This is a genomic window from Paenibacillus sp. FSL H8-0332 (genome assembly GCF_037963835.1).
GTDB classification, from domain to species: Bacteria; Bacillota; Bacilli; order Paenibacillales; family Paenibacillaceae; genus Paenibacillus_AQ; species Paenibacillus_AQ rhizoplanae.
In genome coordinates, this window is the sequence record NZ_CP150145.1 from 5707458 (window position 1) to 5822800 (window position 115343).

The following is a 115343-nucleotide window of genomic DNA, read 5'->3' on the forward strand; positions in this document are numbered from 1 at the left end:
GGCTGTCTTCACGGCTGCTGCACTTACATGGCTGCTTGTAGCCAGAACGCTAACAGCTCCCCCTGTTATGAGAAGTGAGGAAGCCAGAGCCGCGCCGATCCATTTACTATTCTTCAATTAGATTCACCCTTTTCCTATAGGTAACTGCTAATGTTATTTTCGTCTACGAGTGTCAATTCTGTTGCGGAGGAATGTTATGGAAATATTAACTGTACAAATAATTACAAGCCCAAGCCAAAGAAGACCCGCCCGGGAATCTTCCGGACCGGCCTATTGTAAACCCTGTGTTAATTCATAATCCATGTCACGATAATCTCGTTCCCGCCGCGCTCTGAATCCGAGGGGCTGCCAATAATAGAATACGAATAGGAGCCGTTCACTTTACCGTTAATCAACAGGTTGCGGTTGTCCACAATCTCTGTCCCGCGTTCCAGCTCCTTCTCTCTTACATACTTCTGATATGTAGTTCCAAGAGCGGCCATACTCTCCTTCGTCTGATAGATCAGCATGGAGGATTTCTTCCCCTCTGACTGTTCACCTTGGGTAAAAGTAATGCCTGCCCCTTCGGGAATCGGCAGGTCCTCCGGCAGATATTGCCTTGCCTCTGTCTTCTCGTCTGCCAAGGTATGAAACCGTCCGCCACCAGCCGACTTGTCCGCATCGCCGCAGCCGCTAAGTCCAGCCGCAGCCAGCAGCACGCCTAGAGGAAGGAGCAGCTTATGTCCAGCCATAATTCCACCGCCTTTAGTGAATTGGGTTGCAGGATGCCGGTAAACATAGGATGTCCTCTTTATTACCCGGATGAAGGGTGGGAGTAACGGATAATCCTTACAATTTTATTTACTTTTGAGCATAGAATCATTAAAATCCTGTACATCCAAAAAAAATGTAAAAATATGTTTTGGAAAAACTTTATTTTAATATATTATGAAAATATTAACTAATAGCGATAATTCATCTCTAATTGACCAGTATTTCACAACAGCAAGAGGTGCTTATGAAGAAGCCAAAGCTACATGGACGACATTAACCTCAGCTGAAAAACAATTGGTAATTCTTAGTCCTATCATTGCTGTAATGGTAGAATCTGCGAGAAATCAGGCTTATGAAACTACGAAAAGAATATATTATAAAAGTGGTCAAGGAGATATTAGCGATGCATTTCGTCATGCAATTTGGAATGCTTACATGTGCAGACAAATAAGTAAAGCAGATGCTAAAGCGTTTGCGACAGCTCATGAACAGAAGGACAATGCATATTACAACACGGTTTTTGAAGACGGATATACCGGGAGACAACATACTAATATGGATCTGCATAATAATGAAAAAGGAAGAGACACATGGAGCGTATTAACAGATAGTATGTTCTTTGTCTCTGATGCAGATATGGAACAGAGAGTCCTAAATAAAATATCAAACGGGGAAATGGTTAAACTGCACAATTAATCAAGAGATTCTAGCCATAGTGCACTCTAGATGTCACTCGTCCCAGGTGTAGAACAATGGATTTAGATACAATAAATTAATTATTTTCTCTACATCTAGGAGAGATATAACCGGTAGATGATTTTTTACATAAAACATATACCTACTTAGTGTACAAATAGGGGGCAGGCTTTTATGAAAAAAATCTATATGATCGTTGTTATAATCGTCCTATTATCTATAATAACTTCGTGCAAATATAGCGGAAACCCTATACCCAACCCTGTTGCAACCGTGGAGAATACATCTATAACGGTTCCAGTCGAAATTATTTCTTATTATTGGGGTTCTAAGACGGAATACGGAGGCCCTTGGGAAAAATTAGTAGATAAAAAAGGGGTTTTATTACCAAAAAAATCAAAGATTATTATAAATTTTGATAGAGCACCTAAAGAAGTTTATCAATATGGTAACTGGCTGAGTATAGATGAGTTCTTGCCTTTAGATATTGAAACTAATGAAATATTGGTTCCAGATACTGAGGGTAGCTATATATATTCTTTTTCTGCAAAATGGCCTGAAGGTGACGTTCAATACGCACTAAAAGTACAAGTCGAATAATCAAATGTATAATAAAGATAAATAGTCCTATAAATTCAGGGGTTATTTTGATCAAGAAGAAGCAGTTCATGGCATTGTTATGTTCATGACTGCTTCTTCTATGTGCTCACAGCAGCCAAAGATTGTACTCGATAAACGGTTCGGAAATAGTAAGGATGGGTGCTTAATCCTCTCTTCTAGTAGCTGACGGGTTACGCGGCTGTACTTTCGGAGGTGTCTGATATTCCACAAAGTTTCCTTTAATATTACCCAGAATACGCAGGTAGGAAGTACTGACAGGATAATCATCGGTTGGTACACGGTGTTCTTGACACAGCAGTCTTTTTGATAGAGGCGTTATCTGCTAAGCCCAGGAGGCTGAGGTTACCGGCTATGCCGATGAAGCTTCCGGGCAGGCCGCCCTGAAGGCGGGCGACATCGATGCTCTCCTTACAATGAAGGGAGACGCTCCCGCTGTTGTCCTTGAAGGCAGCAATCCGGCGGCTAACCGCGCTGTGATCATGACGCTCCAAGAAGCTGCGCAGAGCCTCCGGCCGCAATCGCCAGGCGGCGGGCAGCTCCAGCCGCAGATCAGCTACCTCTACGGCGCGGAGGATATGAAGACGATTGACCGCTTTGGGCCGATTATGATCGGGGTGTTTGTCTTCTTTTTCGTCTTCCTGATTGCCGGTGTCTCCTTCCTGCGCGAACGGACCACGGGCACGCTGGAGCGTCTGCTCTCCACCCCGCTGAAGCGCTGGGAGATCGTCACCGGATATGTCTGCGGCTTCGGCATCTTCACCGTCTTCCAGGCCCTGCTGATCTCCTGGTTCTCCATCCAGGTGCTGGGGATTATGATGACGGGCAGCTTCGGCTACGTGCTGCTGATGACGCTGCTGCTGTCGATGTCGGCGCTGACGCTCGGCACCCTGCTCTCGGCATTCGCCGCCAATGAGCTGCAGATGATCCAGTTCATCCCCCTGGTTATTGTGCCGCAGATCTTCCTGAGCGGATTGTTTCCGCTGGATACCCTGCCGCTCTGGCTCCAGCGCATTGGACTCGCCACTCCCATGTATTACGGCTCACAGGCACTGATGGATATCATGGTACGCGGCAGAGGCTGGAGTGATATCGCCGGGGATGTGTTCATGCTGATCGGTTTCTCCCTGCTGTTCATGCTGCTGAATGTGCTGGCGCTGCGCAAGCACCGCAGAATGTAAAGGGTGAACGGGCTATGGTACACTAGGAGGAACTGCAAGAGTCTGGAGGTTCTATTGATGGAGAATAACCCTGCTGCCGATCAGGGGCAGCTGGAGCAAGACCAGTGGGTCCAGGAGCTGCTGGACCTCAGTGAGAAGGAGCAGGTCACGCCCAAGCAGCTGTCCATTCTGCGGGCGGCGATTGATGTTTTTGCAGAGAAGGGGTTCTCGGCAGCAGCCACCAGCGAGATTGCCCAGAAGGCCGGCGTGGCCGAAGGCACGATCTTCCGTTATTACCGGACCAAAAAAGAGCTGCTGCTCGCCATCGTGGTCCCTACCATGAGCCGGATGATTGCCCCGTTCGTGCTGCGCAACTTCAGCGGTGTGCTGGATGTGCCGTTCGAGAGCTACGAAGCCTTTCTCAAGGCCTTCATGCTGAACCGGCTGGAGTTCGTCCGCAGGAATCTGAAAATCGTCAAAATCCTCATTCAGGAGATCCCCTTCCAGCCTGCGCTGAAGGAGCAGCTGACCGAGAATATCTTCGAGCAGGTTCTGGAGCGTGTAACTACAATCACCGAGCACTTCAAGGCGCAAGGCGAGGTGATTGACGCGCCTACTCCTGCTATCATCCGCTTCACGGTCTCGGCCATTGTCGGCTACCTGCTGGTCCGGCTGCTGCTGATGCCGGAGCATGACTGGGACGATGAGGCAGAGATCGAACAGACCGTAAGCTTCATTCTCCACGGGATCGGCGGGAATGGATAATCTTTAAGTACGATATCCCCCGAGGGAGCGGCTTAGACAGAAGCAATAAAAGGAAGTGAGTATACGTGGGTTTTCAGGTGCCGGAACGGGTAATTAAGCTGCTGTGCGGCAATGCCGCTTTTGATCAGGGGATGGCTTATTATCATGCCCATAAGGTGGACCTTGTCTATACGGAGCATAACGAGGAAGACGAATATTCCAAATACCGCGCTGAGGTTCATGGGCTGGAGAGCCATGAGATTGCGCTGATTATCGACAGTGACGGGGATGTGCAGGGGGAATGCACCTGCCCGGCGTACTATCACGGCGGACCCTTCTGCAAGCATATTGCGGCGGCGCTGGTGACGGTCCTCTACCGTAGCCGGGCTGCCGAAGCTGAACCGGCTGAGGATATGCAGGGAGATGCGGAGGAGGCTTACCCTACAAGGGCTGGCAGTCCGCCGCTGGCGCAAGGCAGCCCCGGCCCCTCCGGGGCAGAGCACAGGGAGCGCAGCGGAGACCGCCAGCTGGTGAGCAGCATGCTCGGAATATTCACCGGAGGGCGGCAGCGGCCAAGCGGTGCAGGCACGTATATCGATCTGCGGACACCGCTCCAGGTCGAATTCATCTGCCGGCCCTTCACCATCGGCTACAGCAGCACGATGCTTGGAATTGAAATGAAGCTGGGTCCTAAGCGCCTCTATATCGCGCAGAAGATCAGACCTTTTCTGGAGCAGGTTCACCGGGGCGAGCCTTTTGAGTTCACAGCGCATTTCAGCTATGATCCCGCCCTGCACAGCTTCTCTAAGGAAGATAATGAGGTCCTGCTGAAGCTGATTGAGATCATGCAGAATGAGAAGGTCTACAACAGACTCAACAATCCGTATGCTACCGGCTCCAGCCTTCCGGGAAATGACCGGCTGCTGCCGGTGACCCCTTTTTTCTGGGAGAGTCTGTATCCCACACTAGAAGCAGCGCCTGCTGTACGCCTTCAACATGGAGAGCTTCTGCTTGAGCACTTGTCCCTCTCGGAGGAGCCGCTGCCGCTTAGCTTCCAGTTCGACCAGGCACAGGAGGAAGGCTACCGGCTGGATGTCCGGGGGCTTGAGCAGCTTACGATTCTGGAGAGCTACGGGCTGGTCTTGACTGAAGGCAGGCTGCTGAAGCTCCCGGCGCAGGAATGCGGGCGTCTCTCCGAGCTGAAGCGGATGCTCAGCGGCAGCCGGCGGGACAGCCTGGCGATTGCGCCCGAGCAGATGGAGCCTTTCATGGAAACGGTCATTCCCGGGCTGAAGAAGCTGGGCAGGGTGAGCATTGCCGACACTATAGCAGACCGCATCGTCCAGACCCAGCTCCACGCCAGGCTCTACCTGGACCGGGTGAGGGACCGGCTGCTGGCCGGGCTTGAATTCCAGTACGGCGGGATTGTGATCAATCCGCTCGAGGAGAAGGCGCATGAGCGGAGCAGCGAGGTCATTCTGATGCGGGACGGGGAAGCGGAGCGGCGGATTCTGGACCTGATGGCGCATGAGTCCTTCTCGCGGACGGAGAGCGGATATATCATGCGTGACGAGGACGGGGAATTCGACTTCCTGCACCATACCATCCCGCTCTTGGAACCGCTGCTTCAGGTCTATGCGACCACTGCAGTCAAGGATCGGGTGCTTACGGAGCATGCTGCGCCCAAGGTCAGCCTGAGCTGGAACGAGAAGACCGACTGGCTGGACTTCAAGTTCGCCATGGAGGGCATCACGGAGAAGGATATTACAGAGGTCCTGAAATCCCTCCAGGAAAAGCGTAAATATCACCGGCTCAAGGACGGAGCCCTGCTTCCGCTGGATACCGCAGAATTCCAGGAAATCGTCGCGCTGATGAACGAGCTGGGCGTCCGCAGTGTGGATATCCGAAGTACGGAGTTCTCCCTGCCGCTGGTGCGCGCTCTTCATCTCCATGCGGGCACTGTCCAGGGAGAGACCATCCAGACCGGCCGCTCCTTCCGGCGGTTGCTGGCCAACATGGCGAGTCCCGAGAATCTGGACTTCCCTGTACCCGAGAGTCTCGCTTCTGTGCTGCGGGATTATCAGCAGTACGGCTTCCAGTGGATGAGGACGCTGGCCCATTACCGCTTCGGCGGGATTCTGGCGGACGATATGGGCCTCGGCAAAACACTGCAGAGCATCACCTTCCTGCTCTCTATGCTGGAGGACATCCGGCAGAGCGGTGTGCCTGCACTTATTGTAGCGCCGGCCTCCCTGCTCTATAACTGGCTTAACGAGCTGAAGCGCTTCGCCCCGGAGATTCAGGCGGTCATTGCCGACGGCACCGCCGGTGAGCGCAGCCGGACCGTGCGGAACACGGCCGGGTATGATGTCATTATTACTTCTTACCCGCTGCTGCGCAGAGATGTGGACGAGTATGCCAAGCGGTCGTTCCACACGCTCATTCTGGATGAAGCACAGATGATCAAGAATCATGAGACTATGACTTCACAGGCGGTCAGACTGCTTCAGACCCGCTACCGCTTTGCGCTGACCGGTACACCGGTGGAGAATGCGCTGGAGGACCTGTGGTCGATCTTCAGCGTCGTCTTCCCCGGCTTGTTCCCCGGGAAGAAGGCCTTCCATGACCTGCCCCGGGAGACGGTCGCCAGACGCGCCCGCCCCTTCCTGCTGCGCCGCTTGAAGAGCGATGTGCTGAAGGAGCTGCCGGACAAAATCGAGTCCATCCAGGCCTCCGAGCTGCTGCCGGAGCAGAAGCGGCTCTATGTCGCCTACCTGGCCCGGCTGCGCAAAGAAGCGCTCAAGCATCTGGACAGCGACAGCTTCGGCAATGGCCGGATCAAGGTGCTGGCCGGACTGACCCGGCTGCGCCAGCTGTGCTGCCATCCGGCCCTGTTCGTAGACGGATATACCGGGGGCTCCGGCAAATTCGAGCAGCTGCTGGAGATCATCGACGAATGCCGCAGCTCCGGCAAGCGGATGCTGATCTTCTCGCAGTTCACGCAGATGCTCGGCATGATCGGGCGTGAGCTGGCGCTACTCGGGATTCCGCATTTCTATCTGGACGGACAGACCCCGGCCTCCCAGCGGGTTGAGCTGTGCAGCCGCTTCAATGAAGGCGAGCGCGACCTGTTCCTGATCTCGCTGAAGGCAGGCGGCACCGGCCTCAACCTGACCGGCGCTGACACGGTCATTCTCTATGACCTGTGGTGGAACCCTGCGGTTGAACAGCAGGCCGCCGACCGCGCCCACCGGATCGGGCAGAAAAAGATCGTCCAGGTCATCCGCCTGGTAGCCCAGGGTACGGTGGAGGATAAAATGTACGAGCTGCAGCAGAAAAAGAAAAACCTGATTGACGAGGTGATCCAGCCGGGGCAGGAGGCGTTGTCGAGCCTGAGCGAGCAGGATATCCGTGAGATCCTCTCCATCTGAGTTGAACAACCTGGTGTAGCCCCCCTCTGCTCTAGCAAATCTAAACAGGGACCTTCTGAGCGAGTAGCTCTGAAAGGTCCCTGTTTCATTTTACAACTGGCAAGTCCAGAATAATACCCTAACCCTCTACACGTCTGAGCTTAATTTCTCATGCGTCACTACACGGTGTGCATTCACCAGCTGGCCGGTTGATGTCTTGCCCCACACGGATATTCCGAGCTCATCTTCGTCTACTTCTCCAGTGATGAACACAAATTCATAGGCATTCAGATCGGCAAAAAAATCCCGGGTTACCACTTGATTCGAAGCAACCTCAATCACCTCACTGACATACAGCGTTCTGGTGGTGCCCAGCACATACCCTTGAATACTAATAGTAGCGCTGCCCGGGGCACTCCGCTTCACTATTCTTACCGTCACCGTCTGCGTAGGTCTGACTCCCGAAACGGCATTGTTCTCTATCGGTCCTGTTGATAAAATCGCCATCCTGTATCGTCCTCCCTTGAAGTTCTAGTGTCAAAGTACGATATATTCATATTCGGACTTTCCTATAACGGTGTGGACACAGGCCTGAGCCTAATCACCAATGACCGCAGGCACGCATATCCTTTGAATAAGGAAAGACTGCCCATGGGCCGCGCTTTCTGCAGACGAACGCCGAACGGAAGAAGGGACTCCCATGCCCCCTCCAGGAAAAGGAAAGAAGCCCGCCGCCAAAAAAACGCCGCCCAGCTCCAAAACCCAAACGCCAAAAGGGCTTGAATTTGCCGTAGCTGCCCTTCTGTTGACCGGCAAGCTGAAAGTAGACTCTATCCAGATGTACACGGACGCGTCGATGTTCGTCAGTCTGGTCGGCAAATATAAAACCTTAAGCGAGCTAAGCAGTGACAACGTCGATAAGCTGGTCAGCTTCCTCGATGACAACAGCAGCCTGACGCTGAACGAGATCATGACCGCTTTGAAAAAGAAAGCCGAAAACACCTGAACACATACGGAAGTGAAAGTGAGGGACGGGGCTGTGGACAGTTTTGACGGAGAAGGATTTGCCGGCGGACTCCTGCTGGTCATTGTAATTATGCTGCTGATTTACGGTTCAACGGACATCAAGAATCTGACAGGGGCGCCTGGTGATGTGTAATTCTTAACCGGAGGACTCCTGCTGCACGCTAATCTGCTCTTGCTTTCTTCCAGAAATTCGCTATACTGATACAAATCCATATTAAATCGATGACCGGGAGAGTAATGGTCTTATATCTAGTCCCCAGCGAGCCGGGAAAGTGGAAGCCGGTACAGATTAGAACCATGAAGCGCACCCGTGAGATGGACTTCTGAACCTTAGAGTAGGAAGTCCCGGCCGAGGACCGTTAACCTGTAAGGTGGTTGAACCGTCAGGCTCAGCAACGAGAGTGGTACCGCGAGCGCACAAGCCTCGTCTCTTAGGAGATGAAGGCTTTTTTTGTCGTTATTTTATTCAGGAGGTTGTTATTCATGCCAATGCTAAGTGAGCTTATCCAAGAAAGTCTGAAGCAGTCTGTTCACACAATCGCGTTAACCCTGGGCGTGCCCGCCATCGCAGAAGTAAATGTTGACCTGGAGCAGCCGGCGAGTGCTGACCACGGGGATTATTCCAGCAATATCGCCATGCAGCTCGCCCGCCCCTTGCGCAAAGCTCCACTGGCTATCGCCGGGCTGATCGTTGCCGAGCTCGAAGCTTCGGGCTCTGTTCACGGACTGGTGCTGAGAACCGAGGTGGCCGGGCCGGGGTTTATTAATATGTATCTGGATTGGGAGGCCTGGGCACGGGCGAAGGGGAATTTCGCGCTGCCTAAGGGTGCTGAGGGGTTGAAGGTGATTGTCGAGCATACTTCCGTCAACCCGAATAAAAGCCTGCACATCGGCCACCTGAGAAACTCCTGTATCGGGGATGCGCTGGTGAGAGTACTGCGGGCGACCGGCCATACCGTTGAGGTGCACAACTATGTGGATGATCTCGGCAATCAGCTGGCAGATACCGTAGCAGGTCTGCTGAATGTTCCGCTGGCGGGAGCCCATGTCCGGTTCGGGGACTATTGCTGGGACATCTATGCCGAGATTAACAAAACGTACGCGCAGCAGCCCGAGATGGTGCAGAAGCGGACCGAGATTCTTCATGCGCTGGAGGAGGGCCATGGCAATACCGCCTGGATTGGCAACCTCGTCGCCGGGCAGATCGTGAAAGAGCATGTAGAGGAGATGCGGGGGTTCGGCATTGACTACGATCTGCTGGTGTGGGAGAGCAGCATTCTGAAGGAGGGCTTCTGGTCCTCGGCATTCGAGCTGCTGTCGCAGACGGAGATTTTCGTGCAGGAGACGGAAGGCAAGCTGGCAGGCTGCTGGATTCTGAAGCAACCTGCTGACGACACCGCACCGGACACGCAGGAGGAGCATCAGAAGGATAAGGTGCTGGTGCGCTCGAACGGAATTCTGACCTATACCGCCAAGGACATTGCCTATCATCTGTGGAAGTTCGGACTGCTGGAGAAGGACTTCAGCTACAGCGAATTTCAGAGCGGACTGTGGACGACCGGCTTGAGCGGACAGGCTCTTCCTTTTGGACGGGCGGACCAGGTCGTGAACGTCATCGATTACCGGCAGGAATATCCGCAGCTGATGGTCAAGCAGGCGCTCAAGGCACTGGCATTCGGTGTGCAGGCAGACGCGCTGCATCATGTCAGCTATGGGGTGGTCTCGCTGAGTCCCGCTTCTGCGGCAGGGCTGGGCATTGATACCTCCAGCGGCAAAAGCTCCTACGCCATGTCCGGGCGCCAGGGAGTCGGCATTAAGGTAACCGAGCTCGTGCGGCTCATGGAAGACATGATTGAATCCACCCGTTCGGACAAAAACGGCCTGTCCAGCCGGCTCATCGCCACCGCTGCCATCCGTTACTACCTGCTGCGCTTCAATCTGGGCACCGAGATTGTGTTCGACTTCAAGCAGGCAATGGAAATCTCCGGCAACACCGGCGTCTACCTGATGTACGCCTACGCCCGGGCGCAGCGCGTGCTTAGTAAGGCCGCTGCGGCGGGTGGCGGGGGCGAGAGCGGCGGGAGTGAGAACGGTGTTGGCGAGTTCGGCGTTGGCGAGTCTGGCGTTGGCGAGTCTGGCGGTGGCGAGTCTGGCGGTGGCGAGTCTGGCGGTGGCGAGTCTGGCGGTGGCGAGTCCGGCGTTGGCGAGTCTGGCGGTGGCGAGTCTGGCGGTGGCGAGTCCGGCGTGGGCGGCGTGCCGCTGTTCCCGGCGCAGCTCGAAGCAGCTGAGCTTGCTCTGCTCAGACAGCTCAGCTTGTGGCAGGACACACTCTACACAGCAAGCCGGGAGCTTACGCCGAATACGATCTGTAACTATGCCTATTCCCTGGCCTCGTTGTTCAGCAACTTCTACTCGGCTTGTCCGATTCTAAAAGGCGGTGAAGCCAGCATCACCTTCCGCCTGTGGCTGACCCGGAGCTTCACCGATACGCTGGGCGAGGCGCTCGACGTACTCGGTCTGCCTAAGCCCGAGCGGATGTAGACACACTAAGTCTCTATCATCTTAAGAACCAACTACTCTAGCGGATGAATGAACAGGAACCTATGCGGGTCCGTGCAGCTTGCACGGCTCCCCCCTTCTCCATCCGCCCACTTCTGGAGGCATCCGGCGTAATGAGGTGCACTTCTGCACCTCATTTGCTCATTTTGCCCGCTTCCGGTGAATTCAAGTGCACTTTTACACTTGATTACTCATTTAACTCACTTCTGGGTGAATTCAAGTGCACTTTTACACCTGATTACTCATTTAGCTCACTTCTGGGTGAATTCAGGTGCACTTGTGCTCCTCATTCGGCCCATTTCCGGTGAATTCAGAGACAATTTGTCCATACTATATTGATGTACAAGCTTTTTATTTTGGTTGCTGTTTCTTCCATTTACTAAAGGACATTTTTTTGAGTTTTGGGATGTTATCGGTTCGGCCCCCTAATTATGGAGACATTCTGCTAAAAACTCGTGTTTTCGCAGGATCTTGTTTACAGCTTTATTTCTATCGGTTTTAGCTTGCCTGCTTTCCATGCGGCGTGGTATTGCTTGGGGCTCATGCGCTGCAAACTGCCATGAAAACGGCGCTCGTTGTAAAAATTAATATAAACTGCGACCGCTTCATAGGCTTCTTCAAACGTTTCAAAGTACCTTTTCGTGTACAAATCTCTCTCCAAAATACTGTGAAACGACTCAATGTAGGCGTTCATATTCGGCGTTTTTGGAGGAATCCGCTCATGCTCCAGAGGACGCTGCGTTTCCGCACACAGCTCGCCAAAGACGTCGCTTAGGAATTGCGGGCCGTTATCGGAACGGATCACCGGTGAGGGATCTCCAGGCTGTAAACGTCGGCCCAGCGCCTCCCTTAACGTGGCACAGACTTGCTTCGCTGTACAGCTCGCGCCCACGTGGTAGCCGACGATACAGCGGTCAAACACATCAATCATATCAAAGATAAAAAAGAAGCGGTCGTAGCCATGAATGTATCCATATTTAATGTCAATCTGCCAGAGTTGGTTGGGGCCGGTGACCACTCGATTTCGCGCTAAACGTCGAGGGTATTTTAGGTTCCTCACCGGCTTTTTCTGAAGCAATCCGAGCTTCTTGCACAGCCGGTACGCCTTCTTGTGGTTGAGGATTAAGCCCTGCTGGACCGATAGGGCATACGCCAGGTTCCGGTAGCCATAGCCGTTCTCCTCGCCCTCTACCAGCTCACTCAGCCACTCCTCGATCTGTAGGTCACTGACCCGCAGACCGCCGGTAGTGAGGGAATAGGCGGGGATCGGACGACCCGAAGTCACGACCGCATCCGGGGCACTCCAAAGCCCCAGGAAACGTTTTTTATGCGCATAATAGGTGGAAGGTTGAACCTCCACGATACGTAGAACCAGTGTAGCCGAATAACCCCGCTTTATCGCTTCGTCGGCCAGTTCGAGTTTGTCTTGTAAGCGGGGTTGGCTTTTTTTAAGAGTTCACGCAGCAGTTCGATTTCCAGATCCTTTTCACCCAATAACTTAATGGCCGTCTCCATCTTCGTCTCCAGATCTTGGACACGCTCCGCATCTTCAATCCGTTCTTGGACGGACGGAGTGGCCTCTTCTCCAAATCGTTCTTTGTAGAACTTCACCCAATTGGCAATGGTGCTGGGAGAGACGGAATACTTTCGGGCCAGGAAGGAAACCTTGGTTCCATTGATCGCTTCTTGGGCTACTTTGATCCGCTGTTCGTCATACAACTTGTTGCTTCTCATCGGCTCCACTCCCTCTTCTTAGTGTACCTCTTACATGTCAAGGTCTCCACTTTGATTAGGGGGCTTAAGAGTTATGTATCCGTATACCGCTTAAACAGTGGAGCGGACGGAACGATTGTGTAAAAGCGATAGCGGTCGCCTTTGTCTCCGGATTTTTCCGATTAGGGAAATAAAATAAAATCTGGAGACAACAGCGATTGTAACAACGGTCCGTTCGCGGAGCGTCCACCCAAGCGCCCACGTTGATCCTACTCGAAATAAAACGGGGTTCTCATCCTCCGGACAACAAAACAGCCCTCCCGAAGGAAGGCTGCTGTTTTGACGTCCCGGAAGGGATACAGCCCATTCGGGCTGATTGCGAAGTAATGCTAACGAAGCTTAGGCTCCAACGTCCCCGGCTGGCGCCTTGGGTTCTCATCCTCCGGACGTCAAAACAGCCCTCCCGAAGGAAGGCTGCTGTTTTGACGTCCCGGAAGGGATTCGAACCCCCGACCGTGCGCTTAGAAGGCGCATGCTCTATCCAACTGAGCTACCGGGACATATAGGATAACATTGTATTACTTGAAGCTTTTGAAGAGATATGTATTAACGCAACGTTATTTATTATACCTGATTCACCAGAATTAGCAAGACCAAACTCTTCCAGTTAAGAAGCTTCCCGTGTCCTCATACGGAAAGCCTCCTGTTCTATAGTCAAGCCTGGACATGACCTGCGGAAGATGTGGGCTCAAGGAACCTGCCGGAAATGTTCGCCCAGCTGCCGCTTCAGATCGCCGAAGATCAGCAGCTCGCGCTGGAACTTGGAGCGTTCGTCCTCCGGGGTCATCACCGTACTGCCGGTGAAGCCGCTGACCGTAACGTCCTGGAAGGCATCATGCAGATTATTGTCGAACCAGTCGGTGGCCGTATCCGCATCATTCGTCAGAATCCGGACAATTTCATAGCCCTCCTCGCGCTGATCCTCAACAATATACACCAGCAGCGCGGAATCGCCCACAGCTCCAGGTAATACGCCAACCTCTGCGCAAGGCGCGCCGTCGTAGTCAGTCATTCTGCGGATTTTGGCGTCTTTAATGTAATACACTTGTCATCATCCCTCCTGGCAAATTTCCCTCTCCCCTAGTGTTCGGATAAGGACATACATTTTATCCCTTCAATCGGCATATATCTGTATTACTTGGCAAAAAAGAAAGGACAGACAACAATCGCACAAAAGAGAGGATGAATCAGACATGTGCGGAATAACCGGATTTGTCCAGTGGCGCGGTGATCTTACAGGGCACTCGCAACTGCTTGTCAGAATGACCGAAACATTAGCCAACCGCGGACCGGATGCAGCCGGAACCTGGATTTCAGGGCCTATTGCCTTCGGACACCGCCGACTCAGCGTCATCGATCCTGAGAACGGTGCACAGCCGATGATTGCCCGCCATGAGGATAAGTTATACGCAATAGTATATAACGGCGAGCTATATAATGCCCCTGAGCTGAAAAAAGAGCTGAAGCAGCGCGGGCATCATTTTCTCACGGAATGCGATACAGAGGTTCTGCTGCATGCCTACATCGAATGGGGTCCGGATTGCACGGAGAAGCTCAATGGCATCTTCGCCTTTGCCGTCTGGGACAGCCTGCGCGATCAGGTATTCCTGGCCCGCGACCGTCTGGGTGTGAAGCCGCTGTTCTACAGCCAAGTCGATGACGTCTTCGTCTTCGGGTCCGAGCCCAAGGCGCTGCTGCAGCATCCCCTGGTCCAGCCGAAGGTCGGGCCGGAGGGTCTGGCCGAGATTTTCATTATCGGTCCAGCCCGGACTCCGGGACAAGGGGTATACAAAGATATATTCGAGCTTCGCCCCGGTCATGCCATGATTTACAGCCGCAGCGGAATCCGCACCTATGCTTATTGGAAGCTGGAGAGTGTTCAGCACACGGATAACGTAGATGAAACGGCAGCACGGGTGCGTGAATTACTTCAGGATACGCTTGAACGCCAGCTGGTCTCCGATGTTCCGGTCTGCTCTCTGCTCTCCGGCGGACTCGATTCCAGCGCCCTGACTGCGCTTGCCGTGGATTATTACAAACGGACCGGCCAGGGCCGGGTCGATACCTTCTCCGTCGATTATGTAGACAACGATAAGCATTTCAAAAGCCATGCCTTCCAGCCCGGAGCTGACGGTCCCTGGATTCAGCGGATGGTCGACGAGCTGGACACGAACCATCACTTTATCGCTTTTGACACACCGGAGCTGGTAGCCGCACTCGATAACGCCCTGTACTCCCGTGATTTGCCGGGAATGACCGACGTGGATTCCTCACTCTATTTGTTCTGCCAGGAGATCAAAAAGAAAGCCACCGTAGCCATCTCAGGCGAAGCCGCAGACGAAATCTTCGGCGGCTATCCCTGGTTCCACCGCGAGGAGATGTTATCTTCCGGTACCTTCCCCTGGTCAGTGGCTCCCACAATGCGCGCCAGTCTATTGTCGCCAGAAATCAGGGAGTGGATACGTCCGCTGGAATATTTGGGTGACCGTTATAGCGATGCGGTGGCTGAGGTACCTAAGCTTGACGGCGAAACCGGCAAACAGGCACAGATGCGGGTGATGTCCTATCTCAACATTACCCGCTTCATGCCGACCCTGCTGGACCGTAAGGACCGGATGAGCATGGGCGTGGGACTGGAGGTACGCGTTCCGTATTGTGACCACCGGCTGGTGCAATATGTTTTTAACATTCCATGGGAGATTAAGATGGTAGGCAACCGGGAGAAAGGCATCCTGCGCAAGGCGCTGGAGGGTGTACTGCCGGACGATGTGCTCTACCGCAAAAAAAGCCCGTACCCCAAAACGCATAATCCTGCCTATCTGAACAAGGTGCGCTCACAGGTACTAAGCATTCTGGACGATCCTTCTTCACCCATTCTGCCGCTCATTGATCCGGCCAAAATCAGGGAAATCGCCGCATCACCAGAGTCCTCCACCAATCTGCCCTGGTTCGGGCAGCTGATGTCCGGCCCGCAATTATTCGCTTATCTGGCCCAGGTCAACCTGTGGCTAAAGACATACAATGTGTCCATCGGCTGATGGCGCTTCAAACCAAAAACAGCGGCTCTCATTAAAGAGAGTCGCTATTTCTATTTTACATTTACATTTTATCGGGAAAGCCGGTCCGTCTCACTTTACAGCGCAAATCATGAACATCGGCGTTGACCGGTTCAAGACCTGCTGTTTCTCATCCATCACCTTATCGTTCAGATTCTCTTCTGTATAGACAGCAGAGAAGCCCACCTCTGTGAGTGCCTGCACATCCCACTTCGGCCGCCACTCTCTGGTCAGCGGCAAGGCAAGACTCAGACGGTCAGTTTCTTCTATATCCTTATGATGCGGAAGCTCACCATAGCCCCTATCTATATAGGCTTGCTGATCCTCCGCATGCTTCCGCGCCATCTCTTCATCCCATAGATGACGGTTCCAGTTGGCATCGAAGACCAGCAGCCGTCCCTCCGGCTTGAGCACTCTTTCCCACTCCTTGTAGGCTGACTGCGGATCGGCAAGACTCCAAGTGACATTGCGGCACACGATTAGATCAAAGCTTTCCGCAGCAAAATCCAGCTTATGCGAGTCCATCTTGCGGAAAGTAACATTGACCCCTTCCCGGCTGGAGTGCAGACGCGCCTCTTCCAGCATATTGTCTGTACAATCAATGGCCGTAACCAAATGTCCGGCGCTGGAGAGAATGACAGAGAAAAAACCGGGACCACAGCCAATATCCAGAACATGCAGGCTTTCCTTCTGCGGAGCATGACCAAGGATAAGCTTCAGCCAGGCCTCCCGCTGGAAACCGTTCAGTTCCTTTTGAATTCCTTCACTATAAAGCTCTGCTTCGCCTTCCCAATACTGTTCTACCTCTTGCTGCATACTCAATATCATTCACTCCTTCTTGGCAAGTATCATGAACCGGTTCACATTCTGATAACCGTATTTCAAATAATTCAGGGGCATTGCGCGGGCAGGAATAAAGTTCCTCTGAATATCTATGCTGCGGAATCCGGCCTGTATCAGCGCTTTTTCATCGGCTTCAGGTCTAAGTACATTAACAAACGGCAGCTCGCTCAAAAGGCTTTTATCCTGACTGCTCCGCTGGCGGATTCTTCGTTCTGTGAACAGAATAAGGGTCCAGGACAAGGCATACCAAAGTCTGCGAAATACGGTCTTGCTCTCTTTATACAAATAATTACCGTCAAAAATAATCAGGGTCCCGCCCGGCTTTAAAATCCGGTACCACTCTGCATACGCCTTCTGGGGATCAGGCAGCGTCCATACCACATCTCTGCAGACCACCGCCTCGAAGCTGTCCTCTACTTCATTATGCAAGTCAGCAGCGTCACCTACATAAGCCGGAACGGTATAGCCAAAGTCTTTGAAGTTCCGGGAAGCCCTTTCTATCATTCCCTGTGAGGCATCCACCGCTGTAGGCTGGTGACCCATCTGCGATAAGAGGATAGAGAAGAATCCCGGTCCGGTGCCCACATCCAGCACCTTTTGACGAGGTTTATTTCCCAGCCCTTTCGTCAGCAGCTGTTTCCAGAGGTCTATGGTTTTTGTACTGCGGAACTGAGTCTGGATGACCTTGTCATAGCTCTCCGAGCTGGAACTCCAGTATTTCGAAATCTCTTTCAGCATCATTCATTACCCACATCAAGCTGGTTCCAAAAGATAGGTGTGAACGTGGTGTACCCAGGCTTAAATCCGGTTACTCTATGATTTACAGCCAATATGTCATCTGGGAAATAAACAGCTGCAAACATTGCTTCCTTATACATTCTTAAGAATATGGAATCATAGGCACTCTGACGTTCTTGAAGATCCATGGCTCCGACTGCGGTATCAATCTGTGATTCCAGCTCCGCATCAGACCATACCACAGCAGCTGCTTCAGTGGTCCGGTGGAACAGCGACAACAGGAACGAATGAGGATTGTAGGCATCATCATAGGTCCTATACAGGATGAGATCATAAGCTTTGCTTGTCCATAAAGCATCATAATAGGCATTTGGCTCAAGCACCTGAAGATTGACGGCAATGCCAATCTCTTGGAGTTCGGATTGAATCAGCTCACTGATGGCTTTCCATTCCGGATATTCAGCCTGTTGAAGCACGAAATTGAACTCAAGCGGGTTTCCGTCCTTCTCGGCAATTCCATCTCCATCCGAATCCTTATAGCCGGAAGCTGCCAGCAGTTGCTTCGCTTCCTCCGGATTGAAGCCGTACCATGTATTGTTTGACTCTGTGACATAGGGAACGGTCAGCGGGAACAAGCCACTAGCCTCCATTCCAATACCGTTCATAAGATCATTCACAATACTTTTTTTGTTCATCGCCAAATTAATAGCTTTGCGGACATTCAGGTCTTGCAGAGCAGACGTATTGTAGTTGAAAATCATGAAATGTGAGCTCGTTCCCGGTGCCTTTTGCAGGCTTAGTGAGGAATCCGCTTCGATCACGGGTACACTTTCGACTGGAATTTTCCCCATTTGTCCCCCGGCAATATCCACATCGCCGCTTTGCAGCGCCAGTACTCTGGACTGCGGGTCAGGAATTACCTTCATGATAATTTTGTTCAGCTTCGGCATTTCTCCCCAATAATTAGGATTTCTGACAAGTACGGCCTCCTGATCTGCCTTATAGCTCTCTGCCATCCAAGGACCGGTTCCAATCGCTTTGACGAAGGTACCTGTAATATCACCTGCTGGTTCCACTGCGGTAGGGCTTATAATCCGTACCGGTCTGGCAAAGGACAGCTCGGTCAGGAAAGGATAATAGGCTTTGTTGAATGTCATAGTAATGGTATGCTTGTCTACGACAACAAGAGATTGCATGGCTGTAGCCACATTCAGCGAGTTGGACGGGTCCTTAATCTAGCGTTCGAAGGAGAACTTAACCGCATCCGCATTAAATTCCGTACCGTCTGAGAATTTCACACCCTGACGAAGATGGAAGGTATAGACCTTCCCGTCCTCTGAGATGTCCCATGACTCCGCAAGCGAAGGCAAGATTTCGCCCTTTTCGCCGTACTCTACTAATCCGTCGTATATCATCGCGTGCACATTCATCGAACCATCATAGGCCCCGGCATCCAGCCGGTCAAGACCGGTATCAGCCGATATGGCCACAGTGAGCGCCTTGTCCCCGGATTCAGAGGCTTGTGCTGCTCCATCAGAATTGCTGCAACCTGACATTCCCATAATTATTATAAGAAGCAGGAAGAATAGCGATGTTGTTAATAGGCTTTTTGACTTTGAGTAGGTTCTCATTCTCTGTACTCCTTTTCTCTATCGTTTCTCCTTAAGCGTGGGTCTTGCACCGGTATCGAGGAGAGCAATCTTCTTGTATACGGGTGGTCTGCCTGCTGCATGAGCCCCTCACCTGATTGCTTCTCCACAATTCCCCCTTGATACATAACGGCCACACTGTCGCAAAAGCGGTTTACTACGGACAAGTCATGCGTAATGAACACGTAGGATAATCCCAGCTCACGCTTCAATTCCTGCAACAGATCCATCATTTGCTTGCGCAAGGTGACATCAAGACTTGAGAACGGTTCATCACAGATCATTAGCTCCGGACGCAGCGCGAGGGCTCTGGCAATTCCGACCCTCTGCTGCTGGCCGCCGCTGAGTTCATGAGGATAACGGTGAATGTGCTTCCGCTCAAGTCCTACAAGCTCAAGTGTGTCAGCTACCAGAACTCTGCGCGCGCCGGTCTTCCTCTCCCCGTAGTTCCGAAGAGGCTCTCCAATAATTTGCTCTACTGTAAACAATGGATTAAAGGAGCCCAGGCTGTTCTGGAACACCATCTGCATCCTGCTACGGATCTTGCGCATCTCGCTGAAGCTCCAGTCTGTATAATCCATACCTCGGTACAGCACTCTTCCGGAGGAGGGTTTCTCCAGTCCCAGCAAAAGTCTGGCTAAGGTACTCTTCCCGCAGCCGCTTTCACCCACAAGTCCCAGGGTTTCTCCGCTCTCCAGAGTGAAGGACAGATTGTTCACTGCATGCACACTTCTGGCATCAGGTGTGAACCACCCCCTTTTCATTCCATACTTTTTATTCAGACCTACCGCCTCCAGCAGCTTCATAGATCACCACCTCCCAGCAAACGATGTAATATTATAGTTGTTATCTGCAATCTAATAAGTATTTCGTATAGGGATGCGATGGATGTGAAAAGATGTCAAAGACGTCTCCTGCTTCCACAATCCTTCCGGATTTCATCACATATACATAGTCTGCAAGCTCGGCGACAACGCCGAGATCGTGCGTAATTAACAGGATGCCCATGTCATTGACCCATCTGATCCGGTCCAGCTCCTTAAGAATCTGTGCTTGAATGGTTACATCCAGTGCCGTTGTAGGCTCATCAGCAATGAGCAAGCTTGCACCGGACACCAGTGCTATAGCGATCATGACCCGTTGACACATCCCCCCGCTAATTTGAAAAGGATATTTATTAAATAGCTGCGCAGGATCGCTAAGGCCTGCTTGCTGCATCTGCTCCATGGCCAGCTGCTTTGCTTCCTGTCCAGTGACTTGCCGGTGCAGGATAATCGTCTCCATGATCTGTCTTCCAACCGGAAGCACCGGATTCAGCGCGTTCATGGGGTCTTGAAAAATAACAGCCATTTCTGTTCCCCGGAGCTTCCTTAACTGGCGGGTGGAGCACTCCCGGAGATTGTTGCCGCGAAGCCAGATTTCTCCGCCATCAATGAAGCCTGGAGGGTCTACCAGTCCCAGAATAGACATAGCCGTAACACTTTTACCGCTGCCGCTCTCGCCGACCAAAGCGACAATCTGCCGGGACCTCACTTCGAGACTGACATCCTCTACAGCCTTGACTTGCTGACTTCCGGTATGGAAGCTGGTGTATAAGTGGCTGACCTTCAGCAGGGTGGATTCATTGTTCATTTACCGGATGCTCACCTCCCGGGAATCGTAATCATGCGCTGTGCGGCGCAAGCCTTCCCCCAGCAGATTAAAGCCCAGAACTGCCAGCAGGATTGCCATTCCAGGGAAGAGCATGAGCCGCGGCTCTGTCTGAATATAGGCGCGGCTGTCGTTCAGCATAATCCCCCATTCCGGTGTAGGCGGCTGGGCTCCCAGACCAAGGAAGGACAAACCCGCAATCGAGAGCATAATTGTCCCAACCTCCATAGAAGCCAGAACCAGGATGGGGCGCGCCGCAATCGGCAGGACATGTCTGAGCACAATTTGCAAATGTGAAGTGCCCGACGCTTTGGCGGCTGCAACATATCCGCTTTCCTTGATCTGAAGCACCAGGCTGCGGATCACTCTGGCATATCCCGTCCACCAGACTGCTGCAAATGCGATTAACAGATTGTTCATACTGGCGCCTAACATGGCTGTAATCGCGAGAGATAGAATTAAGCTGGGAAAAGCAAGTAAGATGTCAATGATCCGCATAATCCAATGATCAATCTTGCCGCCAGCGTAACCAGCCAGTAACCCAACGGGGATGCTAATGGCAAATACTACAGTCATAACGATAAACGAATAATACAACGTTGTCCTTGTCCCATAGATTATACGGGATAGCACACAGCGCCCCAGATGATCTGTACCGAGCGGGTATTGCCAGGAAGGCATACTCAGCTTATGCTCCATGTGAATCTGCAGCGGATCGGAAGGGGAGAGCCAGGGGGCAAAGAGTCCTGCGCAAATGAACACAAAGACAATCCCTGCCCCCAGCTTCGCTCCGTTATTCTTGAATAAGCTACTCCGAAACATAACACCTTACTCCTTTTCACAGCGTCAACGCAGCCTGATGCGCGGGTCCAGTATTAGCTGTAACGAATCTACTGCCAAATTAATCAGGACAACGACGACAGCCATCCATAATACATACCCCTGAATGACAATATAGTCTTTCGCAAAAATCGCCTCAATCACATACTTTCCGATCCCCGGCCAGGAAAATATAGTCTCAACGATAACAGAACCGCCTAGCAGCCCTGCTATGTTAACCCCAAATAGGGTAAGACTCGGAAGAAGTGCATTGCGAAGCGCATGTATGGTTATGATCCTCCATTCCTGCAGCCCCCTGGCCCTCGCCGCTTTGATGTAGAGCGTACCCAGAACGTCCAGAAGACTGGAACGGATCAACCGGATGTACACCCCTGCCATTCCAAACCCAAGTGTAAATGCAGGCAGAATGACACTGGATAGGCCATCCATTCCCATTACAGGAAATAGCCTCAGCTTCACTGAACCATAATAAATCAGGAGCAAACTTAGCCAGTAACCTGGCATGGAAACGCTGAACAGAGCACATACTCTCCCCAGCCGGTCAAACCATTTCCCCGGATACAGTGCAGATCCTACACCCACAGGCAGAGCTATAAGAATTGCGGCCAATATGGAGCAGCTGCTCAACAGCGCAGTAGCCGGGAAACGGTTCATTAGCTCTGTGAACACCGGACGATTACTGCTGTAGGATATACCCAAATCGAGATGAAGCACCCGGTACAACCAATGAAAATATTGCATATATACAGGTCCATCCAGACCAAGTGTATGTCTGGTCGCCTCAATGGCTTCATATGTAGGCTTAATACCGTCAGCACGAAGCATAATCTCTGCAGGATCACCGTGGGTTAAGTGCATAAGTGCAAAAGTAATACCAGAGATACCCAGCAGCACAGGAACCAGCTGGAATAAACGTTGCAACAAATATCGTATGATGGCATTCAACTCCATTATTAATCGTAATAATTACGATTATAACATAAAAATTTTAAATGAATAGTCCTAAAAAAATGCCACACTGCCGCCAAATGCAAAAAGCAGCCTCCCTTGGGGAGACCGCTCTTTGCATCTACAGCTTATAATGCTCTATCTGTCAGCTTAGAAATTAAAATTATCCGGGTCCGGGCCGAAGCGGTGGTTCTGGTTGAGATCCTCGATTGCCTTAACATCCTCATCGCTGAGTGTGAAGTCGAAGAATCCGGCGTTCTCAATGATCCGCTCCTGATGGACCGACTTTGGAATGGTAATGACGCCCTGCTGCAGATCCCAGCGCAGAACAATCTGCGCTACTGTCTTGCCATACCGCTCCGCCAGCTCCTTCAGCAGTGGAAGGTCCAGATTCCCCTGCATGAGCGGACTCCAGGCTTCCAGCTGGATATCATGCGCCCGTGCATATTTCAGCAATTCACGCTGGGTCAGTAGCGGATGGAATTCCACCTGATCCACCACCGGCACCACTCCGCTGTCCTCGATGATGTCCTCTAGATGATGCGTCTGGAAATTGCTTACCCCGATGGATTTGACCAGCCCTTCCTTTTGCAGATGGATCAGCGCTTTCCAGGTTTCTTTATATTTGCCGGCGACCGGCCAGTGGATCAAGTACAAATCCACCTGCTCCAGGCCCAGCTTCTTGCGGCTGACTTCAAAAGCCTTCAGGGTAGATTCATACCCTTGATCCGGGTTGCGGACCTTGGTGGTAATAAACAGCTCTTCCCGGGGAACTCCGCATTCACGGATTGCCTGCCCCACACCCTCTTCATTGTTATAGCCGGCAGCCGTATCAATACTGCGATACCCCGTCTCCACCGCAGACTTCACCGCACGGATAACCTCTTCGCCATCCTTGGTCTGCCATACGCCAAGACCCAGCCACGGCATGGTCACGCCATCGTTCAAGGTAGGCCCGCCTGTAAATGGTGCGTTCATTTCACTCATATCGATACCCTCCAAGCCTAATTTGAATTCAACAAGCTTCCTTAACCGTATTCCCGCTCTCATAATCATCCAACTGCGAAATCCGTTCACCGTTATAGCGAATAGGTTGCCAAATCGTGAAGATTGTATGCCTCCTATGTATCAAAAATGGAGCACAGCCCCTATTCGGCCGTACTCCATAACCTAACCCCGCTTATTTCTTGTCAATCAGCTTGAAATCGTCAAAGTGGAACTCCGGAGATACGATGCAGGAGACGAGCGCCGGTTCTTCACCTAGCGGGCGCGCGGCTTGCCATACGCCGGGAGGAATCACAACCTGCGGCTGCTGGCCCGCAGCGATATCCAGACCCAGGATAACCTCCGTTACGTTCTCCGGCTCTGCGCCGTTGCCTCCCAGACTGAGCACAATCGGGCTGCCGGAATGATACAGCCAGATTTCGGAGGACAGCACGGTATGAAAGTCTGAACTCTCGTCAGCATGAAGCAGGAAATAAATCGACGAAGCTGAAGCGCGCGGGCCCGAATAAGCCTCGCCCAGCGTCTCCTGGGGAATCTCAAAGGGAGCATTCCAAAGTCTCTTGTACCATCCGCCTTCAACGTGGGGCTGTAGCCCCAGTGTTTCTACGAGCGGAGAAATTTCTTTTTGCGTCACGGTATCTTCTCCTTCAAGTTTTGCACAGCGGCAAAACAGTCTTCATAAGCAAAGGCTTAAGAGGTACGGAGTACCTGCTAAGCCTCGGCCTGATTGTGCTATTAACTGTAACGGAAACTGCAAGAATTGTAAATTGTCTTACGCTTATTTGCCTTCTTTGCTAGCCTTGAATACTTCGGCGATGGCTCCCAGGCTGCCCAGCGTCTCCACCGCACTGGTCGGCAGGAATATTTTGTTCGCAGGTCCCTTGGAGATGTCTGTCAAAGCTTCAAAGGACTGATAAGCCAGTACTTTTTCATCCAGTCCTGCGCTGGCAATCATGGCAATCCGGGCCTTCTCGGCCATCGCCACTGCTTCGATCGCCTTGGCCTGGCCGAGGGCTTCCAGCTCCTGCGCCTGACCGAGACCTTCCGCCTGACGGATGCGGGCTTCCTTATCCCCTTCCGCCTTCAGGATCTTACTCTGCTTATCCCCTTCAGCACGAAGGATCATATCCTGCTTGGCAGCTTCCGCCTCCAGTACAATCGCACGCTTGCTACGTTCGGCCTTCATCTGTTTGTCCATGGCTTCCTGGATATCGAGCGGCGGCTTGATATCGATAACTTCGACCCGCTCAATGCGCACGCCCCACTTCTCTGTCGCTTCATCCAGCGCGAGACGGATGTCGGAGGAGATTTTTTCACGGCCGGACAAGGTTTCATCCAGCTCCAGCTTACCGATAATCTGACGCATGGTAGCTGTGGAGATATTCCGTACCCCATACACATAATCGGAGATTCCGTACGTCGCTTCTTCCGGACCTACTACCTGATAGAAGATAATCGTATCGATCTGCACCTGTACGTTATCCTTCGTGATTACGGTCTGCGGCGGTACATTCGCCTGTTGAATCCGCAGGTCATGATAGACCCGCACCTGATCAATGACCGGAATCAGAATGTTCAGACCTGGTGTGAGCAGACGGTGGAATTTTCCAAGACGCTCTACAACCCCAACTCTTTGCTGCGGGACAATCTTGATAGTCATTGCGATAAATACTACGACGACAACAATAATAATTCCGATAATCACCAATTCCATTAGTACATATCCCCCCATCGTTCTACTTCAATAATGGTAGTGCTTCTTCTTACTACAATTACCTGTTGACCCTTGCCTAGTGCCACTGTTGAGGTTGCACTCCATGTATCGCCGCCAATCTTAACCTGCCCGTAACGGCCAGGCTCAATCGGTTCAACGACCAGACCTTGCCTGCCGACAATGTCGGTACCCGTATCCTTGAAGCCCCGCGCATTGCGCAGCCGCTCAGACAATGGCTTGGTGAAGAACGTCAAGGCCAGGGCTAACAGCGAACCCGCTACGACCTGCAGCAGCCATGCATCCGGCAGCACAAGCGCAACCAGTCCGGCAGCCAAGGCTCCCAGGCTAAGCCATAACAAATAGAATGTAAACGTAAACATCTCTACAACAAACAAGACGCCAGCGGCAATTAACCACAATACCCACATACTCATTGGTGAACCCACCACCTTCCGCTATATACTACTATAACGAAATAATCGGCATCACGTTTCATAATATTTTTGGAGGCCGGGACAGCCGCCTGTCTGTTCATTATATTTCAGCCTGTGGAAGCTTATGAACCTTAAGCGGAATACAGGATGGCTAAATTGTATTTAAACATAAATATATCCAATCGAAGCGAAAAAAAATCATTAACCAAATTAAAAACGGTGCCAGCTTAAAAGCCGGCACCGTTCCTTGTTCTATACTTAGGCATAGTCATGCCCTATGGTTGGATTCCTGCGCTGTCCGCTCCGCCTTTAGTTCAGCTTCCAGAGCGCAGGAGTGACATTCGGCTCCCAGCCGGCCAGTGAGGTATGCGCCTGCAGACAGGTGTAAGATTGCCCGCTGTAAGTTACGATACTGCCGACACTATACGCGGTACCCGCTTTCCAGGCAGCAGCGCCTGGAGTAGCCGAAGGGATTGGCGTCACTACAGGAGTAGAGGTTGGCGCTACTGTCGGCGTAGCCGAAGGGCTTACTGTCGGGAGTGGCGTAGCTGTCGGCTGCGGAGTAGCGTTACCGCAGGTTCCGGTCACCCGCCACACCCCGAAGGCTCCGCTAAGATCCGGCCGGTCCCCTTGCGTCCACCACTGGGCTTGATACAGCAGTCCACCGTAGGAGACCTGCTGGCCTTGCGTGTAGACAGCGGCCGAGCTCCATGCAACCGCCGAGCATTGCCCCGGCGTAGCCGTTGGCGCCACTGTCGCTGTCGGTGTAGCCGATGGCTTCACCGTGGCCGTCGGTGCCACTGTCGCGGTCGGCGTAGCCGATGGCTTCACTGTTGCGGTCGGTGCGACTGTCGCGGTCGGCACCGGCGTAGCCGTTGGTGTCACCACTCCGCCTCCCAGCTCTGCGCCCAGCTTGGTCTGCAGCGTCTTGTTGCGGTCGCCGCTGGTCTCCCAGAACATCGCTCCGGCCAGACCCTTTGATTTCAGGTAGGTCGCTTTGTACCCGATGGATTCGGCATCATCATAGCTGATGAAGGTCTGGTTGGCCGGGTTGTAGAGATAAGGAACCTTGGAGGTGTTGTTCCAGTAACGGGTATAACCGTTCTTGTTAATGTAGTTCGCTTCCAAATCATTGAAATCGTAGTTGCCCTTCTCCCAGGTTCCGGTGGAGGATATCCCGGCAGATACCTGATATTGCCCGTTCCCCGCAGCAGGAGCACCTCCCCAGCCCCGGCCGTAGAACGGCATGCCGAGCACCAGCTTATTAGCCGGTACGCCTGCACTCAGATAGCTGGTCACCGCCTTGTCGATGTTATAATTCGCCGGCTCGGTCAACCCTGAAGATGCGGCTGCCGGGTCATAATACAACGGCGCATTGTGACCGGTGGTAGGGTTCCAACTGCCGTTGAAGTCGTAGGTCATAATGTTGATCCAGTCGACCACAGCGGCGATTCCGCTGAGATTGTTATTCTGGATGTAAGTGGGGCCTGCACCGGAGGCAATGGTCAGCAGATACGTTTTGCCGTCAGCAGCTCCGGCGGCATTCAGCTTCTCCCGGATCTTTTGGAGCAGCAGGATGTAGTTCTGCTTATCCTCAGGACGGTAGCTATTGCCCGCAAGTCCGCCGCTAACCGGGTATTCCCAGTCCAGATCGACACCATCCATCTTGTATTTGCGGATAAAATCCACGGAGGAATTGGCGAACACCTCACGGGTTGCCGCCGTGGCAGCCACATCCGAGAAGCGGTTGGACCAGGTCCAGCCCCCGACGGAGATCATCGTCTTCAGGCTCGGATTCTTGTCCTTCAGCTTCCAGAGCTGCTTCAGATTTCCCTTGATCGGGTCATCCCATTTGTCATCGCCGAAGCTTTTCTGGGCATCGATCCAGGGATCGCCCAGCACTACGGTGCCATTGGGCACGCTGATCGCCTGCCCCTGCTCGTTCTGGCAGGACCAGGTGACCGGATTCGGCCCGGTCGGGTCAGGATTGCCGTGTATTCCGTTCCAGCAGATGTCGGCAAAGGCATAGTTGATGACATTCATTTTGCCAGGATCGATATCCGTTACATTATAAGCCCGCCCGTAGGCGGCCCATGAAGCATAGTAGCCGACAATCTTGTAGTCTCCGGCTGCCTGAACAGTTCTGCTATTTGCACCAAAAGCCGAAAAAAGAGTAAGGAAAAGAACTGCCGCCAAGCCAAGCACAAAGGATTTTCTTTTGATAAAGGCCATTTCGTGATTACCTCCCCGGTTCAATGCGTAACCTGTAAGCCTGCTTCATGGACATACATGCGCCTCTGCCATCAAGGATATTAAGTGACCGTTCTTCCCTTGCCGCGAATGAGAATGAGAAAGCTCAGCGTTCACCTCCCGGACCCGATTGGCCTTGACCTTCACCCTGTGAAACTATTAAATTCCTGGCAGTCTGACTGGTAGAATAGTTATACAGCTCAAAAAAAGCGCAGTTCAGCAGCATACGGATCACTCGCTCCGCTGAGGCCTACGTTGTTGTCTGGTACAGGGCAGGGTGGGTAGTTTGCGGCGATTTTGCGGGAGGATGCAGGATCTGCGAAGGGGTGAAGTCAACTCTTATTCTCATACAAAGCCGGAGGATATGCTAGGGATAAATTTCCATAATCAGGGGGGATTATTATCTAAAAAAATAAGCAGCCCTAAGCATATTCTGCTTACGGGCTGCTTCTACAGTATCCAAATCTTCTATTGACCGCCGCTCTGCGCGGCAGCAAGCTTCTCGGTCAGACGCCGCAGCGCCGTCCCGCGGTGGCTGATCGCCTGCTTCTCCGCAAGCGTCAGCTCAGCCATCGTCTTCTCGTATTCCGGAAGATAGAACAGCGGGTCATAGCCGAAACCGCCGCCGCCCGCAGGCTCCGAGGTAATCCAGCCTTCGACCGTACCCTCAGCCGTCCATTCCCGTCCGTCCGCCGGATCATAGAGCGACAGGGCACAGACAAACCGTGCGGGACTCAGCAGCGGCTGTCCGGTATCCTCCCCCTGCTTCAGCCGCTCCAGCTCGCTCATCAGCTTCAGATTATTCGCCTCATCATCCGCTGCTTCACCAGCATAGCGGGCCGAATACACGCCGGGGCTTCCGTCCAGCGCCTCTACGCAGAGCCCGGAATCGTCTGCCAGCACCGGCAGTCCAAGGGCATTCCCTACTGCGCGTGATTTCTTGAAGGCATTCTCGGCAAAAGTGGCCCCGTCCTCGACTACATCCGGCAGATCCGGGTAGTCATACATGCTTTTGACCGTGAGTCCGAGGGGAGCAAAGGCATGCTGGAACTCCCGCACCTTGCCTTTGTTCTTCGTTGCGACAATCAGAATTCCGCTGCCGGATTTCATCCTACACCCCTTGGCCGGTCTGGCCGGCAGGGATTTTGAGCGCGATGGCGCCAAGGACTTCTTTTTGCACAGCGATCAGCTCGTAGATCCCCTTCTCTCCAAGACCCAGCAGCTGGTCAAGCTCCTGTCGGGTAAATGGCCGCTCTTCGCCTGTGCCCTGAACCTCAACGAAAGCACCGCCGCCCGTCATAACCACGTTCATATCCACCTTCGCCTTGGAATCCTCTTCATAATTCAGATCGAGCAGTGTCTTGTCGCCGACTACCCCCACACTGATGGCTGCCAGGTAGTCCGTAATCGGGAAGACCGTCAGCTTATTCTGGAGGGCAAGCTTGTTCATGGCGAAGGCCATCGCTACAAAAGCGCCCGTGATCGAAGCCGTCCGCGTTCCCCCGTCCGCTTGAATCACATCACAGTCCAGCGTAATACTGCGTTCGCCGAGCGCCTGCAAATTCACCACCGAACGCAAGGCCCGTCCGATCAGACGCTGGATCTCCATGGTCCGCCCGGTCAGCTTGCCGCGCGCGGCTTCACGCTGGTTGCGGGTCTGGGTCGCGCGGGGAAGCATCGAATATTCGGCGGTTACCCAGCCCTTGCCTTGTCCTTTCAGAAACGGCGGGACCTTCTCATCCACGGTTGCCGTACAGATGACCTTGGTATCTCCCATCTCAATGATGACGGAGCCTTCTGCATATTTGTTGGTCTGGGTCGTTATCGTTATTGGCCGGAGCTGATCTTCGTTGCGTCCGTTTGATCTCATCTTTTCTGCCTCCTACATCGTATAGCGCGAAGTTTGTGTATACATTCATCCGTATCTTATACGCAGAAACGGGTGCCGCCCCCTATGGAAGAGAACGGCACCGCTGCTCCTGACCCGTTATTCGGATGAACAATACTTTATTCTATCAAAGAGTAGGCACAAAAGCATCTTTTTAAACCGATGGATTCGGTCTAAAGCGGCAGCTCGTTCACATATTCCGGCGCTGAAACAGGCTGGCCGTAATCGACGTTATTGGTACCCGTAACCGTATCCTTGCCGTTCAGACGGATCTGCACCAGCGAATCATCTGTATTCTGGGCCACCGTCAGCACGACCGACTCCAGCATCTCCTCGGGAATGCTTGTGCTGCCTTCGAACATATCATCGGTCAGCGATACGGTGACTACTCCGTTCTGCCCTGCTTTTACAGAATCGACCACCGTTCCCTGCGTCATGACCATCTCCAGGCCGTTCTCGGACTGCGGTCCGGCAATCAGCTCGCTCAGAGCAGCCTTCACCGTATCCCCGCCAGCGGGTACAAACCGGGTAACCGGAACATAATACTGATGGCCGCCATCCGGTGAAGCAGCTGCGAAATAGACTGTGACTGCGCTGGAGTTCATCATCAATGCGTTATGCTTCGGCAGATTAATGCCCATCGTGCGGGCCAGCGGGCGATCCAGCGGTGTGCCTTGCAGCGGCATTTCAGTCAGCTTTTTGCCATCGACCCAGAGCTGCACTCCCTTAATGTCATCCTGCCCGGTCAGTGTCCAGGTCAGCGCTTCAAGGATTTTGCGTTCATCCGCAGGATCGTAGTCGTTAAACGCCGAGTTGAATTCAACAATGGCGACATGGTCCTGGCCGACCGACACCTGATTCACTATCGTCCCTGCGGGCAGTACGCCCTGGAAGCCCTTAGGTAGTGCAGACGCGTAATCCCCCTTGCTGACCAGTGCCGTGAGGGAATTCTTCAGCATGACTGTGTCCTCGCTTTTCGGAAAAGACAGAGCCACCGGAGCCAGCAGACCGTTCTGATCCTCCAGATACACAGTGGTCCGCTCACCGGCTACAGCAGGCGCACCGGTATCCTTCACCCCAACGGACAGATCCGTCTCATTCAGGGATGCGGGTCCGAATACACCGGTATCCAGCGTATCTTCCCCGCTCACTTGCAGCATTTGAGCTTCTACGGCGGCGGGAGGCGGGTCCACAGCGGCGGATTCTGAACCGAACAGACTGCAGCCGGAGAGCACAAGCGGAACGGCCAGCAGGCAAGCCGCAGACGCCCCGCGGAGGTGTTTCACAGGTTTCATCAATCTTCATTACCCCTTTCAACGCTAAGATCAGTTTGTACTGCTATGTATACGAGCCCTGTGTCCAAAAAATAACAACAGCTTATCCTAAATTACAGAGATTCTATTCGGACGTTTCTGGACATCGGTCTGCCGCTTGCGTACAATTTAGTACATACCCAAATCACACCCGACTCACGAATGGAGGACTTCCTATGACTGATGCCAAAATTCCTTACAGCCTCAACAGCAAAGCCGTTGCCGAAGCGACCCGGTACTGGCTGCACAAGCGCGGGGTAACCTTAGAGGAGATCGCCGAGCTTGTCATGCTGCTGCAAAAGAAATACTATCCGGGCCTGACCATGGAGGAATGTATTCATAACGTCGAGATGGTACTCAGCAAGCGTGAGGTGCAGAATGCAGTTCTGACCGGCATCCAGCTGGATGTACTGGCCGAAGAGGGCAAGCTGTTTGCCCCGCTGCAGGAAATGATTGAGAATGACGAAGGCTTATACGGGGTGGATGAGATTCTCGCCTTTTCCATCGTGAATGTATATGGCAGCATCGGCTTCACCAACTTCGGGTATGTGGACAAGCTTAAGCCGGGCGTGCTGGAAAGGCTGAATGACAAAACCACCGGCCAGATCCATACTTATCTGGATGATATCGTAGGTGCCGTAGCCGCAGCAGCCAGCAGCCGTATTGCCCACCGCAAGCAGGCGGAAATTGAGCAGAAGCTTGGCCTGGAACTTGAACCGGAGGATGTGGAAGAGGCTGCACGGCGCAGCACTATGGAGAACACTAAGCCAGAGTAAGGCGGGATTTAATATGGATCATTGGAAAGGTGCGAAGTGTGCATGACCTATTCGTTCGTAGTGGAGCCGCTGGCTGTCCAGGATTTCGAGAGTGAGGATGAGCGGATTGAGCGGTGTAAGGAATGGAATCTTCTGCCCGGTTCAGCCACCCGGGTCAAAACTTATATGTACAAGCGGCAGGGCCTGACCCTGCCTTGTGAAATTGTAGGGTTTGTGGATAATCAGACGGTGGTGGTTCAGTTCGAGAACAAGCAGCAGCACTGCATCCACCCGGCCTACCTCAAAGAAATGCAGACCGCCAGCTTCGGCCAGCGCGCGCAAGCGGCGGCGGATGCACGGGCCGAGGACCCGGCAGAAGCTGCCGGAGAGACCGCAGCGGATGAGCTGCTGGAGAACCAGCCGGTTGAGGGCGATGTGGAGGGTGCGGAGCGTTTAGAGGGCGGGAGCGGGAGTGTTGGTGCTGCGGAGCGTTCAGAGAGTGGGAGCGCTGTTGAAGGCGTGACTGCTGCGGAGACAGCGGCTCCTGCAGAGAAGCCGCGCAAGCCAGCTGCCTCCAAGAAGAAGCCCGCCCTGCAGCTGCCGGAAGACAAGCTCAAGGTTACAGCGGTTGTCAAAGAATTTACGACCGTTCCCAACCACTTTTCGGATAATGACGATGAAGTTATTATCTATGAAAACATAGCCATAGAAGGCCATGATCTGGCCATTGACGAAGTCTGGTCAAGCCACAGTGCCACGCTGAAGAAGCTGGAGCTTAAGGAGGGCGACCCCGTTTCTTTTGAAGCGAAGATTGTAGCCAAGAAGCTCTCCCAGCACCCGGTCAAATACAAAATCAACAACCCGTCCAAGATGAAGGTGATCCAGCCGGATTCTTAAGAATGGGATAATCGCAGGCCACTGGACGACACAGACAGATCATTGTCTAGGGCAGAGCGTCCAGCGGCTGCGGCCCCATTTGGTTGCGTTCGAGGAGGATACTAATATCCTCCATCAGCTTTTTGGCCGAAATCGGCAGCGAGTGTGTAATCCACCATTCCATTACTCCCACAGCAGCCGAAGCCATAAAATGCAGCAGCATCTCCTTGTTCATCCCCTGGTTCACACCATCCATATCGATCTGCTCCGCCAGTCCCTCCATCAGCATGGCATGCAGACGGGTTCTGAAGGCAGGAATGCCGCTGTTATTAATCAGTGTAATGAAAACGGTAGCATGCTGTTCCACATATTCAGCCGTACGCAGCAGGGGACCGGAAGAGGTAAAATCGAGATTCTCCTGAATACCCACACAACGGTCACGCAGCTCCGTCATTTCCTTCTCAACACACTTATCCAGCAAATCATATTTGTCCACAAAATGCAGATAAACAGTACCTCTGCTCACATTAGCCCGCTCTGCAATCTCATGGACCGTAATCTGCTCAAAGCTCTTCTCTTCCATCAGACTAAGAAACGCCTTAAAAATAGCATCCCGCGTCTTCCCGATCCGCCTGTCCACCGCCATCCCTCTTACAACTCCTTCCCCTCAGCTCTTAGTTGGGTTCATTATATTTAACAGTTGTCAAAAAATCAACACGTGTGCAGAATCAAGGGGCACTTGTGCTCTTCATTTAGACTGCTCAATTGAACTGCGGATTAGCGCCGCCTACTCCACAGCCGTGAAAAGCAGGCCGCCGCCGGGCCCGGCCTCCGTCTCGGCTGCCCGCCCCCGGCGCACCAGCTCGGCCAGGTGGGCCAGCGCCTCGCTCATGGCGAACCGCATCTGGTGCGCTGTCGCGACCCGGCTGCGGAACAACCCCTCGCAGACCGCGAACCCGCTCTGCGGTCCGCCTGCGAGCAGCGCGGCTGTTGTATCCAACCGCTCCTCATGATGCCGGAGCAGGCTGTCCGCCCGCGCCGTGAACCCCGGGAACGGTTCCCGGTGGCCCGGGAACGCCAGCGTAACCCGCAGGCTGCGCAGCTCCCGCAGCCCCTCCAGGAACGTCAGCAGCGGCTGCGGATCGCTGCCCGGCTGCAGGCCGACATTGGGCGAAATCTGCGGCAGCACAGCATCGCCGCAGAGAATCTGCCCGCTGTCGCCGTGGTAGAACGACACATGCCCCGGCGCATGCCCGCCTGTGATAATGGGCTGCCATTTACGGCTGCCCATTACAAACGGCTCCGCGGCATTGATGTAGGTGACCTCCGGCTGCGGGGTCACCTCGGGCAGGAAGCCCTCCAGATGCTCGCGGATGCCTGTGTTCCACTCCTCCGGCATGCCATGCCGCCGGAAAAAGACCGGCAGCGCCTCATTCAGAATCGCTTCATCGCCCCAGGCGAGACCGGCTTCGGTATGAGCCCGCTCGGTCATCCATACCCGGGCTCCGCTGCGGGACTGCATCCAGCCCGCAAGGCCATAATGGTCGGGATGATGATGGGTAACCACGATATCCCGCACCTGCCTCCAGGTAAGGCTCAGCGCCTCAAGTACCCCCTGCCAGGCAAGCTCGGCAGCCGGTGTATGCGGGCCTGGATCAATAACTGTAACCCTGCCGTCCTTGTCCGGCAGCAGATAGCTGTTAACCTGACGCAGCGGCAGCCCCATCGGTACGGATACCTGAAGTACTCCGCCGTCCCAAGCTTGAATGATCTCCTTATTCAACCTTCCTTCGCCTCCTCTAAGCCCTCTCTCTGATGCCATCTCTAAGGTCTACCTCCCATGAAAATCATGCGGGCCGAGGATTCAGCGTTATATTCCTCTTCATCGTAGCCGCCGTGAACAGTATCCAGCCGCAGCCCGGCAGCGTCAAGCATTTTGCGGAAATCCTCCAGCGTGTAGAGCTTCACCCGTTCCTGGCACTTGCGGGCCGGAGCGCTCCCAGCCTTCGAGGTCAGCAGGATATTCTTTTTCACATACCCTTCCTCGATCCGGCGGGTCTCATCAATCTGGACATCTCCGTCCTCCCGGACCGAATGGGGCACCAGATGGCGGATGACGTAAGCCGGATTCAGAAAATCAATGATGAACCGGCCACCCGGCTTCAGCATCCGGCAGATCTCCTTAAGCACCTTAATCTGCTCCTCATCCTCTTCAAAATACCCGAAGGAAGTGAACAAATTGACCACGGCATCGAAGCCTCCCGCAAGCGGAAGCTCACGCATATCCGAGTGCAGCCAGGTTATCTGCTCCGCCCCCGTCTGCGCACGCGCCTCACGCAGCAGTACCTCCGACAAATCCACGCCCGTTACTTCATAGCCAGCCTGCGACAGAGCCAGCGAATGGCGGCCCATGCCGCAGCAGAGGTCCAGCACCTTCGTCCCCCGGGGCAGGCCAAGCCACTGGATCATGCTCTCCACCTCATGACGCGCACCGCTGAAATCCCTGTGTCTGTATACAATCAGATAGTCCTCGCCAAAACATTTCTCATACCACTCACTCATCTCTTTCCTAGCTCCTTCCACACCCCGCTTCACCGCACGGGCTTATCCCTGTCTCTAATAACGCCTATTGTACCGCCTTTTACTGTAGAAGCCCAGCGAAGTCACAGACCTGCAACACATAATAGTTTATTTATAATTATAGGAACAGGATCACTGTGCGGATAAAAAAAGTATTCCTTCGCGGCGCATATGTATTCGGTTTTTCGCATAACAAACAGCAGTCCCGGTGACCCAGCCGGGACTGCTACACATCTATAGTTTCGGTTATGGGTTCGGTTCGCTTAAGCAGAACTCGTATCCATCCACTGCAGATACACGCGCGCTTCATAAGGACGGAGCTTCAGCTGGCGCAGATCCTCCTCTTTGACGGGCGGATAATTAGAGATCAGCAGCTCCAGCTTCTCGGCGGGCTGGAATTCCTCCGGCAGCTCAAATACAGGCTCATGCTCGTAGAAATTGAGGATCACCAGCAGCCGCTGATCCTCCAGCGTCCGGGTATAGGCATAGATTTCGGGATGCTCCTCCAGCAAGAGTCCGTATTCACCATAGACGATGACCTGATGTTTTTTGCGGAGCTGGATCAGCTTCTTATAATAATTGAAAATAGAGTCCGGGTCCTTGACGCTGCTGGCCGCATTAATCTCCCGGGAGTTCGAGTTAACCCTGATCCAGGGCGTCCCTGCGGTGAACCCGCCTTCCTCGCCATCATCCCATTGCATCGGAGTACGGGCATTGTCGCGGCTCTTGGTATGAATTGCAGCCATGATGTCGGCTTCGGGAACGCCGTTCTTTCGCTTGTCCTCATAATAGTTCAAGGTCTCGACATCCCGGTAATCATCGATCGACTCGAAGGCTACATTGGTCATGCCGATCTCCTCACCCTGATAAATATAAGGCGTGCCTTCCAGTATGTGAATGAAGGTGGCGAGCATTTTGGCCGACGGGACCCGGTAGAACAGGTCATTGCCGAACCGCGACACCGAGCGCGGCTGGTCATGGTTGCACAGATAGTTGGCGTTCCAGCCCCGGTTATGCAGCACAGTCTGCCAATCGCTGATGATCCTCTTGAGATCCGTCAGCTTCCAGGGCACCACATCCCACTTCCCGCTGCCCGGCGAGGCGGCATCCAGATTCATATGCTCGAACTGAAAGGTCATATTCAGCTCGCGGCGTCCGTCACCGACATAATCCAGCGCCTGCTCCGGCCCGAGCCCCGAGGTCTCCCCAACCGTCATAATGTCGTAGTAATAGAGCACCTTATCATGCAGGTTCTGCAGCAGGGTATGCACATGCTCCAGGTTCGAGAACATGTCATAGGCGCGGACCGTCGGAGTGCCGCCGGGGTTCAGCGCATCCGGGTAGCCCTCCGCCTTCACGATATGGGCAATCGCATCAAAACGGAAGCCGTCCACTCCCTTCTTCAGCCACCACTCCACCATCTCATGCAGCTTGCCGATTACAGCAGGATTCTCCCAGTTAAGATCCGGCTGGAACCGGGAATACAGATGCAGGTAATATTCATCAGTACGGGGATCCAGCTCCCAGACCGAACCGCTGAAGTAGGATTCCCAGTTGTTCGGCGGACCGCCGTTTTTACCTTGTCGCCATATATAATAGTCCCGCTTGGGATTGTCCTTCGAGCTTCTGGACTCCACGAACCACGGATGCTCATGCGAGGTATGATTCAGCACCAGGTCCATCATCAGCTTCATCCCGCGGGAATGCATCTCGCGTAGCAGCAGGTCAAAATCATCCATCGTGCCGAATTCCTTCATAATGTCGCAATAATCGCTGATATCATAGCCATTGTCATGGTTCGGGGATTTATAAATCGGGCAGACCCATATCACATCCACCCCGAGGTCCTGCAAGTAATCAAGCTTCGATAATATTCCGCGCAAATCTCCAATTCCATCACCGTTAGCGTCCATGAAGCTGATCGGATAGATCTGGTAGACAACACTCTCTTTCCACCATTTAGGGTTCACTTCAGATACCTCCGCTTCTCTCGATTCCTGTTGCATAAGACACATTAATATATTTTAACCAGAACAACCGCCTTCAACCAACCAGTGTATTCACAAGCCTGATCGACCTTTGCCGCAAAAAAGAAAAGCCGGATACCCTGATCGGGTACCCGTCTTCTGCCGGGACGTATCCGGCCCAATGAGTGGAATTATTCTGGTCAAAAGAGTCACTAAGCCAACTGCTTAATAACAATCGAAGCATTGACATTGGCTTGTGTTCCTCCAGCCAGCGTCTGCAGGGTGACTGCAGCAGCCGAGCTGTGATTCCGAAGCGTCAGCACATCGCCTGACGATAATGCGATGATCGCCTGGCCGGTATTCTGCTGGGTGCCTGCACCCGACCCATAGACCGTTCCCGGAACCTCTGCCCCGTTCACGAACAGGGCGAACTGGTTGGGCTCTACACCCGAGACCGAGAAATTAACCTCATAGATTCCGGCATTGGTCACCGAAATTGTAGTTGTACCAGGGGCATGTGTAATTCCGGGAGTAAGCAGCCCATTTGTATCAAAAGACACATCTGCCTCAATCGGCACTACCTGCGCACCGAGGTTATATACGTAACCGAACTCGGCAATTCCGCCAGCCGCCCCTGTGGCACCCGTCGCTCCCGTTGCCCCGGCTGGACCGGCAACCCCTGTTGCACCCGTTGCTCCCGCTGGCCCCGCCGGGCCGATGGCTCCTGCCGCTCCCGCTGGCCCCGCCGGACCGATAGCTCCTGCTGCTCCCGCAGGCCCCGCCGGACCGATAGCTCCTGCCGGGCCCGCCGGGCCGATGGCTCCCGCCGCTCCCGCAGGCCCCGCCGGGCCCGCCGGACCGATCCCGCCGAGCGCTCCGGCCGCGCCTAATGCTCCCGCCGCGCCCGCCGCTCCGAGCGCACCTTGGGTACCGGCTGCGCCCAGCCCCCCGACTGCTCCGGCTGCGCCCAACAGCCCTGCTGCTCCCGCTGCTCCACGGGCACCGGCTGCGCCAGCGGCGCCAAGTGCTCCGGCTGCGCCGATTGCCCCCAGTGCCCCTGCGGTTCCCTGTTCGCCCAGCGCTCCGGCTGCTCCCGCTGCGCCGAGCGCACCTGCGGCACCTGCGGCTCCCGCCGCTCCCAGTGCTTCAACAGCGCCTGCCGCGCTTAAGGCTCCGGCCGCACCCGCTGCTCCCAGCGCACCTAATGGAATATTGACGCGGACAATTTGCTGCTTGACGATAATTTTCTTGCAGCCGCATTGGTTGTCCTTCCGTTTTCTCACAGGACGCTTCACTTTTGGCAGCGGGCATTCTGCGATCTCATCTTTACAGATCCGCTTCTTTCTCTTATGTTTGGTAAGACCCATGCTCAACACCTCCTACAGACTTTATGTATCCTACTCCGTTAACCCAGAGGAGGCATGGACATTCATCCCGTAGGCAAATATTTATTTTGGGAAAACGGGTGATTTGTACCGGTTGGACAAGCTGAATTCATCTGCGCAGAGCCGAAATTGTTCACCCGCCCTATCACACCCCGTCCAGCCAAAACATATACTATTGCCGGACAACCCGCCTTCGATTGCCCCGGTGATCATATTTGATTGCAAGAGAACCCGTTCAAAATGCAAAAAAAGTATTCCATTGCATAAACTGCAATCGAATACTCGTCTAAGCCTTTCCGCTCCGGGCAACGCCCCTGGAGGTAATCTACAGCAGGCCCACCATCCTCAAGCCTTCATAGATGCCGTCCTCACGGACAGACTTCGTAATGAAGGAGGCGGCCGCCTTCGCTTCCTTCTCGCCATTGCCCATGGCAATGCCATATCCGACATACCCCAGCATCTCCACATCATTCAGGCCATCGCCAAAAGCATAGACCTCTTCCTTCTCCACCCCGATCACCTTCAGCATCTCCGCGATCCCGTTCGCTTTGGAGCCGTTGCCGGGCAGCACATCCATACACAGCGGGTGCCAGCGGATGAAATTCAGCTCCGGGTACCGCTCGGCGTAGACCACCTGACTCTCCTGCGGACAGAAGATCATGGCCTGGTAGATGTCATTCTTCAGGAAATATCCCGCATCATGCGTTGGAAATACCAGCTTCAGCGAACCGACGCTCGTATTGATGTACTCATGATCGGCCACATTCACTCTCATGCCCGCCGTATCCGTATACGCAACAGGGTGATCCAGCTTCTCCGCGAACAAGGTCAGCTCTTCCAGCACGCTGGTCGCAATCGGGTTCTTGTACACCGGCTTCCCTTCATAGACTACATACTGCCCGTTCAGCGAGACATACGAGTCAATTCCCAGCTCCTCGCGCAGCCCCTCGAACATATAATCCGCTCTTCCGGTAGCAATCGCTACATGGTGCCCGCGTCTCTTCAGCTCCGCTATCGCTTCTCTGGTGGAAGCCGGAATGTTCTTGTCTTCATCATAGATTGTACCGTCAATATCGAAAAAAATCGTTTTCTTCAAAGTGATGCCTTCCCTTCCCCATACGCTCTGCCTATTTACAGCCTGCTCAAATTGTAACAAAATCCTCCGTCAAAGTGGAGTCTATTCTCCCCGCCGCTCTGCCAAACTCGGATATCATCAGGCCTTATATTCCCAAAAAAGCTGCGCCGCACTCCACATGGAGGACAGCCCAGCTTAAGCATCCGCATATTTAAAAATATATATTATACCGCATTCTGCGCGCGCTGCTGCTCTTCCATCAGCCACTGCAGCAGCATGACTTCCGGCACAGTGCCCTTGCGGGCCTCCGCGTAGGCCCGGACCTTATCTAGCAGACGGCCGGCTGTCTCGGCGCTGACCGCAAGTCCCTGCTGCTCCAGCACATGGGCCACGCCGCCGCTGCCGGAATGCTTGCCCAGCACATAGCGGTGCGCGCGGCCGACCACCGCCGGATCGAAGAACTGATACGTCTCCTGCTTCTTCATCAGCCCGTCCACATGAATCCCGGATTCATGGGTGAAGGCGAGCTGCCCCACGACCGGCTTCGCATCGCTGACACTGCGGCCGGACGCGGCGATGACCTTGTCCGCGAGGCCCTGGAGCCCCTCCAGCCGGACCGCACATTCCCCGCCGTACAAATAGCGCCAGGCCATGGCTACTTCCTCCATGGCCGCATTGCCGGTCCTCTCGCCGATCCCGGCCACCGTCGTACTGGCCCACACCGCTCCGGCAGCTATGCCGCTGAGCGTGTTCGCGCAGGCCAGCCCGAAGTCATTGTGGCAGTGTACCTCCAGCTCCACATCCTCAGGCACTTCTCCCAGCAGCTGGCTTACCCGCTCTGCCACCTGCCCCGGATGATGGGCCGAGACGGTATCTGCATACCGGAACCTGCGGATGCCTTCCTTGTATAAGGTATTCACCACTTCAATCAGGAAGCTCATATCCGCCCTGGAGGAATCCTCCATGCCTGCCGATACGGTCATGCCCTGCCGCAGCCCGTATTCCACGGTACGCAGCAGCTTGTTCAGGCCTTCCCGGGGCGTCAGCCCCAGCTTCCCCTGCAGCTGAATCTCCGACACCGGAATGGAGATATGGCTCCAGTTCACACCGGTAGCCTTGGCCTTGTCAATATCCCCGGGGACCGAGCGGTTCCATGTCATTAGCTTCATGGGTAATCCCAGCTCAGCAACAGCGGCAATATCCTCCTGTTCCCGTTTGCCCATGGCAGGAATGCCTACCTCTGCCTGCTCTACTCCGCTCTCCGACAGCAACTTTGCGATTTCCAGCTTTTCCGCCCTCGTGAATGAAACTCCAGCCGCCTGTTCACCATCCCTGAGTGTCGTGTCACATAGCTTGAGACGTTTCACGGTTTACCTCCCTCTCCGCAGCAAGCGCAATTCGGATTACGGGTAATACGGACGCTATAACAGGCGAAGTCGAGTGAGCTGAAGCGATGCATTACGCCCGCATAAGTTGTCCCTACCCCTGTAATCCATTTTACGGCCTCCAGCGCTGCCAGACAACCGGCAATCCCGGAGGTGGCGCCCAGAACCGGGAAGCCGAGCGGCTCCCACTGCGGCGGCAACTCCGGATACAGACATTCAAGGCAAGGCGTAAGTCCGGGGATCACCGTAGTGAGCGATATTTCAAAGCCATACATGGCCGCCTCCACCATCGGTGTATTCGTATCTATACACAGCCGGTTCAGCGCATAACGCTCCGGGAAGTCGTAACGGGCATCGATGACAAGATCAGCCGCTTCCACCCAAGGCCATGCCGCAGGATATTCAATTCTTGAATTATAGCCTTCAATCTCCACATGCGGATTCAGCTGCTTCAGCCGGGCAATCGCCGTACTCATCCGCTCCTGGCCGAGATGCTCACTGTCCATCAGAATCTGCCGGTTCAAATCCGGGGCCACAATCACCCCCTCATGAGCCAGAATAAGCCGGCCCACGCCAGCCGCCGCCAAATAAAGGGCAGCCGTTCCGCCAAGCCCGCCGATCCCGGCCACCATAACCGTCGCTTCCTTCAGCGCCTTCTGCCCGTCCTCCCCGAGCAGCTTCAGCTGCCGGGTGTACCGTTCCAGCTCTAACCCTCCGGCAAGCTGCTCCATCACTGACTCCCCCTGTGACCAGTTATATTAGATATTCCTTTCTTACTCTAGCCCTCCAGGCTAAGCAGGCCGTGCGCTGAAGTCAGCTCCTTATATTTCTCCAGCCAAGCCATTCCTTCTTCAATACACTCCACCCCGTACGAAATCGTCTTCTCTGCCGAAGTGAACGGGAAGGGGAAGCCGGCCCGCAGGCTCTTAAGCACCACAATAACTCTGCCGCTGTAGAGCAGCCCCCGGCCGAAGCCCTCGCCGTTAATCTCCGCTGTACTCTGGATCATAAGGCCGGTTCTCTCCTCCATAACGCCTGCCATGGCCTGGAACAGCAGCGGCACCTGCTGGCGAACCTTGGGCGACACCGCGCAATTGAATTCCGACTGATCCTTATCCCCGGCAGACGCCAGGAACAGCTTCCCGATCTTCTCCAGCGGTGGAAGGCTGCTGCTATGTCCGAAGAAGTCTCCGGCATCCAGAAGATGACACAGACGCCGGATCAGGGCATCTGCGGTCTCCGGATTCAGCTCCTTGCGCGCTTTGGGACTGCGCTGTCTCACCGCCGCAGCTCCCGGAATCACCGTACCCTGCAGTGCCGCACTCTCATAAGTCATGGGTTCCATCCGCTTCTCCTCCTTCATTCTCTTCCGCTTCCTCTGCCCGCAGCACCTTGGCCAGCCACATCGGCGGCTTGCCCTGAAGCATCTCGACCAGCCGCTTCAGCTGCCCCTCGATAGGGCTGCCCAGCGGAACCTTCACCGGCATAATCTTCCGGCGTGTTACCCGCGCAGCGGCCGATGCACCGATCTGCATGATGAAGATCAGGGTGCAGTCACCTACGGAATCCAGGCGGCTTTCGATTTTGCCTGCTTCATCCTGGTGCGGTATGGCAGACAGTCTCCGCAGCTCCACCAGCTCGGCCCCGGCTTTCGTTACATTATATACAGCGAACATCGGACTCTGTCCGAAATGCGCATTCACACGGCTTCCATCATCTGTGGCGAACGCTACTTTCACGGTGCCCTGCCTCCCTTTGCATTAACAGATTCCCTGCTTTATTACTCCATTCCATCGCCCCCCGGTACCCGACTGAGACGGACATGTAAGCGCCGAGCTCATTCCAGACCGGGAACCCGGCCGGCATGAACGCGGTACCCGTCCGCTGCGCCCCGGCGATCCCGTGGGAATTGCTGATCCAGAGATCCGCTCCCTTGCCCAGCACCTCGGCATCATCCAGATCGCCCACCCATACCTCGCGCTCCATTCCGGCAATGAGCGGGGTCTCGAAGGAGGTGATCAGCGCCTTCTGCTCTACGCCCAGTTCCTCCAGCCACCCCGAGACCGAATACAGATGATCCGGTTCCAGTGCGGCAAGAACCGACATTCCGGCAAATTGAAAATGGGCGTCCAGCATGCTGTCGAGCAGATTCTCCCGCTGCCAGCAATACCGCAGCGGCACCGGCTCTCCGCTGATCTGATGCAGGAAATGCAGCAGTTCATCGGTTGCCTTAAGCCCCATCGCCCCCTCGAATACCTTATACGGGGTGCCTATGGCATTATGCAGCCGTCTGGCCGGACGCTCCATGCTGCCGCCCACGGCAATCGTCAGCCCGGACTGCAGGCTCTGAAGCATAGAGTCCAGCGGAACCCCGCCGCGCGTCAGTGGCGAGAAGCCGGTAAGCAGATGGCCGGACAAGGAGGTCGAGATATCCGGCAGCGCAATCACCTCGAAGCCGAAGGAGGAGATGATCTCCTTCAGCTCCATCACATCGGCCGGGGTTAAGAACGAGCCCGGCAGCAGGGTAATCTGCCGGGTATTCATGCTTCTCGTCCCCCGGTGTCCTACCTGCTGGATCATCTCGTCAATCATGGCCTCCACCGTAGAGCTGAAGCCCGATTCCAGCGATCCGCGAAAATCAGGCAGCACCACGGAGAAGGCGAGACCTCCGCGCATATTCCGCTCTCTTTTATACGTCTTAAGCATGTTCTGATAATCCACACCGGCTACATCGGTCAATTCCGTCCCAATAATGCCAATGATATCCGGGCGGTGCTTGCTCAGCACCAGATTCAGCGCCTCCTCCAGATTGCGGTTGGCATCGAAGATGACATCCATCTCCTGCAGCGCCGAGGTCTGCAGCGCAATCGGTTCCCGGAAATGACGGGTCAGGAGCGCCTTCGGAAAAGCGGAGCAGCCCTGGGAGCCGTGAATCAGCGGCATGGCCCGGTAGCAGCCCTGCAATGCCAGTACGGCACCCAGCGACTGCCCGATCTTCATCGGGTTGACAGATGCGGGCTTTTTTCTCCGGTTAACGGTCATAGGGCGGCGCCTCCTTATCCCAGGGAGCAGGGCTTGCCGCCAGCTTCCAGATCGGGTTCGTAAGTGAATAGGTCAGCTCTTTGGCCAGCCGCAGCAGCCCTTCATATCCAGCATACGCTTTGTGGCGCTCCTGATTGATATCAATGAAGGGAATCTGCTCTTTCATCGCCACATACATATTGCGGCCGCCGGCAATCATAATATCCGCCTTGCGTTCTCTTACCGTCTTGATCATCCGGCTGGCCCCGCCCTCGGGAATGTATTCCGTATCATCACCCACGCGGTCGGCAATCCGCCGCACATCATCCTCCGTGCTTTTGTTCGTGCCTACCCCGACGACCTGAACACCCAGCTCCTTCAGAGCCGAGATTACGGACCAGCTTTTGACGCCGCCTGTATAGAGTACAGCCCGCTTCCCCCTCAGCAGCTTGCGGTAAGGCCGCAGCTCCTGGCTTAACCGGGCTTCCTCCCGCTCGGTGAGCCGGTCCACGCGCCGCTCCATCTCCCGGTCATTCATCAGATAGGCCATCTGGCGCAGCGAATAGGTCGTCTCCTTCGCACCATAGAACGAGCCTTCGAAATACGGGATGCCGTATCTCGCCTCCATCTCCTTGGCAAGGCCGAGCAGCGCCCGGCTGCAGACCACCATATTTACTCTCGCCCGGTGCGCCCACGTAATCTCCTTATAGCGGGCATCTCCCGTAATCCGCGAGGTTACGGCGATCCCGGCGCTGTTCATCAGCTTCTCAATATCCCACATCTCACCGGCGATATTGTACTCCCCGATCAGGTTGACCCCGAGATCCGTCTCCGGCTCCGGCTCCCCTGTCCCAATGACATACTGCAGCAGCGCATCCCCCGCCAGCCGGTTCCCGAGATTCTTGCTGCCGACGAAGCCGGGGCTGTTCACCGGGATAACAGGAATCCCGATCCGATCCGCCGCCTCCTTGCAGACCGCATCCATATCTTCGCCGATCAGCGCGGTGACGCAGGTAGAATATACAAATATTGCCGGAGGCGCAAAGCGCCCGGCAATATAGTCAATGCTGTCCTTCAATTTTTTCTCGCCGCCAAAAATAATATCAGAATCCGTAAGATCCGTAGCGAAGCCATATTGGGACAGGGAGGGACCGCTGGATAACGCGCCTCTGCTCTCCCAGCTGTTACCGGCGCAGGCAATCGGTCCATGAACCAGATGCGCAGCATCCATAATTGGCAGCAGCGTAATCTGGGCTCCGTCGAAGGAGCAGCCTCCAGCAGCTTCACCCGGCTTGGGCCTTGGACAGGGCTTCGCCTTAGGCGCTATACTCCCGCAAGCCTGAGAATCAAATTCATCTTGCCGTAAAGGGTCCATCGGCTCTTCATCTCCTTCGCTTAAGAGGCTTGTGTTCCACACGAATCTTGCGCTCTTCCTGATGAGGCAGGTGCCCATGATGGCAAGAATCCTGGCCCTTCGCCGCCCCCCGAATTAATCGTAGCCGCAACAACCGCTGCCGCATATTCCGGGGGAGGAGAAGGCCAGGTTAGCCAGCCAATCCTCTTATACTGGTAATGGCTAAAGACATCCGGCTCTAGCGCACCAGCTCAAAATTAAAGCCGGAGTTATGATCATCCAGCTGCTGCAGGATCGTGTTCACGATCAGGCTGAGCAGGTTGAGTGTTCCCTGATACCCGATAATCGGATAACGGTGCATGTGATGGCGGTCGAAGATCGGGAAGCCGACCCGCACCAGCGGCACCTCCGCATCCTTGGCGGCAAATTTCAAATGGGAGCTGCCAATCGCCAGATCCACCTGATCATTCAGCAGCAGCGAGCGCATATGCCATAGGTCTTTACCCACATGCACAGTTGCTTCGGAACCGTAAGGACTTGCTGCCAGCAGCGCCTCAGCTTCATCCTTGAACTTCACTTCGTTGTAATCCACATCGCCGTTCGAGCAGACGATATGCACCGGCTCCATTCCGGTCTCCAGGCAGAACCCGATCAGGCCAATAAGCAGATCCGGGTCGCCTACCAGCGCTACCCGCTTGCCATGCAGGTAAGGGTGACTATCCATCAGTGCATCCACGACACGGCCGCGTTCTTCCGTGAGTATTGCTGGGATCGGGAGACCAGTCAGCTCACTGATCGTATCCAGCAGAGTATCTGTGCCCTTAATGCCCAGCGGCGTGGATAACGCTGCCAGCTGCTGGTTCCAGGTACCGCTGATATATTCCTGGGTCTTCTTCAGCGTATACTTTTGCAGGGACAGGGTTGCAAGCGCATTGGCAGCCTGCGGAACATCCGCAAGCTTCGTGCCGCCGTAGTAATATTCATACTCTCCGGTTGCCGGTGAATCGTAGTTCCCGCTGTGGTCTCCCAGTATGGTGTACTTGGTATCGAAGGCTCCCAGAATCTTGCGCAGCTCCGCGAAGTTGCCGGTGTACGGCTCGAAGCCCAGCATCACATTCAGCTTCTCCCCGCTCTCCGCGCCGCTACCCGGCTTGCCTCTGGTACCCGAACGGGTGTAGAGGTAGCTCAGGATACCTTTGATCATGGCGTCGTAGCCAGTGATATGCGAACCGACGAAGCTTGGCGTGTTGCAGTAGGCCACCGGATATTCCTCACTGATCACCCCTTTAATGCGGGCATTGCCGATAAAAGAGTTCAGGTCATCCCCAATGACCTCTGCCATACAGGTAGTACAGATCGCAACCATCTCCGGTTTGTACAGGGCGACACTGTTCTCCAGACCGTCAATCAGGTTGTTCATTCCGCCGAATACGGCTGCATCCTCGGTCATGGACGTAGACACGGACGGCGTAGGCTCCTTGAAGTGGCGGCTGAGATGGCTGCGGAAGTAGGCGTTGCAGCCCTGCGACCCGTGTACGAACGGCAGTGTCTTCTCGAAGCCGAGCGCGGCCATGACTGAACCCAGCGGCTGGCACGCTTTATGCGGATTGATCACCACATTCTGACGGCTGAAATTCTTCTCCATATATTCGGCAGACTTGGAGTAAGCGAGTGCTTCGGCGGTCTCCTGCTCGCTGCAGGGCGCTTCGAAGGGCTTCTTGTTCTCCCGCTGCTGCACATAACGCTCTTCTTTGAACAAGCTGGTATTATCTTTAATGTTCAGTTCATCCATGCTCATACGCCCGCCTCCTCCGGCTCCATTTTGCCTTGTCTGCTCACCAGATCCCATACCGGGCTGTTCACGGTCATATCCATATCCTTCGCAAACACCTTAAAGCCGTCGAAGCCGTGATACGGGCCGCTATAATCCCAGGAATGCATCTGGCGGAACGGCACACCCATCTTGTGATAGACATATTTCTCCTTCACACCTGAGCCCACCAGATCAATGTTCATCTTCTTCGTGAGCTCTTCCAGCTCGTAAGCGGTAGGATCATCCATGACGATGGTCCCCTCGGCAAGCATCGGGAGCATCTTCTCAAAGTCATCCTTGTGGGCGAATTCATAACCGGAGGCTACGATATCCATCCCCAGATCCTCATAAGCCCCGATGGTGTGGCGGGAACGCAGGCCCCCGATCATCAGCATGACGGTCTTATTTTCCAGACGGGGTCTATATTTGCGGATCACTGCATCCATAACCGGCTTGTATCTGGCGATCATCTGCTCGCAGTTCTCCTGAATCGTGTCATCGAAAAGCGCTGCAATCGCCCGCAGGCTCTCATACGTCTTCGTAGGCCCGAAGAAATTGTATTCCAGCCAAGGGATGCCGTAGGCCTTCTCCATATGGTCCACCATATAGTTCATGGAGCGGTGGCAGTGGATCAGGTTCAGCTTCGCTTTGTGGGCTACCTCCAGCTCGTTCAGAGAGCCGTCACCGGACCACTGGGCAATAACGCGCAGGCCCATCTCTTCCAGCAGGATACGAGAGGCCCAGGCGTCGCCGCCAATGTTATAATCGCCGATGATATTCACATCGTAGGGACCGGTCTCCGCCAGCTCGGCACGGCCCAGCACGAAGTCACGGATCGCATCGTTCGCAATATGATGGCCCAGCGACTGGCTGACCCCGCGGAAGCCTTCGCAGCGTACCGGAACAATCGGCAGCTCCAGCTCCTTGGACATCTTCTTCGACACTGCTTCGATATCATCGCCGATCAGGCCGACCGGACATTCCGACTGGACAGAGATCCCCTTAGCCAGCGGGAACATCTCGGTAATCTCACGCATAATGACAGCCAGCTTCTTATCGCCGCCGAACACGATATCCGTCTCCTGAAAATCACTGGTAATCTGCATCGCCGTAAAGTTATCGATGCCGAGCGTTCCGTTCGCAAAGTTACGGCGTGTGCCCCAGCTATATTGTCCGCAGCCCACCGGCCCGTGACTGATATGGACCATATCCTTGATCGGGCCCCAGACCACCCCTTTGGAGCCGGCATAAGCGCAGCCGCGCGGGGTCATCACACCCGGACGGGATTTGATATTGGATTTCACCGCACAGGTGCTGCAATCAATGGCCTTTTCATCCGCCACCTGAAAATGCTTCTCGCGGTCCTTCCGCGCCTTTTTGGGATAGGCTTCCAGAATCTCTTCAACCAGCTTCTGATTCTCTTCAATATTCAGCCCCATGGTTTGACCCTCCTTTTCTCTTCGCCTCAGAGCTTATTGCCCGGAAGCCGCCAGCTTCTTGATCGCAGCTTCTTCATCTTCAATAATGCCGAATTCCATCAGCAGCTCTTCCAGCTCTTCCATCGAGATCGGGGTAGGGATCGTCAGCATTTTGTTATTGAGGATTTTCTCGGCCAGGATTTCATATTCTTTCGCCTGCTGATGCTCAGGATTATATTGGGCTACGGTCATTCTGCGCAGCTCGGCATGCTGAACGATGTTGTCGCGGGGAACAAAGTGAATCATCTGTGTGTTCAGGCGGCGGGCCAGCTCCATAATCAGCTCATCCTCACGGTCTGTATTCCGGCTGTTACAGATCAGGCCGCCGAGTCTTACGCCGCCGCTGGTCGCATATTTCAGGATACCGCGGGCGATATTGTTGGCTGCGTACATCGCCATCATCTCGCCGGAGCAGACGATGTAGATCTCCTGGGCCTTGCCCTCACGGATCGGCATGGCGAATCCGCCGCACACAACGTCACCCAGTACGTCATAGGAGACGAAATCCAGATCCTGATAAGCGCCCTCCTGCTCCAGAAAGTTAATCGCAGTGATAATCCCGCGTCCCGCGCAGCCTACCCCCGGTTCCGGACCGCCGCACTCTACGTTGATAATGTCGCCGAAGCCTGTCTGCAGCACATCCTCAAGCTCAAGGTCCTCTACGGAGCCAAGCTCAGCCGCCAGTTCCAGCACAGAGTTCTGAGCTTTGGTATTCAGGATCAGACGGGTGGAATCCGCCTTCGGGTCGCAGCCTACGATCATGACTCTTTGTTTGAATTTGGTTGCCAGCTGAGCCAGGGTGTTTTGTGAAGTCGTCGATTTACCGATACCGCCTTTACCGTAGAAAGCGATTTGTCTCATTGTTCATCATCCCTTCGAAATGTTTAGTTTTTCAAAATAAGAGCTGTACTTCACGCTTTCGAGAATGGCTTCCTGAATGCCGCCTTTGCGGACAAGAGGCAGGACACCGTTTGTGTTCAGGCTGGCCCTTGGGGCCTCGCCGATGCCGGAGCAGAGAAGAATGCGGCAGTCACTTAGAATCGATATAATTTCTTGCAGCGTAGCTGCTTTGTCACCGTTACAATCGGCCTTGCCATGGCAATACGCTTGGATCTTGCGGACACCCAGGAGCTGCACATCAGTTCCGTCGGTGTCGTAGACCAGGAACTCAGTGGCATGACCGAAATGCTGATTCACCTTGTCACCGCCTCTGGTAGCAACCGCGACCCGCGTCTTCTGCCCTCCGGCCTGAATGCGTCTGGCCTGTTTGGCTAAGACTCGCTCGCGGATCTTGGTGTCCAGCTCACTCTGGAACATCGCCCGGGCTTCTTCATTAATGACCGGTTTGGCCTCCATCGCTTCGAGCGGAAAATCGGGATTGCGGTCCTGGCCCAGCAGCCCGATCGCATCGGCCCGGCATTGCCGGCAGTGACGCATAACCTTCATCCCCCCGCGGCCCAGCTGCTCCTGCAGGTTAAGCAATTCCTTCGGACGGGGCGCCTTGCGCCCATCCGCTTCATACTGGCTGCCTGGTGCGATAATAAGCGGTGTTACATTGTGCAGCGTAGCCCCGAGCTCTTTTACCCGCGCTGACACTGCGCTCAGATGATGATCGTTAACCCCCGGAATCATAATGGAATTCACTTTGACCAGAATCCCCAGCTTCGCCAGCAGTTCAAGTCCCAGCAATTGACGGCTGATCAGCAGCTCGGCTGCCTCTCTGCCTTCGTACCGGACCCCTTCATCGGACACCCAGGGATAAATCGCCTGGCCGACCTCAGGGTCGATGGTGTTGATGGTGATCGTGACATGGCGGATGCCCAGCTCCATAATCTCATCCACATGCCGGTACAGCGTGAGTCCGTTAGTACTGAGACAGAGGGAGACATCAGGCACATGCTTCCTTACCCGGGCGAAGGTATCGAACGTCTGCTCCGGGTTCGCCAGCGGATCTCCAGGTCCGGCTACACCCACTACCGAGAGCTGCATCAGTTGGGAGGCAACTCCCCGCACCTTGCGTTCCGCCTGCTCCGGAGTAAGCACCTCACTGACCACGCCCGGCCTGCTCTCATTCACACAGTCGAACTTGCGGTTACAGTAATTGCACTGGATGTTACAGGCGGGAGCAACCGGGATGTGCATCCGGGCATAAAACCGGTGAGCCTCCTCGCTGTAGCAAGGGTGGCGGCTAATCTCCTCCTCCGCTTCACTTGATAGACATGACGGCTGCATCATTTCCCACCTCCTAAAAGTTTTATGGTTCAACTAGCCTTTGTTTCGGTTAATGTTATTTTATATAACATTCACTTCACTTGGCCGCTTTAATTAGTCTCATCATATTTTCATTACCGGGGATCGTCAATTAGTCCAACGTTCATTTCGTCCTTCATTTCCTTTTGTTTGCAGTTTCGCCATATCATATGTCAACTTATATGACTCATACTTATCATGTTTCCGTTTTCAGGCCAGTCATTTCTATTGATATTTGTTCTCACAAAAACATTGACAATGTCTCTTAACTCGGATATGATACTTTTAGTCAGAAGCGAATACCTTATAATTTCATATAATCCCGTAAAGGGGAGTAGCTGTTAGATAAAATCGTCAATACGAGAATGTGAGGATGTTCTCCGGTTTTATCGGCAATAAATTATTGTTAGCGAGACCTTTACCAATCAGGTTACCTTTATTCCAAAGGCTAATCTGTTTGGTAAAGGTCTTTTTTATATAGTTTTGGTTACAATAGTTGTATCATGGGTATTTTTCAACAAAGCAGCTAAACCACTTGAGGAGGAAACAGCAATGGATTGGGGATTATTATTAGAATACGGATGGGTATTGCTCGTTCTCGTAGCACTGGAAGGGCTGCTTGCCGCAGATAACGCACTTGTACTGGCAATCATGGTCAAACATCTTCCTGATGAGGAACGTAAGAAGGCGTTGTTCTACGGATTGGCCGGGGCCTTTGTGTTCCGGTTCGGATCGCTGTTCGTCATCTCCTATCTGGTGGATATTTGGCAGGTACAAGCCATCGGAGCGCTCTATCTATTATTTATCGCGGGGAATCACATCTTCCGAAAAGTGTTATTCGCTAAGCCGGTCACGGAAGAAGCCGCCGAAAGCGGAAGTCCCGGAGCTGTTAATAAGAAGAAAGCCAGCTTCTGGTTCACTGTATTTAAGGTAGAAGTAGCCGATATCGCCTTTGCGGTGGACTCCATCCTCGCAGCCGTAGCCCTGGCCGTTGCTCTTCCGCCAAGCGGAATCGGCCACATCGGCGGCCTCGACGGCGGACAGTTCCTCGTGATCTTTGCGGGCGGATTCATCGGTCTTGTGATTATGCGGTTCGCTGCTTCCTTCTTCGTTAAGCTGCTTCATACCCGTCCGGGCCTTGAAGTTGCCGCCTTCTTCATTGTCGGCTGGGTTGGGATTAAGCTCGCTGTCATCACTCTGGCTCACCCTTCCCTGGGTGTATTGTCCGAAGACTTCGCGCACAGCACCTGGTGGAAATTAACCTTCTATGTGGTTCTGATCATCATTGCAGCTACAGGCTGGTTCTTAAGCAGTGTCAAGACCGAAGAGAATGTCGGCGAGAATCCTGTCAAGGAAGTCGATAAGCAGCTCGGTAAATAATCTCTATTAGAAAGAAAAGCTATATAAGATGCCCTTAAGATTAGAACTCAAAGCTTGGTCGTCGCTGCGGTGAACATTTGGACTTCCGGCCGCTGCCCAATTTGAATTTCCTGATTGAAACCGCTACTCGCGGTAGAAATCCAAATACAAAGGCGGTCGCTTTCGCTCCTACAGTTCCAAATTTCCCCTCCGTTTCTTTTTGCTTTTTGTTAATTCTTTAGTGCGTCTTATATAGTCCATAAAAAAGAAATCGCCCCTTTGGGATGGATGGTCGATCTTCCATCTTACCAAAAGGGCGATTTCTTTTTGAGTTTTTGAAACTTAGATGTATTGTATACCGCTTAAACAGCTACCTCCGCCACTTCATAAATCTGTAATCCAGCACATCCACCAGCAGGAACAGCACGAATCCCACCAGACTGAACAGCATAATTCCGGCATACATCTCAGGGTAGTCCAGCCGCAGCCAGGCATCCATGATAAAGAAGCCCATACCATGCTCCGTACCATAGATTTCGGTGAAAAAGAGTACGGAAATCGCTGTGCCCAGCGATATGCGAATGGTACTGAGGATCACCGACAAAGCGCCGGGAAGCGTCACATTCCAGAATTTCTGCATCGTGCTGGCACCTATACTCGTCAGTACATCATAAGTACTCTCGGGGATAGCCTTCACACCATCGCGTACCGAGATAATGACCTGGAATAGCAGGATCAGCATAATCATCAGCACCTTGGAGGTTTCTCCGAGTCCGAAGAAGAGCATGACCACCGGCAACAGCGCAATTTTGGGAATCGGATAGGTCAGATAGACGACGGGGTCCAGTATCCGGTTCCAGAAGGGGGAGCGGCCCATCAGCAGACCGGCCAGCAGACCCAGCAGCAGAGCCAGCAGCACACCTTCAGTGATCCGCATCAGACTGTAGCCGACATTCAGCGCCACATCATGGGCCCCCAGTTGAAACATCGCCTTATACACCGCACCCGGGCTGGGCAGAATCGCGTGATTCATGAGCAGATAAGCGACATACCAGACAACATTCATTCCGGCAAAAACGAGCAGCAGGCGCAGCAGGTGAACAAAATGCCGTCGTTTTACCATTTCTCCATCATTACCTTTCGGATTCTCTTGGACTGCATAAAGTACTCATCGCTCTCCCGCTTCTCGGAATGCTTCATTGCAAATACAGCAGCGTTCTCGAGAATCTCCGGCGGCTCCTGCTGTCCCGGCAGCATGATGATAATCTTCTGTCCCAGGAGAATCGCCTCCTCCACATCGTGGGTGACGAACAGCGTGGTCGCCGGATGCGCCTGCCAGTTATCGATAAAAATCTGCTGCAGCCCTTCCCGCGTAATGGCGTCCAGTGCCGAGAACGGCTCATCCAGCAGCAGAAGGGTCGGCAGAATGGCAAAGGCGCGGGCAATGGCTACCCGCTGCTGCTGACCGCCGCTCAGCGAGAGCGGAAACCGGCCGGCGAGCTGGGCAATCCCCATGGATTCAAGCCAATGCATAATTTGCCGGTCCTGCTCCCGCCGATTGTGGCCTGCCCCGCCCGGACGGGCGATCCGCATCGCAATCCGGATGTTGTCACGGACCGTCTTCCAGGGCAGCAGGCCATAATTCTGCGGCACCAGCCCGATCAGCGTGTCCTTATCATGAACAGATCTGCCATTGAAGAGCAGTTCCCCCTCGTAACCGGGCAGCAATCCGGCAATCGCCCGCAGCAGCGTGGATTTGCCGCTGCCCGAAGGGCCGATCACCGTATAAATCCCGTGCTCCGGCAGGGTCAGGTTCATTTCACCCAGAGCCAGCTGCCCGTTCTGATAAGCTACATGGAGCTGATGAATGCAGAGACCGCTATTTTTTAAACTGGACATCGGAGATCACATCTTCAGCCGATAGTGTTTTGGTCAGCAGTCCTTTTTCACGGGCCCAGGCAAAAGCAGCCTCCACTTCCTTCACATCCACCTGGTTCGCAGGCAGATACTCCGGCACCTTAATCTCATTCTTCAGCGTGTCGGGAAAACCCACTTCCTTAATAATCAGGTCGATATATTCCGATTGGTCATGCGTCTTCATATAATCAACAGCCTCATCATAAGCGGCGTACATATCACGGATTCCCTGACCCTTGGCATCAATGGCACTCTGCGGAAAAGCCAGCACAAACGGATTGATACCCGCACTGTGAGTAGAGCTGAGAACGCGCAGACCTGCAGTGCGGCCCATGGTTACAAAAGGCTCCGGCAAAACAGCCGCATCCGCCTTATTATTCTTAAGCAGCTCCAGACGCGTTGGAATCTGCGGCACTTCCGTTACAGTAATATCGGCTTCCGTCAGGCCTGCCTGCTTCAGCATCATAGCGACGGTATACTGGGTCGAGGTATTCTTGGACAGGATGACGTTCTTCCCTTTCAGATCCTTTACCTCTTTCACTTCATCATTTCCGGTCAGCAGGTCGAATTCACCTGTGGTCGTGCTGGTGATTTTGACATCGAGTCCTGCTTCATTATAGATCGAGATCGCCACCAGATCCGCACTGAGGCCATCTACCTTACCCGCCTGAAAAGCCACATCACGATCCTTCGCGCTCTTGAAGGTCTGGATATCCAGGTTCACATGATGCTTCTGATCGAATCCCTGCTCATGGGCAATAATAAAAGGAATCGCGTCGATGGATGGCAGTAGTCCCAGCGATATCGTAACAGCCTCAGCAGGTGCAGCTGCAACAGCTCCTGTATTCGAATTTTTGGCATTTCCTGCCTGATTTGCGCTACCGCATCCGGCAGCTACCACGCTGACAGCAGCGGTCAGCACGACTAGCTTCATAAGGTGTTTCCAGTTTCTTGTCTTCATGAATCTTGATTCCCCCATCTCTTATCGGTTACGCTTCATGCGAATTTATTCACATACATAGTACACCCATTGTCCTATTTTGTATATTTATAAATTTAAGTATCAGTCTTCTAATGTCCAATATGTTCATGGAATTCTTTTTACAGCAGCACCCAATAATGACGCAAATATGCTATAATAACCTGTACCTATTCCGCAGGTATCCCCCCTTCAAGCAGCAGTCCTATTCCAACCCTATCTAAGGAGCTGTGCCCAATGAGCGATGTAATTCTCCAACAAATTCTTGCCGAGCTGCAAGGAGTAAAATCAGAAATTTCAGGGATGAATTCCGAAATTTCAGGAATCAAGTCCGAAATTTCAGAAATAAAGTCCGATGTTAAAAATCTTCAGTCAGAATTCGCTGCATTCAAGTCTGAAATTTCAGCCGAACTGGTGATCATCAAGGCTGACATTGAAAGTATTAAGGAAGATACGAAGCTAATTCCGCTTATTCAACAAGCGGTGTCCGAAGTCAACGCTGAAGTCGTTGCTGGCCGGGATACGCTGGAGCGGATCGACCGGAGCCTACGAGGACATGACGCAACGCTGGATATACTGGCCCGGCGTTCTATAGATCAGGAAGCTGAATTGAAACGTTTAGCTGCTTCTGCATAAAATCCTGCCCCGAAGCGACCGCCCTCCCGGCTGCCGCTTTTTTTGTTGCCCGCACACAGTCCATCCCACAAGGACATTGTTCTCTTATGCAAATACAAACCCAGTTATATCAACATTATTCCTTATTTATTTGTCTTTTATAGGCGGACATTTCATTGCTTTATGGATTATGTATGCTATAATGAAAACGTAACCAAAAGAGATGTCCCAGAGGTTTATTACCGTATTTCATCGCCAAGGAGGATGAATGCAATGCTGGCAGGAATTAAGGAACTGAAGAATTGGGTAACCGGGATGTGGCAGCCGGGGATGGCTTCCGGGGAAGAGGATTACCGGAGAATGGAATACAGCGCACACCGCCATCTGCACACACCGCCAACCCCAAGCCCGCTTACTTACGAACAGGAATCGCGCATCAAGACCGTCAAATTTCACTAATTCCAATTAGATCTATATATAGAACACCCTTCACCTATCAGGTTAAGGCCGCTAAGGAACGGGAGCATCCCGGTTCAGGCGGCCTTTTATTTGTTGCACTAAATTCATTATCTTGCTAACCATCGCAGGATCGTCTGTGCCGCTTCCAGATAGCGCTGTCCTACGAGCAGGCCGGTATGGGTGGTGTTCCAAAGACCTGCATAGGCTGCGCGGAAATACGCTGCATTGGCTCTGCCACGGCGCTCATCCTCATCACTGTTAACGGCATGGATCACCAGACAAGGGCAAGTAATGTACCCGCTGTCTACGGATACCCCCGCTGCCCCGAAATGATAAGAAAAAGTTCGAAAAGCCTTGGCGGACTCCATCGTCAGGTATTTGCGCTGAAACGCTATGTCTTCTGCCGTTTCATCCAGGCTGCTCTCCTCTTCGCGGACCGGAGCGGGCACTACATTAACTGGTATCGTTCTGACGATATCCGTATAAGGGACCTCCTCATGTACCTCTCTACATAGACTTGAATCAATCAGCACAAGTCCGGGCAGTCCGGCTGTCTCCGCCACCTTCTGGCTAAGAATCCCGCCCATGCTGAACCCGATCAGGACAGGAGTAACTCCGCATTCAGCCTGGATCACCTGCACCACTTCATGGATATCCTCCAGATAATCTTCAAAGGTAATCTGCGTCATATCCAGCACACGGCTCCGGTAATGACTTCTCAGATTCATCACATAACAGGTCCAGCCTTCGCGAATGATATGGGGAATGTGCTTGCTCCACATCCAGCTTCCGGTATACGCACCATGTACAAACAGCAGGGGTGCCTTATTCTCCTGTTCCTGGCCTTCCCGGGCCTCTTCTCCTTTATAAATCTCCAGGTAGAGATCATGCTCACCGACATATTTCTCTCTATGCGGCGGTAACTCATCAGTGTAGTCTCTCATTGTAATGTCCTTTCCATAATTAGTTTGATATCAAACTAAAATGCAAATTTTTTTAGAAATTATGATTGATTTTCATTAAAATCGCCAGCAAAATTGTCTGCTCCTCTTCCGTGATATCGCGGTAGAACTGCTTCAGCATGGCAGAAGAGACCGATTCAAATACAGGCTCCAGCTCCTTCCCCTTCCCGGTTAGAGTGACGTATACGTACCGGGTGTCCTCCTGATCCCTCTCCTTCTTAACCAGTCCCAGCCGGACCAGCTTATCCACAAGTGCTGTAACCGTAGATTTGTCCTTATGAATATGTGCCGAGATCTCGGCCATAGTGAGTCTGTGCTTAGACAGCAGCGCATAAAGAATATCCCCGTGTGAGGTGGCAATGCCGTCTACTCCCTGCTTCGCCATCTCTTGTACGATGAACCGGTTGACCTTCTCGCGGATCTTGGATATAAGTGAAATAGCATCTCTAGTTTCCATAAATGAATTATAGTTTGATATCAAACTAATGTCAATAGATCAGTATTTGAGTGTGCTCCTATTCGGGGTCCTTATCAAGCAGCATGACTTCCTCGCCCCGTTGCTGCCGGATCGCAATATTGGTTCTGCCCCAGGAGCACATCAGGTCAATAATCTCATTGGCTGTGATCCCGTACTCGGTGATGTAATATTCCACTTTGGGCGGCATTTGGCTATAGACCACTCTGCCGATGATCCCGTCACGTTCCAGCTCACGAAGCTGCTGAATCAGAACCTTTTGCGAGATGCCCGGAATACTGCGCTGCAGTTCACTGGTCCTCTTCGTTCCCGACATCAGTATACATATGATCAGCGACTTCCACTTCCCGCCGATAATCTCAAGCGTCGCCTCGATCCCTAAATGATATTGCTTCATCCCCGGCACCTCCCCTGTCATAATATGAACACTGCTTCTCTTAGCATGCCACAATATCCGCTAAAGTCTAGTGCACACCTTGAGGTAACCTTGTTACTTTATTGTGTGTATTTACATTTTCGGGGGCTTACAAAATAATAGAAACAGCTGCACAACACAAATTATACACCGGAAAGGTGATCCATAATGACAACCCTGATAATCCTGGCACACCCCGATATAGAGGCTTCAAGAGTGAACCGGAGATGGAGACAAAAGCTGCTGCTGCATCCGGAGGACGTAACGGTCCACGAGCTCTACAAGGAATACCCGGACTGGAGCATCAATGTTCCGCGGGAGCAGCGTTTATTGGAGGCGCACGAGCTGATTATTTTCCAATTCCCCTTATACTGGTACAGCTACCCACCGCTGCTGAAAAAATGGCTGGACGATGTGTTCACTCACGGCTGGGCTTACGGTTCGAGCGGGAACAAGCTGCAGGGTAAGAAGCTGGGCATTGCTATGACCATTGGCGATAAAAAGGAAAACTACCAGCCTGCCGGGTCTGTTTCTTTTACAGTAGATGAGATCATCGCCCCGTTCCAGGCCAGTGCCATCCATGTCGGCGCAGCCGCCCTACCTTACTTCGCCGTGTTCGGCGCTTCCTTCCAGGCGAGTGACGATGAAATTAATCAGAGTGCCGTGGAGTATCTGGAGTATATCCTTCGGAACCGGTAATATGCCGCTATTCCCGCTTCTTCCCGACCGCGCCAAGGTAGATCACAAATTCTTCATCGCCATCCAGTTCGAGCACCTCATCAATCAGCTGCTGATCATATATTCCGATGGCACAAGCTCCGGCCCCGATGGATTCACTGGCCAGGTACAGATTCTGGCAGACATGCCCGGCATCGATGAGAATTTTTTTGTGCGCGGAGATATCATATTTCCATTCCGACCGGTACGGCGTAGTGCTCCAGGCGAACAGAACAGCAGCCTTCTTGGCGAAATTGGGAACAAAGGGCTGATCCAGCGTGATCGCATCAATCTTCTGTTCCAGCTGGTCTAATTCAAACATAAATAACAGCTTGTGCTCCACAGGAAGGTACCGGTAGATGCCCTGTGGTATACCTTTGACCCGCATAATCATCAGATAGGTCTCAAACGTATGGGTCGCCCCGCTGCACGGTACCGTCCGCAGAGTCAGTCCGTTCTTGCTCATCCCCGTAATACCCTGCGTGGCCCACAGTAAATAGGATAGCTCCTCCAGACTTAGCGTGTCGGCCGAATAGAATCTTGTACTCCTTCTTTGGCCGATGCAATCCACAATATTGTTCTGACTCACAACGTCCCGGCTGACCTCAGGCAAATCAATGATCTGTGCTCCCTCATCATAGGGCTTCACAATCGGCGGCTGCGCGATGCCCTTAATCTTGTCTGTTCGGATATGCTTGAATTCATGAAAATTCGATTTCAGCAATTGTCTCTGTTGTTCGTATCTTGTCATTATAGATCCTCCCGGCGTCCCTTGATCCTATAAATTTATCATGTGATTTGAATTAGTTTGTGATTATAATCACTATCTTTACAAATACAAAGCTATTTTTGCAGCGATGACTGTCCTGCTTGAAAAACAGACCAAATGATGCCTTCTTACCCGACGGCAGTCACTTGGTCTATTCCTGTTTATTTTCAAAAAAATAATCCATATACTATTGAAGCATGGAAGCGATATTTTTAATGCGAACGCAACTCCATCTTTTGCATATCTACGATAAAACCATAAGTCCGCAAGATATCCAATCCAAGCAATCCTTTGTGAGACTTCGGAAGTATTCCCACATCAATCTCCACATCTTTAATTATAAATGCATCAATTTCAATTTGATCCATCACTTTAGTGTAAAAAGGTACCGTTCCCCCAACACCATACGCTTCATAAACAGGGTCTCCGTTTTCATAAGTTACACCTATCTCTTCAAGTACATCAGGACTGAACACAGTATGCGAGGAACCCGTATCAATAATGATATCCTTAATTTGCAGCGTTCTCCCTAGATAGCATACGGAAATATCTATTGTCAGGAGTTGTCCATCATAAGCTATCTTCATGATCGCCGCCTCACTCTCATCAATGGGTCTCTGCGCAGATGAATAACGCACTCCTCATTGGCAGTGTGATAGACAAGATTTCCAGGTTCGGCGCTGAAAAATTCCTGGTTGGCGTTCTTCTCAGATACTGCACGAACAGGAGCTACTTCCGTTATAATTTTCTTATCATCTTCCTCACGATAGTCAAGAATGGAAAGCAAAACAAATTGGTCAGGAAACAATTCTCTTACTTGCTGCCATTTCATTCTTTCACACCTCCCGGGTAGCCATCGATAAAAGTGGTTCTAATGAATTCATTTTATCATAGTTTGAAATCGAATTGAGAGTTGGCACGCCAACAACAAAAAACCTCCCCTCATCCCGAAGGATAAGAGAAGGCTTAAACGCATCACCTCTGAAGCATGGCAGCTAGATTTTCAGCTCCCCAAGCTTGATCAGCTCGACAACCGCTTGTGAACGGCCTTTTACGTTTAATTTTTGCATTACGTTTGAGATGTGGTTGCGGACGGTTTTTTCGCTGATGAATAACAGTCCGGCAATATCCCGTGTAGTTTTGTCCTGCACAAGAAGCTCGAATACTTCGCGTTCACGATGCGTCAACAAAAATTTGCTATGATGTTCGTTGCCCTTCAATGGTGTCACCCCTCCTTGCCCTGGGTTTGTTTGGTATAACAAGGTAAAGGGATACAGTCAAACCATACTATGTGGAGGGGCAGTTAATGGTGCTGTCACAGCATTAAATTGGGCGGGGGCAGGCGCGGAGTCTGGACAATCCAGGCATATCGCAGCCAGGACGCAGCAAAACAGGCCGCAGCTCCTTATGCGTTAAGGGCGGCAGCCGGCGGGCACATGCAATAGAATTCGAGTTACAGCAACAAGCTGTACCGGTCCGTCACGCCCTTTCGGTCACGCCGGTTTCTCCGGTAGAGATTGTTGTTGCACCCCCAGTGTAATGTATGAAATGGATTCCATAGCAAGCTTTTTATCGGCCGAAAAGCTGTTCATTTCTATGTTAGAATAAGGTCATACCAGTCTCACACAGGAGGCGCAGACGAACGTGGCTAATATTAAAGAAATCGCCCGGATGGCCGGAGTATCTGTAACGACCGTCTCACGGGTGCTGAATAATCATCCGTATGTCAGCAAGGACAAAAGAGACGCTGTACTGCAAACGATTGAGCAGCTCGACTATACCCGCAATATGAACGCCGTTCATCTGATTACCGGACGTACCGGTGCGGTGGCGGTGATTCTGCCTTATATTCATGCTTTTTATTTCTCGATTATTATGAATGGACTTGCCCATGAAGCGCTGCTCTCGCAATACCGGCTGATTCTGTGCCAGAGCAATTATCTGGAGGAAGAAGAAATCAAAGTGCTGGAGATGCTGCGCCATAAAGAGATTGACGGTGTCGTGATTGTATCTACTGCGCTGAAGCCGGAGATCATCGAGGAGTATACGGCTTACGGTCCGATTATCACCTGCCAGGACAGCGGAGAGCGGCGCTATTCCTCTGTCTATATTGAGCATTATGCGGCTTTCAAGCAGGGGCTGGAGTATTTGACCGGCAAAGGTTACCGCTCCATCGGTTATTGCGAGGGACGGCGTAACGGCAGCAGCGCAGTGATCCGGCAGACCGCTTACCGCGAATTCATTGCTGAGCATCAGCTGGCTTTTGAAGAAGAATGGATGATCTATGACTGTACAACGGAGGAAGACGGCGCAGCCGCTGCACTGTCTCTGCTGAAAATGTCTCAGCGGCCGGAAGCCATGATTATTACGGGAGACCATGTAGCCGCCGGGCTGATCATTGAAGCGCGCAGAGCCGGTCTAAGCATCCCTGATGACCTGGCGGTTATGGGCTTCGACAACCAGCCGATCGGCCGGCTGCTTCAGATCACCACCATGGACAACCACTTGTATGAGATGGGGGCCGCCGCTTTCCGCATTATCCATGAGCAGATTCACTCGGAGCGCCCCGAGCCGGTCTACCGCAAGCTGGACTACCGGATTATCGAGCGGTCCACGGTGTAGAATAGGGCTGGCTTCCGGGCAGTTATAGAGACAGCAGCTTCAAAAATATGCGTACAGCGTCCTCTGGCCGGGGGACGTTTTTTTGTGCATTTTATGTGAGTTATATGCGCGGTTTCTATGAATATGATAATTATCACATTTTTATTGACAGGCAAGGGTTGGAGAATTATGATAAGTCCATTATTGATAATGATTATCATTCACAAAAGGAGTGTCCACAATCTATGAAGATTAGTCATGCTGTACCTGCGGGTCTGTTAGCAGCTTCCCTCCTGCTTGCCGGATGCGCAAGCAAGGATAACAGTAATAACGATGGCAACAAGGGCAACAGTGGTAACAACTCCGGGAATAATGCCGCAGCCCAGGCAGGTAGCGGGGCCGCCAGCACACCGTCAGCCACTGCTGCCGTAAGCGGAGCCGGGGCGGACTTCACTACTGCCATCGACGAATACCGGAAATACGTCATTGAACAATGCGATGCGTTCGTCAAGCAGACCGAGGGCTTCACGGATGCCGTTAAGGCAGGCAAGCTGGAAGAAGCCAAGGCGCTGTATGCTCCGGCACGCATGTATTATGAGCGGATCGAGCCGATTGCTGAAGCGCTTGGGGATCTGGACCCGAACATTGATGCCCGTGAGAATGATGTAGATGCAGCGGAGTGGCGCGGTTTTCATAAGATTGAACAGGCACTCTGGCAGAATCACACAACGGAGGGCATGACGGATGTCGCGGACCGCCTGCTGAAAGATGCGCAGCTGCTGCGCGCCAAGGTGGAGACGGCGGGAATCGATGCCAATCTGCTCGTTACCGGGGCTGTTGAGCTGCTGAATGAGGTCTCCTCCTCCAAAGTAACGGGGGAAGAGGAGCGTTACTCCCATACGGATTTGTATGATTTTGTGGCGAATGTGGAGGGGGCACAGAAGATCTATGAGCTGCTGAAGCCGGAGCTGGCCAAAAAAGACCCGGCCCTTGAGCAAACCATCGGCGAGCGGTTCACCGCCTTAATGAATGAGCTGGCGCCGTTCAAATCGGGGAAGGGCTACGTCTCTTACGAAATGCTCAAACCGGAGGAGGTCCGCAAGTTAAGCCAGAACCTCGACGCCTTGGCTGAGCCGCTATCCAATATGGGAACGATTCTGGGAGTGTGACGATATGAACAAGAAAGACAAGAATTCCCGGAATAAGGCTGACGCGGATCACGGAATTCCTGCGCCGGAGACCCAGCTGTTCAACACCAAATTCAGCCGCCGCGATATGCTGCGGCTTACCGGTGCCTCGGGTCTCGGGCTGCTGCTGGGCGGAGGCGGTGTGGGCGGCATTATGGCGGCACGCCAGGCAGCGGAACGGGCGGTCCCGGCCGCTGCAGCCTTAGGGCAGAATGAAGAACAGGCGGAGACGATCCCCTTCTACGCCAAGCACCAGGCGGGCATTCTTACTCCTGCACAGAATTTCCTGTGCTTCGCTTCCTTTGATCTGACGACTACCAGCATCAGTGATGTACAGAAGCTTATGCAAGCCTGGACTACTGCCGCTGCCGCGCTTACTTCCGGCACAATGATCGGAACTGCGAACGACAAGCCCAATCTTCCGCCTACTGACACCGGCGAGGCGGATGGGCTCACCCCTTCCAAGTGTACGCTTACCTTCGGGGCAGGTCCGGCCCTGTTCGACAGCCGCTTCGGCCTCTCCGGCAAACGGCCCGCCTCCTTCACCGACCTTCCGGCATTCACAGGTGACAGTCTGGAGCCGCAGTGGTGCGGCGGCGATCTCTGTGTGCAGGCCTGCGCGGATGATATGCAGGTGGCGTTCCATGCCATCCGCAATCTGGCCCGCATCGCCCGGGGTACGGCGGTGCTGCGCTGGACCCAGGAAGGCTTCCAGCGCAGCAGCAGCGCCGATCCGTCAGGCGGCACCCCGCGTAATCTGCTCGGCTTCAAGGACGGCACGGGGAATCCGGACGTCACCGATGAGACGCAGATGCGAAATATCGTCTGGAACGGCAGTGCCGATGGCCCGGCCTGGATGAACGGGGGCACGTATCTTGCGCTGCGCCGCGTACGATTCCGTATTGAGGTCTGGGACCGCTCCTCGCTGAGCGATCAGGAGGCCACCTTCGGACGGCACCGGCAGAGCGGCGCACCGATTGGAGCCGGGGATGAATTCGCCGAGCTGAATCTGGAAGCGGCGGATGCTACCGGCAAGCCGCTCATCCCGCCGGACTCCCATTCCGCTCTCGCCCATGGAGATGGCTTGGTCCAAATGCTGCGCCGCTCCTACTCCTATTCCAGCGGCATAGATCTCAAGACGGGACAGCTTGATGCCGGTCTGGTGTTCATCAGCTTCCAAAAGGATTTAGTGAAGCAGTTCGTCAGCATCCAGCAGCGCCTCTCCAAAAATGACCGGCTGAATGAATATATGGTTCACACCGGCAGCGCCGTTTTCGCCTGCTTCCCGGGTGTACGCGAAGGCGGCTATATCGGGGAGCTGCTGCTGGGATGACTGAATGCCTGAGAGGAATGATCCCGATGAAGATCACGGTTACACAGAGTCCATGGCGGCAGTTCAGGGCAGCGCTGCTGCTCCTCTGCCTGCTTGTGCTGCTGCCCGGCGCGCCGGCTTCTGCGTCAGGCGCGCCGCTGGATGAGCTGCTGCCGCCTGTAGGCAGCGCGCTGGTCGAGGCCGGCCAGAGCCGCTGGGAGGCGGCGGCGGCCGATGTAGAATCGTTCGCGGCGCTGTGGCGCAGCGCGAACGAGGGCACGCCGGACCCGGCACTCGCCGGTCCGGCTGCGGAGGTGGACGCCGCGCTGGCAGCCGCGGCAGAAGCCCTGGCGGACGGCGGCGGCGCACCCGCCAAGTCCGCACTGTCCACGCTCGCCCGCAGCGTGGACGCGTTCGTCACCGCCGCCGCAGGCGAAGGCGGCGGTGACACGGGCGCCGCCGGACGCGCAGCGGCGGCGAAGCTGCTGCCCGCGGCGGAGCGCACGCGGGATGCGGCACGCAGCGCCGACTGGGCCGCGGCGGCGGAAGCCTACCGCGCCGTGGTCAACGGCTGGACGCCGGCGGAACGCGGCATCCGGGCGGACAATCCCGCCGTCTACGGCTTGCTGGAGACGAAGATGAGCCTGCTGCGCATTGCGCTGCAGGCAGAGCCGGTCCGCGGGGAGGCCGCGCAGGCCGAAGCGGAAGCGCTGGTAACGCTGCTGTCCGGCTACAGTGAAGGCAAGGCCGTCGATACCGGAGGCGCGCCAGCGGAGCCGGCTTCCATTGAAGGGCTGATCAGCTATCTGAAGCAAGCTTCCGCCGCCGCCCAGGCCGGTGACAGCGCTGCCGCCGCTGATATCATGGAGCAGTTCATCGCTGCCTGGCCTTCGGCTGAAGGCCAGGTCCAGCTGGCCTCGCCCAAGGTCTATGCCAGCATTGAGAATGAGAGCACCGCCGTTACCGGCTATTTGCTCTCCAGTCCTCCGAAACTGAGCCAAGCGCTGACACTCCTGGACACGATGCTCTCGGAGCTGACACCGCTGGCCGGGGAACAGACTTATACCGCATGGGATGCGGCACTCATTCTGCTGCGCGAGGGGCTGGAGGCGATTCTTGTACTCGCCGCCTTGCTTGCCTATCTGCGCCGGGAAGCAGTACCGGCGGCCCGCCGCTGGGTCTGGTCTGGCGCGGCGGCAGGGTTGGCTGCAAGCATCGGCCTCGCCGTATTGCTGACCTACTCCCTCTCCCAAGCCGCCTCCGGTGGCGCACGCGAGCTGATCGAAGGCATCACCGGCCTCGCCGCCGTGGTCATGATGCTCACTGTCGGCCGCTGGCTGCACGGCAAATCCAGCACGGCGGCCTGGAATAAATATGTGGACCGCCAGATGCAGGGCGCCCTGGCCAAAGGCAATCTGTGGTACCTGTTCTTCATCGCTGCGCTGGCCATTTTGCGCGAAGGGGCCGAGACTACGATTTTCTACGCAGGGATGGCACCGGCCATCGATACCTCTCAGCTGCTGCTCGGGATTGGCAGCGCCCTAGTGGTTCTGATTATCCTCGGCTATGCCATAATTGCACTGAGTGCCAGATTGCCGGTTGCCGCCTTCTTCCGTGCTGCTACTGTGCTGATCTACTATCTGGTATTCCGCTTCCTCGGTGAGAGCCTCCACGCCTTGCAGATCGCAGGCAAGCTGCCTGCCCATAACGGGCACAGTCTGCCTTCCATCGGCTGGCTTGGCATGTATCCGACCTGGGAGACCACCATCCCGCAGCTGCTCATTCTCGTCTTCATCCTTTGGGAGCTGCTGCGCGGCAGACGTACTGCCAACAGGACGAAGGCCGCAAAAGGGATCACTAAGTAAACATACTAATTATGTATAAGCTGCAATCTGTGTTTGCCTTTAAACACGCAGATTGCAGCTTTTTGTATCTACCACAAATACACCACCTCAGTCCCCTTAATTCAGCCCCAGCCCAACCCCAAACCAAACTGCCTATTGCAACCTTCCGCGATTTGTTTTATTCTGATTATGAAAATAATTTTCTTATTAAACTCTGTTATTATGTAAATTAATTTCAGAATCAGTTTAAAATCAGTTCTTCAGGCAAAAACTAAACATGTCCATTTCTGCATGTCCATTTCTGAATCTATAGAAAAGAAGGTGAGTGCTTGTCTCCCATTCTGCATGCTCTGGAGCATGACAAGTCCAAGCTGTCGCAAATGGAACGCAAGCTGGCTGAGCGCATTTTGGCCTCGCCCGGGGAAATTGTCCATATGGGCATCACGGAGCTGGCGGAGGAATGCGGCATCAGCACGGCGACGATCACGCGGTTCTGCAAAGCGCTGCACTTCAAGGGTTATCCCGATTTCAAGCTCAAGCTGGCGGCTGAGCTGGCGCATAGCGACGGCTCGCCGGAGACCGGCAGCTCCTCTTATCAGGACATCGTGGCCGGCAATCCGCTGCAATTCATTGTAGAGGCCATGCAGGCCAATCATCTGGCCTCAATCCGGGACACTACCTCGCTGCTGGATCTGGGCCGTCTGCAGCAGGTCATTGATCTGCTGTGCCGGGCGCGGCGGGTCGATCTGTACGGGATGGCAACCTCATCCATCGTAGCCCAGGATTTCTATCAGAAGCTGATCCGCATCGGCGTGAACTGCACCGCTTTTGCCGATTCCCATATGCAGATTACTTCCGCTTCCTCCCTCTTTTCCGGCGATGTAGCCTTCGCAGTCTCTTATTCGGGGGAGACCCCGGAGACGGTAGATGCCTTAACCTGTGCGGCCGCAAGCGGTGCAGCTACGGTGTCGTTAACCTCATACGGAAGCAGCACACTCGCTACGCTGGCTGATATTCCGCTGTTCTCCTCGTCTCTTGAGCAGGGCATGCGGCGCGGCGATATGGCGTCGCGGATCGCACAGTTGCATATCATCGATATTCTGTTCACCGGCATGGTAAGTACCCGGTTCGGGGATTTCATCCCAAGGCTTGAGCAATCTTATCGGAACGTCCAACATTACCGTCATAAACGGGGAGGTCAAATCTAATGAATATTTTAAAATTTCAGCATGAAGAAGATTTCGCAGCCACAGGAGCCAACCTGATCGCCAGCCTGCTGCAAAGCAATCCCAGAGCCGTTCTGGGGCTGGCTACCGGAAGCTCCCCTGTCGGGGTATACGAGAAGTTGGTGGAGATGCACCGCAAGGGCAACGTCAGCTTCGCCAAGGCCTCATCGTACAACCTGGACGAATATGTCGGACTGCCTGTGGATCACCCGCAGAGCTACCGGAGCTTCATGAATGAGCATCTGTTCAATCACATCGATATCGACCCGGCCCGCACCCATGTGCCGAACGGAAATGCTCCGGACCTTGCGGCTGAATGCCTTGCGTATGACAAGCTGCTGGAAGATAATGGTCCTGTAGATCTGCAGATCCTTGGCATCGGCAGCAACGGTCATATCGGCTTCAACGAGCCGGATGCCAGCCTGAGCAGCGGAACGCATGTGGTCGATCTGCTGGAAGAGACCCTGGAAGCCAATGCCCGCTTCTTCGAGCGTGTGGAGGATGTGCCGCGCCAGGCGGTAACGATGGGCATCGGCGGAATTCTTAAGGCGAAGCAGATTGTACTGCTTGTCCGCGGGGAAGAGAAGGCGGAAGCGGTTAAGAATGCGCTCGAGGGTCCAATCACGACCCAGTGCCCCGCCTCGCTGCTGCAGAGCCATCCAAATGTAGTGGTCCTGCTAGATGAAGGAGCGGCAAAATGGCTGAAATAAACCACACTGCCGGGGAACTGTTCTACGGCAAAGTGCTTACTCCTGCCGGAGTGATTGAGAAGGGCGTACTTGCCGTATCGGAAGGCTTGATCCAATACGCCGGGGAAGCGGCTTGGCTGCCCATAGCTTATGCCGGCTGGCGGACGGCCACCCAGGAGCCGGAAGGTCTGCTGATTCCCGGATTCGTTGATGTGCACGTACATGGCGGGGCCGGCCACGACTTCATGTACAGTGATGAAGCCGCTCTTGATACGATCACACGGTTCCATGCCTCACACGGGACGACCTCTATGCTGGCTACAACCATGACGGCTGCCAAGGCAGACATCGATCAGGTGTTAGCTGAGGTGGATGCTTATCGTTCCCGTGAAGGCGGCATGCCTTATGCAAGGCTGGCAGGTGTACATCTGGAGGGACCGTTCATCAGCGTAAGATGGCCTGGCGCGCAGAATCCCGAGCATATCGTTCCGGCTAATATAGAATGGCTGGAGGAATGGGAGGAAAAGTATCCGGGAATGATCCGTCAGGTCACCCTGGCTCCGGAGCGTGAAGCTGCCCTGGAAGCTATCCAGTGGCTGCGCAAGCATGGCATTACCGCCGCGCTCGGCCACACAGATGCTACATTCGAGCAGGTGATTACTGCTGCCGATGCCGGACTGAACCAGGCGGTGCACATGTTCAATGCCATGACGCCGCTGCATCACCGCAAGCCGGGAACGGCCGGTGCTGTCCTGTTCGATCCCCGGATCAGAGCCGAGGTCATTGCCGATGGCATCCATGTTCATCCGGCAGCCATCAATATTATCACCCGGCTCAAGAACAACAACAATCTGCTGCTGATCACAGATGCCATGTCAGCGACTGGTCTTCGTGACGGAGAATATGCCATCGGTGATCTGCCTGTCATTGTCAAGGACGGCATAGCTACGCTGAAGGAGCATCCCGAAGCACTGGCCGGCAGTACACTGACGATGATAAGGGGCTTCCGCTACCTGGTTCAGGAGGTTGGTCTCAGCCTGCTGGAAGCTTCACAGGCTGCCAGCCTTAATCCGGCGCTATCGCTCGGCATGCAGCGGTCTATCGGAACGCTTGAGGCAGGGAAACGTGGCGATATTCTGCAGCTGGATCAAGACCTGAACCTGCGCGGCGTATGGATCGGCGGACGCAAGCTGGAGGCCTAATTCGGGGAAGACATAGCTTCGTATCCGCATAAATACAACAATGCAGCCCTCTCACCCGGCTTTCCGGGTGCGGTGGCTGCATTGTTTGTGTCTGTGCCCTTCCTCTGAATAAGCCTCATATCCCTCTGGAATACTATCTTCATTCAAGGCACTGTGCAGTAGCGGCGCCGCTTACTGTCCGCTGCGCGCAGGGAAAATCCGTTCCGCCATGATGCGGAATTCATTCGCGAAGCCTTTGAGCGGATGTCCGGCACGGAATTCCCGGGCATAATAATCGGCCCGTTCCACGAAATCCGGGTTCGCCGAGACATACACATTGCTGACGTATGTGTTGCCTTTTTTAATCTCTGCGGCGATTTTATGCTTGATCTCCCCGGGAAGCGTGTCTTTATCATCCCCCATACTGCTTCTGGACATAATCCCGTTATTGCCGTTTCCCGGATAATCTTCGGGAGCCGCCATGCCTGTACCGCCAACGGTTCCGGTACCAGTCATACTTCCCGGTATGCCGGCCATGGAGCCGCCTGTCCCCGTCATTCCGGGAACACCCGCAGCAGTCCCTCTTCCGGTAGCCTCCCTGCGGGTGATATTCCGGGTGTGAACACCGCCCGAAGTATTCTCCAGCATTACAGCGACATAAGCACTTCGGCCGACCATAATAACGTTAGCCGAACGGACTTCCGGCATGGCCGCTACACGGTCAGCCAATTCCTTGCTTACCTCCATGCTGCCGAAGTCATCGTCACGCATTCCGTCCCGTGCGGAGTTTACGTGGATTCGCCCGTCTGTCCCGCGTACACTTTTCGTCTGCATATTGCCGTTATCTGCCGAATGGCCGGCACTGCAGCCGGTCATACTTATGGCGCCGAGCAGCAAGGCTGCAGACACGGACAAGCCGAATTTCGTTTGCAATATTCCTTCATCCCCCATCACAGAATAATGTAGTGCAGCGTTACAAGCCTTAGCATGGCTCCTCTGCTGCCGGGCTATCCAGAAAGGATTTGGCAATGCCGTCCCCACAGTCACATGTAAGAGAAATCCGGCGTATCTTATATAACAGCAGACTGTGTTTCTCCGCGAGAGTCCAGATCAGGAGGGGTAAGCTTGAAAATTCTATTTACATTTTATGTACCGAGCGGCGGGGTGGAGACCCTGAACAGACTGCGGTGTGAGAGCCTTCAAAAGAACGGCATCGAATGCCATGTGCTCTATCTCATGCCGGGGTCCGGCAGCCACAATAGTGTAAGCTTCCCGGTATTTATCACTTCGCAGGATGAAGATATCCGGGCTATACTGAATGCCAATCATTATGACGCCATCATCGTAACCTCCGATTACCTGCTGCTGGAACGGCTGCGCAGGCTAGGGTATGGCGGCATCCTGATCTACGAGTCCCAGGGTCTGGGAACACGAAGCGAAGCCCGAAATATAATTATTGAATCCGTGCCTTATCTGCAAGCCTTCTGCAATGCTGTGCTGATTCCCCCCACCGATCATTTACTGGAGCTGTTTATCGAGATCTGCCCCTGGCTCCAGCGTTATGTTATTCCGAACCTTGTGGATGTACAAGGATTCCGCTATATCCCCGCCGAGGCGCCCGTTGATCCTGTCATCGCCTGGGTAGGCCGGCTGGAACCCAACAAGAATTGGAGCGAATACCTGAAGATTGCCCATCATGTCCGTAAAGCGAAACCTAACCTGCATCTCTGGATGTTCCATGATCCGGGCTTGGCCTCCGATGACCAGAAGGCGGCATTCAATGAAGAGCTGCATGCTCTTGGCCTGAATGACCGGCTGATTGTGTTCACGAATATGCCTAACCAGATGATGCCTGTCTATTATTCATCGATTGCCGCTTCGGGGGGCTTCCTGCTGTCCAGCTCTGTCACAGAAGGCTTCGGATATGCCGTAGCTGAGGCTGTCTGCTGCTCCTGTCCTGTACTCAGTACGGATTCTGACGGGGTCCGGTCTTTCATCACTCATAATATTACGGGCAAATTCTATCCGCTTGGCAATGTGGAGGCTGCCGTGAACGAAGGACTCGAACTCATGGATAACATTCCACTGCGTGAAGCCATCTGCTATCAGGGCCGTCAGCATATGGTTACGCATTTCGGTTTCGATCAGTACGCACACTCCTTCCGCGAGATGATGAACTCCTTCTCCATCTTCTAGTGATTGCAAGCTCCATATCTCCCTATCTTCTCGCAAAAAAACCTTCAACCCCAGCGCCAGCCAGGGTTGAAGGTTTCTCTGTGTTCGGCGTTCTGCCCAAAGGCTTCACGTGCCCTGTCTGGACACCATTTCAAATAGCTCAGCCTGGAAAACCTGCACGCTTCTCTCCCAGGTGAACCGCTGGGAATCCTGCTCTCCCCTCGCGGCCAGACGCCGGCGAAGCTCCCGGTCGTCAATGAGCGTCAATATATCCGCAGCAAGACGGTTCTCATGACGGTAGGACATCAGGCAGTTCTGCCCGTGTGCGCAGTATTCGAGGTTCCCTCCTGAATATACGGTGACCAGCGCCGCACCGCAGCGCATCGCTTCCAGCCCCGGCAACGAACCGGCGTCATTGGTACTTGCGCTGACAAAAATATCTGTCTCATTATAATGATAAGCCAGCTCATTGTCATTGCCGGGTGTCCTAAGCTGATAGCGGCCGGTGTTGAGCAAGGCCTGCAGACTCAACGAGGCTGCAAATTCAGCAGGAGGGGTCATAATATAGATCTCCACCTCAGGATGAAGCCGCTTGACCATATCAAGCTGCTGAATCAGATATTCCTGCTCCCGGTGGCCGGAGAATCCGCCTTCTGGGCGCCGCATAATGGCTGAGACGATCAGCGGCCGGTCCGGAGTGTCGCGAAAATGCATATTATGGAAATTCGAATCAACACCGACCGGGACAATTCTGCCCTTAATGCCATGATTGATCCGTATGACCTCCTGCTGCCAGCGCGACAGTACAAGCAGGTTGCGGGTAATGCCGTAGGAAGCAAACGACTGATTATTATCCGGCAGGAAATTCGGCTCATAGCATAAAGCCAACCGGATATGCAGCCCCTTACCCTGCTGGCTGGCCCGCTCGGCAACCGGAACGGTTGTATAATAATTGGAGACAATGACATCCCCATAAGGAAAATCATCTTCCGTAAGTACCGTAGCGGGTGCAGTAATAATCGGACATTTCATCTCATATTCAACAAAGCCATGGCTGGGCAAAAGAACAACGACCTCATGGCCAATTTCAGCCAGACGGTTAGCCAGCTCGGTGATCATCCGCTGCGCGCCGCCTCTGGATAAGGTCAGAACCGGAAAGGTCAGTCTCAATTCCTTCTCTCCTTTCTCAGCAGCTCCGTCAAATTACCCCTGTGCATGAACTGCACCTTGGCAATTTCCCGGTTCTGCGCTTCGCTGTGCAGGACCGAGCCCATCTCATTATGAACGCGGTAATCCAGCAGCGGCTCTTCTATATAAGACCATTCATAATGCGGCAGAATCCGCAGCCACATATCGTAATCCTGTGTATACAGGAGGCTCTCATTAAACCTGCCGACCCTGGAGAGGATCTCCATATCAAACAGCACCGTGCTGCCGTTCACCGGACAGCCGGACATCATGGTCTGTATGAGGGCCGGCCTGCTCCAGGCCGGCATTCGGACTATATCGGAGAACCGCTGCCCGTACTCATTAATATAGTAGTAAGCCGTATGATTGAAGGAGGTTCCCGAGCTGCGGATGGCTTCTATCTGCCGTCTGATTTTATCGGGATGGAACAGATCGTCCGCGCTCAGCCAGGCAAAGTAAGCTCCGTTTGCCACCTCGATTCCCCTATTGAGCGCCGAGCCGGTTCCGCCGTTGGTTTTGCGGACATACACGATTCGGCTCTTATAGGGTTCAAGCTTCTCCGTATAGAGCGTTGAACCGTCATCCACGACGATCAGCTCGATATCCATGTAGCTCTGGGCCAGCACGCTTTCGACCGCCAGATGCACGTAGGGACAATTATAGAATGGAATTACCACCGAGACCTTGGTCTTCTGATACATGCCCCGGCCTCCTCCCTGAGTTCATTTATACTGTCTTGCAGGCGAGCAGGGCGTCCAGCGGCGCATGATTCTCACCGAAGGCTTCCCGGAATGATGGATTCTCCGCATGGTGAAAACCCTTCAGTACGGTTACAGCGTAGCCCAGCTTCAGAAAGTCCTCAGGCTCCCAGCCGCTCCAGTGTTTCTGGTAATACTCCCCATGCAGATTGAAATGGTCCTTCCCCTCCTGCGGGAAGAAACCCCGGGGTGTAAATACGATGACACGGTTCGCAGCGATAAGCTCCGCCTTGCGCAGCAGCTCCATGCCTTCACTCATCGAGAAATGCTCCAGAGAATCGATCAGAGTGACCGCAGAGAAGGTGCCCGGCAGGAACAGCTTATCGATATGGCTGGCATCGGCATGAACCGGAATGATATGAGGGGCCTTGTATTTGCGGTGCAGCAGATAAGGCCTGTGGATATCCAGCCCCAGCACCACACCGGCTTCATACCGCTCCAGCAGCGTACCCGTACCGCTGCCGATATCCAGAATACTCTCGGAGAATTTCAGCTGCTCCAGCAAGACCGGCAGGAAGTCTTTCACTTCGATTTCCCGGTACATATGCTCTCCCTCCTAAGCGTTAGTTGCTTGGTCTTGGGTATGCTGCTATGCCGGCTTCCGCTCCGGCAGCTAGCCGCCCATAGATGCGATCAGGGCGCTTAACGGAGCATGATAGCGGGCACTGGTTGCTGCGGCTTCGGCCATGATGACATCGTAGTGTCTGAGCGTGCCCATTCCCTCATGCCGGCGATAGGCCGTCAAGGACTGGTTCAGCATCACCGGTGCATAACCGTTCAGAATGGCCCGGTACCATAGATCATAATCGTGGGTATACGGCAGTGCTTCATCAAACATCCCGATGGCTCCGAAGATCTCCCGCTTGAACATCACCGTACAGCCGTTGATGGGATTGCCGTACAGGAAGCAGCGCAGATATTCAAGCTGGTTCGGGAATACGGCCGCAGCATTCAGCTCCGTAGCCTGCGAGTTTCCGTTAATGTAGTTGAAGTTGGTATACGAGATCAGCAAATGGTTCTGTTCCATGAACAGAACCTGATTATTGATCTTGTCACGATAGAACATATCATCCGAGCTAAGCCAGACTACATAATCTCCCGTGGCATGGGCAATGCCGTGGTTAAGAGCCGAAGCGGTGCCTCCGTTGGCCTTCCCCAGATAGTGAATGTAGGGCAGATAGGGGGTAATCCGTTCTGCATGCATAGTTGAACCGTCATCCACTACGATAATCTCATAAGGCTGCCAGGATTGACTCATAGCGCTGTGCAGCGCCTGCTCAATATAAGGACAATTGTAAAAAGGAATCACTATGGATACTCTGGGCTTCATAACAACCTTCCTTCCTTACCGGCCCTTGTATAGCCGATAATATCCGCCAGTGAACGGTCCAGCGCAATCTCCGGCTTCCAGCCGGAAATAACAGCATAGTCCCCGGATTCTTCAGGCGGTACCTTAGTATCAGCAGATTCAAATGGAGGCTTCGCCGGAACGGCAGATGACGGGGAAGGATTGCCCTGGCTGTGCTCCTCCTGCGGGCCCCAGTCCATCGCAACCGGAGCTGCGGCATGAGCCAGCAGCCTCCTGGCAACCTCTCCCAGTTCCCGCTCTGTCCCGGAATCAATGCGGTAGATCCTTCCTGTCTCGCCCGAGTCCAGAATGAAGCCATAGGCCCTGACCGCATCACGCACATCCAGAAAGTCACGCAGCGCATAGCGCGAGGAGAGCCGGAAAGCAGCAGGTGCAGCCGATCCGGTTACAGCGGTTGCTTCACTGTGCACAATATGCTGTGCCAGCAGGGAACAGAAGCCGGTGGATGGCCCCGGACCAATCAGGTTCGAGGGCTCCGCCATCAGCACCGGCTGTGCAAACAGCGTTCCCCAGGCCAGCGATACCAGCTCCTCCAGCGTCTTGCTGAGACTGTAGGGGTGGGGAGGATCTGCCGCACCCGGTCTATACTTAAGCCGGGAGCCGGCCACCAGAATACGGCTGGCCGGCTGGACACGCAGCGCCTCAAGCAAATATAGAGTAGCCATTACATTGGTTTCCATGTAGAGCAGCGGGTCCCGCCAGGACTCAGGGACCGAATTCTTGCCTGCCAGGTGCAACACCTGGTCCGGCTTCACTGCTCCAATCATTGCCGTCACAGCCCTGCGGTCCCCCAGGTCACAGACATACTGCTGAACGCCGTCCGGGAACAACTCCGCTTCTGGCTTGCGGCGGACTACAGCAGTCACCTCCGCCCCTCCGGCGGCAAAATAGGCTACGGCATGCCTGCCGGTAAAACCGGAAGCTCCGGTAATCAGGAGACGCCGCCGCCCGCTCATGTCGGCAGCTCTGAGCTGCGCATAAAGTCGGCAAGCTCGCTAAGCATCCGGGGATAGGAAGGCAGCTCAATCGTGACATCGCTTCTCGTGCTGATCAGCGTCCGGTCCTGAACGGGCGTCTGCTGCGGGATGATCTCAACATCCTCTTTATGAAATGCCTTCTGCATCATCTGCAGCAGCTGATATTTACTTACGGGCTGCGGGTGGGCCAGATGAATCAGCCCCGAGAGATCCGAGTCCAGCAGGGAATCGATGGCTTTGGCCAGTTCCAGGGTGGTGACTCCATTCCACATCACGCATTCATATCCGGTTACCCGGCCCTTCTGGGCCAGGAACCATTCCATGAGACCGATTCCGCCGGAGCGGATCTCGGGCCCGATAATGGAGGTGCGGATCGTCAGATGTCCGGGATCGCGCACTTCTCCAAGACTCTTGGTGAGGGCGTAGACCGAGGTTCCATCCGCGGCATCCTCCTCCGTATATCCGCCGCGTGTTCCTTCGAACACGCAGTCGGAGCTGATATGGATGAGCCGGGCATGGATCTGGTCCGCTGCCCGCCGCAGGCGGTGAGGCAGGAATCCGTTGACATGATACGCGCCGATCCGGTCCCGTTCGGCAAATTGATTGAGTACCCCCATCGCATTAATAATGCAATGGGGGGAGACGATTTCAACCAGCTTCTCTACACCGGCGATATCGTCGGCGTCTACATACAACCCTCCAAGATCCTTCTTATCCCGGGTTGTATGGAAGATGTGGTGCTTGCCCTGGCGGCGAAAATACTCCGCCAGCATATGACCTGCCATACCATTTCCGCCGAGAATCAGGAGCTTCACTGGAGGAACCCTCCCCGGATCAGGATATCCTTGATTTCAGCCTGCTCCATCAGATGATTCTCCGAGCTGAAGCTGCTGAAGGACACATGAGGGAAATGACGGTAATGCTCCTTCAGCTCCGGCATATCGAGCGTAGGCAGAATAACCAGGTACTGCTCATCGTAGACCACCGTAGTCAGACTCTCGAAATCGCTCATCAGGATCTCATGGATTTTCTCTCCCGGGCGGATACCGGTCTCGATCATACTGACATCCGTCCGGCCGGAAGCTTCGATCAGTACATCGGCCAAATCCACGATCCGGCAGGTCGGCATAGTCATGACGAAGATCTCGCCGCCGATACTGACATCGGAAGCCTTGAACAGCAGGGTAATGGCATCGCGCAGGGTGAAAAAGAACCGGGTCATGTTCATATCCGTAATCTTTACCTGTCCCTTGTCCTTGATCTGCTTCATGAACAGATGGACCACGCTGCCGTTTGTACCCAGTACATTGCCTCCGCGCACGGTAACAAACTTGGTGCCTGAGCCGATCAGATTAGCATATACGAACAGCTTCTCGCCGATGGCCTTGGTCATGCCGTAGAAGTTCGACGGATTGGCAGCTTTATCGGTGGAGATATAGATCGCTTTTTCCACATTGTTGGCAATTGCCGCTTCAATGACATTCTGCGTGCCGACTACATTGGTCTTCAGCGCCTCATACGGCTGGTCTTCGCAGACTGGCACATGCTTGAGCGCTGCCAGATGGAACACATAATCCACACCGCGGCAGGCTGCTACCAGGGCGTCCTTGTCACGGATATCACCGATGATGAAGCTGAGATGCTTATCTTCAAATTCACGGCTCATGGCTACCTGTGCAGACTCACTGCGGGAGAATACGATGATTTCTTTGGGATGCTGCGGCAGCAATTGCCGGATCAGCTCATGCCCCCAGGAACCGGTACCGCCTGTAACCAGAATCCGTTTATTATTGAACATGCAGGTTCCCTCCAAGCAGAAATTTAACTACCTTGACCGAGACACCTTGGGCAAGATACCCTTCCGGCGCCTCCCAATCGGGCTTAAGCGACGTCATCAGCACGGTGCAGCGCAGAATGCTGTTCTGTTCAACCCCGGACACTACATTACTTCCGCAATCGACGGTCTCCGGGCGTTCTGTGGTCCGGCGGATCGTTACCGTAGGCACACCCATCAGGCAGCATTCCTCCTGCACGGTGCCGCTGTCGGTAATGGCGCACTGGGCATAACGTTCCAGATGAACAAAGTCAAAAAATCCAAAGGGTTCATGAAACTCCACCAGCGGGTTCATAGTTAGCGGGAACTGGTCCGTAAGCTTGGAGCGTGTACGGGGGTGGATGCTGCAGATTAGGCGGAGCCCCAAATGCTCAGCCACCAGGTTCAGCCCGGACATAATCTGGAACAGCGACTCCGGATCATCGACATTCTCGGCCCGGTGGGCTGTCACCAGCAGATACCTGCCCGCTTCCAGCTTCAGCCGGGACAGGATGTCACTGGCCGCGATCTGCTCTTCGTAATGCGTAATCACCTCATGGATGGGGTTGCCGGTTAACACGATACGCTGACTGGGGAACCCTTCGCTGAGCAGATGTCTTTTACTCTGCTGGGTATACGGCATATTTATGGTGGAGACGGCATCTATGACACGGCGGTTTTTCTCCTCCGGCACTTTCAGATCGTAACAGCGGTTGCCTGCTTCCATATGCACCACAGGAATGCCCATCCGCTCGGCCAGAATGGCACACAGCGCACTATTCGTGTCGCCCAGCAGCAGTACGCGGTCGGGCTTCTCCTGAAGCAGAATGCTCTCCAGACTGCCGAACATGGCGGCCAGCTGGCCCCCGAGCCCGGCCTGCTTATCCTGCAGCACGTAGTCCGGTGAGCGGAGTCCCAGCTCAGCGAAGAATACCCCGCTGAGGCTGGCCGTGAAATTCTGTCCCGTATGCACCAGCACATGCCGCTCCGCATGCCGGTCCAGCAGCGGAATGATGACGCTTAGGCGGATGATCTCGGGCCGTGTGCCCAAAATCGTCATGATCTTCATGGGTTCACTCCCCTTTGATTATGGCCTGCCCTTAGGAACCGGGCAGGCTGCTCAGGATGCCTTACGCCGCCGCTTGCTCCGGCGGCTTCCGGCCTGGCCCACGCGGCGCTTCTTGCCGCCGCTGGCCCGACGGCGCGCGGAGCCTGCCGCGCGCTTCTTACGGCGCGGGCGCGTTCCCGCCGCGCCGCTCCGGGACTTGGCGCGGCGCAGCCTGCCGCGCCGCAGCTTCGCGGCCCGCAGCCGTGCGGCGCGGCGCCCGGTCTTGCCCCGCGTCGGCTGTGCCGCGGGGGCGCTCTTCCCGCCCGCCGGCGCAGCTGCGGGCGGGGCTTCCGGGCCGCCGATGAGCTGCGGCGGCTGGAGGCAGTAGCGGAGATGCCACCTCTCCGCTAAGCCTTGCAGCCGGGCGCGGTAAGCCGCCGGGCCGTAGACGGCCTCGATGCGCTCCCGCGCCTGCCGGCCAATGCCGGCCGCCATCGCCTGGTCGGCCAGCAGCGCGTTCACCCGCCCGGCCAGCGCGTCGATGTCTCCCGCAGGCACGAGCAGTTCCCCGCAGCCTGCGGCGTCCAGAATCTCCCGCAGGCCGCCGGAATCATAAGCGACAACCGGCTTGCTGAAGGCATAGCCCTCCAGGGCCGTCATGCCGAAGCCTTCCCGGATCAGGCTGGGGACAACGAGCAGATCCATCGCGCAGTAAGCGGCCGGCAGACATTCTTCGTATCCGACAAACCGGAAGAGCGAGGTCAGACCCTCCAGCTTCACCTTGCGGACACAGCGCTCATAGTAGCTTTTATCCCCGGGAGTCCCCACTACGAGGTAGCGGGCAGCCGGATGCTGCTCATGCACCAGGACGGCCATCTTGACGAAATGCTCCAGCCCCTTCTCCTTATTTATGAAGGAAGAGACATAGCCGATCAGCGGGTCCCCCGGGGCAATCTTCAGCTCACTCCGCCGTTCGCCGCGCAGCTTGCTCCAGGCCTCGAACATCAAATCCGCGTCACTCCATGAAGGGGGAAGCTGGGTTACCTTGCTATCGCGGATATCCTCGGGGAAGCATGCTGCCGCTGTCTGTGAAATCGCCAGAATCTCATCGCTGTTGTTGTGGATCAGCTCTACGCTGATCGGGGTGAACTCGTTGTCTGTAATGGTCTCCGAGATCTTCCAGATCACCGGTATGCCCAGTGACTTCGCCGCAATTGGCGGCAGGGCATGCACACAAGTGCTGGTGATCACGAAGGACGGACGGAGCTCCGCAAGCCAGTGAGTCAGCTCTTGATATTCCCGGCCCTCCTGCATTTTGCGGATATCTGCCGGAAGACCGGCATAGGGGGTGTACACTCCATAGACCAGCGGAATAGACATCAGCCGGACTTGAAGGCCGTAGCTCCGGGCCAGCTGTGTCAGCTTCCCGTCCTGCGGGGCTACGAGGATACAATTGAAGTAAGGAGACAGCTCCCGGCTGAAGAATAACAGCAGCTTCTCCGCACCCGTAATACTGCGCGTGTTAGAGACATGGGAAAAGAGGACGATTGTCGCTTTGTCGGCCATGGTGTCTCGGCGCTCCCCTGCGAAGGGCTGTGGAGCAGCCATTCACCTCCTAAAAGTTTTACGAAGCTTAGCATCCGGGCATAATCCACTATCACCTGAGATCCACCTGATTAGGACGGGTATATTAGCTGACAGGCTAACATCTCTGCCCGGTACTCCAGTATATTGAGAGGGCAGAGATGCCGGCACGACACCTGTCCCCTGTGATACGCACATTTTGCTGACAGCCTGTTCTACGATTGCCCTGCTGGCTTACCCGTAAATAATAGTAAGCAGCTGGCTCAGACGTCTGGTATACGTGTGATCCCTCAGCGTCCGTTCGAAAGCGCGGAGGGACATCTCCCGGCGCTCTTCCTCATGCGTCAGATAGTACTGGATTTTGCCCATCAGCTCGTGGGGGCTGGAGAAGGTGTCGATCTCTTCGCCCACCTTGTAGAAGGAGCCGAGATCGTCACGGGCATCGCTGAGCTGCAGCGTGCCACTGGCAGCAATCTCGAACGTACGCGGATTTGGCGATACAGCCGGAATATACAATGTATTATTGTTGACGGCATCGTCGATATGCGAGCGGTGAAGGTTGATTACAATCTTCGAGCCGCTGTAAGCTACAGCCGTCTCCTGAGGGGACATCCACTTGCCGATCTCAATCCGGTCGCCATAGAGCGGCGCTTCCGGCAACCGGTCCCACCAGATTCCGTTAATGACTGTGTTATAGCTCATCAGCTCCGGCATAATATCGCGGAAGAAATTAATCCGGTTCCAGTAAGCCGACCCGATGAAGCTGACATCCCGGGTGACCGGCGAACGTCCGGTAGTCGGACGGTAATGCTCACGATGCGCGGCAAAGGGCAGATAGTGGACCTCCGTGCAGCCAAGGCCGCGGTAGATCTCTACGCAATTACGCTCCAGTGTGAATACATAGTCATAATGGGCCACAATCTTCATTGTGAAATCCGTGTAATACGGATCATCGGTCAGCCAGATCGCGGTCTTGATGCCCTGGCCGCGCAGAATAGCCACCTGCTCCAGCGGTAAATCCAGACCATCCAGCACCAGCACGAGGTCGGGACGCTGGGCAGCAGCCAGCTCCACCAGATTCTGCCGCACATCAGTAATCGTGACCTGAGCCGTTAACCGCTGCAGTGCGAAGAGCACGGCATCATCCAGCGGTGAATACGGATATCCCTTGCCTGAAGCCACGTACATCACATGGATATTCCTTACCGGCTGCGGCTCCTCCGGGCGTCCGTCCAGCACAGCGAGACGTCCCCGCAGATATCCTTCGTCATAGCCTCCCTTGAAGCCGGTCAGACGTCCCCGCAGCTTCTCTTCCTCCGCAGGGGTTCTCGGCAACGGCGGGGCAGGCATAATAAATTCGTTGTTCATGAGTATTCGCTCCTTTTGATCCATAATGAAATTCACCCTCTTGAAGTAAGAACACCCAGTAAATGAGGCAGACGCGAAGTAAAGGTATGCCGGCGCAGCGTGGTCTGCAGTCCCCGCAGCGCATACTGCCGGCGCTCCTTGTCGTGATTCAGGTAATAATCAATTTTGCGCTTCAGCTCATCGGCAGAAGCGAAGGTCTCCAGATCCCGGCCCGGCTTGTAGTGGATATCCAGATCCTGCCGGATATCGGTCAGCTGCATCGTCCCGCAGGCGCTGATCTCATAGGTCCGGGGATTAATAGAGAGGGACGGAAGCTGGAATGTATTCCGGTTGTCCATCCCTCCCTCCCAGGGCCGGTGGATATTAATGACCAGCTTCGCGCCGCTGTAATAATTGGCTGTCTCCTCCGGCGGGATGAAGCCCTCTCTGATGTACGGAGACAGCTCCTCGAAGTGGGCCAGCCGCTCCCAGAATCCGCCGGCGATCAGCACCTTCTTCCCCCGCAGGAAGGGGACCAGTTCATCGAACAGCTCCGTACGGTTGCGGAAGGCATTGCCGATGAACACGACATCATAGTGATATTGCGGTCCGGTGTGGCGCGGGTAGAACATCTGGGGGTTGACGCACAGCGGAAGGTAGTGCACAGACGCCGTCCCCAGCGAACGGTAGAATTCCACACAGCCCAGTTCATGCGTGAACACATAATCGTAATGCCGGCAGATGACGGATGTGTCCTCGGTGAAATAAGGATCATCCACAAACCAGATCGCCGCCGGGATTCCCAGCTGTCTTATTGCCGTAATTTGTTCCAGATGATTCTCCGGAAATACATGCAGCCCGTTCATCACCAGCACCGCCTCAGGCAATTCGCGCGATGCCACCTCCAGCATAGTTTCCGGAGGACAGATGATCAGCTCGCTTACCAGCAGCCGCAGCGCTTCAGCGACTCCCGTATCGATGGCCTGAAATCCCTGGGGAACATACATCAGTTTTAATGGCTGGCGTTCCCCCACTTCAGGGGTATTCAGGCGCTTCACGGCTTCGCACAGGCCGAGATGGTACCCTTGCAGATAGCCATCCCGGTAATCCCGTGGAAGCCCGCCTCTCTTTTTTGTTTTCACGGCCTTCACCCTGCCCCGTTATATTCTCAAGACAGTAGTACTATATGCGGAGTCAGCATCCGCCTCATGGACATCTGTCTGTATCACGCCGAAATTGGCATATGCCCCCCGGTCTTTTCGCCCGCTTGGCCCGAACCCGTGCAGAATTCATCCACTCTTGTCCATGCAGAGGCAGGCTCTGCACAACGAAGCTTATTCAAGTCCTTTGCGGGTACGACGGGAATCATCTACAATTAGAGGAATAACCTTTTGCGGGAGAAAAACCTATTAAGGAGGAATTAACAAATGAGTTCAATCTATGGCCCTATGCTGTATCTGCGCCATGTCGAGCTGTTGCGCGATGCGGTCCCTTCCTTCGGAAGCTATCCGTTTAATCTGCCGGTGGTAAGAACCTTGGAACGGCTTGCTTTTCAGAAACAGGTCACTTTTCTTGTAGGGGAGAACGGTAGCGGGAAGTCTACCTTGCTGGAGGGCATTGCTGCTGCCTGGGGGTTCAATTCGGAAGGGGGGACGCTGAATTTCTCATTCAATACCCGGGCCTCGCATTCCAGTCTCTATGAATATTTGCGGATTGCCAAAGGGGTCAAGCGGCCGAGGGACGGATTTTTTCTGCGTGCGGAGAGTTACTACAATGTGGCTACTTACATCGATGAGCTGGATGAGGACCCCGAGGCGGGAAGACCCATTAAATCCTCCTATGGAGGAAGCTCGCTGCATGAGCAGTCGCATGGGGAATCCTTCTTCTCCACATTCGTTCACCGCTTCGGCGGACAGGGCATCTATATTCTGGATGAGCCCGAGGCCGCCCTGTCTCCTGTACGGCAAATGTCACTACTGGCGCGGATGCATGAGCTGGCAGCGCAGAATTCCCAGTTCATCATCGCCACCCACTCCCCGATTCTGATGTCCTATCCGGGTGCGGATATTCTTCTGCTGCAGGGAGAGAGTATCACGCCTGTTGCGCTGGAAGACACGGATCATTACACAGTCACCCGCGCCTTCATGACCAACCGGGAGAAGATGCTCCGCGAGCTGCTGGGCGATGAGTTCGATCCACTATAAAAAAAGACACTCCGCGGCGTTAACCGGCAAAGTGTCTCTTGTATTGGCATAGCTGCTCAGTAATTCTCTAATAAAGCTGGTCATCCTTTTCTGTATGACAATCACTGTATTCATTCAGAAGCGCATCCAGCTTCACCGATTGGCGGAGTACCCGGACATCCTGCATCCCGTACTCCAAGGCCAGTTTGTTCAGTTCCTGTCTTGCCTGTTCAATCTTGTCCTTGTATTCGTCATTCCCCATAGCGGCCCCCTTGTAGGATGAGGCTGTATCAAGCCATTTCCACTCTTTTACTAAAGTTCCAAACACATTGTATTCTATAATCCGCTAGGGGTCAATTAAGGGTTTGACATGGCAAGTTATTTCAGCAGCCTCGTCAGCTTATGCAGCGTCCAGCCCAGCATCGCCACCGCCATCATATCGAAGCAGACATTGAACAGGAACAGGTGCTTGCCGATATCCGCCCGCCCGTCACCGAGGATCGGAACCAGGAACGAGAACAGCCCGATCAGTCCCAGCAGCATCATCAATTCTCCGGCGATCCGCCCCGCTACCTCCTTCGTACGGAAGTATTGATAGAGCACTCCGGCATAATACACTAGGTAGAAAACAGCCAGGAATCCGAGAGAATGGGGCAGATGCTTGTTCTTGAGCTCACTCCAGCCGCTGTACATTCCTGCTACCGCGCCCGGAGGCTTGCCCTCGCTTTTCTCATAGCTTCCGAGATAATAGGGACGGATGGACATGCTGTTAGCAGCCGCATACTTCATATTCTCTATTAAACGGCCGGGATGCTTCATATAAAAGAATAGCACATCCTTATGCGATACACGGTCATAGAAATCCGGGGTAAGCGTTGGATCATCCTGCTTGATCGCTGTGTCCCCCTGGAAATAATTCGTCCCCGCCAGTACCTCCAAGTGCTCCGGCAGCCCCAGGTCGCGCAGATCCCCGCGCACATCCGGCGATTCATTCAGAATGCCGAAGAACACCGTCTGATACAGGTTGATATGCTTAAGCTCCTTCGGCGCTGTCACGTACATAATCACTGATACCAGCGCTGTAGCCACCCCAAGCCCGAGTGCCAGCTTCCGCCAGTTGCCTGTTCCATGCAGCATCCGCAAGCGCAGGAAGATCAGCGCGAAGGCGAGGCCGACGGGGGCATTCTGGATTTTGGAGCAGATCAGGAACAGCACGGCAACGAAGAACAGCGTAAGAGCCTTGGATGACGGCCGCTCCTGCCCGGTAAGCCTTAGGCCCAGCGCGAACGTAAGCAGCATGAAGACCATCGACACGGGTTCGCCGAACAGGGAATTGAAATAAGCCAGATAGCCGATATCGTAGAACACAAACAGCATTCCCGCCCCCAGCAGCAGTCCCGTGGCATAGGAGCTCTTCGCGCCCAGCTTGACGATCATCCACGTGGCAGCCAGCAGCAGCACTGCATATACAATTGCCAGAAGACGGATATCGAAGTAACTGCCGTGAAATAAGCCCGCAAGCAGCCTTGGCACCAGCACCAGCAGAATTTGCGAGGACGGGTAGAAGCCCGTAAACAGATCATCATAAGCAAACTTAGAATGACTGTAGCTGAAGAAGCGGTCGGCATAGTTCTCCCCGGCATCAAAATAATTCAGTCCGATCGTATTCATCATCCGCAGGAAATCGCCGTTATCGGCAACGCCTGTGAAGGGCCTCACAAACAGCAGATAGAGGATGAGCACAGCACCCGCCAGAGTAATGAGATACTCGGGTTTCCATAGTCTTTTCATAACATTCTCCTAACGCTGCGGAAGCAGCTTCACATATTCGTCAGATAAGCCCATCAGCTTCAGGATGTAGTCGTAATCGCTCTGATAGGCACTGAAATCCTTGACTGGCTCATGCGTATCCAGCGAGACCGCCTCACCGTCCGCGAAGCTCTTACCGGGCACGAACAACACTTCATCATTGAAAAAAGAGCCTGTCGGCAAATAATAGCGCATGCCCACCACATTACGGTCCACATTCAGCAGATCATGCCCGAACGCCGTGAACCCTTCGTCCTTCAGCGATACCCCGAGCAGATTGGCTACCGTCGGCAGCACATCCAGCTGTCCGCCGGTCCGCTCCACGACCTGTCCCTGCTTCATGCCGGGCACGTGGATCACCAGCGGAATGTTGAACCGGCTGATCCGGTCGTCATACTTGATGCCCAGCGCGTCCTCCACCTGCTCCGCAGGGACGTCCTTCGGCTGCAGGCCGAAATGGTCACCGTACAGCACCAGCACGGTATCCTCCCACATCCCCTGCTGCTTCAATCTGTCAATCAGCGTGCCTATCGCATAATCCGTATAGTTCACCGCCGTCAGATAATCGCCCAGCATCGTGCCCTGGAGCTTGTCCGGCACCTGAATGCGGCGGAAGCTGTCCGGCACCTTGAACGGATGATGGCTGGAGGCCGTCACCAGCTGGGCATAGAAAGGCGTGCCCTTCTGATGCAGCACCGCCAGCTTCTCCACGGCAGTAGCATAGAGCTGCTCATCGGAGGCCCCGAACGAATTGAAATGGTCATTCTTGAAGGAGCCTTTGTCATAGTAGCCGTTGAAGCCAAGCGCCGGATAGAGCTCATTCCGGTTCCAGAAGCCCACCTTGTTCACATGGAACGTGTACGCCTCATACCCCTTATCCCGCAAAAGCCGCGGCAGTCCCGGCAGCTCCCGGTCCCCGAAGCCTGTGGACATGGCAAGCGAAGCGATCGGATAAATTGAGGTGTTGCTCATAAATTCCGCATCCGAGGTATTGCCCGGACCTACCTGCTGATACACATGCGGGAAATAAAAGCCCTCTGCGGCCAGGCCATTCAGCACCGGGGTCAGCTCCTGACCCCCCAGTGACTGATGCAGCGGGAAATTCTGAAACGCCTCCATCTGGATGATGATGACGTTTTTCCCTTTTCGCGCTCCGAAATGCTCCGGCAGTCCGCCTGTCACTGCCTTGTATGGATAGGTAGCCTCCAGTGCCTGCACCTTGGCTATCGTCTCCTGAATATCACCGGTCCCGATGAGGCCGCTGTCCTCCTGGGCCTTGATCGCTGCCACAACCTCATAATTCAGGAATCCGGCCGTCTCCGCCTGGACCAGCTCATTGGTAATTCCCCGGGCCGAATGAATCGAATACGCTGACAGCGATCCGCCTCCAATGATTGCTATCAGCAGCACCACGAGATAAATGCTCCGGGTTCTGCCTACAGGCTGACTGCTCCGACTGTTCCTCTGCCACCGTTCAGGGCCCTTCTTCCATCTGCGGATGAGCGAATAGATCATCACTATCACTAGATCGGCAAAAAACAGATAATCAACCCACTCAATCGTAGATTCCACACTCTCTTTCACCTGAAACACCTGGTTCAGCTCATAGAGCGCCAGATAGGTAGGCACCGAGCCGAAGTGATTGAAGTACACACTGGCCGCAAAGAACAGCAGCGACAATAGGCCGCCCAAGCTCCAGAAGACCCCTTTTCTCATCCGCCGAGGTGTGATTACAGCCAGCACACCCAGCAGCAGGAGTACCGGCGCCAGATCCGCAGCGATCCACTCCCAGGCAATCCGGTCAAAGAACAGACCCCTCAGCAGCAGCAGCTTCAGCCACAGCAGTCCCGCCACGATATAGAAATGAGCCTGCACAGACGCAGGTTTGCCCTCTCTCATTGCAATCCCCTCTTACTCTCTTCATTAATAGTGGTGTAAAATTAATTCCTTGTTTCTGTAAAAAGCTCACGTTGCTCTAGTATAGCAATACTTGCAAAGGGAATCAAAAGAGGGCCACCCTATTAACAACTGAGCGGGAGAAAAGGTTCATTAAGGTCATTATCAATATCCGGACAAAAAAAGCAGAGGCGCGAAGTCCCCTGCAAGGTTACAATTTAAATCTAAGACGCTTCTGGTCAAGGCCGCAATCATACCTCCAGTCACTATAGTCAGTTTGTCTGGGACAGCTGGAGGTGAAGCCCCTTCCGCTCAGGTTAGCCGCGTGCTGCCCAGCAATCTTTTAATGGAAAGGTTCGCTTCATTAAGCACTACTTCCTTGTCGATGGTCTTCAGCCGCCCTGTGTGCATGAGGATCTCACCATCCACAATCGTTGTCTCCACATCGGCACGGGTGGCCGAGTAGACGATCCGCGAGATCGGGTCCACATCATAAGAGGGAAAGGTATGAAAATTATAGAGATTAAGGATGGCCAGATCCGCCTTCTTGCCGACCTCGATGCTGCCGATCTGATCCTCCATCCCCACCGCCTTCGCGCCTCCGATGGTCGCCATCCGAAAGACACTCCGGGCATCCATCGTAGTCGGGCCATGCGCGGGCTTCTGGATGACTGCCGCCAGACGCATCTCGTTGAACATATCCAGGTTATTGTTGCATGGCGCGCCATCTGCACCCAAGCTGAGGTGAATATGGTCATGAAGCATGCCCGGCGTATCGGCGATGCCGGAGGCCAGCTTGAGGTTCGAGCCCGGGCAGTGGCTGACATGAACCCCGCGGTCCCGCAGAATCCGCTTCTCCTGCTCATCCAGCCAGACACAGTGGGCCAGAATCAGACGTTCGTTAGCCAGCCCCAGGTGATCCAGATAGACGATATTGCGCATACCGGTCATCGCCTGCACAAGCTCAATCTCTCCCAAATTCTCGGAAGCATGGGTATGCACCTTCACCCCGTAACGGGCCGAGAGGCTCTGCACCTCCCGCAGCAGCGGCTCCGTACAGGAAATGACAAACCGCGGGGAAAAAGCATACTGAATCCGGCCGTTCGCGTATCCGTTCCATTTCTCCAGCAGATCCACACTCTCCTGCAGCGAAGCCGCCGTCTCCTCCTGCAGGGCCGCCGGTGCATCGGGGTTCTTCCGGTCCATCATGACCTTCCCTGACAAGGCGCGGATACCGCTCTTCGCAATCGCCTGGAAAGCATAATCCGTATGATGTACCGTCTCCATATCCACGATGGTCGTTGTACCGCTGGTGATTAATTCCCCAATGCCGAGCATGGCAGAATAGTACAGCGATTCCTCGTCATGCGCCGCCTCCAGCGGCCAGATCCGCTTGCGCAGCCAGTCCATCAGCTCCAGATCATCCCCTTTGCCGCGAAACAGCGTCTGGCACAGATGAATATGCGTCTGGATGAAGCCGGGGATGACCGTCCGGTTCTTGGCGTCTATGACTAGCTCATCCTCATCCCCATTCACTTCAAGGCCGGTGCCAATCTCCACAATCAGATCGCCCTTGATGCGGATATCACCGTATATAATGTCCTCCTGCTTGTTCATCGTAATAATCTCCGCATGCTTGATCAGGATATTCGCCATTGTCTTCCCCCCCTAGTCTTGTTAATGTCCGGCTGCCTGTAACACAAAAAGGCCACAAAAATATGCCTCAGCATATTTTCGTAGCCAGAAATTTACGGTTCCCGGTAGAGACCCTTAAACCAATTATTAAGGATATACGAAAAGGACTATTCAATTGCTTATGAATAATCCCATCATAATTGAAAGACAACTTTCCTGTCAACAAAAGTTATTAAAGTTAACACGATCATGCAATTAAGTCAGATTAGAGCATGAATAAACATTTTCACACTAAAAATCAGCCATTAATGTAATGTTAACTCACTCAATCGGAGATTATCTCTCCATATTATCTGGCAGAACCTTCTCAAACACCGGAAAAGCAGCGGTACGGCCCGGAAAACGAATCTCGCCTCTCTGCGAATACCCGAGCGAAGGATACAGCTTGAGCACCCTGTCATTCTTCGCATATGTATCGAGCCGGATGCTTCTGTATCCGCTGCTGCGGGCGAATTCCTCGGCAAAGGCGATCAGCCGCCGGGCAATCCCTTTGCCCTGAATCTCGGGATGTACCGCAAGCCGGTGCATGATCAGATGCGGCCCCTGCTGCTGTTCCCATTCAATGCCTGCATATTGCTCCGCCTGGTTCTCATCCAGCACAAGAATTCCGGCAATCGCCTCATGCTCCAGGCAGACAAATAACGTTCCCTTGCCGATATCTTCACTAATGACTTCACGGTTAGGGTACCCTTCATCCCATTGATCGCTTCCGCCTGCCTGCATAACTTGTACACATTTGGCAATCAGATTCATGATCTCCTGGATCTCCCCGCTGTGCGCTCTCCGTATCTCATTTCCAATCATATACATTCCCCGCTTTCCTGCCTGAATAGTGAACCCGGTAAAGATTCTGTTAAGAAGTCTACCATATCCGGCCGGAAATTCCGATAGCCCGCCTTATCCCAAAGTTCCCCATATGCTATAGGGGCGGCGCATTATGCGCCAGCCCCTATAATAGCCGCAGTCCTGCTCCGCTGCTGTGCCTGCGGCTCTGTCAGCCGAGCTCCAGCTTATGCCCGTCCTCGAAGCCCTTGGCGAAACCTGCGTCGAACCCCACGTTGTATGCTTCGGTGTAGCCCTGCTGATAGGCGTCTCCCGGCGGCAGTTCCGGCGGGACGCCCAGATCCGGGGGGAGCGGAATCACCTGCGGCTGGGGAGGGGGCTCTATAGCCGGTATGACCTGCACCGGCGGCTTTACAATACGGGATCTGCGGAGCAGCCGTCTGCGGAGTCTTCTTTTTCTGCGCAGCTGCAGGGATTTCTTCCCCGGCTTGCCGAGCAGACCCTTGCGCGATTTGCGTCCGGGACCTTTGCGTATCCGTGTCTTCCGTGACAGCAGCGGTCTGCGTCTCTTGCCTTTGCCCGTGGAACCAAGCTTGCCCTGTCTCTTTCTCTTCATCTTCTACGCCTCCTGTACTTCATCTACTCCTGGACGTCCCCTCTGAGCAGACCTTGCTCAGCCAGGGGGCTGCAGGCACTCCTTCTTTGGGCTCATGCAGCGAAATACCGGATATCATCCGGCACATCGAACTCTGGTACCCGCTAAGAATCCTGATATTGTCGCTCAGCTTGCGGGCTGTCTGCTCCGATTGCCCCGTCACTTCAGCAATACTCTCGAGGATGGCTGCGAGCGCTGCCTGGCTGCGGGCGATCGAGCGGATCATCTCCAGCTTGACGGCATGTTCGGAGAGCAGCCCGCCGCTCATTTGCTGTCGTCCCCGAAGCTGAAGCCCTCGCCACCATCCCCGCCAAAATCGCCGCCCTCGTCTTCCCCGCTGCCCAGCACCGCCTTCAGGTTGCTGTACAGTCCGTTCTCCAGCTTCGTCAGCCCCTCTACCATTTCCACGATTACCTCGTGAATAGAGATGGATTCCTTCAGCTGGTCTTCGTGGGAGTCGAACGCTCTGGCGTGGATGTGATGATGGGTCCACTGCTTCACTTTTTCCGCTTCCACCGCTTTGGCCTCAAGAATCATCGCAATGTTCCACTGGATGGCAGCGGTCGACTCCAGCATTTGCAGATATGCCTTTTCTCTGCTCATCCTCCGCCTCCTTGCTCAGGTTACACGTTACCCTTACTCTTCTTCCTGACCGTTTAATTCCTTGATGACCCTGCCCACTCCCTCAGCCATCGCCTCTTCAAGATCGGCAAGTGCATTGAGGTAAGCAATGATGTTTTTGTTGACTTGACCTGAGCTTTCCACCAGTCCACTGAATCCGCCGAAATCAGGGTCCGCATCCGGCAGATCGTGAACTATTTGCGACATACGGACGGCTACGTGGCGTTCGGCGTCGAGAATCCGTGCCATTTGTTCGTGCGTATGGGCCATGTGCTGCAGGACTTTTGTAATTTTACTCTGCACCTTCATGTCTCCTTTGCTCAAACGCCCTGCTACAGCATATGCGGCATCCGCCTTGACGGTGCCGGAGAAGCGCCGCAAGTTTGTGCCGGGACAAGTCGCAAGATGACCCTTAATTTCAACGTTCAAATCCCCGTTTCCGCTCCTGCCTGAAGACAGGGAGAAGGCTGCCGGCTGGAGCATATTGACAAGAAACGTAACAGCAGACTATGCTTGGCTGAAAATACATCCTAATGGTGTATGTCCGCATCTATGTACCCGGATTAGAACTGGAGGCAATCTATGAAACTTACAGGTGAACACCTGGAACTATCTCCTCTGAGCGCCCCCGAGCTTGCGTTAGCCTTAGAGAATTACGCCGGGCTGGAGCAGACGCTAGACTTGAACGTTACAATAACCGCAACCCTGCTGGACGATGAAGAGATGCGCTATGCGATGCGGGTCAGGCACGCCAAGGTGCTGCAGGATGAACAGAACTACTGCTGGCTGACCATGTGGGCCATCATCCACCGGGAGCAGCGGCAGCTCATCGGCTTCCTGATTCTTAAAGGCCGCCCGAACGAACAAGGTGAAGTCATCGTTGGTTATGTCATAGACGAGAGATACCGGGGCCAAGGCTATGCCACAGAAGCGCTGCGGCAGATCAGCGCCTGGATCTTCAGCCATCCCGGCGCACGCTGGGTCATCGCAGATACCGAGAAGGACAATTTCGCCTCCCACCGTGTCCTGCAGCACCTGGGTGCAGAGCTGTACCGGGAGACCGAGGATTTGTTCTGGTGGCGAATCGTCCGGCCAGCCAGTGGTTGATGGTGATGAGTTGGTGGCTGTTCCCTCTCCCTAAACTAATCACCCTCACCTACCAAGCTGAAACGGTACCGTCCTTTTAAAGGACGGTACCGTTTCAGCGAGAAATAGAAGGAAAATTTATCGTGTGCAACATCTAAATTCTTATATTTCCAAAAAAAAGCCGCCCCTCAGGGCAGCGTATCTCTCAGCTTATCTCCGGCTTCGCGCAGAGACTGGAAGGTTCCCGCGTCGCTCCACCAGCCTTGCAGCACATCATAGCTCAGCTTGCGCTCGACAGCATAAAGGTTGTTCACATCGGTAATCTCCAGCTCGCCCCTTCTGGAAGGCGAAATCCGGCGGATGATATCGAATACTGCTTCATCGTACATATAGATGCCTGTAACACAAAATTTCGTCTTTGGCTGCTCCGGCTTCTCTTCAATGTAAGCAATCAGGGAGGCATCGGCGCTGTCAAACACCGGAACCCCGTATCTGCGCGCATCCTCAACAGGCTTCAGAAGCACCTTCGCGGTCCCCGCCGGCTGCTGCAGATAACTTTTCACGTAAGGCTCCAGACTATCCATGAACAGATTATCCCCCAGGAGCACAACAAACCGTTCCCCCGGCAGGATGAATCCTTCCGCCAGCTCCAGCGCTTCCGCGATGCCGCCTGCCGCCTCCTGGATTTTGTAAGTCAGGGAGACGCCAAATTCCGCGCCGCTGCCCAAAAAGTCAGTGTACTGTCCTGCGGACTGTTTGCTGATGACCAGGAGAATATCGGTGATCCCCCCTTGGCGCAACCGCTCAATCCCGTAGCACACCATAGGGTACTTGCCGACCGGAAGCAAATGTTTGTTCATCAGCCGGGTGAGCGGGTATAGCCTTGTTCCTGTTCCGCCTGCCAGTATGACTCCTTTCACTTACGTTCCTCCTCTTTCTCTACGTCTTTAGCCTTCGGCCAGCGGCCTCAGATGAACTGCGACGGATCCACTTGCCATTTCTCCATAAAAATCCTGCGGTTGCGCTCCACCAGCTCCTGCAATGAGGCGGAATAGACCTCCTTGAAGCTGGCGCTGCCTTCATGATGAACCAGGCAATCTCCGGCAATCAGCAGCCGGTATCCCTGCAGCCGGGCGCGGTAGCAGTAATCGTCATCCTCATAATGACCTGGCGAGAAACGTTCATCGAGCAGGCCGATCGCGTCCATAAGCTGTCTTTTGAATAAAAAGCACAGACCTACAAGCCTTCGGGTCTCCAGCCACTTCGCCGCATCGGGAATATTGGCCCGGAGCGCCTCGGCATGGAAGCCTGCAATATCGGTATAGCCAGTCTGCACCTGCTGACGTCCGCTGGCGTAATTCGTCACCGGACCGACAATTCCTATATCGGGGGCACTGTACAAGGCGCTCTTCAGATTATCCAGCCAGCCTGGCGACACAATGACATCATTGTTCAGCAGCAGCAGCTCCTCCCCCGCAGCCAGCTGTAGCCCGATATTGCAGGCCAGCGGAAAACCGCGGTTCTCCGGGAGAGAAATGAACGTCAGCTTGCTGGCGCGGCAGTAGGCTTCGGTACCATCATCCGAGGCATTGTCCACTACAATAATCTCAAAGGCAGACCGGGTATGCGCCCTGATCGATTCGACGCAGGAGCGCAGCAGCCCGAGCCTGTTATACGTAGGAATAATAATGCTCGTCAGTGTCATAGCGCATTCCTCCAGGCGGCAATCTGCCGGCGGTGCTCCAGCAGGTTCTCGGCCGACAGCTGCCCGTTGCTCCGCTGCTCCGCAATTACACAGACCAGGGCTTCCGCGTGATCACCGGCAATCAGCTGCTCCATGGCATTGCCCATCCCCGTGTTCCCCTGGCGCAGCCGGTTCTGCTTGATCACATTCACCCCTCCGGCCTTCTCCACCCGCAGGCGGCCCATAATGGAGAGCGCCAGCGCTCGAGGCGGCACCATCAGCTCGCGGTAGCCAATCTGCTCCAGCGCCCGGCGGGATAAGGCATGCGGAACAGCCGTCATAGAGCTTGCTCCAAGATCAGGGCGGCCCAGAACCTGATTCAGGTACAGCTTGCAGCGGGTAACCGCATCACTTAGCCCGAAGGGAGGCAGAAGCGGATCAAGGTCATTGAGCGCCACATCCACCCCCCGGTCCACCGCAGCCACAAAAGAGGACAGCTGCCCGGCGGAGATCACCATATCTCCATCCAGAAACAGCAGAATGTCTCCCCGGCTGAGCTTCGCGCCAAGCGAACGTCCCACATCATGTCCGGCAGATTCCGGAATGTATACTATGCTCGCCTGAGCGCATAGCCGGGTCCGCTGAAAGCTGCGGTCACTGCAGCCGTTCAGCACCACAATAATCTCCTGCGGCTTCAGGCGCTCCACCTGCTCCAGCAGCTTCGGCAACGTACGCTCCTCATTCCTGGCCGAGATAATGACCGACAGCGAGCCCTGCGATGCCGGCAGGGACAGGGCCGGCCGCCCGGAAGCGGACTTCCGCTTGGACCGGGAGAGGCCCAGGCCCGCTGATGCAGACTTGCTGCGGCGCTTCGCGGACCGCTGCTTGGCCGCGCCTCTGCGCATTGCGGTGCCGCGTCCGGCGGCGCGGCCTTTAGAGCCACTGCTTCCGGGCGCAGTACGCCCCGCTGAAGACCTGCCGCTGACGGATACTTCCCGCGCTTCCATCATCTCACCATCTCCCTTCGCCGGGTGCCATCCCCGAAGCCTGCCCGGCCGCCCTTGCGTTCCAGCACCAGGGCTACGGCATCCAGGTGGTCTCTAAGGATAGCCTCCTGCAGAAGATCACTGCCGCTGCGCTTCCGGCGGACCGCATTCATCCTGCCCACAGGCACGTTATGCACCGCCGTCACAACCAGACCCTCCAGCACCGCCTGTGCATGTGCGAGCGGCGGCCTGGACAGTAGACCGCTGCCCAGGACATCCAGCGCCCTGCGGCTAATCGCATGAGGGACGGCGGTCAAGGAGCAGCCCTTGAGCTCAGACCTTCCGAGCAGAAGATTCAGCACATGCTTGGATAACACCACCGGATGCGGAAATCTGCTGCGGACCGGGCCGGAATAATCATTCAGGGCCAGATCCGCTCCGCCGTTGACCGCCGTCACGAAGGGGCGCAGCTGCGAGGCGGGGATCACCAGATCCCCGTCCGTGAACAGCAGAACCGCTCCCTTCGCCGCCGCAGCACCTACGCTTCGCCCGACATCATGTCCGAGCGGCTGTTCATACACTATTACGTTCGCTCCGCAGGAGCGCGCAATATCTGCGGTCTGATCCGCAGAACCGTTAACAATCACAATAACCTCACAGCGGGGATGAACGCCTCTGGCTCCGGCGATCACCGCGGCAATCGTCGCCGCCTCATTCATGGCCGGAATAATAACCGACACCTCAGGCTGCGGATGATTCACCGCAGGCGGCGGTATAGCAGGCCGTACCGTCCGTGCCACCGGCCGCCGTGCTGTCCGGGTTGCCCGCCGCCCCGTGCGGCGGGCAGATGCTCCTTTTCTTTTCATGCTCATCCACCTTCCTTCACAGGGCTGCTCCCGGGCTGAGGGTTACACCATAGTCTATGTATCCCGCCACCCCCGGTAACGGCAAGTGTCTCCCTGAGTGCAGATAATTGGACAAATGCCGCTATGCGCCTCCACCCGGCAATAAGCCGGCAAGGGAGCGTTTACAGGAGAAGGAAAACTTCCGATCATATCAGCTACAACACTTCTCCAGGCCTCCCTGCTTGTACAATTAGCAGAATTGTATAGCGTGAAGCCTATAAATGCTGGCGTAATCATGCACAAAAGGCGCAACCCACGGCTGCGCCCCATGTACTATCCTATCCTGTCCGAATTAGTCAAAAGCGCGATGCTCCACAGCAGGTTTGACCAGCGGAGTGCCAAGCGCAATCCACGATAGCACGCCATAGAAATGCTGGGTCTCGCGCAGCCGTACCACCTCAATCGTTGCTTCTCCGCCCGTTCTGTTCTTCAGCGAGGCATGGAAGTACGGCTGATTAGCCATGGCAACCAGCACATAGCCGGTATGACCGAAGCTCTCGTCAAAAGAAACGGTCACCTCTACACTCTCCGCTTCACCATTGAACATAAACGCCGTCATCCCGAACTGCTGCAAGACATCGCGGTTTCCGACACTCTGTACCGGATGGAAGGACAGATGCTCCGCATTGACTGATCCGGGAGCCAGATGATCTCCGTTCACTGCATGCTGAGCAATATGATGGCTCTGGATGCTGTCTTCTTCCAGATGCCGGGACTGAACGGCAAAGGAAGCGATTTTGGAAGCCTTCACTGCCTCATCCTGCAGCTCAGTGCAGCCTACCGCACCTTCTGCCAGATGCCCGGTGCCGACGCTGTTATACGCAAGCTTCTCTCCGTTCAAACTATGATCCGGGAGCAGCTCGGAGGTCAGCGCATCCCCGGCCAGATGCTCCAGGCAGATGCTGCCGCTGCGGATATGGCGCCCGTCAACGATTCCGGGAGACAGATGGCCTCCGTAGATGCTGCCTGGAGCCAGATGATTAGGCCCCACCGCCCCTGGCGCCAGCTTGCTGCCGTCTATGCTGCCCTCACCCAGCAGCTCCGAGGTCAGCGTATTCTCGGCCAGATGCTCACGCTGGATGCTGCCCGCACGGAGATGGCTGCTATCCACAGAATCGGGAGCCAGATGATCTCCGTTCACTGCATGCTGAGCAATATGATGGCTCTGGATGCTGTCTTCTTCCAGATGCCGGGACTGAACGGCAAAGGAAGCGATTTTGGAAGCCTTCACCGCCTCGTCCTGCAGCTCAGTGCTTCCTACTGCACCTTCAGCCAAATGTTCAGTGCCGACGCTGTGAAGTGCAAGCTTCTCTCCGTTCACACTATGATCCGGGAGCAGCTCGGAGGTCAGCGCATCCCCGGCCAGATGCTCCAGGCCGATGCTGCCGCTGCGGATATGGCGCCCGTCAACGATTCCGGGAGACAGATGGCCTCCGTAGATGCTGCCTGGAGCCAGATGATTAGGCCCCACCGCCCCTGGCGCCAGCTTGCTGCCGTCTATGCTGCCTTCTCCCAGCAGCTCGGAGGTCAGCGTGCCCTCGGCCAGATGCTCACGCTGGATGCTGCCCGCACGGAGATGGCTGCTATCCACAGAATCAGGCGCCAGATGATCCCCGCTTATCGCATTCTGAACAATGTGATAGCTCTGCACGCTGTCTTCTTCCAGATGCCGGGACTGGATGGCAAAGGAAGCGATTTTGGAACCATCCACCGCTTCATCCTGAAGCTCGGAGCTTCCCACTGCCCCTTCCGCCAGATGCCTGGTTCCAATGCTGTGAGGTGCAATCTTTTCCCCTGTAATACTGCCATCCTGCAAAAGCTCGGAGGTCCGGGCATCCTGAGCCAGATGCTCCAGGCTGATGCTGCCGGGACGGATATGACAGCTATCCACGGCTTCAGGCGCCAGATGACCTCCATAGATGCTGCCGGAAGCCAGATGGATAGAGCCCACAGAACCCGCTGCCAGCTTGCTTCCTCTAATACTGCCATCCGGCAGCAGCTCGGCACTTCTAGTTTCCTCTGCCAGATGCGCCAGCCGGATAATCCCTGTGCCCAAATGACGCTCCTGAATTACTCCACCTGCAAGATGCTCTGCGTCCACGCTCTGTGGTTGAAGATGCTGCGAACCCACTGCGCCTTCTGCCAGCTTGCTTCCGCCTATACTGCCATCCGGCAACAGCTCCGCACTTCTCACTTCCTCCGCCAGATGCGCCAGCCGGATAATCCCCGACCCCAAATGACGCTCCTGAATTACTCCGCCCGCAAGATGTTCTGCTTCCACGCTCTGCGGCTGGAGATGCTGCGAATCCACTGCGCCTTCTGCCAGCTTACTTCCACCTATACTGCCATCCGGCAGCAGCTCGGCACTTCTCGTTTCCTCTGCCAGATGCGCCAGCCGGATAATTCCTGAGCCCAAATGACGATCCTGGATCACACCGCCTGCAAGATGCTCTGCGTCCACGCTCTGCGGCTGGAGATGCTGCGAATCCACTGCGCCTTCTGCCAGCTTGCTTCCATCTATGCTGCCATCCGGCAATATCTCTGCGCTTCTCGTTTCCTCTGCCAGATGCGCCAGCCGGATAATTCCTGAGCCCAAATGACGATCCTGGATCACACCGCCTGCAAGATGCTCTGCGTCCACGCTCTGCGGCTGGAGATGCTGCGAATCCACTGCGCCTTCTGCCAGCTTGCTTCCACCTATACTGCCATCCGGCAGCAGGTCCGCGCCCCGCGTATCGGGAGCCAGATGACTGAGCTGAATGCTGCCGGCGCGGATATGCCGGCTGCTGACTGCATCCGCAGCCAGATGGCCGCCATACACACTGCCCGCAGCCAAATGGAAGGCCCCTACCACTCCTGCCCCCAGCTTGCTGCCTGCGATGCTGCCATCCGGGAGAAGATCCGCGCAACGCGTCTCCTTGGCCAGATGGGCCAGCGTAATTTCCCCGGCACCGATATGCCGGGCTTCCACCGCTGCCTGCGCCAAATGAACGGCCTGAACACTCGCTTCAGCCAAGTGAACCGATTCTACAGCACCCGCTGCCAGCTTCTCTGCGCCAATGCTTCCGTCGGGCAGGAGCTCCGCACTGCGGACTTCCTCCGCCAGATGCGCCAGGCTAATGCCGCCATCCGCGAGATGCCGCCCTTCCACTGAGGCCTCAGCCAGCTGGCTTCCGCCTACACTGCCGGGAGTGAGATGGAGGGAATCCACCGATCCTTCGGCCAGCTTCGTACCGCTGATGCTACCATCCTGAATCTGGATCGATGAGACAGAGCTGGCAATAAGATGTCCGTTGCCGATCGACATCGGCCGGATATGTGCACCGCCCACGCTGCCCGCTGCCAAATGTCTGCCTTGCACAGACGTATCCTTCAGCGTATCCGGGCCGACTGCGCCGGCCGACAGATGCTCACTCTGCACAGCTGAGGCTGCCAGCTTCTCCGCGCTTACACTTCCGTCCGCCAGCTTGACGGAAGTAACGGCCAGATCGCCGAGCTTATCCGTTGAGACACTCTCCGGCGATAACTTCAGAGATGTGACAGCATAGTCGGCCAAATGATGCGGCTGCACGATCGCCGCAGCGAGATGGGCCTCCTTGACAGCACCGGAGGACAGCTTATCTGCCGTTACCGAACCGGATTGCAGCGCGGATGAAGTCACACTGCTGTCTCCCAGATGCCGGCGTTCGATAGCGCCGGATGCCAGATGACCAGCGTCGACAGCCTCCTCCTGCAGCACCCGTCCGCTGACACTGCCGTCCGCCAGATGCTTCTCCTCCACGGCGCAGACCGCAATATGCTCTCCGCTGACCGCTTCTTTTGCAAGGATCGTACCTCCGACCGCACCCATAGCCAGCTTGGCGGTAATGATGCTGCCATCCACCAGCTTGGCTGCGGTAATACTCTGGGGGCTAATATGTTCTCCTGTAACGGATTCATACCCCAGTTGTTCTTCCGTAACTGCCCCTTTGGCCAGATGGCCGGTCAGGACGGAATGCTCCTGGAGCTGGGCAGAGCCTACAGATTCTGCGGCCAGATGAGAATTATCCACGGCCTCGCGCTGCAAATGTGCCGAAGTGACAGCCTGCGTAGCAATCTGTGCACTACGGACTGCGGATTTCGCAATATGGCGCGTCATCACGGCTTCGTCAGCCAGCTTATGGGCCAGAATGCTCTGATCCGCAATTTTGGAAGAGGTAACCGCCTGCTCAATCAGTTGTGTAGTCCCTACCGCACCGTCCGCCAGCTTCACAAAAGAAATGCTGCGGTCTGCCAGATGACGGCTGCCAATTTCACCTTCGGCGATATGGTCCGCATGGATGCTCTCCGGGTTAATGTGCTGGCTGCGGACAGCCTTCGCCGCGATCTGCCGGGACCCGGCAGCCCCATCTGCGAGATGCCCGCTCTCAATAATACCGGGCTGAAGCTGCTCCTTGCCGATCAGGCGCGCCGCCAGCTGTTCCCGTCCAATGGCACCGGGTGCCAGATGCTTGGCGGTAATGACGCCTTCCCCCACATGCCGGCTCTCGATCACCGCATCACCCAGCTTGATACCGCTGATCTCGCCATCGGCGATTTTGTCGGCGGACACTGCTTCGTCAGCCAGCTTAGAGCGGTCAATACTGCCGTTGCTGAGATGGCGGCTGTCAATGCTGCTGCTGAGAATCTTCTCACCGTTGACTGCCCCATCGTCCAGCAGCTCCGCTGTGATAATGAACTCACTGAGATGCCGGCTGCTGATGACGCCATCGGCAATATGTCCTCCGCTGATCATCCGGTCTGCCAGCTTCTCCGGACCGATGCTGCCATCCTTCAGCTTCTCGCCGCCGATGGAGTGATCCAGCAGTTTGCCCCCGCTGACACTGCTCTCCGCCAGATGCTCACCGGTAACGGACTCCGGCGCTATCTTCGAGGAGGTAACCGCCCGGTCCGCAAGGTTTATATTCTGCACTGCATAGTCCTGCAGCCAGGGTGTGCCGATGATGCCATGCTTTAGCCTGGACCCGTCAATGGTCCGTGGAGCAATCTTGGCACCGGTGACGGCGCCATCGGACAAATCATCGGTGTATACGGGCTGCAGGCGTTCTTTTTCCGGTGGGGCCGTTACCTGAGCTGCAAGCAGAGCTGCACGGTCCTCCTGCCCGCGCACCTCTTCCGTCACGGTTCCCTGAGTTCCCTCCAGAGCAGTTACAGTCTGCCGGGGCGGCGCGATCACTTCCAGCATCTCCACCCCGCTCACCTGCAGGGCAAGGTCTTCTCCTTCAGCCGCTTCCACCCATTCCAATTCCTGGTTTTTTTGTGTTTTGGGACTGCTGTCTAACATGCTAAGTTCAGTCGTATCGGGATTATCCACGTAATAGAGCGGTCTTTTAGAACTGCGCTGCTGTTTTCGTTTGGGACTCTTCACAAGCAGTCTCCTCCTTCCATCTATTGTATCTTCTAGGCATCATATGCAGCAGCATGGGCGGATGACACCCTTCACCCTGCCGATAATCCATTCTTCTCCTTTCAAAAAAGGGCATCTGCCGCCGCGCATCCGTCCAACCCTTACGGGCACGTACATACATACAATGACAGGAGACATAAAAACAGCCGGGAAGTACTTCAAGATAACAGGAGGAACGAACATGGGGCAAAAGCTCGTTGGGATACTGCTAAATGCCGCTATGCACGGGGGCGTTCCCCGGTTAAAAACCGGACAGGAATCTCTGGCCAACTACGAAGAGGCCGCCGCCGCATACGGATTAACCCCTTGCTTTGTGAAGCTGTCCGACATCGACGTGGCGTCCGGCTTCAGCAGTGTCTATATGAAGAAAGGTCCGCAAGGCTACCGCAGACAGATCGTCCCTACGCCGGAGGTCATCCACAACCGGGCAATCTATGATCCCCGCAGCACCGGCGTCGAGCGCCTGCTCCGGCAGGGGATTCAGGTCTATAACAGCTGCAACCGCTACGGAAAAGATCAGATTCACGGCCTGCTGGAGCAGAATCGGGAACTGCAAGCTGTTCTGCCAGTCACAGCAAACGGACTTGCCGGCCTGAGAGAGATGATGAGCCGCTACCCGGATCTGATCCTCAAGCCTTGCCGGGGCAGCGTGGGTATCGGCGTGATGCGGCTCACCCGCAGCGGCGAAGGGCGCTGGCTCTGGAGCTACTCTATCTCCGGCTCAAGACGCAAGGTTAGCAGAGTCATTAACCCTGACGCCATTCCCCGGGCCCTTCGCGCACGGCTCTCTTCCGTGCCCTATCTGGTCCAGGAACGGATTCCGCTGGCCGAGATTAACGGACGCCCCTTTGACCTGCGTGTCACGGTACAGCGGGGCTGGGGCGGAGCGTGGCAGGTCACAGGCCTGTTCGCCAAGCTGGCAGCGCCCGGCGGCTTTGTATCGAACATTGCCAGAGGGGGCGAAGCCCTGAAGTCCTCTTTTGCCCTGGAGCAGGCATTCCCTGGAGAAGAGGCAGCCAGAATCCGTATGTCCGTCCTCTCACTCAGTCTCGCCATCGCCCGTGAGCTGGAGAAGAGCCTGCCGGGGCTGGCCGATATCGGTCTTGACATCGGTGTCACGAAGCACGGACATCTGTATTTCATTGAATGCAACGGACGCGACCAGCGTTACGGCTTCCAGAAGGCCGGACTGCGCGGGGTATGGAAAGACAGCTACCGTCAGCCTATGGGCTATGCCAGATATCTGTACGAAGAAGCACTAAGAACGAACTCTTATTGATTTGTCTCCTATTCTATGTCAATATAATGCAGAGCGGGTGGAGTCCCTTGGCACAGGATAACACTGCTGCATGATGGAAGGGAGATGGGCATGGTTAAACAATTGCTGCGGCTGATGACCGAGCTATCCTCGCACAGATGGCTTTCCAGGTTGATGGGGGCTTTATCCCACAGCAGACTCAGCCGCCTTATGATTCCGGTATTTATTCGTTCCTATCAGATTCCTGCCGCCGAGGCGGAGAAGGCTGCCGGAGAATACCGTACACTGAATGAATTCTTCAGCCGCCGCCTGAAGCCGGGAATGCGCCCGGTGGCCAGCGGTGAGCATGCCGTAGCCAGTCCCGTGGACGCTATGATTACGGCAATGGGCGAAATCAACTGCGGCACGATAATGAATGTGAAGGGGCAGGATTATACGCTGGAGGATTTGCTTAATCACTCGCCACACCTCGAACTGTACAAGAAAGGCTATTATTTCGTCCTCTACTTAAGCCCTACCGATTATCACCGGATTCACTCCCCGTTAACCGGACAGCTCCGGGAGAGCGATTATATCCGCGGACGGGCTTACCCCGTGAATGATTTCGGCATGCGCCATATGAAGAGTGTCCTGAGCCGTAACGAACGGCTGATTACTTATATAGCCGGCAGCTATGGCGAGACCGCCGTGGTCAAGGTAGGCGCAATGAATGTGAGCAGTATCCGCTACACCGATGAGGCGGCCAAAGAATGGCAGCGCGGCGACGACCTGGCTTATTTCGAATTCGGTTCCACGGTAGTCCTGTTGATGGAGAGCGGCACCTTCACCCCGCGCGCCGGGCTTACCCCGGACACGAAGGTGAAGATGGGCGAGCTGCTGGGAGAGATGCGGCGGCCGGTGTAACACAATCTATCAAGTGGCAACGAATAGAAGGATAAGTTATCGTGTGAAACATATAATTTCTTTATTTTCAAAAAGGACTTCAGGCAGAAACAGCCTGAAGTCCTTTTAATATGCAGATATTTCATGGTTATTTAGCATTCCTTTTTAGGTTTATAGCTTACATTATGATAGTTTTCATCCAATGATTTGAGATGACAGATCATTTATTGCTATGTATGCTTCATTTGGATAAAGTCAGCTTCATGCCATACGTAGCCAAGGAGAATGGTTGGAATATATACTTTAAATTTCAACTCTATAGGATGCTCTGCACTCACAAACTTGTCCAGCATTAAATCGCTGGAATCTTCATTGGATCTTAAACTATATACTCTCATTTTTCTCCCCCCTATCGTTGCATTGCATAGTTTGTATTCATTAGTACGCAATTTCCCCCTTGTTATAGTGAAGGGTAGTTATGCAGCTTACTTGTAGGCATAGTTGATCCCAATTCCATGATACCAAAAAAGGAGTATCCCAACCCGTCCACCAGCTGGAATACTCCCTTTATCAACATCTATGCTAAGCTGGACGCAGCGCCGCTCCGGTTACTCCGTAACCTTACTCTGATTCGCCACCTCACGCGCTTTCTGCTGCACCTCTTCCGGTTCGCCGAGATAGAAGCGGCTGATCGGCTTCACGTCGTCGTCGAGCTTGTAGACCAGCGGAACGCCGGTCGGGATATTGAGATCCAGCAGCGCGGTCTCGTCGATATCCTCCATATACTTGATCAGGGCCCGCAGCGTGTTGCCGTGCGCCGAGATCAGAACCCGCTCCTTCTTGCGGATCAGCGGCACAATCCGGTTGGTCCAGAAATCGCCGACCCGGTGTACGGTATCCTCCAGGCTCTCTCCGCGCGGGATGTCACCCGGACGCACTTCCTTGTAGCGGATATCATGTCTGGCATAACGCGGATCATCCGGCTCCAGCATCGGAGGGCGGACCGAGAGGCTGCGCCGCCAGATATGGAGCTGCTCCTCACCGTATTTAAGGGCCGTTTCACTTTTGCTCAGACCCTGCAGTGCACCGTAATGGCGCTCATTGAGCTTCCAGGATTTCTGCACCGGAATCCACAGCAGGTCCATCTCATCCAGCACATAGTTCAGCGTCTTGATCGAACGCTTCAGCACCGAAGCGAACGCCAGATCGAAGGTATACCCGGCATCCCTCAGCAGCTTGCCCGCCTTCTTCGCCTCTTCAACGCCCTTCTCCGTCAGATCAGGATCACTCCAGCCCGTAAACAGATTCTGCCGGTTGTATTCACTCTCTCCATGCCGTATCAGGACTATTTCGTACATAAGTATGCTCCTTCTCCCGTGTATATTTTGCTGTGCTGTGCTTTCCTTTATTTTGTCACAGCGCAGTGCTCACTTCAACTTCAGGCCTGTCTTGCGGACTGGGGAGCCGCTATTTCAGCTATTCTGCCAGATAACGCAGAGCAAGCGGACTCAGATGCTCTTAAGTTAGCCCATACGCCTCCATTTCGGCCCCGATCAGCCTGATAACGGCCCCTGAGTCCGCAGCGGGTGGAATAAGTGCCTTTTCCGCAAAATAAGGTCCTCACGGTCCGCATAGCACACATTGGCACATCGAGCACCCATAGCACATCTAGCACATGTAACACATCTACCACACTCAGCACGATACTCGCCCCGCCGCTTCAGCGGATCTCTGACGGGCTTTTCCCGGTATGCTGCTTGAATTGGCGGCTGAAAAAGAAGATATCGCGGTAGCCGAGCGCATCCGCTACCTCCGTGACGTTCATGCCTGCATACAGCAGCAGATGCTGAGCCCGTTCGATCCGTGCACGGATCACATAGGACTGGACCGAGGAGCCAGTGATCTCCTTGAACTTGATTGAGAAGTAGCGCGGGGATAACCCCGCCCGGGCGGCCAGATCCTCTACCCGGTGCGCCGCCCCGGGATGCTGGCTGACATAGTTGGCGACCTCGTGGATCACCTCCGCCAGCTGGTTGCTGACATGGCGCTCGACCGGCCTCGCCTGATCCTGCCGCAGCAGATGAATCATGAGCTGCTTCAAAATCAGACGTCCCTCCTCCTCCGCCGCATAGGTCTGCACCAGGAACAGCCGGACATAACGGGCCAGCAGATGCTCGAATTCCACCGTCTCGCTCAGCTCATGGTAGAATGCCGGCACCTCGGTCACCTCCTCGGCAACATCGAAGTGAATATATGTAAGCACAAGCGGTTTTTGCGGATTATGTGTGGCGCTGGTGTAATCCCCCGGGCGGAACAGGAAGCAGCTTCCCTTCCCTACCTGATAGGGCACCCCGCCGCGCACAACCGTCCCCTCCCCGCTCCAGACGTAGAATAAATCGTAATTTTGCAGCGGCTTCTCTCTTTTTTGCCACTTCCAGCCCGGTTCACAGACAATCTTCGCCAGGGCCGGGAGGATTACAAAAGAGGATGGCGATGCATGTAGCATATAGTTCCCTCCTAAACGTATAGCGTAAGCTTACTTTTCATAATACCTTGTCCGGTTCCCATTTGTACATCTTCTGCGCTCCGCATGGGGACGGGCCGCCGCTTCGATTCCAAAACTATTTATGAAAACGCAGCATTCCTCAGTGACGGCGGCAATCCGCGGTGTTATAATGTTAGGCAATGTTAGCGTATATATCCCAGAAGAATACCGGAAGGATGAAACTGATGAATCCACTGGCTGGACAATTGAATGACAGCATCAAGGCAGGCAATGAACATGTGTACGATATGCTCTCTAGTCTCGGTAAAGCAATCTATTTCCCCAAAGAGGGGATCCTGAGCCAATCCGCAGAAGCCACGGCTCATGCCAAGAAGTATAACGCCACCATCGGAATCGCTACCGAGAACGGGTTGCCGATGCACCTTGGTGTGATCCAGGATAAACTCTCCGCCTACAGTCCCAAAGACCTCTATGGCTACGCGCCTCCAGCAGGCAAGCCGGAGCTTCGCTCCGTATGGCGGGAGAAGATGCTGCGTGAGAATCCGTCGCTTGAAGGCAAGTCCTTCAGCAATCCTGTCGTAACGAATGCGCTGACCCACGGGCTTAGCATCGTTGCCGATCTGTTCGCAGAGCAAGGGGATGCTGTCATCTATCCGGACAAAAACTGGGAGAACTACGAGCTGACCTTCGGCATCCGCCGCCTGACCGAGACCGTTAATTATCCGCTGTTCACCGAGGATATGAACTTCAATAGTGAAGGTCTGCTCGATGCGCTGCTGTCCCAGAAGGACCGCGGCAAAGCCATCGTCCTGCTTAACTTCCCGAACAATCCGACCGGATATACACCGGGCATTAAGGAAGGCGAAGCCATCGTTGCCGCCATTCTGCGTGCCGCCGAAGAAGGCATCAATGTGGTCGTGGTCAGCGATGACGCTTATTTCGGACTCTTTTTCGAGGATTCACTCAAGGAATCCCTGTTCGGCAAGCTGGCGAATTTGCACCCGCGCGTGCTGGCGGTCAAGATTGACGGAGCCACCAAGGAAGAATTCGTCTGGGGCTTCCGCGTCGGCTTCATCACCTACGCTTCGGAGAACAAGGAGCTGCTGGCAGCCCTGGAGCAAAAAACACTGGGCATCATCCGGGCCACCATCTCCAGCGGAGCGCATCCATCGCAGACCTTTGTCCTGGACGCACTGAAGGCGCCGGAATTCGCCGCACAAAAGGAAGAGAAGTTCCAGATCATGAAAGGCCGGGCCAACAAAGTGAAGGCGCTGCTGGACAGCGGCAAATACGGCGATGATGTATGGACTTATTATCCGTTCAACTCCGGGTACTTCATGTGCCTGAAGCTGCTCACCGTGCCGGCTGAAGCCTTACGGCTCCACCTGATCCACCGTTACGGCCTGGGCACCATCGCCCTCGGTGAAACTGATCTGCGCATTGCCTTCTCCTGCATCGAAGAGGATCAGCTGGAAGATCTGTTTGATCTGGTCTATGCGGGTATCCGCGATTTGGAGAAAGCCTGATCATCAAGCTTTGACATAGGCAAGTAAGTAGCCCCGGAATCCCGGGGCTGATTTTTTTTGCCCGGTGCTATGGCATTGGCCCATACACGTTCTTCCCTCCGCACATACAATACGGTGTACTCAAGTACAACAAACTCACACGCGAAAGGGGAATGAACATGAGCGAAGAAGTTAGAGGCGGATACGGATACGGACACGGTGCATTCACAAGCACTGGAGCCATTCTGGTTCTTTTTATCCTGCTGGTTATCATCAGCCGTTCACTCTTTGTCTAACAAGGAGTGAGTCCCCTGGAGGGAGCCGCGCGCTCTCTCCGATCCACGTGTTATAGCATTCCCTGCTCCACCTGATATGAAGAGGGTACCTACCCCTTCTATAAATGCTTGTCTTTGGAAAATGGCCTCAGACTCCGCATCCGCGAGAGCCTGAGGCCATTTGTTATAAACGCACCCGCTTGTGGGTACGTATGGTCTGCTGCTGCAATCTGTTCTACAGATCGTCTTCATCCAGACGCGCTTCCTTGCGGGTGGAGCGGACCTTGAACAGATAGGCCAGCAGGAATCCGCAAGCGAAGGTGGCAAGCACCTCCAGCGGGCGCTGCCCTGCCTGAAGCAGGAGCGGTAATCCGGTCAGCAGCGCCAGGACCAGAAGGGCCCGGAATACAAACTGGATCGTTCCCTTGCCCTTGCTGCCCTCCGGCAGCGGGTAGACGGTCAGCCAGAACGATTCGCTGTGCAGCTTGCGCAGCGCCGTCAGCTGAATGCCCATCAGGAAGAGGAAGAATACATAGATGCCGCTGCCGAGATAGCTGCCTTGCATCATCCAGACCAGGAACAGGTCCAGCACAGCCATCCGCAGGACGATGCCGAAGACGTCGCCCCGGGCGAAGCTTTTGGTCAGGAGGAACCGGTACGCTGAATCCCGCTGCCAGCTTAGGCCACTGCCCCAACGTGACAGATAACGGCGGGCATAGACCCGCTGCTCGCGTCCCGGAACATCAACGAACCAGCCGAGGACCATCAGCGCCCGCGTTCCCTGGTTCTTCTCCATGGTGATCAGGCGTTCCCAAGGAACAGCGTGCCGGCCGGGGACGGCCAGCGCGGCCACATAGGCTGCGGCCAGAATCAGAATGAAGATCAGGGCGCGCATCGACGGCTGCCATAGCCATGCGGCTATCATTAGACCGCCAACTGCCCAGCGCAGCAGGTTATAGCCTGCCGCAGCGGGGCGGGAGAGCATCGCCGTCTCCCGCCATAATCCGTAGCTGGATAACAGCTTGACCAGTATCAGCACCAGCAGGGTGGCTAGCAGCCCCCTGGGAGACTCCTCGGTGCGTATGTACAGCGGCCATAATGTAATGAGGATAAAGGCCAGCCGCAGAATCTTCCACACATTGCCGCTGACCCAGGACGGGGCGAAATACTCTCTCATCCGGTGGCCCTGCGGCAGCAGGAAGATCGTATCCGGGGTCTGCAAATACGTCCGGAAGCTGCTGTGTACCGCCGCAGGAACCAGCAAGACGAACATAATCCAGCGGATCGGTATGTTAGGCGGAATATCGCGCAGCAGCGCCGTGTACCAGGCGGAGAAGATAATCAGCACCAGCAGGAACACCATGGCGACACCGCTCTGAATGATATATCCCATATAAGGGACCAGGCTTCCTGTGAACCGGCTGCGCCGCTGCCGGCGCAGCTCCTTCAAATCCATATCATTTCCCTCCCTGAACCAGCTCGTAGAACAGCTGCTCCAAATTCAAGCCCTGCAGCCCGGCCTTCGCGGTCATCTCGGCAAGCGTTCCCTCCGCGATCACCATTCCGCGATGCAGCACAATGAACCGGTCACAATAGTTCTCGATGGTGGAGAGAATATGCGAGCTGAGCAGAATCGACGCTCCGGACTTCTTCAGCTCCAGCATGAAATCCAGCAGGGAGCGGATACCCAGCGGGTCGAGGCCGAGGAACGGCTCGTCGATTACATACAGAGCCGGACGCGCCACAAACGCGCACATAATCATCACCTTCTGCTTCATACCCTTGGACAGATGGGAGGACAAGGTATCCATCTTGTCCTCCATATTGAAGAGTGCAGCCAGCTGGCTGGTGCGTGATTCATAATCACTGCGTTCCACACCATACGCTCTGGCAGTGAATTCCACATGCTCACGGACCGTCAATTCCTCATAGAGCAAAGGGGATTCCGGCACAAAGGACAGCGCGCTGTGATAGCTCTCGGGATCGCTGCCCCGCGTCTTCCCTTGTACAGTAATCTCGCCCTTATGCGGGGACATCAGCCCCAGGATATGCTTCATCGTGGTGCTTTTGCCCGCACCGTTCAGTCCGATTAACCCGACCATCTCACCTGGCTGCACAAGCAGGCCGATATCATGCAGCACCGGCTTGTTCAGGCTGTATCCTCCGCTTAAACCCGTAATTTGCAATACGGGAGCTGTATTCATTGACCGTCACCTCTCGGGGTTTTGTCCTTGAGCCACTTCGGGGCTCCCTTATTCTTGCGGTTCTTGTCCCGCTCCGCCTGGCTGCGGGCCTTGCCTGCCGGCCCCGCCGCGCTGCGCGTGCTCGCGGCAATCCCCGGCCGCTGCTCGCGCCGCGCCGTGATCCCACCACCGCTGCCAGCCGCTGCGCCAGGCTGCCCGGCCGGCGCTTCGCCGCCCGTCCCTCCGCCTGCTGTTCCAGCCGCCGAGGTCCGCACTTGCGGCTTGCCGGTGCGCGGCGCTGCCATGCCGCCGCGCGGTTCAGCCCCTTCGCGGCGCTCCTTCGCGCCGCCGCTGCGCAGCTCGGCGCGCTCGCCTTCCGCCAGCGCCTTGCCGAAGGCCATCGCCCGCTCGTCCAGCTGGATATCCAGCTCGCGGGCGAATTTGCGCATGATGAACGTCTGCTGCTCCGTAACGATCGTTACGGATAAGCCGCGTTTGCCCATGCGCCCGGTCCGTCCGGCACGGTGGACATAGTGCTCGGAGTCAAAAGCAGGATCGAAGCTGATGACAAGCATCAGATTCTCAATGTCAAGGCCCCGGGCCGCTACGTCGCTGGCGACCAGTACCTTGAGCTTGCCGTCCCGGAAGCGGGTCAGCACGTTTGCGCGCGTCACCTTGTCGGCATCGCCGTACAGCGCTGCGGCCGGAAGGCCCAGGTGGTTCAGCTTCGCTGTCACCTCGGCAATATCATCGGTTGCGTTCACGAAGACAAGCGCCCGGTCCGGCTTGTAATGGCGGATCACCCGGCGCAGCATATCGATCTTGTTCCGCTCCTCGCACACCACATAGTGATGCTCCAGGCTCTGGGCGGTCATCACGCCGGGATCGATGCCCACCTCTGCCGGATTCTTCATCTCCCGGTTCGCCAGTAGACGGGTCTCCGGTCCAATCGTGGCCGACAGCATAACCAGCTGCCGCGTACGCAGCGCGCTGCTGACGATCTTCGTCACTTCGCCCGCACCGCTAAGCTGGAACATCTGATCCGCCTCATCGAGAATAATCGTGCTCACCTCATGCATCTTGAGCTTGCGCAGTCCAATCAGCTCACGTATGCGTCCCGGGGTGCCGACCACCAGGTGCGGATGCTCCCGCAGCTTGTCAATCTGGCGCTTAATCGCCGCCCCGCCGATCAGTCCTATCGTCCGGATGCCCCGGTGTGCCCCGTAGCGCTCCGCTTCACGGAGGATTTGCATCGCCAGCTCCTGGGTTGGGGCCAGCACCAGCTTTTGCACCGATTTCGAGTCGGGGTTAATCCCTTGCAGCAGCGGCAGCAGATAAGCCAGTGTCTTGCCTGTTCCTGTCTGGGATGCGGCCAGAACATCTCTTCCTTCCAGCAGAAGCGGAATCGTCTGCTCCTGTACAGGGGATGGTTCGGTAATGCCGAATTCAGACAATCGGGCAGCAAGGTCTTCCTGGATGCCGATAGCCGCAAAAGAAGCTTTATTCATAATAGGGTTTCATCCTTTTCACTTAAGATAATATGTTCATTATATGCCAAAAAGGCCTCTCCACCAAATGGAAGGCCATAAAATCTAACTCCGAGCCGTATTTAATACGGTCACTCCATCCTGTATGCTCTAGGGGGACAAGTCGTTCACGCCACAGCCGGTAAATATGATCTGTTCATTTTTTGTTCATCAGGTTATAGGTCAGCTTGTCTGCCAGCCGCGGGAACAGGCCATAGAGCCGGATGCCGAAGCCCGCCAGACCGGGCAGGTCCACTTCCTCTTTGCCCTTGTCCATCAGCTTGACGATCTTCGCGGACACATGCTGCGGCGTCATCATGATCCGGCTTACGCTTCGTTCATAATTGCCTGAAGGGTCGGCGGTCTTGAAGAATTCGGTGGCGATAGGTCCGGGGTTCACAGCCGAGACAATAATACCGCTCCTCCGCAGCTCCTGGCGGAGCGCATTGGTGAAGCCGAGAACAGCATGTTTGGTGGCCGTGTAGGACACCGAGCGTGCGGTTCCGATTTTGCCGGCCATAGAAGCCACATTCACGATCTGACCGCTGCCGCGCGTAAGCATATGAGGAACGACAGCCTTGGTGCAGCGCACAATTCCCATATAGTTAACATCCATCATATCGGCGAACTCTTCAGACTCCATCTCTGTAAAAGCCGCAAACTTGCCGTAACCGGCATTATTGAGCAAAATGTCAATTCTTCCGTATTGCTCCAGGATCTCCCCGAAGGTACGCTCCACCGCCGCCTCATCGGTCACATCGCAGACGAACAGTCCATAAGCGCCCTGGATGCCCGCCGCAGTAGTCTGCAGCTTATCCTCCGAACGGGCCAGGAGAACGGGAACCGCCCCGCGCTCACTGAGCATTTGGGCCGTAAGTGCGCCAATTCCGCTGGAAGCGCCTGTAATCACCACAATCTTGCCTTGTAATGCCATGGAATAGATTCAACTCCCGATTATCCGCCTAAGAGATCATAACCTGAATATCCAGCTCCCCGATGCCCTCCATCAGAAGAGGAATACTTAGCGCTTTGCGCGGCAGTATGGACATGCTCTCCCACTTCATCAGCTTCGGCGGGGTAATGTCTACGGACACCCCTTGATTGGAGAGAATAGTACTGGCATTGCCGCTAATCATATTGCCAAGCTCCGATATGGCACTCTGCCCCATCTCATCCATCTCCGTAATCACATAACCGCCCATCATGGCCGACACCATCTTAAGTGCCACCGGTTCGGCAATCCCGAAGATAATATTCCCGGTGAGCTGACCTGTCATTCCCACTTGAATCCATATATGATTATCGATCAGTTCAATATCCTTAATCCCCAGCATACCGGTGGACGGCGAGACTTGGATCACCTGTTCAATTACAATGCGCGCAGACTCTAGAAACGGATTGATTACTTCTGCTTTCATGAAAGTGCTGTCCCCCTCGACCAGTCTTTAGTCATATACCAAAAGTCCTAAGCAATAAAATTTATTATACTTCATATATCGGCATTATTCACCAAAAATTAATGGTCTTGTCGAATGATTTCTGAAGATAGTTTGGACGGCAACATTGCCCTCCCGGGAGGAATCTCCTATAATTTAATCAATAAACGTAAGATCTGCGGCGTCACACCCTCCGAGTGCAGCACTCACAGCGACCCTTTTACCCGTCTACCTTGTCAGAATCCGCAGCCTGCAGACTCTCATTCAGGAAGCAGACATGTGCGTATACGTCTCCGGAAAGCTGCGGCTTTCCCTATTTGTACAAATAAACGGCGGCACCATCCGGTAGCCATAAGGGGGCAAGTCCATGAATATCAGCCAGCTCGAAACACTGATCACCATCTCCAAAACCATGAGCTTCCGCAAGGCGGGCGAGCTGCTCAACCTGACACAGCCGGCGGTCTCGGCCCAGATTAAAAGCCTGGAGGAAGAATTCAAAACCCAGCTTGTTGACCGGAACCAGCCGGTGACGCTGACGGACAGGGGCAAAGTTTTCCTCGCCCACGCGGAACAGATTGTCGGAATCGTAGATGAGCTTAAGCAGCGCCTTGCCGATCTCGAAGAGAATCCCCAAGGGCATATTATTCTCGGTACGACCACCTCCATCGCCATCCAGATTCTCCCCCGGGTGCTTTCCTATTTCCAGGATCAGTTCCCTGATATCAAAACCTCGATCTCATCCATGTCCTCCTCCCAGATCTACCAGCAAGTCGAGAACGGGATTGTGGATGTCGGTATCGGCTATCTGATTGGGCGCAACCCGGGGATGACGACCTCGGTCCTGTATTATGATACTTTTGAACTGGTTGTCTCGCCCCGCCATCCGCTGGCCCAGGTCAAATCGGCCGGGATTGAGGCCCTGGGCAGAATCCCGCTCATCCTGCTCTCACCAGATACGGTCGGCCGGAAATTTGTCGATGAGGTGCTGGCGAGACACGGTATTCAGCCGCTGGTGATTATGGAGCTGACCAGCAGCGAGGAAGTGAAGCGGATGGTTGAGCTTGACCTGGGCGCGGCGGTCATCTCCAAGCAGTCTGTCATGGCCGAGGTTAGACTTGGCACACTCCGCATCGTCCCGATCATTGAGCTGGAGGTGACCCATCCCGTAGGTGTCATTACCAAATCCGGCAAGTATGTCAATTCTGCCATGAGACAATTCCTGAGCGATCTTAAGGGGATGCCCGAGACCCAGTTCATCGGCTCAGAGTAACCTTTACCCATTCTGCCATATTGGCCTAAGGAGATGTTCCCTGTATGAATTTCGACCTGCACACCCACCATTTCCGCTGCGGTCATGCTGACGGCAATATCAGAGACTACATTGAAGCCGGAATAGCGGCGGGGCTGGATGTCATCGGTATTTCCGACCATTCGCCTTACTTCGGAAGCCCGGACGAGCAGGCTTTTCCGCGTATCGCCATGGCCAAGTCCGAGCTGGCCCATTATGTCCAGGAAGTTCTGTCTCTGCAACAAGAGTACGAAGGACGCATAGATGTCCTGCTTGGCATGGAGTCGGATTATTTCCCGGAGCATGCGGAGCTGTACCGCAAGACCTTCGCCGCATATCCGTTCGATTATGTAATCGGCTCAGTCCATCACGTAGAAGAAGTCAGCATCTTCAACAAAAGCCGCTGGAAGGGGCTTGGTACGGAGCAGCAGCTTGCAGCCAAAGCGGAGTACTACCGGCTCATAGCGGAATCTGCGCGCAGCGGCATGTTCCAGGTTCTCGGTCATATTGATGCCATGAAAGGGAATTATCCCCCCTTCTCCGAGATTGCCGCTCCGAAGGAGATTGACGAAGCCTTGCGCATCATCGGCGAATGCGGGCCAGCCATTGAGATCAACACCTCCGGTGGCACCAAGCTATGCGGCGGCTGGTATCCCTCCGATGAGATTCTGGAGCGGGCCCTGCATTTCGGCGTCGAGGTCACCTTCGGCTCAGACGCGCATAAGCCTTCCCGTGTGGCCGATCAGCGCAATCAGGTCGCTGC

The 115343-nt window shown here is 54.7% G+C and carries 109 protein-coding genes, 1 tRNA gene, 2 pseudogenes, 1 riboswitch and 1 other annotated feature (2 of these 114 cut by a window edge); of the genes and pseudogenes, 30 read left to right on the forward strand and 82 right to left on the reverse strand.

Annotated elements, in window-relative coordinates:
- Positions 1-117, reverse strand: the beginning of a protein-coding gene (locus NST43_RS24600; RefSeq protein ID WP_339219930.1) for a hypothetical protein. It extends 1320 nt beyond the left edge of the window; only the first 117 of its 1437 coding nucleotides appear in the window; its start codon is at positions 115-117; its stop codon lies beyond the left edge, outside the window.
- A gap of 170 nt (positions 118-287) precedes the next feature.
- A complete protein-coding gene (locus tag NST43_RS24605; RefSeq protein WP_339219931.1) occupies positions 288-731 on the reverse strand; it encodes a hypothetical protein in 444 nt (147 codons plus the stop codon).
- Between the two features lie 196 nt (positions 732-927).
- Here NST43_RS24605 and NST43_RS24610 point away from each other — a divergent pair, with 196 nt between their 5' ends.
- The 5 genes and pseudogenes from NST43_RS24610 (at position 928) to NST43_RS24630 (ending at position 7402) form a co-directional block, all read left to right on the forward strand.
- Positions 928-1449, forward strand: coding sequence for a hypothetical protein (locus NST43_RS24610; RefSeq protein ID WP_339219933.1), 522 nt, complete (start codon positions 928-930; stop codon positions 1447-1449).
- Between the two features lie 174 nt (positions 1450-1623).
- Positions 1624-2049, forward strand: coding sequence for a hypothetical protein (locus NST43_RS24615; protein ID WP_339219934.1), 426 nt, complete (start codon positions 1624-1626; stop codon positions 2047-2049).
- A gap of 416 nt (positions 2050-2465) precedes the next feature.
- Positions 2466-3248: pseudogene (locus tag NST43_RS24620) on the forward strand (ABC transporter permease); the annotation flags it as partial.
- A 57-nt stretch (positions 3249-3305) separates the two neighbouring features.
- Positions 3306-3992: a TetR/AcrR family transcriptional regulator gene (locus NST43_RS24625; protein ID WP_339219935.1), complete on the forward strand. Its 687-nt coding sequence runs from the start codon at positions 3306-3308 to the stop codon at positions 3990-3992.
- A 65-nt stretch (positions 3993-4057) separates the two neighbouring features.
- Entirely contained in the window at positions 4058-7402 is a 3345-nt protein-coding gene (locus NST43_RS24630) for an SNF2 helicase associated domain-containing protein (RefSeq protein ID WP_339219936.1), read from the forward strand.
- Between the two features lie 126 nt (positions 7403-7528).
- Here NST43_RS24630 and NST43_RS24635 read toward each other — a convergent pair whose 3' ends face one another.
- Positions 7529-7888: a hypothetical protein gene (locus NST43_RS24635; RefSeq protein WP_209993534.1), complete on the reverse strand. Its 360-nt coding sequence runs from the start codon at positions 7886-7888 to the stop codon at positions 7529-7531.
- Between the two features lie 193 nt (positions 7889-8081).
- Between NST43_RS24635 and NST43_RS24640 the strand changes: the two genes are divergently transcribed.
- The gene (locus NST43_RS24640) at positions 8082-8387 is read left to right on the forward strand and encodes a hypothetical protein (protein ID WP_209993533.1); all 306 of its coding nucleotides are present in this window, start codon (positions 8082-8084) and stop codon (positions 8385-8387) included.
- 233 nt (positions 8388-8620) lie between these two features.
- Positions 8621-8842 (forward strand) — a binding site (T-box leader).
- Between the two features lie 54 nt (positions 8843-8896).
- Positions 8897-10948, forward strand: coding sequence for an arginine--tRNA ligase (gene argS, locus NST43_RS24645; RefSeq protein WP_339225520.1), 2052 nt, complete (start codon positions 8897-8899; stop codon positions 10946-10948).
- 493 nt (positions 10949-11441) lie between these two features.
- On the opposite strand, the gene NST43_RS24650 is transcribed toward argS, so the two are convergent.
- The 4 genes from NST43_RS24650 to NST43_RS24665 form a co-directional block, all read right to left on the reverse strand.
- Positions 11442-12380, reverse strand: coding sequence for an IS3 family transposase (locus tag NST43_RS24650; protein ID WP_339225308.1), 939 nt, complete (start codon positions 12378-12380; stop codon positions 11442-11444).
- The gene (locus tag NST43_RS24655; protein ID WP_039310863.1) at positions 12362-12700 is read right to left on the reverse strand and encodes a helix-turn-helix domain-containing protein; all 339 of its coding nucleotides are present in this window, start codon (positions 12698-12700) and stop codon (positions 12362-12364) included. Before NST43_RS24655 ends, NST43_RS24650 begins: the two co-directional genes overlap by 19 nt.
- Before the next feature lie 465 nt (positions 12701-13165).
- Positions 13166-13239, reverse strand: a tRNA-Arg gene (locus NST43_RS24660).
- A gap of 188 nt (positions 13240-13427) precedes the next feature.
- On the reverse strand, positions 13428-13784 hold the full coding sequence (locus NST43_RS24665; protein ID WP_076083164.1) for a hypothetical protein: 357 nt from the start codon (positions 13782-13784) through the stop codon (positions 13428-13430).
- 148 nt (positions 13785-13932) lie between these two features.
- Between NST43_RS24665 and asnB the strand changes: the two genes are divergently transcribed.
- Positions 13933-15777: an asparagine synthase (glutamine-hydrolyzing) gene (gene asnB, locus NST43_RS24670; RefSeq protein WP_339219938.1), complete on the forward strand. Its 1845-nt coding sequence runs from the start codon at positions 13933-13935 to the stop codon at positions 15775-15777.
- A gap of 90 nt (positions 15778-15867) precedes the next feature.
- Here asnB and NST43_RS24675 read toward each other — a convergent pair whose 3' ends face one another.
- The 15 genes and pseudogenes from NST43_RS24675 to NST43_RS24745 all read right to left on the reverse strand — a co-directional run bounded on the left by NST43_RS24675 (position 15868) and on the right by NST43_RS24745 (position 31049).
- On the reverse strand, positions 15868-16611 hold the full coding sequence (locus tag NST43_RS24675; RefSeq protein WP_339225521.1) for a class I SAM-dependent methyltransferase: 744 nt from the start codon (positions 16609-16611) through the stop codon (positions 15868-15870).
- 12 nt (positions 16612-16623) lie between these two features.
- The gene (locus tag NST43_RS24680; RefSeq protein WP_339219940.1) at positions 16624-17379 is read right to left on the reverse strand and encodes a methyltransferase domain-containing protein; all 756 of its coding nucleotides are present in this window, start codon (positions 17377-17379) and stop codon (positions 16624-16626) included.
- Positions 17376-19007, reverse strand: a pseudogene (locus tag NST43_RS24685) (nickel ABC transporter substrate-binding protein). Before NST43_RS24685 ends, NST43_RS24680 begins: the two are co-directional and overlap by 4 nt.
- Complete coding sequence (locus tag NST43_RS24690) at positions 19004-19831, reverse strand: ATP-binding cassette domain-containing protein (RefSeq protein WP_339219941.1); 828 nt, start codon at positions 19829-19831, stop codon at positions 19004-19006. Before NST43_RS24690 ends, NST43_RS24685 begins: the two are co-directional and overlap by 4 nt.
- Positions 19832-19871: 40 nt before the next feature.
- The gene (locus NST43_RS24695; RefSeq protein ID WP_339219943.1) at positions 19872-20657 is read right to left on the reverse strand and encodes an ABC transporter ATP-binding protein; all 786 of its coding nucleotides are present in this window, start codon (positions 20655-20657) and stop codon (positions 19872-19874) included.
- The gene (gene nikC / locus NST43_RS24700) at positions 20658-21497 is read right to left on the reverse strand and encodes a nickel transporter permease (RefSeq protein WP_339219945.1); all 840 of its coding nucleotides are present in this window, start codon (positions 21495-21497) and stop codon (positions 20658-20660) included. It abuts the gene before it with no gap.
- A 24-nt stretch (positions 21498-21521) separates the two neighbouring features.
- Complete coding sequence (nikB, locus tag NST43_RS24705) at positions 21522-22439, reverse strand: nickel ABC transporter permease (RefSeq protein ID WP_339219946.1); 918 nt, start codon at positions 22437-22439, stop codon at positions 21522-21524.
- A 174-nt stretch (positions 22440-22613) separates the two neighbouring features.
- Positions 22614-23450: an aldo/keto reductase gene (locus tag NST43_RS24710; RefSeq protein WP_209993525.1), complete on the reverse strand. Its 837-nt coding sequence runs from the start codon at positions 23448-23450 to the stop codon at positions 22614-22616.
- A gap of 193 nt (positions 23451-23643) precedes the next feature.
- Positions 23644-24102 (reverse strand): cupin domain-containing protein, encoded by a 459-nt coding sequence (locus NST43_RS24715; RefSeq protein ID WP_209993524.1) that lies wholly within the window; start codon positions 24100-24102, stop codon positions 23644-23646.
- A 144-nt stretch (positions 24103-24246) separates the two neighbouring features.
- A complete protein-coding gene (locus tag NST43_RS24720; RefSeq protein WP_209993523.1) occupies positions 24247-25182 on the reverse strand; it encodes an SPFH domain-containing protein in 936 nt (311 codons plus the stop codon).
- Positions 25182-25610, reverse strand: a complete 429-nt coding sequence (locus NST43_RS24725; protein ID WP_339219947.1) for an NfeD family protein — start codon at positions 25608-25610, stop codon at positions 25182-25184. Before NST43_RS24725 ends, NST43_RS24720 begins: the two co-directional genes overlap by 1 nt.
- 315 nt (positions 25611-25925) lie before the next feature.
- A complete protein-coding gene (locus NST43_RS24730) occupies positions 25926-27848 on the reverse strand; it encodes a glycosyl hydrolase family 18 protein (protein WP_339219948.1) in 1923 nt (640 codons plus the stop codon).
- A 486-nt stretch (positions 27849-28334) separates the two neighbouring features.
- A complete protein-coding gene (locus NST43_RS24735; protein ID WP_036694813.1) occupies positions 28335-28976 on the reverse strand; it encodes an XTP/dITP diphosphatase in 642 nt (213 codons plus the stop codon).
- A 1-nt stretch (position 28977) separates the two neighbouring features.
- A complete protein-coding gene (gene rph, locus NST43_RS24740) occupies positions 28978-29736 on the reverse strand; it encodes a ribonuclease PH (RefSeq protein WP_339219949.1) in 759 nt (252 codons plus the stop codon).
- Between the two features lie 191 nt (positions 29737-29927).
- Positions 29928-31049: a GerMN domain-containing protein gene (locus tag NST43_RS24745; RefSeq protein WP_339219950.1), complete on the reverse strand. Its 1122-nt coding sequence runs from the start codon at positions 31047-31049 to the stop codon at positions 29928-29930.
- Between the two features lie 194 nt (positions 31050-31243).
- Here NST43_RS24745 and NST43_RS24750 point away from each other — a divergent pair, with 194 nt between their 5' ends.
- Together NST43_RS24750 and NST43_RS24755 are read left to right on the forward strand one after the other, a co-directional pair.
- A complete protein-coding gene (locus tag NST43_RS24750; RefSeq protein WP_339219951.1) occupies positions 31244-31843 on the forward strand; it encodes a phosphatidylglycerophosphatase A in 600 nt (199 codons plus the stop codon).
- A gap of 42 nt (positions 31844-31885) precedes the next feature.
- Positions 31886-32719: a hypothetical protein gene (locus NST43_RS24755; protein ID WP_339219952.1), complete on the forward strand. Its 834-nt coding sequence runs from the start codon at positions 31886-31888 to the stop codon at positions 32717-32719.
- 46 nt (positions 32720-32765) lie between these two features.
- Here the strand turns inward: NST43_RS24755 and NST43_RS24760 are convergent, their stop codons facing one another.
- The 16 genes from NST43_RS24760 to nifB form a co-directional block, all read right to left on the reverse strand.
- Positions 32766-33344 carry a TetR/AcrR family transcriptional regulator gene (locus NST43_RS24760; RefSeq protein ID WP_339219953.1) on the reverse strand — a complete coding sequence of 193 codons (579 nt, stop codon included), beginning with the start codon at positions 33342-33344 and terminating at the stop codon, positions 32766-32768.
- Between the two features lie 141 nt (positions 33345-33485).
- Entirely contained in the window at positions 33486-34481 is a 996-nt protein-coding gene (locus NST43_RS24765; RefSeq protein ID WP_339219954.1) for an MBL fold metallo-hydrolase, read from the reverse strand.
- A gap of 41 nt (positions 34482-34522) precedes the next feature.
- Positions 34523-35260: a class I SAM-dependent methyltransferase gene (locus tag NST43_RS24770; RefSeq protein ID WP_339219955.1), complete on the reverse strand. Its 738-nt coding sequence runs from the start codon at positions 35258-35260 to the stop codon at positions 34523-34525.
- Between the two features lie 281 nt (positions 35261-35541).
- Complete coding sequence (locus tag NST43_RS24775) at positions 35542-37248, reverse strand: alpha-glucosidase (protein ID WP_339219956.1); 1707 nt, start codon at positions 37246-37248, stop codon at positions 35542-35544.
- 209 nt (positions 37249-37457) lie between these two features.
- Entirely contained in the window at positions 37458-38612 is a 1155-nt protein-coding gene (locus NST43_RS24780; RefSeq protein WP_339219957.1) for a collagen-like protein, read from the reverse strand.
- Positions 38613-38955: 343 nt separating this feature from the next.
- Complete coding sequence (locus tag NST43_RS24785; protein WP_339219958.1) at positions 38956-39726, reverse strand: Cof-type HAD-IIB family hydrolase; 771 nt, start codon at positions 39724-39726, stop codon at positions 38956-38958.
- A 203-nt stretch (positions 39727-39929) separates the two neighbouring features.
- Positions 39930-41072, reverse strand: coding sequence for a homocysteine methyltransferase (locus tag NST43_RS24790; RefSeq protein WP_339219959.1), 1143 nt, complete (start codon positions 41070-41072; stop codon positions 39930-39932).
- Entirely contained in the window at positions 41069-41821 is a 753-nt protein-coding gene (locus NST43_RS24795) for a HesA/MoeB/ThiF family protein (RefSeq protein ID WP_339219961.1), read from the reverse strand. Before NST43_RS24795 ends, NST43_RS24790 begins: the two co-directional genes overlap by 4 nt.
- Positions 41822-41868: 47 nt before the next feature.
- Positions 41869-42435, reverse strand: coding sequence for a DUF269 domain-containing protein (locus NST43_RS24800; protein ID WP_209993512.1), 567 nt, complete (start codon positions 42433-42435; stop codon positions 41869-41871).
- Positions 42416-42829, reverse strand: a complete 414-nt coding sequence (gene nifX, locus NST43_RS24805; protein ID WP_209993511.1) for a nitrogen fixation protein NifX — start codon at positions 42827-42829, stop codon at positions 42416-42418. Before nifX ends, NST43_RS24800 begins: the two co-directional genes overlap by 20 nt.
- Positions 42804-44132 carry a nitrogenase iron-molybdenum cofactor biosynthesis protein NifN gene (gene nifN, locus NST43_RS24810; protein ID WP_339219962.1) on the reverse strand — a complete coding sequence of 443 codons (1329 nt, stop codon included), beginning with the start codon at positions 44130-44132 and terminating at the stop codon, positions 42804-42806. The genes nifX and nifN overlap by 26 nt, the downstream gene beginning before the upstream one ends.
- Positions 44122-45486 carry a nitrogenase iron-molybdenum cofactor biosynthesis protein NifE gene (gene nifE, locus NST43_RS24815; protein ID WP_339219964.1) on the reverse strand — a complete coding sequence of 455 codons (1365 nt, stop codon included), beginning with the start codon at positions 45484-45486 and terminating at the stop codon, positions 44122-44124. Before nifE ends, nifN begins: the two co-directional genes overlap by 11 nt.
- A gap of 217 nt (positions 45487-45703) precedes the next feature.
- The gene (gene nifK / locus NST43_RS24820; RefSeq protein WP_339219965.1) at positions 45704-47263 is read right to left on the reverse strand and encodes a nitrogenase molybdenum-iron protein subunit beta; all 1560 of its coding nucleotides are present in this window, start codon (positions 47261-47263) and stop codon (positions 45704-45706) included.
- Entirely contained in the window at positions 47260-48717 is a 1458-nt protein-coding gene (gene nifD, locus NST43_RS24825; RefSeq protein ID WP_339219966.1) for a nitrogenase molybdenum-iron protein alpha chain, read from the reverse strand. The genes nifK and nifD overlap by 4 nt, the downstream gene beginning before the upstream one ends.
- 33 nt (positions 48718-48750) lie before the next feature.
- The gene (gene nifH, locus NST43_RS24830) at positions 48751-49617 is read right to left on the reverse strand and encodes a nitrogenase iron protein (RefSeq protein ID WP_036723486.1); all 867 of its coding nucleotides are present in this window, start codon (positions 49615-49617) and stop codon (positions 48751-48753) included.
- A gap of 6 nt (positions 49618-49623) precedes the next feature.
- Positions 49624-50991: a nitrogenase cofactor biosynthesis protein NifB gene (gene nifB, locus NST43_RS24835; RefSeq protein ID WP_339219967.1), complete on the reverse strand. Its 1368-nt coding sequence runs from the start codon at positions 50989-50991 to the stop codon at positions 49624-49626.
- Positions 50992-51558: 567 nt separating this feature from the next.
- Here nifB and NST43_RS24840 point away from each other — a divergent pair.
- Complete coding sequence (locus NST43_RS24840; protein WP_339219969.1) at positions 51559-52386, forward strand: TerC family protein; 828 nt, start codon at positions 51559-51561, stop codon at positions 52384-52386.
- 349 nt (positions 52387-52735) lie between these two features.
- Here the strand turns inward: NST43_RS24840 and NST43_RS24845 are convergent, their stop codons facing one another.
- Genes NST43_RS24845 through NST43_RS24855 form a run of 3 tightly spaced genes read right to left on the reverse strand, consistent with a single transcriptional unit; the run spans position 52736 to position 55243 of the window.
- Positions 52736-53488, reverse strand: a complete 753-nt coding sequence (locus NST43_RS24845; protein WP_339219970.1) for an ABC transporter permease — start codon at positions 53486-53488, stop codon at positions 52736-52738.
- Positions 53482-54264 carry an ATP-binding cassette domain-containing protein gene (locus tag NST43_RS24850; RefSeq protein WP_339219972.1) on the reverse strand — a complete coding sequence of 261 codons (783 nt, stop codon included), beginning with the start codon at positions 54262-54264 and terminating at the stop codon, positions 53482-53484. The genes NST43_RS24845 and NST43_RS24850 overlap by 7 nt, the downstream gene beginning before the upstream one ends.
- Complete coding sequence (locus tag NST43_RS24855) at positions 54245-55243, reverse strand: ABC transporter substrate-binding protein (protein WP_339219973.1); 999 nt, start codon at positions 55241-55243, stop codon at positions 54245-54247. Before NST43_RS24855 ends, NST43_RS24850 begins: the two co-directional genes overlap by 20 nt.
- A gap of 255 nt (positions 55244-55498) precedes the next feature.
- Between NST43_RS24855 and NST43_RS24860 the strand changes: the two genes are divergently transcribed.
- Both NST43_RS24860 and NST43_RS24865 read left to right on the forward strand, forming a co-directional pair.
- A complete protein-coding gene (locus NST43_RS24860; protein WP_339219975.1) occupies positions 55499-55897 on the forward strand; it encodes a histidine kinase in 399 nt (132 codons plus the stop codon).
- Positions 55898-56149: 252 nt separating this feature from the next.
- A complete protein-coding gene (locus NST43_RS24865) occupies positions 56150-56335 on the forward strand; it encodes a hypothetical protein (RefSeq protein WP_036723496.1) in 186 nt (61 codons plus the stop codon).
- Between the two features lie 107 nt (positions 56336-56442).
- Here NST43_RS24865 and NST43_RS24870 read toward each other — a convergent pair whose 3' ends face one another.
- Genes NST43_RS24870 through NST43_RS24880 form a run of 3 tightly spaced genes read right to left on the reverse strand, consistent with a single transcriptional unit; the run spans position 56443 to position 58169 of the window.
- On the reverse strand, positions 56443-57279 hold the full coding sequence (locus tag NST43_RS24870; RefSeq protein ID WP_339219977.1) for an alpha/beta hydrolase: 837 nt from the start codon (positions 57277-57279) through the stop codon (positions 56443-56445).
- Positions 57280-57331: 52 nt separating this feature from the next.
- Positions 57332-57754, reverse strand: coding sequence for a MarR family transcriptional regulator (locus NST43_RS24875; RefSeq protein ID WP_339219978.1), 423 nt, complete (start codon positions 57752-57754; stop codon positions 57332-57334).
- A 58-nt stretch (positions 57755-57812) separates the two neighbouring features.
- Positions 57813-58169: a helix-turn-helix domain-containing protein gene (locus NST43_RS24880; protein WP_209993498.1), complete on the reverse strand. Its 357-nt coding sequence runs from the start codon at positions 58167-58169 to the stop codon at positions 57813-57815.
- A gap of 186 nt (positions 58170-58355) precedes the next feature.
- On the opposite strand from NST43_RS24880, the gene NST43_RS24885 reads away from it, so the two are divergent.
- Entirely contained in the window at positions 58356-58886 is a 531-nt protein-coding gene (locus NST43_RS24885) for an NAD(P)H-dependent oxidoreductase (RefSeq protein ID WP_339219979.1), read from the forward strand.
- Between the two features lie 7 nt (positions 58887-58893).
- Here the strand turns inward: NST43_RS24885 and NST43_RS24890 are convergent, their stop codons facing one another.
- The 4 genes from NST43_RS24890 to NST43_RS24905 all read right to left on the reverse strand — a co-directional run bounded on the left by NST43_RS24890 (position 58894) and on the right by NST43_RS24905 (position 60893).
- Positions 58894-59655 (reverse strand): SagB/ThcOx family dehydrogenase, encoded by a 762-nt coding sequence (locus NST43_RS24890; RefSeq protein ID WP_209993496.1) that lies wholly within the window; start codon positions 59653-59655, stop codon positions 58894-58896.
- A 230-nt stretch (positions 59656-59885) separates the two neighbouring features.
- A complete protein-coding gene (locus tag NST43_RS24895) occupies positions 59886-60260 on the reverse strand; it encodes a retropepsin-like aspartic protease (protein ID WP_339219980.1) in 375 nt (124 codons plus the stop codon).
- Positions 60257-60505, reverse strand: coding sequence for a hypothetical protein (locus tag NST43_RS24900; RefSeq protein WP_036723516.1), 249 nt, complete (start codon positions 60503-60505; stop codon positions 60257-60259). Before NST43_RS24900 ends, NST43_RS24895 begins: the two co-directional genes overlap by 4 nt.
- A gap of 163 nt (positions 60506-60668) precedes the next feature.
- Complete coding sequence (locus tag NST43_RS24905; protein WP_019908812.1) at positions 60669-60893, reverse strand: LuxR C-terminal-related transcriptional regulator; 225 nt, start codon at positions 60891-60893, stop codon at positions 60669-60671.
- 424 nt (positions 60894-61317) lie between these two features.
- Between NST43_RS24905 and NST43_RS24910 the strand changes: the two genes are divergently transcribed.
- From NST43_RS24910 to nagA, 7 genes are all read left to right on the forward strand, one after another.
- The gene (locus NST43_RS24910; protein WP_339219981.1) at positions 61318-62295 is read left to right on the forward strand and encodes a LacI family DNA-binding transcriptional regulator; all 978 of its coding nucleotides are present in this window, start codon (positions 61318-61320) and stop codon (positions 62293-62295) included.
- Positions 62296-62519: 224 nt separating this feature from the next.
- On the forward strand, positions 62520-63443 hold the full coding sequence (efeO, locus tag NST43_RS24915) for an iron uptake system protein EfeO (RefSeq protein ID WP_339219983.1): 924 nt from the start codon (positions 62520-62522) through the stop codon (positions 63441-63443).
- Between the two features lie 4 nt (positions 63444-63447).
- Positions 63448-64794 carry an iron uptake transporter deferrochelatase/peroxidase subunit gene (efeB, locus tag NST43_RS24920; protein WP_339219985.1) on the forward strand — a complete coding sequence of 449 codons (1347 nt, stop codon included), beginning with the start codon at positions 63448-63450 and terminating at the stop codon, positions 64792-64794.
- On the forward strand, positions 64791-66638 hold the full coding sequence (locus tag NST43_RS24925; protein WP_339219987.1) for an FTR1 family protein: 1848 nt from the start codon (positions 64791-64793) through the stop codon (positions 66636-66638). The genes efeB and NST43_RS24925 overlap by 4 nt, the downstream gene beginning before the upstream one ends.
- Positions 66639-66946: 308 nt before the next feature.
- The gene (locus tag NST43_RS24930; RefSeq protein ID WP_339219988.1) at positions 66947-67825 is read left to right on the forward strand and encodes a MurR/RpiR family transcriptional regulator; all 879 of its coding nucleotides are present in this window, start codon (positions 66947-66949) and stop codon (positions 67823-67825) included.
- The gene (gene nagB / locus NST43_RS24935) at positions 67825-68553 is read left to right on the forward strand and encodes a glucosamine-6-phosphate deaminase (RefSeq protein WP_209994738.1); all 729 of its coding nucleotides are present in this window, start codon (positions 67825-67827) and stop codon (positions 68551-68553) included. Before NST43_RS24930 ends, nagB begins: the two co-directional genes overlap by 1 nt.
- Positions 68541-69734 (forward strand): N-acetylglucosamine-6-phosphate deacetylase, encoded by a 1194-nt coding sequence (gene nagA, locus NST43_RS24940; RefSeq protein WP_209994737.1) that lies wholly within the window; start codon positions 68541-68543, stop codon positions 69732-69734. The genes nagB and nagA overlap by 13 nt, the downstream gene beginning before the upstream one ends.
- Positions 69735-69905: 171 nt before the next feature.
- Here the strand turns inward: nagA and NST43_RS24945 are convergent, their stop codons facing one another.
- Positions 69906-70646 carry a YhcN/YlaJ family sporulation lipoprotein gene (locus NST43_RS24945; protein ID WP_339219990.1) on the reverse strand — a complete coding sequence of 247 codons (741 nt, stop codon included), beginning with the start codon at positions 70644-70646 and terminating at the stop codon, positions 69906-69908.
- 192 nt (positions 70647-70838) lie between these two features.
- Here NST43_RS24945 and NST43_RS24950 point away from each other — a divergent pair, with 192 nt between their 5' ends.
- Positions 70839-71909, forward strand: a complete 1071-nt coding sequence (locus tag NST43_RS24950; RefSeq protein ID WP_209994735.1) for a glycosyltransferase family 4 protein — start codon at positions 70839-70841, stop codon at positions 71907-71909.
- Positions 71910-72014: 105 nt separating this feature from the next.
- On the opposite strand, the gene NST43_RS24955 is transcribed toward NST43_RS24950, so the two are convergent.
- The 11 genes from NST43_RS24955 to NST43_RS25005 form a co-directional block, all read right to left on the reverse strand.
- On the reverse strand, positions 72015-73058 hold the full coding sequence (locus tag NST43_RS24955; RefSeq protein ID WP_339219992.1) for a glycosyltransferase family 4 protein: 1044 nt from the start codon (positions 73056-73058) through the stop codon (positions 72015-72017).
- Positions 73055-73777, reverse strand: coding sequence for a glycosyltransferase family 2 protein (locus NST43_RS24960; protein ID WP_339219993.1), 723 nt, complete (start codon positions 73775-73777; stop codon positions 73055-73057). Before NST43_RS24960 ends, NST43_RS24955 begins: the two co-directional genes overlap by 4 nt.
- A gap of 25 nt (positions 73778-73802) precedes the next feature.
- Positions 73803-74378: a class I SAM-dependent methyltransferase gene (locus NST43_RS24965; RefSeq protein ID WP_339219995.1), complete on the reverse strand. Its 576-nt coding sequence runs from the start codon at positions 74376-74378 to the stop codon at positions 73803-73805.
- Positions 74379-74447: 69 nt separating this feature from the next.
- On the reverse strand, positions 74448-75164 hold the full coding sequence (locus NST43_RS24970) for a glycosyltransferase (RefSeq protein WP_209994731.1): 717 nt from the start codon (positions 75162-75164) through the stop codon (positions 74448-74450).
- The gene (locus tag NST43_RS24975) at positions 75161-76159 is read right to left on the reverse strand and encodes an NAD(P)-dependent oxidoreductase (RefSeq protein ID WP_209994730.1); all 999 of its coding nucleotides are present in this window, start codon (positions 76157-76159) and stop codon (positions 75161-75163) included. The genes NST43_RS24970 and NST43_RS24975 overlap by 4 nt, the downstream gene beginning before the upstream one ends.
- Positions 76156-76995: an SDR family oxidoreductase gene (locus NST43_RS24980; protein WP_209994729.1), complete on the reverse strand. Its 840-nt coding sequence runs from the start codon at positions 76993-76995 to the stop codon at positions 76156-76158. The genes NST43_RS24975 and NST43_RS24980 overlap by 4 nt, the downstream gene beginning before the upstream one ends.
- Complete coding sequence (locus tag NST43_RS24985) at positions 76992-77978, reverse strand: polysaccharide biosynthesis protein (RefSeq protein ID WP_036727136.1); 987 nt, start codon at positions 77976-77978, stop codon at positions 76992-76994. Before NST43_RS24985 ends, NST43_RS24980 begins: the two co-directional genes overlap by 4 nt.
- The gene (gene wecB / locus NST43_RS24990) at positions 77968-79062 is read right to left on the reverse strand and encodes a UDP-N-acetylglucosamine 2-epimerase (non-hydrolyzing) (protein ID WP_339219996.1); all 1095 of its coding nucleotides are present in this window, start codon (positions 79060-79062) and stop codon (positions 77968-77970) included. The genes NST43_RS24985 and wecB overlap by 11 nt, the downstream gene beginning before the upstream one ends.
- 51 nt (positions 79063-79113) lie before the next feature.
- Positions 79114-80649 (reverse strand): glycosyltransferase family 4 protein, encoded by a 1536-nt coding sequence (locus NST43_RS24995; protein WP_339219998.1) that lies wholly within the window; start codon positions 80647-80649, stop codon positions 79114-79116.
- Positions 80650-80859: 210 nt separating this feature from the next.
- Positions 80860-81993 (reverse strand): glycosyltransferase, encoded by a 1134-nt coding sequence (locus NST43_RS25000; protein ID WP_209994726.1) that lies wholly within the window; start codon positions 81991-81993, stop codon positions 80860-80862.
- A gap of 32 nt (positions 81994-82025) precedes the next feature.
- Positions 82026-83114 carry a DUF3880 domain-containing protein gene (locus tag NST43_RS25005; RefSeq protein WP_209994725.1) on the reverse strand — a complete coding sequence of 363 codons (1089 nt, stop codon included), beginning with the start codon at positions 83112-83114 and terminating at the stop codon, positions 82026-82028.
- 306 nt (positions 83115-83420) lie between these two features.
- On the opposite strand from NST43_RS25005, the gene NST43_RS25010 reads away from it, so the two are divergent.
- Positions 83421-84176: an AAA family ATPase gene (locus tag NST43_RS25010; RefSeq protein WP_339225522.1), complete on the forward strand. Its 756-nt coding sequence runs from the start codon at positions 83421-83423 to the stop codon at positions 84174-84176.
- A gap of 67 nt (positions 84177-84243) precedes the next feature.
- Here NST43_RS25010 and NST43_RS25015 read toward each other — a convergent pair whose 3' ends face one another.
- From NST43_RS25015 to NST43_RS25055, 9 genes are all read right to left on the reverse strand, one after another.
- The gene (locus NST43_RS25015; protein WP_173131895.1) at positions 84244-84417 is read right to left on the reverse strand and encodes an aspartyl-phosphate phosphatase Spo0E family protein; all 174 of its coding nucleotides are present in this window, start codon (positions 84415-84417) and stop codon (positions 84244-84246) included.
- A gap of 116 nt (positions 84418-84533) precedes the next feature.
- On the reverse strand, positions 84534-85946 hold the full coding sequence (locus NST43_RS25020; RefSeq protein WP_339220002.1) for a hypothetical protein: 1413 nt from the start codon (positions 85944-85946) through the stop codon (positions 84534-84536).
- Positions 85947-85955: 9 nt separating this feature from the next.
- Entirely contained in the window at positions 85956-87863 is a 1908-nt protein-coding gene (locus NST43_RS25025) for an LTA synthase family protein (RefSeq protein WP_339220004.1), read from the reverse strand.
- 309 nt (positions 87864-88172) lie between these two features.
- Entirely contained in the window at positions 88173-89516 is a 1344-nt protein-coding gene (locus NST43_RS25030; protein ID WP_339220005.1) for a 5'-deoxyadenosine deaminase, read from the reverse strand.
- A gap of 61 nt (positions 89517-89577) precedes the next feature.
- Positions 89578-89676: riboswitch (purine riboswitch) on the reverse strand.
- A 155-nt stretch (positions 89677-89831) separates the two neighbouring features.
- Positions 89832-90365, reverse strand: coding sequence for a GNAT family N-acetyltransferase (locus NST43_RS25035; RefSeq protein ID WP_339220007.1), 534 nt, complete (start codon positions 90363-90365; stop codon positions 89832-89834).
- 184 nt (positions 90366-90549) lie between these two features.
- Positions 90550-90954, reverse strand: a complete 405-nt coding sequence (locus NST43_RS25040; RefSeq protein ID WP_209994784.1) for a hypothetical protein — start codon at positions 90952-90954, stop codon at positions 90550-90552.
- Between the two features lie 19 nt (positions 90955-90973).
- Positions 90974-91261, reverse strand: a complete 288-nt coding sequence (locus NST43_RS25045) for a hypothetical protein (protein ID WP_209994785.1) — start codon at positions 91259-91261, stop codon at positions 90974-90976.
- The gene (locus tag NST43_RS25050) at positions 91258-91596 is read right to left on the reverse strand and encodes a restriction endonuclease subunit S (RefSeq protein WP_209994786.1); all 339 of its coding nucleotides are present in this window, start codon (positions 91594-91596) and stop codon (positions 91258-91260) included. Before NST43_RS25050 ends, NST43_RS25045 begins: the two co-directional genes overlap by 4 nt.
- 33 nt (positions 91597-91629) lie before the next feature.
- Complete coding sequence (locus tag NST43_RS25055; RefSeq protein ID WP_339220009.1) at positions 91630-92043, reverse strand: nucleoside-diphosphate sugar epimerase; 414 nt, start codon at positions 92041-92043, stop codon at positions 91630-91632.
- A 153-nt stretch (positions 92044-92196) separates the two neighbouring features.
- On the opposite strand from NST43_RS25055, the gene NST43_RS25060 reads away from it, so the two are divergent.
- Positions 92197-92721, forward strand: a complete 525-nt coding sequence (locus tag NST43_RS25060; RefSeq protein WP_339220010.1) for a GNAT family N-acetyltransferase — start codon at positions 92197-92199, stop codon at positions 92719-92721.
- A 167-nt stretch (positions 92722-92888) separates the two neighbouring features.
- On the opposite strand, the gene NST43_RS25065 is transcribed toward NST43_RS25060, so the two are convergent.
- The 5 genes from NST43_RS25065 to NST43_RS25085 form a co-directional block, all read right to left on the reverse strand.
- A complete protein-coding gene (locus NST43_RS25065) occupies positions 92889-93620 on the reverse strand; it encodes a sugar phosphate nucleotidyltransferase (RefSeq protein WP_339220012.1) in 732 nt (243 codons plus the stop codon).
- A 47-nt stretch (positions 93621-93667) separates the two neighbouring features.
- Entirely contained in the window at positions 93668-94405 is a 738-nt protein-coding gene (locus tag NST43_RS25070; RefSeq protein ID WP_209994792.1) for a glycosyltransferase family 2 protein, read from the reverse strand.
- Positions 94402-95394 (reverse strand): glycosyltransferase family A protein, encoded by a 993-nt coding sequence (locus tag NST43_RS25075; RefSeq protein WP_339220014.1) that lies wholly within the window; start codon positions 95392-95394, stop codon positions 94402-94404. Before NST43_RS25075 ends, NST43_RS25070 begins: the two co-directional genes overlap by 4 nt.
- Positions 95391-96236 (reverse strand): glycosyltransferase, encoded by an 846-nt coding sequence (locus NST43_RS25080; RefSeq protein ID WP_339220015.1) that lies wholly within the window; start codon positions 96234-96236, stop codon positions 95391-95393. The genes NST43_RS25075 and NST43_RS25080 overlap by 4 nt, the downstream gene beginning before the upstream one ends.
- 331 nt (positions 96237-96567) lie before the next feature.
- The gene (locus tag NST43_RS25085; RefSeq protein WP_339220017.1) at positions 96568-101682 is read right to left on the reverse strand and encodes a WIAG-tail domain; all 5115 of its coding nucleotides are present in this window, start codon (positions 101680-101682) and stop codon (positions 96568-96570) included.
- 220 nt (positions 101683-101902) lie between these two features.
- On the opposite strand from NST43_RS25085, the gene NST43_RS25090 reads away from it, so the two are divergent.
- Together NST43_RS25090 and asd are read left to right on the forward strand one after the other, a co-directional pair.
- Complete coding sequence (locus NST43_RS25090) at positions 101903-103000, forward strand: YheC/YheD family protein (RefSeq protein WP_209994795.1); 1098 nt, start codon at positions 101903-101905, stop codon at positions 102998-103000.
- A 90-nt stretch (positions 103001-103090) separates the two neighbouring features.
- Positions 103091-103882, forward strand: a complete 792-nt coding sequence (gene asd, locus NST43_RS25095; RefSeq protein WP_209994796.1) for an archaetidylserine decarboxylase — start codon at positions 103091-103093, stop codon at positions 103880-103882.
- Between the two features lie 209 nt (positions 103883-104091).
- Here asd and NST43_RS25100 read toward each other — a convergent pair whose 3' ends face one another.
- The 3 genes from NST43_RS25100 to NST43_RS25110 form a co-directional block, all read right to left on the reverse strand.
- Positions 104092-104259: a hypothetical protein gene (locus NST43_RS25100; RefSeq protein WP_339220019.1), complete on the reverse strand. Its 168-nt coding sequence runs from the start codon at positions 104257-104259 to the stop codon at positions 104092-104094.
- A 210-nt stretch (positions 104260-104469) separates the two neighbouring features.
- Entirely contained in the window at positions 104470-105219 is a 750-nt protein-coding gene (gene gpmA, locus NST43_RS25105; RefSeq protein ID WP_339220021.1) for a 2,3-diphosphoglycerate-dependent phosphoglycerate mutase, read from the reverse strand.
- A gap of 362 nt (positions 105220-105581) precedes the next feature.
- Complete coding sequence (locus NST43_RS25110; RefSeq protein WP_036727103.1) at positions 105582-106367, reverse strand: AraC family transcriptional regulator; 786 nt, start codon at positions 106365-106367, stop codon at positions 105582-105584.
- 224 nt (positions 106368-106591) lie between these two features.
- Here NST43_RS25110 and NST43_RS25115 point away from each other — a divergent pair, with 224 nt between their 5' ends.
- Both NST43_RS25115 and NST43_RS25120 read left to right on the forward strand, forming a co-directional pair.
- On the forward strand, positions 106592-107893 hold the full coding sequence (locus NST43_RS25115) for an aminotransferase class I/II-fold pyridoxal phosphate-dependent enzyme (RefSeq protein ID WP_339220022.1): 1302 nt from the start codon (positions 106592-106594) through the stop codon (positions 107891-107893).
- A gap of 158 nt (positions 107894-108051) precedes the next feature.
- Complete coding sequence (locus NST43_RS25120; RefSeq protein WP_209994562.1) at positions 108052-108168, forward strand: YjcZ family sporulation protein; 117 nt, start codon at positions 108052-108054, stop codon at positions 108166-108168.
- Between the two features lie 214 nt (positions 108169-108382).
- Here NST43_RS25120 and NST43_RS25125 read toward each other — a convergent pair whose 3' ends face one another.
- The 5 genes from NST43_RS25125 to NST43_RS25145 form a co-directional block, all read right to left on the reverse strand.
- A complete protein-coding gene (locus tag NST43_RS25125; RefSeq protein ID WP_209994560.1) occupies positions 108383-109603 on the reverse strand; it encodes an ABC transporter permease in 1221 nt (406 codons plus the stop codon).
- 1 nt (position 109604) lies between these two features.
- Positions 109605-110351, reverse strand: coding sequence for an ABC transporter ATP-binding protein (locus tag NST43_RS25130; protein WP_339220025.1), 747 nt, complete (start codon positions 110349-110351; stop codon positions 109605-109607).
- Positions 110348-111838, reverse strand: a complete 1491-nt coding sequence (locus NST43_RS25135) for a DEAD/DEAH box helicase (RefSeq protein WP_339220027.1) — start codon at positions 111836-111838, stop codon at positions 110348-110350. Before NST43_RS25135 ends, NST43_RS25130 begins: the two co-directional genes overlap by 4 nt.
- A gap of 175 nt (positions 111839-112013) precedes the next feature.
- Positions 112014-112790: an SDR family oxidoreductase gene (locus NST43_RS25140; RefSeq protein WP_209994555.1), complete on the reverse strand. Its 777-nt coding sequence runs from the start codon at positions 112788-112790 to the stop codon at positions 112014-112016.
- A gap of 28 nt (positions 112791-112818) precedes the next feature.
- Entirely contained in the window at positions 112819-113274 is a 456-nt protein-coding gene (locus NST43_RS25145; protein WP_209994554.1) for a chemotaxis protein CheX, read from the reverse strand.
- Positions 113275-113659: 385 nt separating this feature from the next.
- Between NST43_RS25145 and NST43_RS25150 the strand changes: the two genes are divergently transcribed.
- Both NST43_RS25150 and NST43_RS25155 read left to right on the forward strand, forming a co-directional pair.
- Complete coding sequence (locus NST43_RS25150; protein ID WP_209994552.1) at positions 113660-114562, forward strand: LysR family transcriptional regulator; 903 nt, start codon at positions 113660-113662, stop codon at positions 114560-114562.
- A 44-nt stretch (positions 114563-114606) separates the two neighbouring features.
- On the forward strand, positions 114607-115343 hold the 5' portion of the coding sequence (locus NST43_RS25155) for a histidinol-phosphatase (RefSeq protein ID WP_339220031.1). 73 nt of this gene lie beyond the right edge of the window; 737 of the gene's 810 nt are visible here — the first part of the coding sequence; the start codon lies at positions 114607-114609; its stop codon lies off the right edge, out of view.

Coding starts and splice junctions, on each gene's coding strand:
- NST43_RS24605 (WP_339219931.1), bottom strand. CDS start 731: ATGGCTGGACATAAGCTGCTCCTTCCTCTAGGCGTGCTGCTGGCTGCG.
- NST43_RS24610 (WP_339219933.1), top strand. CDS start 928: ATGAAAATATTAACTAATAGCGATAATTCATCTCTAATTGACCAGTAT.
- NST43_RS24615 (WP_339219934.1), top strand. CDS start 1,624: ATGAAAAAAATCTATATGATCGTTGTTATAATCGTCCTATTATCTATA.
- NST43_RS24625 (WP_339219935.1), top strand. CDS start 3,306: ATGGAGAATAACCCTGCTGCCGATCAGGGGCAGCTGGAGCAAGACCAG.
- NST43_RS24635 (WP_209993534.1), bottom strand. CDS start 7,888: ATGGCGATTTTATCAACAGGACCGATAGAGAACAATGCCGTTTCGGGA.
- NST43_RS24640 (WP_209993533.1), top strand. CDS start 8,082: ATGCCCCCTCCAGGAAAAGGAAAGAAGCCCGCCGCCAAAAAAACGCCG.
- argS (WP_339225520.1), top strand. CDS start 8,897: ATGCTAAGTGAGCTTATCCAAGAAAGTCTGAAGCAGTCTGTTCACACA.
- NST43_RS24655 (WP_039310863.1), bottom strand. CDS start 12,700: ATGAGAAGCAACAAGTTGTATGACGAACAGCGGATCAAAGTAGCCCAA.
- asnB (WP_339219938.1), top strand. CDS start 13,933: ATGTGCGGAATAACCGGATTTGTCCAGTGGCGCGGTGATCTTACAGGG.
- NST43_RS24675 (WP_339225521.1), bottom strand. CDS start 16,611: ATGCAGCAAGAGGTAGAACAGTATTGGGAAGGCGAAGCAGAGCTTTAT.
- NST43_RS24680 (WP_339219940.1), bottom strand. CDS start 17,379: ATGATGCTGAAAGAGATTTCGAAATACTGGAGTTCCAGCTCGGAGAGC.
- NST43_RS24690 (WP_339219941.1), bottom strand. CDS start 19,831: ATGAAGCTGCTGGAGGCGGTAGGTCTGAATAAAAAGTATGGAATGAAA.
- NST43_RS24695 (WP_339219943.1), bottom strand. CDS start 20,657: ATGAACAATGAATCCACCCTGCTGAAGGTCAGCCACTTATACACCAGC.
- nikC (WP_339219945.1), bottom strand. CDS start 21,497: ATGTTTCGGAGTAGCTTATTCAAGAATAACGGAGCGAAGCTGGGGGCA.
- NST43_RS24710 (WP_209993525.1), bottom strand. CDS start 23,450: ATGAGTGAAATGAACGCACCATTTACAGGCGGGCCTACCTTGAACGAT.
- NST43_RS24720 (WP_209993523.1), bottom strand. CDS start 25,182: ATGGAATTGGTGATTATCGGAATTATTATTGTTGTCGTCGTAGTATTT.
- NST43_RS24725 (WP_339219947.1), bottom strand. CDS start 25,610: ATGTGGGTATTGTGGTTAATTGCCGCTGGCGTCTTGTTTGTTGTAGAG.
- NST43_RS24730 (WP_339219948.1), bottom strand. CDS start 27,848: ATGGCCTTTATCAAAAGAAAATCCTTTGTGCTTGGCTTGGCGGCAGTT.
- NST43_RS24735 (WP_036694813.1), bottom strand. CDS start 28,976: ATGAAATCCGGCAGCGGAATTCTGATTGTCGCAACGAAGAACAAAGGC.
- rph (WP_339219949.1), bottom strand. CDS start 29,736: ATGAGATCAAACGGACGCAACGAAGATCAGCTCCGGCCAATAACGATA.
- NST43_RS24745 (WP_339219950.1), bottom strand. CDS start 31,049: ATGAAACCTGTGAAACACCTCCGCGGGGCGTCTGCGGCTTGCCTGCTG.
- NST43_RS24750 (WP_339219951.1), top strand. CDS start 31,244: ATGACTGATGCCAAAATTCCTTACAGCCTCAACAGCAAAGCCGTTGCC.
- NST43_RS24755 (WP_339219952.1), top strand. CDS start 31,886: ATGACCTATTCGTTCGTAGTGGAGCCGCTGGCTGTCCAGGATTTCGAG.
- NST43_RS24760 (WP_339219953.1), bottom strand. CDS start 33,344: ATGGCGGTGGACAGGCGGATCGGGAAGACGCGGGATGCTATTTTTAAG.
- NST43_RS24770 (WP_339219955.1), bottom strand. CDS start 35,260: ATGAGTGAGTGGTATGAGAAATGTTTTGGCGAGGACTATCTGATTGTA.
- NST43_RS24780 (WP_339219957.1), bottom strand. CDS start 38,612: ATGGGTCTTACCAAACATAAGAGAAAGAAGCGGATCTGTAAAGATGAG.
- NST43_RS24795 (WP_339219961.1), bottom strand. CDS start 41,821: ATGGAGCAGCTTGCCGGAGGGTTAGAGCTGGAACGGTACACCCGGCAG.
- NST43_RS24800 (WP_209993512.1), bottom strand. CDS start 42,435: ATGGAACCCATGACTTATGAGAGTGCGGCACTGCAGGGTACGGTGATT.
- nifN (WP_339219962.1), bottom strand. CDS start 44,132: ATGACCGTTAACCGGAGAAAAAAGCCCGCATCTGTCAACCCGATGAAG.
- nifE (WP_339219964.1), bottom strand. CDS start 45,486: ATGGACCCTTTACGGCAAGATGAATTTGATTCTCAGGCTTGCGGGAGT.
- nifK (WP_339219965.1), bottom strand. CDS start 47,263: ATGAGCATGGATGAACTGAACATTAAAGATAATACCAGCTTGTTCAAA.
- nifD (WP_339219966.1), bottom strand. CDS start 48,717: ATGGGGCTGAATATTGAAGAGAATCAGAAGCTGGTTGAAGAGATTCTG.
- nifH (WP_036723486.1), bottom strand. CDS start 49,617: ATGAGACAAATCGCTTTCTACGGTAAAGGCGGTATCGGTAAATCGACG.
- nifB (WP_339219967.1), bottom strand. CDS start 50,991: ATGATGCAGCCGTCATGTCTATCAAGTGAAGCGGAGGAGGAGATTAGC.
- NST43_RS24840 (WP_339219969.1), top strand. CDS start 51,559: ATGGATTGGGGATTATTATTAGAATACGGATGGGTATTGCTCGTTCTC.
- NST43_RS24845 (WP_339219970.1), bottom strand. CDS start 53,488: ATGGTAAAACGACGGCATTTTGTTCACCTGCTGCGCCTGCTGCTCGTT.
- NST43_RS24850 (WP_339219972.1), bottom strand. CDS start 54,264: ATGTCCAGTTTAAAAAATAGCGGTCTCTGCATTCATCAGCTCCATGTA.
- NST43_RS24855 (WP_339219973.1), bottom strand. CDS start 55,243: ATGAAGACAAGAAACTGGAAACACCTTATGAAGCTAGTCGTGCTGACC.
- NST43_RS24860 (WP_339219975.1), top strand. CDS start 55,499: ATGAGCGATGTAATTCTCCAACAAATTCTTGCCGAGCTGCAAGGAGTA.
- NST43_RS24865 (WP_036723496.1), top strand. CDS start 56,150: ATGCTGGCAGGAATTAAGGAACTGAAGAATTGGGTAACCGGGATGTGG.
- NST43_RS24870 (WP_339219977.1), bottom strand. CDS start 57,279: ATGAGAGACTACACTGATGAGTTACCGCCGCATAGAGAGAAATATGTC.
- NST43_RS24875 (WP_339219978.1), bottom strand. CDS start 57,754: ATGGAAACTAGAGATGCTATTTCACTTATATCCAAGATCCGCGAGAAG.
- NST43_RS24880 (WP_209993498.1), bottom strand. CDS start 58,169: ATGAAGCAATATCATTTAGGGATCGAGGCGACGCTTGAGATTATCGGC.
- NST43_RS24885 (WP_339219979.1), top strand. CDS start 58,356: ATGACAACCCTGATAATCCTGGCACACCCCGATATAGAGGCTTCAAGA.
- NST43_RS24890 (WP_209993496.1), bottom strand. CDS start 59,655: ATGACAAGATACGAACAACAGAGACAATTGCTGAAATCGAATTTTCAT.
- NST43_RS24895 (WP_339219980.1), bottom strand. CDS start 60,260: ATGAAGATAGCTTATGATGGACAACTCCTGACAATAGATATTTCCGTA.
- NST43_RS24900 (WP_036723516.1), bottom strand. CDS start 60,505: ATGAAATGGCAGCAAGTAAGAGAATTGTTTCCTGACCAATTTGTTTTG.
- efeO (WP_339219983.1), top strand. CDS start 62,520: ATGAAGATTAGTCATGCTGTACCTGCGGGTCTGTTAGCAGCTTCCCTC.
- efeB (WP_339219985.1), top strand. CDS start 63,448: ATGAACAAGAAAGACAAGAATTCCCGGAATAAGGCTGACGCGGATCAC.
- NST43_RS24925 (WP_339219987.1), top strand. CDS start 64,791: ATGACTGAATGCCTGAGAGGAATGATCCCGATGAAGATCACGGTTACA.
- nagB (WP_209994738.1), top strand. CDS start 67,825: ATGAATATTTTAAAATTTCAGCATGAAGAAGATTTCGCAGCCACAGGA.
- nagA (WP_209994737.1), top strand. CDS start 68,541: ATGGCTGAAATAAACCACACTGCCGGGGAACTGTTCTACGGCAAAGTG.
- NST43_RS24960 (WP_339219993.1), bottom strand. CDS start 73,777: ATGTATCAGAAGACCAAGGTCTCGGTGGTAATTCCATTCTATAATTGT.
- NST43_RS24965 (WP_339219995.1), bottom strand. CDS start 74,378: ATGTACCGGGAAATCGAAGTGAAAGACTTCCTGCCGGTCTTGCTGGAG.
- NST43_RS24970 (WP_209994731.1), bottom strand. CDS start 75,164: ATGAAGCCCAGAGTATCCATAGTGATTCCTTTTTACAATTGTCCTTAT.
- NST43_RS24975 (WP_209994730.1), bottom strand. CDS start 76,159: ATGAGCGGGCGGCGGCGTCTCCTGATTACCGGAGCTTCCGGTTTTACC.
- NST43_RS24985 (WP_036727136.1), bottom strand. CDS start 77,978: ATGTTCAATAATAAACGGATTCTGGTTACAGGCGGTACCGGTTCCTGG.
- wecB (WP_339219996.1), bottom strand. CDS start 79,062: ATGAAGATCATGACGATTTTGGGCACACGGCCCGAGATCATCCGCCTA.
- NST43_RS24995 (WP_339219998.1), bottom strand. CDS start 80,649: ATGGCTGCTCCACAGCCCTTCGCAGGGGAGCGCCGAGACACCATGGCC.
- NST43_RS25000 (WP_209994726.1), bottom strand. CDS start 81,993: ATGAACAACGAATTTATTATGCCTGCCCCGCCGTTGCCGAGAACCCCT.
- NST43_RS25010 (WP_339225522.1), top strand. CDS start 83,421: ATGCTGTATCTGCGCCATGTCGAGCTGTTGCGCGATGCGGTCCCTTCC.
- NST43_RS25015 (WP_173131895.1), bottom strand. CDS start 84,417: ATGGGGAATGACGAATACAAGGACAAGATTGAACAGGCAAGACAGGAA.
- NST43_RS25020 (WP_339220002.1), bottom strand. CDS start 85,946: ATGAAAAGACTATGGAAACCCGAGTATCTCATTACTCTGGCGGGTGCT.
- NST43_RS25025 (WP_339220004.1), bottom strand. CDS start 87,863: ATGAGAGAGGGCAAACCTGCGTCTGTGCAGGCTCATTTCTATATCGTG.
- NST43_RS25030 (WP_339220005.1), bottom strand. CDS start 89,516: ATGGCGAATATCCTGATCAAGCATGCGGAGATTATTACGATGAACAAG.
- NST43_RS25035 (WP_339220007.1), bottom strand. CDS start 90,365: ATGTATATGATTGGAAATGAGATACGGAGAGCGCACAGCGGGGAGATC.
- NST43_RS25040 (WP_209994784.1), bottom strand. CDS start 90,954: ATGAAGAGAAAGAGACAGGGCAAGCTTGGTTCCACGGGCAAAGGCAAG.
- NST43_RS25045 (WP_209994785.1), bottom strand. CDS start 91,261: ATGAGCGGCGGGCTGCTCTCCGAACATGCCGTCAAGCTGGAGATGATC.
- NST43_RS25050 (WP_209994786.1), bottom strand. CDS start 91,596: ATGAGCAGAGAAAAGGCATATCTGCAAATGCTGGAGTCGACCGCTGCC.
- NST43_RS25060 (WP_339220010.1), top strand. CDS start 92,197: ATGAAACTTACAGGTGAACACCTGGAACTATCTCCTCTGAGCGCCCCC.
- NST43_RS25070 (WP_209994792.1), bottom strand. CDS start 94,405: ATGACACTGACGAGCATTATTATTCCTACGTATAACAGGCTCGGGCTG.
- NST43_RS25075 (WP_339220014.1), bottom strand. CDS start 95,394: ATGATGGAAGCGCGGGAAGTATCCGTCAGCGGCAGGTCTTCAGCGGGG.
- NST43_RS25080 (WP_339220015.1), bottom strand. CDS start 96,236: ATGAAAAGAAAAGGAGCATCTGCCCGCCGCACGGGGCGGCGGGCAACC.
- NST43_RS25090 (WP_209994795.1), top strand. CDS start 101,903: ATGGGGCAAAAGCTCGTTGGGATACTGCTAAATGCCGCTATGCACGGG.
- asd (WP_209994796.1), top strand. CDS start 103,091: ATGGTTAAACAATTGCTGCGGCTGATGACCGAGCTATCCTCGCACAGA.
- NST43_RS25100 (WP_339220019.1), bottom strand. CDS start 104,259: ATGAGAGTATATAGTTTAAGATCCAATGAAGATTCCAGCGATTTAATG.
- gpmA (WP_339220021.1), bottom strand. CDS start 105,219: ATGTACGAAATAGTCCTGATACGGCATGGAGAGAGTGAATACAACCGG.
- NST43_RS25110 (WP_036727103.1), bottom strand. CDS start 106,367: ATGCTACATGCATCGCCATCCTCTTTTGTAATCCTCCCGGCCCTGGCG.
- NST43_RS25115 (WP_339220022.1), top strand. CDS start 106,592: ATGAATCCACTGGCTGGACAATTGAATGACAGCATCAAGGCAGGCAAT.
- NST43_RS25120 (WP_209994562.1), top strand. CDS start 108,052: ATGAGCGAAGAAGTTAGAGGCGGATACGGATACGGACACGGTGCATTC.
- NST43_RS25125 (WP_209994560.1), bottom strand. CDS start 109,603: ATGGATTTGAAGGAGCTGCGCCGGCAGCGGCGCAGCCGGTTCACAGGA.
- NST43_RS25130 (WP_339220025.1), bottom strand. CDS start 110,351: ATGAATACAGCTCCCGTATTGCAAATTACGGGTTTAAGCGGAGGATAC.
- NST43_RS25135 (WP_339220027.1), bottom strand. CDS start 111,838: ATGAATAAAGCTTCTTTTGCGGCTATCGGCATCCAGGAAGACCTTGCT.
- NST43_RS25140 (WP_209994555.1), bottom strand. CDS start 112,790: ATGGCATTACAAGGCAAGATTGTGGTGATTACAGGCGCTTCCAGCGGA.
- NST43_RS25145 (WP_209994554.1), bottom strand. CDS start 113,274: ATGAAAGCAGAAGTAATCAATCCGTTTCTAGAGTCTGCGCGCATTGTA.
- NST43_RS25150 (WP_209994552.1), top strand. CDS start 113,660: ATGAATATCAGCCAGCTCGAAACACTGATCACCATCTCCAAAACCATG.